The sequence below is a fragment of the Bradyrhizobium sp. R2.2-H genome (assembly GCF_004346455.1).
GTDB lineage: Bacteria > Pseudomonadota > Alphaproteobacteria > Rhizobiales > Xanthobacteraceae > Bradyrhizobium > Bradyrhizobium diversitatis.
Window position 1 is genome coordinate 1 of the sequence record NZ_SMBR01000023.1, and the last position, 87,032, is coordinate 87,032.

Annotated in this window: 64 protein-coding genes and 1 pseudogene; 29 read left to right on the forward strand and 36 right to left on the reverse strand. The window is 64.5% G+C overall.

The features are described from left to right. Positions 1 to 172 precede the first annotated feature (172 nt). From EDE08_RS36090 to EDE08_RS36120, 7 genes are all read right to left on the reverse strand, one after another. Entirely contained in the window at positions 173 to 1,681 is a 1,509-nt protein-coding gene (locus tag EDE08_RS36090) for a tripartite tricarboxylate transporter permease (RefSeq protein ID WP_131874458.1), read from the reverse strand. A 4-nt stretch (positions 1,682 to 1,685) separates the two neighbouring features. Continuing rightward, positions 1,686 to 2,171 (reverse strand): tripartite tricarboxylate transporter TctB family protein, encoded by a 486-nt coding sequence (locus EDE08_RS36095; protein WP_165936379.1) that lies wholly within the window; start codon positions 2,169 to 2,171, stop codon positions 1,686 to 1,688. A gap of 148 nt (positions 2,172 to 2,319) precedes the next feature. After that, positions 2,320 to 3,297, reverse strand: coding sequence for a tripartite tricarboxylate transporter substrate binding protein (locus EDE08_RS36100; RefSeq protein WP_131874456.1), 978 nt, complete (start codon positions 3,295 to 3,297; stop codon positions 2,320 to 2,322). Between the two features lie 203 nt (positions 3,298 to 3,500). Then, positions 3,501 to 6,365 carry a PAS-domain containing protein gene (locus EDE08_RS36105; protein ID WP_245524990.1) on the reverse strand — a complete coding sequence of 955 codons (2,865 nt, stop codon included), beginning with the start codon at positions 6,363 to 6,365 and terminating at the stop codon, positions 3,501 to 3,503. Between the two features lie 247 nt (positions 6,366 to 6,612). Next, positions 6,613 to 7,488 (reverse strand): acyl-CoA acyltransferase, encoded by an 876-nt coding sequence (locus EDE08_RS36110; protein ID WP_131874454.1) that lies wholly within the window; start codon positions 7,486 to 7,488, stop codon positions 6,613 to 6,615. Between the two features lie 36 nt (positions 7,489 to 7,524). Then, positions 7,525 to 8,505 (reverse strand): amino acid--[acyl-carrier-protein] ligase, encoded by a 981-nt coding sequence (locus EDE08_RS36115; protein ID WP_131874453.1) that lies wholly within the window; start codon positions 8,503 to 8,505, stop codon positions 7,525 to 7,527. Positions 8,506 to 8,561: 56 nt separating this feature from the next. Next, the gene (locus tag EDE08_RS36120) at positions 8,562 to 9,779 is read right to left on the reverse strand and encodes an acyl-CoA dehydrogenase family protein (protein WP_131874452.1); all 1,218 of its coding nucleotides are present in this window, start codon (positions 9,777 to 9,779) and stop codon (positions 8,562 to 8,564) included. A 356-nt stretch (positions 9,780 to 10,135) separates the two neighbouring features. Between EDE08_RS36120 and EDE08_RS36125 the strand changes: the two genes are divergently transcribed. The 3 genes from EDE08_RS36125 to mtnA all read left to right on the forward strand — a co-directional run bounded on the left by EDE08_RS36125 (position 10,136) and on the right by mtnA (position 12,677). Next, positions 10,136 to 10,408: a phosphopantetheine-binding protein gene (locus tag EDE08_RS36125; protein ID WP_131874451.1), complete on the forward strand. Its 273-nt coding sequence runs from the start codon at positions 10,136 to 10,138 to the stop codon at positions 10,406 to 10,408. Between the two features lie 268 nt (positions 10,409 to 10,676). After that, a complete protein-coding gene (locus EDE08_RS36130) occupies positions 10,677 to 11,552 on the forward strand; it encodes an S-methyl-5'-thioadenosine phosphorylase (protein WP_131874450.1) in 876 nt (291 codons plus the stop codon). Between the two features lie 18 nt (positions 11,553 to 11,570). Further along, complete coding sequence (gene mtnA / locus EDE08_RS36135; RefSeq protein WP_131874449.1) at positions 11,571 to 12,677, forward strand: S-methyl-5-thioribose-1-phosphate isomerase; 1,107 nt, start codon at positions 11,571 to 11,573, stop codon at positions 12,675 to 12,677. A gap of 266 nt (positions 12,678 to 12,943) precedes the next feature. Here mtnA and EDE08_RS36140 read toward each other — a convergent pair whose 3' ends face one another. Continuing rightward, on the reverse strand, positions 12,944 to 13,585 hold the full coding sequence (locus tag EDE08_RS36140; protein ID WP_165936380.1) for an HAD-IA family hydrolase: 642 nt from the start codon (positions 13,583 to 13,585) through the stop codon (positions 12,944 to 12,946). A 107-nt stretch (positions 13,586 to 13,692) separates the two neighbouring features. Between EDE08_RS36140 and EDE08_RS36145 the strand changes: the two genes are divergently transcribed. Both EDE08_RS36145 and EDE08_RS36150 read left to right on the forward strand, forming a co-directional pair. Beyond that, the gene (locus tag EDE08_RS36145; protein WP_165936381.1) at positions 13,693 to 14,451 is read left to right on the forward strand and encodes a S1 family peptidase; all 759 of its coding nucleotides are present in this window, start codon (positions 13,693 to 13,695) and stop codon (positions 14,449 to 14,451) included. A gap of 125 nt (positions 14,452 to 14,576) precedes the next feature. Further along, positions 14,577 to 16,079, forward strand: coding sequence for a flavin-containing monooxygenase (locus tag EDE08_RS36150; RefSeq protein ID WP_165936382.1), 1,503 nt, complete (start codon positions 14,577 to 14,579; stop codon positions 16,077 to 16,079). A gap of 256 nt (positions 16,080 to 16,335) precedes the next feature. On the opposite strand, the gene EDE08_RS36155 is transcribed toward EDE08_RS36150, so the two are convergent. Together EDE08_RS36155 and EDE08_RS36160 are read right to left on the reverse strand one after the other, a co-directional pair. Beyond that, complete coding sequence (locus EDE08_RS36155) at positions 16,336 to 17,256, reverse strand: response regulator (RefSeq protein ID WP_131874446.1); 921 nt, start codon at positions 17,254 to 17,256, stop codon at positions 16,336 to 16,338. Next, entirely contained in the window at positions 17,246 to 20,617 is a 3,372-nt protein-coding gene (locus EDE08_RS36160; protein ID WP_131874445.1) for a hybrid sensor histidine kinase/response regulator, read from the reverse strand. Before EDE08_RS36160 ends, EDE08_RS36155 begins: the two co-directional genes overlap by 11 nt. Before the next feature lie 164 nt (positions 20,618 to 20,781). Here EDE08_RS36160 and urtA point away from each other — a divergent pair, with 164 nt between their 5' ends. The 7 genes from urtA to EDE08_RS36195 all read left to right on the forward strand — a co-directional run bounded on the left by urtA (position 20,782) and on the right by EDE08_RS36195 (position 27,702). Beyond that, entirely contained in the window at positions 20,782 to 22,041 is a 1,260-nt protein-coding gene (gene urtA, locus EDE08_RS36165) for an urea ABC transporter substrate-binding protein (RefSeq protein ID WP_131874444.1), read from the forward strand. A 127-nt stretch (positions 22,042 to 22,168) separates the two neighbouring features. Then, positions 22,169 to 23,095, forward strand: a complete 927-nt coding sequence (gene urtB / locus EDE08_RS36170; RefSeq protein ID WP_131874443.1) for an urea ABC transporter permease subunit UrtB — start codon at positions 22,169 to 22,171, stop codon at positions 23,093 to 23,095. A 17-nt stretch (positions 23,096 to 23,112) separates the two neighbouring features. Further along, positions 23,113 to 24,255, forward strand: coding sequence for an urea ABC transporter permease subunit UrtC (gene urtC, locus EDE08_RS36175; RefSeq protein WP_165936383.1), 1,143 nt, complete (start codon positions 23,113 to 23,115; stop codon positions 24,253 to 24,255). A gap of 64 nt (positions 24,256 to 24,319) precedes the next feature. Then, positions 24,320 to 25,075 (forward strand): urea ABC transporter ATP-binding protein UrtD, encoded by a 756-nt coding sequence (gene urtD / locus EDE08_RS36180; RefSeq protein WP_091964397.1) that lies wholly within the window; start codon positions 24,320 to 24,322, stop codon positions 25,073 to 25,075. A gap of 192 nt (positions 25,076 to 25,267) precedes the next feature. Beyond that, positions 25,268 to 25,957: an urea ABC transporter ATP-binding subunit UrtE gene (gene urtE / locus EDE08_RS36185; protein ID WP_131874442.1), complete on the forward strand. Its 690-nt coding sequence runs from the start codon at positions 25,268 to 25,270 to the stop codon at positions 25,955 to 25,957. A 27-nt stretch (positions 25,958 to 25,984) separates the two neighbouring features. Further along, positions 25,985 to 27,214 (forward strand): formamidase, encoded by a 1,230-nt coding sequence (gene fmdA, locus EDE08_RS36190; protein WP_131874441.1) that lies wholly within the window; start codon positions 25,985 to 25,987, stop codon positions 27,212 to 27,214. Between the two features lie 110 nt (positions 27,215 to 27,324). Continuing rightward, positions 27,325 to 27,702, forward strand: a complete 378-nt coding sequence (locus tag EDE08_RS36195; protein WP_131874440.1) for an FmdB family zinc ribbon protein — start codon at positions 27,325 to 27,327, stop codon at positions 27,700 to 27,702. Between the two features lie 388 nt (positions 27,703 to 28,090). On the opposite strand, the gene EDE08_RS36200 is transcribed toward EDE08_RS36195, so the two are convergent. The 4 genes from EDE08_RS36200 to EDE08_RS36215 all read right to left on the reverse strand — a co-directional run bounded on the left by EDE08_RS36200 (position 28,091) and on the right by EDE08_RS36215 (position 34,479). Beyond that, positions 28,091 to 28,912 carry an MlaD family protein gene (locus EDE08_RS36200; protein ID WP_131874439.1) on the reverse strand — a complete coding sequence of 274 codons (822 nt, stop codon included), beginning with the start codon at positions 28,910 to 28,912 and terminating at the stop codon, positions 28,091 to 28,093. 197 nt (positions 28,913 to 29,109) lie between these two features. Continuing rightward, positions 29,110 to 31,326, reverse strand: a complete 2,217-nt coding sequence (locus tag EDE08_RS36205) for an acetate--CoA ligase family protein (protein ID WP_131874438.1) — start codon at positions 31,324 to 31,326, stop codon at positions 29,110 to 29,112. Positions 31,327 to 31,466: 140 nt separating this feature from the next. Further along, the gene (locus tag EDE08_RS36210) at positions 31,467 to 32,036 is read right to left on the reverse strand and encodes a class GN sortase (protein WP_131874437.1); all 570 of its coding nucleotides are present in this window, start codon (positions 32,034 to 32,036) and stop codon (positions 31,467 to 31,469) included. A gap of 178 nt (positions 32,037 to 32,214) precedes the next feature. Beyond that, complete coding sequence (locus EDE08_RS36215) at positions 32,215 to 34,479, reverse strand: marine proteobacterial sortase target protein (protein ID WP_131874436.1); 2,265 nt, start codon at positions 34,477 to 34,479, stop codon at positions 32,215 to 32,217. Positions 34,480 to 34,665: 186 nt separating this feature from the next. Between EDE08_RS36215 and EDE08_RS36220 the strand changes: the two genes are divergently transcribed. Further along, positions 34,666 to 35,427 (forward strand): helix-turn-helix transcriptional regulator, encoded by a 762-nt coding sequence (locus tag EDE08_RS36220; protein WP_165936390.1) that lies wholly within the window; start codon positions 34,666 to 34,668, stop codon positions 35,425 to 35,427. An 85-nt stretch (positions 35,428 to 35,512) separates the two neighbouring features. Here EDE08_RS36220 and EDE08_RS36225 read toward each other — a convergent pair whose 3' ends face one another. Further along, the gene (locus EDE08_RS36225; RefSeq protein WP_131874434.1) at positions 35,513 to 36,736 is read right to left on the reverse strand and encodes an ABC transporter substrate-binding protein; all 1,224 of its coding nucleotides are present in this window, start codon (positions 36,734 to 36,736) and stop codon (positions 35,513 to 35,515) included. Between the two features lie 75 nt (positions 36,737 to 36,811). Further along, positions 36,812 to 38,362, reverse strand: coding sequence for an acyl-CoA synthetase (locus tag EDE08_RS36230; protein WP_165936384.1), 1,551 nt, complete (start codon positions 38,360 to 38,362; stop codon positions 36,812 to 36,814). 256 nt (positions 38,363 to 38,618) lie between these two features. On the opposite strand from EDE08_RS36230, the gene EDE08_RS36235 reads away from it, so the two are divergent. The 9 genes from EDE08_RS36235 (at position 38,619) to EDE08_RS36280 (ending at position 49,313) form a co-directional block, all read left to right on the forward strand. Further along, positions 38,619 to 39,755, forward strand: a complete 1,137-nt coding sequence (locus EDE08_RS36235) for an acyl-CoA dehydrogenase family protein (protein WP_165936385.1) — start codon at positions 38,619 to 38,621, stop codon at positions 39,753 to 39,755. 149 nt (positions 39,756 to 39,904) lie between these two features. Then, a complete protein-coding gene (locus EDE08_RS36240; RefSeq protein WP_131874431.1) occupies positions 39,905 to 41,068 on the forward strand; it encodes an acyl-CoA dehydrogenase family protein in 1,164 nt (387 codons plus the stop codon). Then, positions 41,068 to 41,724: a glutathione S-transferase family protein gene (locus EDE08_RS36245; RefSeq protein WP_131874430.1), complete on the forward strand. Its 657-nt coding sequence runs from the start codon at positions 41,068 to 41,070 to the stop codon at positions 41,722 to 41,724. Before EDE08_RS36240 ends, EDE08_RS36245 begins: the two co-directional genes overlap by 1 nt. 192 nt (positions 41,725 to 41,916) lie before the next feature. Next, the gene (locus EDE08_RS36255; RefSeq protein ID WP_131874428.1) at positions 41,917 to 42,717 is read left to right on the forward strand and encodes an AraC family transcriptional regulator; all 801 of its coding nucleotides are present in this window, start codon (positions 41,917 to 41,919) and stop codon (positions 42,715 to 42,717) included. A gap of 136 nt (positions 42,718 to 42,853) precedes the next feature. Then, positions 42,854 to 43,720: a beta-keto acid cleavage family enzyme gene (locus EDE08_RS36260; RefSeq protein WP_131874427.1), complete on the forward strand. Its 867-nt coding sequence runs from the start codon at positions 42,854 to 42,856 to the stop codon at positions 43,718 to 43,720. Between the two features lie 119 nt (positions 43,721 to 43,839). Then, positions 43,840 to 45,456: an acyl-CoA carboxylase subunit beta gene (locus EDE08_RS36265; RefSeq protein WP_131874426.1), complete on the forward strand. Its 1,617-nt coding sequence runs from the start codon at positions 43,840 to 43,842 to the stop codon at positions 45,454 to 45,456. Continuing rightward, positions 45,453 to 47,429 (forward strand): acetyl/propionyl/methylcrotonyl-CoA carboxylase subunit alpha, encoded by a 1,977-nt coding sequence (locus EDE08_RS36270; RefSeq protein WP_131874425.1) that lies wholly within the window; start codon positions 45,453 to 45,455, stop codon positions 47,427 to 47,429. Before EDE08_RS36265 ends, EDE08_RS36270 begins: the two co-directional genes overlap by 4 nt. 170 nt (positions 47,430 to 47,599) lie before the next feature. Then, entirely contained in the window at positions 47,600 to 48,397 is a 798-nt protein-coding gene (locus EDE08_RS36275) for a hypothetical protein (protein ID WP_131874424.1), read from the forward strand. 172 nt (positions 48,398 to 48,569) lie between these two features. Beyond that, on the forward strand, positions 48,570 to 49,313 hold the full coding sequence (locus EDE08_RS36280) for a hypothetical protein (protein ID WP_132042692.1): 744 nt from the start codon (positions 48,570 to 48,572) through the stop codon (positions 49,311 to 49,313). A 125-nt stretch (positions 49,314 to 49,438) separates the two neighbouring features. Here EDE08_RS36280 and EDE08_RS36285 read toward each other — a convergent pair whose 3' ends face one another. From EDE08_RS36285 to EDE08_RS36320, 8 genes and pseudogenes are all read right to left on the reverse strand, one after another. After that, on the reverse strand, positions 49,439 to 51,280 hold the full coding sequence (locus tag EDE08_RS36285) for a tetratricopeptide repeat-containing glycosyltransferase family protein (protein WP_245524991.1): 1,842 nt from the start codon (positions 51,278 to 51,280) through the stop codon (positions 49,439 to 49,441). Between the two features lie 287 nt (positions 51,281 to 51,567). Further along, a complete protein-coding gene (locus EDE08_RS36290) occupies positions 51,568 to 52,554 on the reverse strand; it encodes an ABC transporter ATP-binding protein (protein WP_131874422.1) in 987 nt (328 codons plus the stop codon). Next, entirely contained in the window at positions 52,551 to 53,558 is a 1,008-nt protein-coding gene (locus tag EDE08_RS36295; protein WP_131874421.1) for an ABC transporter ATP-binding protein, read from the reverse strand. The genes EDE08_RS36290 and EDE08_RS36295 overlap by 4 nt, the downstream gene beginning before the upstream one ends. Further along, positions 53,558 to 54,451 carry an ABC transporter permease gene (locus EDE08_RS36300; RefSeq protein ID WP_035673039.1) on the reverse strand — a complete coding sequence of 298 codons (894 nt, stop codon included), beginning with the start codon at positions 54,449 to 54,451 and terminating at the stop codon, positions 53,558 to 53,560. Before EDE08_RS36300 ends, EDE08_RS36295 begins: the two co-directional genes overlap by 1 nt. 191 nt (positions 54,452 to 54,642) lie before the next feature. Continuing rightward, positions 54,643 to 55,590: an ABC transporter permease gene (locus EDE08_RS36305; RefSeq protein ID WP_131874419.1), complete on the reverse strand. Its 948-nt coding sequence runs from the start codon at positions 55,588 to 55,590 to the stop codon at positions 54,643 to 54,645. A 42-nt stretch (positions 55,591 to 55,632) separates the two neighbouring features. Next, positions 55,633 to 57,231, reverse strand: a complete 1,599-nt coding sequence (locus tag EDE08_RS36310) for an ABC transporter substrate-binding protein (protein WP_131874418.1) — start codon at positions 57,229 to 57,231, stop codon at positions 55,633 to 55,635. Positions 57,232 to 57,625: 394 nt separating this feature from the next. After that, entirely contained in the window at positions 57,626 to 59,176 is a 1,551-nt protein-coding gene (locus tag EDE08_RS36315) for an AMP-binding protein (RefSeq protein ID WP_131874417.1), read from the reverse strand. Positions 59,177 to 59,194: 18 nt separating this feature from the next. Next, positions 59,195 to 60,348, reverse strand: a pseudogene (locus EDE08_RS36320) (iron-containing alcohol dehydrogenase). Positions 60,349 to 60,673: 325 nt separating this feature from the next. On the opposite strand from EDE08_RS36320, the gene EDE08_RS36325 reads away from it, so the two are divergent. The 3 genes from EDE08_RS36325 (at position 60,674) to EDE08_RS36335 (ending at position 66,545) form a co-directional block, all read left to right on the forward strand. Next, on the forward strand, positions 60,674 to 61,879 hold the full coding sequence (locus tag EDE08_RS36325; protein ID WP_165936386.1) for an efflux RND transporter periplasmic adaptor subunit: 1,206 nt from the start codon (positions 60,674 to 60,676) through the stop codon (positions 61,877 to 61,879). Further along, positions 61,876 to 65,040 (forward strand): efflux RND transporter permease subunit, encoded by a 3,165-nt coding sequence (locus EDE08_RS36330; RefSeq protein WP_131874415.1) that lies wholly within the window; start codon positions 61,876 to 61,878, stop codon positions 65,038 to 65,040. Before EDE08_RS36325 ends, EDE08_RS36330 begins: the two co-directional genes overlap by 4 nt. A gap of 314 nt (positions 65,041 to 65,354) precedes the next feature. Continuing rightward, complete coding sequence (locus EDE08_RS36335) at positions 65,355 to 66,545, forward strand: ABC transporter substrate-binding protein (RefSeq protein ID WP_131874414.1); 1,191 nt, start codon at positions 65,355 to 65,357, stop codon at positions 66,543 to 66,545. A gap of 215 nt (positions 66,546 to 66,760) precedes the next feature. Here EDE08_RS36335 and EDE08_RS36340 read toward each other — a convergent pair whose 3' ends face one another. The 4 genes from EDE08_RS36340 to EDE08_RS36355 are packed head-to-tail and all read right to left on the reverse strand — an operon-like array spanning position 66,761 to position 71,359. Continuing rightward, positions 66,761 to 67,147 (reverse strand): MAPEG family protein, encoded by a 387-nt coding sequence (locus tag EDE08_RS36340; RefSeq protein ID WP_131874413.1) that lies wholly within the window; start codon positions 67,145 to 67,147, stop codon positions 66,761 to 66,763. Positions 67,148 to 67,174: 27 nt separating this feature from the next. Then, positions 67,175 to 68,257: a lipocalin-like domain-containing protein gene (locus tag EDE08_RS36345; protein ID WP_131874412.1), complete on the reverse strand. Its 1,083-nt coding sequence runs from the start codon at positions 68,255 to 68,257 to the stop codon at positions 67,175 to 67,177. Then, on the reverse strand, positions 68,247 to 70,709 hold the full coding sequence (locus tag EDE08_RS36350) for an FtsX-like permease family protein (protein ID WP_131874411.1): 2,463 nt from the start codon (positions 70,707 to 70,709) through the stop codon (positions 68,247 to 68,249). Before EDE08_RS36350 ends, EDE08_RS36345 begins: the two co-directional genes overlap by 11 nt. After that, a complete protein-coding gene (locus EDE08_RS36355; protein ID WP_131874410.1) occupies positions 70,706 to 71,359 on the reverse strand; it encodes an ABC transporter ATP-binding protein in 654 nt (217 codons plus the stop codon). Before EDE08_RS36355 ends, EDE08_RS36350 begins: the two co-directional genes overlap by 4 nt. Positions 71,360 to 71,503: 144 nt before the next feature. Between EDE08_RS36355 and EDE08_RS36360 the strand changes: the two genes are divergently transcribed. Continuing rightward, positions 71,504 to 72,841: an MFS transporter gene (locus tag EDE08_RS36360; RefSeq protein WP_131874409.1), complete on the forward strand. Its 1,338-nt coding sequence runs from the start codon at positions 71,504 to 71,506 to the stop codon at positions 72,839 to 72,841. Positions 72,842 to 73,075: 234 nt separating this feature from the next. On the opposite strand, the gene EDE08_RS36365 is transcribed toward EDE08_RS36360, so the two are convergent. From EDE08_RS36365 to EDE08_RS36395, 6 genes are all read right to left on the reverse strand, one after another. Next, positions 73,076 to 74,791: an N-acyl-D-amino-acid deacylase family protein gene (locus EDE08_RS36365; protein WP_131874408.1), complete on the reverse strand. Its 1,716-nt coding sequence runs from the start codon at positions 74,789 to 74,791 to the stop codon at positions 73,076 to 73,078. 206 nt (positions 74,792 to 74,997) lie between these two features. Next, positions 74,998 to 76,203, reverse strand: coding sequence for an MFS transporter (locus EDE08_RS36370; RefSeq protein WP_131874407.1), 1,206 nt, complete (start codon positions 76,201 to 76,203; stop codon positions 74,998 to 75,000). A gap of 191 nt (positions 76,204 to 76,394) precedes the next feature. Next, on the reverse strand, positions 76,395 to 76,553 hold the full coding sequence (locus EDE08_RS36375; RefSeq protein ID WP_061879759.1) for a hypothetical protein: 159 nt from the start codon (positions 76,551 to 76,553) through the stop codon (positions 76,395 to 76,397). Positions 76,554 to 76,646: 93 nt separating this feature from the next. After that, a complete protein-coding gene (locus tag EDE08_RS36380) occupies positions 76,647 to 77,684 on the reverse strand; it encodes an MBL fold metallo-hydrolase (protein ID WP_131874406.1) in 1,038 nt (345 codons plus the stop codon). 281 nt (positions 77,685 to 77,965) lie between these two features. Next, entirely contained in the window at positions 77,966 to 79,105 is a 1,140-nt protein-coding gene (locus EDE08_RS36390; RefSeq protein WP_131874404.1) for an acyl-CoA dehydrogenase family protein, read from the reverse strand. A 168-nt stretch (positions 79,106 to 79,273) separates the two neighbouring features. Continuing rightward, on the reverse strand, positions 79,274 to 80,473 hold the full coding sequence (locus EDE08_RS36395) for an acyl-CoA dehydrogenase family protein (protein WP_165936387.1): 1,200 nt from the start codon (positions 80,471 to 80,473) through the stop codon (positions 79,274 to 79,276). Positions 80,474 to 80,608: 135 nt separating this feature from the next. Between EDE08_RS36395 and EDE08_RS36400 the strand changes: the two genes are divergently transcribed. Then, on the forward strand, positions 80,609 to 81,154 hold the full coding sequence (locus tag EDE08_RS36400; RefSeq protein WP_131874402.1) for a carboxymuconolactone decarboxylase family protein: 546 nt from the start codon (positions 80,609 to 80,611) through the stop codon (positions 81,152 to 81,154). A gap of 89 nt (positions 81,155 to 81,243) precedes the next feature. Then, positions 81,244 to 81,738: a VOC family protein gene (locus tag EDE08_RS36405; protein ID WP_131874401.1), complete on the forward strand. Its 495-nt coding sequence runs from the start codon at positions 81,244 to 81,246 to the stop codon at positions 81,736 to 81,738. Positions 81,739 to 81,800: 62 nt separating this feature from the next. Here EDE08_RS36405 and EDE08_RS36410 read toward each other — a convergent pair whose 3' ends face one another. Next, positions 81,801 to 83,033, reverse strand: coding sequence for an MFS transporter (locus EDE08_RS36410; RefSeq protein WP_131874400.1), 1,233 nt, complete (start codon positions 83,031 to 83,033; stop codon positions 81,801 to 81,803). Between the two features lie 231 nt (positions 83,034 to 83,264). Continuing rightward, a complete protein-coding gene (locus EDE08_RS36415) occupies positions 83,265 to 84,512 on the reverse strand; it encodes an MFS transporter (protein WP_165936388.1) in 1,248 nt (415 codons plus the stop codon). 208 nt (positions 84,513 to 84,720) lie between these two features. Between EDE08_RS36415 and EDE08_RS36420 the strand changes: the two genes are divergently transcribed. Continuing rightward, positions 84,721 to 86,790 carry a prolyl oligopeptidase family serine peptidase gene (locus tag EDE08_RS36420; RefSeq protein WP_165936389.1) on the forward strand — a complete coding sequence of 690 codons (2,070 nt, stop codon included), beginning with the start codon at positions 84,721 to 84,723 and terminating at the stop codon, positions 86,788 to 86,790. Positions 86,791 to 87,032 lie beyond the last annotated feature (242 nt).

Sequence of the window (87,032 nt, forward strand, 5' to 3'; positions counted from 1 at the left end):
GTGTGCCGGCCTCCTCGTCCAGCACACAGGGTGAATCAGATTTTGACTCCCATGGGAATCCCTCCCGATCCAAGTCGGTCAGATTTTGCTCTAGCGTAACCCACCACGTCTGTCTCCTCGAAAACCAAAGACGTGGATTACGCCTTCGGCCAATCCACCCTACGAGATCTCCTCACGCCCCCTCATCCAGCGCCACCAGCTCGCGCTTCTTGCGCAGCGATGGCAGCAGCGGCGCGATCAGCAGCACCAGTGCAAGCACAAGACACACCCCCGAGATCGGCCGCTGCACGAAGGTCCAAAGATCGCCTTGCGACAGGATCAGCGATTTGCGCAGATTGTTCTCCATCATCGGCCCCAGCACGAAGGCGAGCACCAGCGGCGCCGGCTCATAGCCGAGCTTGCGCATGAAATAGCCGATGATCCCGAACGCGATCATCACATGGACGTCGAACACGTTGTTGCTCGAGCAATAGACGCCGAGGATCGTGAACAGGATGATCAGGGGAAACAGGATGTTGTAGGGCAGCTTGAGCAGCTGCACCCACATGCCGATCATCGGCAGGTTCAGGATCAGCAGCATGACGTTGCCGATATACATGCTGGCGACGATGCCCCAGAACAGGCCTGGATTCTGCGTGATCAGCAGTGGCCCCGGCTGCAGGCCGTGAATGACGAAGGCCCCGAGCAGCAGAGCCATCACGACATTCGGCGGGATGCCGAGCGTCATCAGCGGAATGAAGGCCCCGCCCGCCGCGGCATTGTTCGCCGATTCCGGTCCCGCGACGCCTTCGATCGCGCCATGCCCGAAACGCTCGGGCGTCTTCGACAACCGCTTCTCCAGCGCATAGGAGGCGAAGGACGCCACCACCGCGCCGCCGCCCGGCAGGATGCCGAGGAAGAAGCCGAGGATCGTGCCGCGGCCGACCGGACCTGCGCTCGCCTTCCAGTCCTCTTTGCTGGGCAGGAGATGGGTGATCCTTGTGTTGATGATGTCGCGCTTGATGGCCTGCTCGGTGTTGAGCAGCACTTCGGCGACGCCGAACAGGCCCATCACGACGGGTACGAGGCCGATGCCGTCGATCAGCTCCATGCGGCCGAAGGTCAGCCGCGGCTGCGCGGTGATGCTGTCGAGCCCGACCAGCCCGAGCACGACCCCGGTGCACGCCATCAGCAGTGCCTTCGGCATCGATCCCTGGGTGAGGAAGGTGAGCACGACGAGGCCGAGCACCATCAGGCTGAAATACTCGGCCGGACCGAAGGCGATGGCAATGCTGGCAAGCTTCGGCGCCACCAGCATCAGGGCGATCAGCGCAAACGTGCCCGCGGCGAAGGAGCCGAAAGCGGAGATGCCGAGGGCGGGGCCCGCACGGCCTTGCTTCGCCATCTGGTGGCCGTCGATGCAGGTGACGACGGAGGCTGCCTCGCCGGGGATGTTGACCAGGATCGAGGTGGTCGAGCCGCCATACATCGAGCCGTAATAGATGCCGGCCATCATGATGATGCCGGATTCCGGCGTCCCCGACAGCGTCACAGGCAGCAGCAGCGACATGGCCGAGATCGGCCCGATGCCCGGCAACACGCCGACCAGCGTGCCGATGAAGACGCCGACGAAGCAGTAGAGCAGGTTGATCGGCAGCAGCGCGACGCCGAATCCATGGGCCACATTGACGAGCGTATCCATGCGATCAACCGATCCCGAACAGGCCTGAGGGCAACTGGATCAACAGCAGCCGCTTGAGCACCCACCACATTCCGATCGGCACCAGCACGGCGATCGGGACCGCCAGCGTCCAACGTACCGGATCGATCAGGCGCAACAGCAGCAGCATCAGCGGAATCGACGACAGCAGGAATCCCAGTGGCTCCAGCGCGAACGAGAATGCGATGAGGCAGGCGATGAGGAGAAGCGGTTTGCTCCAGCGCACATTCTCCCAGCGCGAGGCCAGCGTCGGCCCGCCCTCGGTGATCGCCGAGACGATAATGGCGATCGCGAACACGCACATCAGGATGCCGGTGTAGAACAGCACATAGCCGGAGCCGGGATCGTTGATGGTGCCGAGCCTGAGCTTCAAGCCGGACCAGATCACGAAGCCGCCGAGGGCAAGCCCGATCAGCCCGCCCCAGAGCTCGGAATTGCTGAGGCGGAGCTTGACGTTGGTTTGGTCGTTCATTTGAAGCACCTCTCGATCACCGTCCCCCTGAGGTGGCCGCTTCTCCAGCGGCCCTCGAAGGGCGACGGTGCCCCGATCCATCCTTCGAGGCGAGCCGCAAGTGCGGCTCGCGCCTCAGGATGACGCCAGCATGTTTGGCACCCCGTATCTACTTCTTCGTGAGCCCGAGCGTACCGATCACCTTGCGTTCGGATTCCGTGACCTCGACGACGAACTTCTTGTAGTCCTCAGTGTTCTTGTAGTTCGGCACCATGTCGTATTTGGCGAGCGTCGCGATCACCGCGGGGTCCTCGAGCGCCTTCTTGAAGGCATCGTGCAACTTGGCGACGATCTTGGGATCCATCCCCTTCGGGCCGGCGATGCCGAACGGAGAATCATAGACCATGGGGTAGCCGAGTTCCTTCAGTGTCGGCACATCAGGGTAATTCGGCGAGCGGGCGCCGGTCCATACCATCAGGAGCCGGAGCTTGCCGGCATCGACCAGCGGCCGCCATCCCGTGGAATCAGCCTGAAGCATGGTGTGCTGACCGAGCACGGCGGCATTGGTCTCTGCACCTCCCTTGAACGGCACCTGCGTCAGCTTGATGCCGGCCATTCCCGCGATCTGCTCCATCCCGATATGCAGCGAAGTGCCGGCGCCCGGCGTGGCGTAGGTTACCTTGCCCGGGTTCGCCTTGGCGAACTCCACCACGTCCTTCCAGCTCTTGAACTGCGACTCCGCGCTGGTCGTGACGCCGAAAGTGTAGCCGGTGAGATGGACGATGTAGCTGAAGTCCTTCGCCGGATCCCACGACACCTCCTGCATCAGCGGCAGGCGGAACACCGTGATCGGAATCTGCGAGATGGTATAGCCGTCAGGCTTCGCGGCCGCCGCCATGGTCGCCGGTCCCACGGTGCCGCCGCCGCCGGCCTTGTTGTCGATCACGATCGGCTGACCCAGGATCTTGGAGGCGCTGTCGGCGATCGCGCGCATCGAGATGTCGGTCGATCCGCCGGCGGGCCATGGCACGATCAGCGTGATCGGCTTGGTGGGATAGTCCTGCGCAATGGCGGCCGTGGAGAGCAATGCGCCCATGACAGCGTGCGCCGCGGCAAATGCGATCGTCTTCAGCCCATATCCTGACATCGAAACGCCTCCCTCGCAGCGGCCCCTTTTGGCCGCCGCCTCTTGTTCTTGTGAGACGATTGTTCCTGAAATCGAGGGAGAAGAAAAGCGCATTGCGCGGACCGCGCGCGGCGATCGGTTGGGCCATGCCGGCAGAACCGGCACATGCGACAATTCGTCGTTCGGCTACGTGCCGAGAGGCGGAATTTTGAGGGGAGAAGCCGTCAGGCCACGCGCCGGACCATGTTCAGCCTCTCGATGGTGCGGCCGACCTCCGATGCGAGACAGGGCTTGCCGAAATAATAGCCCTGCACGGCCGTGCAGCCGCATTCGCGAACGAAATCGAGCTGCTCCTCGGTCTCCACCCCCTCCGCCGTGGTCTCGACGCCGAGCACGGAGCCGAGGCTTGCGATCGTCCGGACGATGGCGACGCTCTCCGGGCTTTCGCCGAGCGTGCCGACGAAGGAGCGGTCGATCTTGATGCGGTCGAAGGGAAACTTGCGCAAATAGCTCAGCGAGGAATAGCCGACACCGAAATCGTCGAGGCTGACGCGCACTCCTAACGTGCGGAGCTGATGCAGGATCTCGATCGTCGCCTCGCTGTCATCGAGCAGCGCCGTCTCCGTGACCTCAAGCTCGAGCCGCTGCGGCGGCAGGCCGGCTTCCGCAAGCGCGCTCGTGACCATCGCCACCAGCCCGCGCGCGCGGAACTGCACCGGCGACAGGTTCACCGCAACGGTGACATCGGGCCAGGACGCGGCGGCCGCGCAGGCCGTGCGAAGCACCCATTCGCCGATCGGTACGATCAGCCCGTTCTCCTCCGCAATCGGAATGAACTCGGCCGGAGAGACGAAGCCGCGCGAGGGATGTTTCCAGCGCAGCAGTGCCTCGAAGCCGGTGAGCTCGCAGGAATCGAGCCGCATCTGCGGCTGGAACACCAAGTGGAATTCACATCCTTCCAGCGCGCCAACCAGATCCTGTTCCAGCGCGTGCCGGCTGCGTGCCTCTTCCTCCATCTCGGGCTCGAACAGCTGATAGGCTCCGCGCCCCCTGGCCTTGGCCTGGTACAGCGCGAGGTCGGCGCATTTCATCAGCTCGTCGGCATCAAGCCCATGGTCGGGTGCGATCGCGATACCGACGGAGACGCCGACCTGGATCGACTGGCTCTCCAGCGGCGGCGGATGACCGATGATGTCGACGAGGCGGCGGGCGAGCTCCTCGGCCGATTGCGGCTGCGGTCCGCGCTGGAGGATGGCGAACTCGTCGCCGCCGAGGCGCGCGACGGTATCGTGCTCGCCGACGTTCTCCTTCAGGCGCGCTGCGACCCAGCGCAGCAGGCGGTCGCCTGCGGCATGGCCGAGACGATCATTTACGGTCTTGAAGTTGTCGAGGTCGAAGCACAGCACGGCCATGGCGCCGCCGGCGATCGCGACCTGGTTCAGTCCTTCGCCCATCTTCTCGCGGAACAGCGTGCGGTTGGGCAGGTCGGTGAGCGAATCGTGCTGCGCCATATGCGCCACCCGGGCCTGGGCCTTGTGACGCTCGGTGACGTCCTCGTAGGTGACGACCCAGCCGCCGTGCTCCATCCGCTTGTGATTGAGCTTGATGATGCGGCCGTCGCTCAAGTGCCGGTGCAACGTGTGCTCGCCCTCGCGCAACCTCTCGACATAGTCTGCGTAGAGCCTGGCGCCGGTCATGTTAGGATGGATGCCGAGCTCGCAGCCGTACTCCATGATCTCTCGCATCGAGACGCCGGGCTTCACGATCTCCGGCGACAGTCCGTACATCTCGAGATAACGGCGGTTGCAGACGATCACGCGCAGGCTCGAATCGAGCATGCACAGGCCCTGGCTCATGTTGTTCAGTGCAGCGTCGAAGCGCCGATATTGCTCGCTCAGCTCCTCGACCGCGTGCTCGCGCTCGGTGATGTCCTCATAGGTGGCGACGAAGCCGCCCTCGGCGAGTGCGCAGTAGCGCACCGATACCACGGTGTCGTTCGCCATGCGCCGGCGCATTGGCGAGGAATCGCGTTTCGCAATGCTCGTGCAGGCGGCTTCGAGCAGCTGTTGCGGACTGTATTCGGAGGAGAATGCGCCCTTCGCCATCGAACGCTCGATCAGCTCGGCGAGATGCGTGCCGGGTCTGGTCTCCTCCGGCGACAGCCGGTAGAACTTGCGGTAGGTGGTGTTGCAGACCCGAAGGCGCATGTCGCTGTCGTAGAAGGCGAGCCCGTGCGCCATGTTCTCCAGCGCCGCATCGAGGATGAAGTTCTGCTGCCTCAGCGTTTCCTCGTATTGCAGCCGCTCCGTGACGTCCTCGTGCACCGTCACCCAGCCGCCGTCGGGCAGGAAGCGGGAGACCGCCTGGACCATCCGTCCGTCGTAACGCATCACCAGCAGGGTTTTCGCCTTCCTGCGGCGCACATCTTCCAGCCGGCTTTCATAAAACTCGTCGTTCGACATGCCCGGCAGGTTGCCGCGCGACATCCAGTGCTCGATCACCGCGCAATGCGGGACGCCCGGCTTCACGATCTCGGGATCGAGGTCGTAGAGCGTCAGGAACCGTTCGTTGCAGAGGACGACGCGGCTGTCGACGTCGTACATGATGAGGCCGTGCGACATGTTGGCGAGCGCGTGCTGGCTCCGCTCGGTCTGCAGGCGCAATTCCGCTTCGAGCCGGGCGAGGCGGCTGACATCGTCGCAGATCGTCATCCAGCCGCCGCCGGGGAGCGGCTTCAGCTCGAGCGACATGACGAGGCCGCTTGCAAGCCGCTGCTCGGTCCGGAACGGCTTGCCGGCGGCGATCTGCGCGATCCGCGCCGAATACAACGCGTCGAGCTCATCTTGCGGAAAGTTGCCGCGCCTCGCGCTGTGCGCGAGCACCTCACGGTAGCTCGTGCCGACCCGCACGATCTCGGCCGACATGTCGAACAGCATGAGGTAGCGCTGGTTCACCAGCACGATCCGGTTGTCGGCGTCGTAGACGCAGACGCCCTGCTCCATGTGGTCGAGCGCAAGCTGGCTCAGGACGACCAGGGCGTCCGGGCCCTGCTCGCGGCGCGCACCAGGCTCGTTGTCGCGGGTCGACATCATGGGCTCGGCGGGATCTCTGCAGGCAATAGACTTAATGCAACCTAATTCAGCCGCCGAGGCTAGCGAAGAGGCCGGAAAATTCCCTTAAGCGCGTTAGTTTACGGAGGGTGACCGGCGATGGTGAAGTGTGCCGGTACAACGCACTACCTGGAGTGCAGGCTGTCTCGTGCCGTCACCCTGAGGTGCCGGAGCGAAGCGGAGGCCTCGAAGGATGACGGTGCTGGGGTGCTGGCTGCGGGTCTACTTAAGGCCCGTACAGCACGAGCTCCGTATCCGTGAGGTCGCCAAGCTGCGGCCGGTGCGGGCCCTTGAAGTATTTACGGCCGCGCCGTTCGGTGTAGATGCCGACGAGGCCGGCAACCGGACCGTTGGCGTCGACGGCCACCGAGATCTTGCCGAGCCGCAGCAGCAACCGGCCGATGCGGCCGGCGCATTCGGCATATTCCTCGGCACTTCGGCAATAGATCAGCTTCATCGCGGGCGGTGCGATAAAGCCGCGGCGGATGCGAACCGGTTGCAGGATGAAGGGGAACGTTCCCTTCGGCGTGCGGCAGACGAGGCTGAGGCAATTGTAGCGCGCATGCCGCGTCAGGAGCTCGGTCTCGGTGTCGGAAAGCCCCTCGATCTCTTTGGCGTGTGGCGGGATGACCTCGATCGCGCTCCAGCGCGGCGCGCGCGACAGCGCAGGGATCGAAAAGAATATGCCGCGGCAATAGGCGCGAAAGCCCTGCGTCTCGATGATCGGCCAGGTCCAAGGCGCCGGGCTGATGTTGAAATACGTGACGTCCTTGTGCCGCTGGGCGATCTTGGTCAGCAGCGGGGCGTAGTTGCGGTAGGCCGGGTCGACATACCAGCTCGACAGGTTGCATCGGATGGCGGTCTCTTCACCGTCCTTGCGCGCCGTGTAGATCAAGAGCAGCACGCCGACCGGCGTGCCGCCATCGTCGAGCATGTAGCCGAAGCGCGGATAGCCCTCCGGCACGGGCCGGAAGGCCTGCCGGCGCAGGCCCTCAACCCAGTATTCGCGCGAACGTCCCACGAAGCCGCGCGTCAGCAAGTCCGCGATCCTGTCGACGTCGGACTCGGTGATCTCGCGGCATCGGACCTTGGTATGGATCACGCTCGTCTTGCCCGTGGAAATGGTCGACCTCTTACCTTAGCGCCAGCCTTCGCCATGAGCCTCGGCCGCGACATGCGGCTGCAAGCCCAGGACGTCCCGCACCTTCGCCGGCCAGGCGGTAAGATCGGTGCCGTGGGTGTGGAACATGGCGACGGCCAGGCGGTCCATGCCGAAGGCAACGCAGCCGGTATGGGCCGGCTCACCGTTGGCGTCCTGGATTCCCCAGGTCGTGCCGAAATGTTCGCGGTGATAGTTGAAGCTCATGCAGGCGGTCGGCTGCTCTTCCGAGCGCAGCGGGATAAGGAGCTCGAACTTGAGCTGCTGCTGCTTCTGGCTCACCGCCTTCATCTGGCCGACGCGGCCGAAGAAAGGATCGCTGGCGTAATCGACGCGGAAGGTGAGGCCGAGATCGCGGGCGATCGCCTGCGCGCGCACCATCCAGCGCTCGCGGAAATCGGCGACGTCCTCGGGACTGCCGATGCAGACATATTCGCGCATCCGGAACGATTGCAGCCGGTCGAGATGCTTCGACGGCTCGCGGCGGAAGCAATCCGCCGCGACGTCGAAGCGCAGGCCGCCCTTCGGCAACTGGCCGCGGCTCGCCGCGATCGGGTAGACCGGATAGCAGGCGGCCGGTGACAGCACGAGATCAGCCGGCGAAAGCGAAGATGTCCAGTCGCCGCCGGCATCGAAGCGGCTCACCGCGGCGTTGATCTCGCGTTCGGTGCCGTGCAGGCCGCAGACGCAGCCGAGCAGGTTCGGAAAGCTCTTGAGATAGCCGGATTTTTCCAGCTGGGCGCGGCTCATGACCGGCGGGAAGCGCATCACCTCGGTGCCGGTCTCGCGATGGCTGGTGATCAGCGCGGCGAGCTTCTCGACGACGCCCTCATAGAGCGCGGTACGGGCGTAGACGCCGTCGGCCCCCATGCGGTGGAACAGCTTGTCGGCGAGATGATCGAGCGGATCGATCATCTGCGGGGCGGTGGCGGGCGAGTCGGGGAGGACGGCAATATTCATGTTTCGATGTCCTGCTATCTCAAAATTGTTCTTGTTGATTCAGTCGCCGAGGCACTTCAGTCGCGAAGGCTCGTCGGCACTCCGCTCATCAGCGTCGACGTCGCAGCGTTGACCAGGATGCGGTCGTTGTTGATCATGATCGGCGCCGACAGCACGTCGCGCAGGTGACGGCCCATGGTGAACTCGCCGTCGTTGCGGTAGCCGGCAAGACCCGCGGTGCGCATCGCATGCATCACGGTCTCGACCGCGAGCTCGGAGGCCTGCACCTTCAGCAGCGTGATGGAGGACTGGAAGTCGAGCGAGCTCAGTGCACGCTCGTCATGCTCCGCGACGGCAAAAGCATCGATGTTGGCGGCGATCAGCGCGCGCAGCTTGGCCAGCGACATCTTGGCGGCGGTGAAATGCGCCGCGGCCGGCGGCAATTGTCCGCCCGAGGAGCGGGCCGCCTTGCGGATGAAGGCCTGCGCGCGGGTGACTGCCGCAGCGGCGATGCCGGCCCAGGCCGACGACCAGCACAGATGCGCGAACGGCGTCATGGTCTGGGCGTGAATCTTGTCGTAGGCTTCGGGGAAGACGCGGTCAGCGGGGCAGTCGACCTTCAGCTCGAACCCGGTGGAGCAGGTGCCGCGCATGCCGAGCGTTTCCCAGCCCAGCGTCCGCTTCAGCGAATAATCGTCCCTGGCGAGCGCCAGCAGCACCTGGTCGGAGGCCGCCGCATCGGTGGCGCGGCGGGCGATGGTGACGAGACCGTCGGCCTCGGCGCCGTAGGAGATCACGGTGGCGTCGCGCACCAGCGAAACGGTGTCGCCGGCATGGTCGACTGCGGCGGCGCTGGCGCGGATGTTGCCGCCATTCTGGCCCTCGGTGGTGGAGGAGGCGAGCAGCCACTGGTCGCGGGCGACCCGGCGCATCATGGTCTCCATCCAGGGAATGCCATGGCCGTGCCTGATGATGCAGGCGACCTTGGTCTGGTGCATCGCGTAGATCATCGCGGTGGACGCGCAGGCGCGTCCGAGCGTGTAGCAGATGTCGGTGACGTCATGGATCGAAGCGCCGAAGCCGCCGAACTCGACCGGAACCATCACGCCGAGCAGCTTCTGCTCACGTGCGACCTCGAACGCCTTGTGCGGGAAACGGGCGTCGCGGTCGACCCCGTCTGCGTCGGCCGCTGCAGCGGCGGCGGTCCGGGCGGCGCGCTCGATCAGGGAGGGGCCTTGCTCGAGGAAGCTCGTCTGCATCTCGTCGACAGTAAGGACCGCTTCACGCACGTTCATGCTCGTCCGCCTCCGTTTTGCCGTTCGAGATCGCCGGCATCATTCGCGATGCCGCCGGTGATCCTCCGGCCATCTTTGCTTGTGAGACGAGGCTACGGATTTAATTCAAATTCGTCGATGAAATAGAGGGTAAACAAAGCCCAATTCCGGACGAACAGTTAAGGGCAGGTTGTTTGCATCACCGGATTTCCCAGCGTCGTGTTAGGACTCTGGAAAATGCCTGAATTCCGGACAATCTGAGTCGTCGTTTACTAAGAATCGCGAAGTATTGGTGACGCCCATTGCAGGACCGGCAAGCCGTGCCCATCGTAGCCGGCAGTCCGGTCCGACCTCGTTAGACAGATGGGAATTTGCCGATGCAGACCTTCAATACCGACGTGCGCAATCGCATCATCAAGCTGGTGAAGGGCATCCTCGAACAGAATTCACTCACCGCAGACGTCACCTCTTCCGCCAAGCTCGTTGATGTCGGCCTGACGTCGATGGACATGGTCAATCTGATGCTCGGCGTCGAAGCCGAGTTCGATTTCACCATCCCGCAATCCGAGATCACGCCGGAGAATTTCCAGTCCGTCGAGACGCTGGAGCGGATGATCGCGACCCAGCTGCAGCCGGCGACCGCGGCTTAAGTCCAAACCGCAACTGTCGTCCCTGCGAACGCAGGGACCCATACCGCGGAATTTCTCGACCGCTGACGGTCGAAGTACCAAACGACCAGTCTTCGCCAAGCCACAGCCTGTGGTTATGGGTCCCTGCGTTCGCAGGGACGACCTCGAGTATCAGGCGCGCGCCATCGCCCTCACGCTACCGGCATCGCCGCTCCAGCCCCGTTTCAAAACCGCCGCAAAGCTGGCATAGCTTAACCATGTCACACATGGCGGACAGGTTGGAGCAGGCATGACGCAGGCGGTATTGGGTATCATCGGCGGCTCGGGCATCTATGACCTCCCGGGCCTCGAGGGTGCGCGCGAAGAGGTGATCAAGAGCCCCTGGGGCGAGCCGTCTGCGCTCTTGCGGCGTGGCTCCATCGCCGGCCTGCCGATCGTGTTCCTGCCGCGGCATGACAAGGGCCACCGGCTCTCTCCCTCCGACATCAATTATCGCGCCAATATCGACGTGCTGAAGCGGGCCGGCGTCACCGACCTGATCTCGCTCTCGGCCTGCGGCTCCTTCAGGGAGGAACTGCCGCCCGGGACTTTCGTTCTCGTCGACCAGTTCGTCGACCGTACCTACAAGCGGGAGAGCTCGTTCTTCGGCCGCGGCTGCGTCGCGCATGTGTCGATGGCGCATCCGGTCTCGCCGCGGCTGCGCATCCATCTCGCGGCGGCGGCCGAAGCCGAGGGCATCGCGGTCGCGCGGGGCGGCACCTATGTCTGCATGGAGGGCCCGCAATTCTCCACTTATGCGGAAAGCATGACCTACAAGACATCAGGCTATTCCGTGATCGGCATGACCAACATGCCCGAGGCCAAGCTCGCGCGCGAGGCGGAGATCTGCTACGCCACGGTCGCGATGGTGACTGATTTCGACTGTTGGCATCCCGATCACGACGCCGTCACAGTCCAGGACATCATCCGCGTGCTGACGTCCAACGCCGATAAGGCCAAGGCCTTGGTGGCGCGGCTGGCCAAGGATTTTCCGCGCGAGCACGAGCCATGCCCGATCGGTTCGGACCGTGCGCTCGACACGGCGCTGATCACGGCGCCCGAGGCGCGCGATCCGGAGCTTCTGAAGAAGCTCGATGCGGTGGCCGGGCGCATCCTGCGGGCGTGATGTGAAAGGCAGAATGCCATGAAGGTCGACGGCAAGCATTTCCGCAGCATCTGGCGCGAGCGTGACGGCTGGTCGGTCGGCGCGATCGACCAGCGCCGATTGCCGCACGAGTTCGCCATCGCACGCCTCACCTCCTGCGAGGACGCGGCCATCGCGATCCGCGACATGCTGGTGCGCGGCGCGCCCCTGATCGGCGCGACTGCCGCCTATGGAATGGCGCTCGCGATGCGCGACGATGCCTCGGATACGGGCCTGAAGCGCGCCTATGACATGCTCGTCGTGGCGCGGCCGACCGCGATCAATCTGAAATGGGCCCTGGACGAGATGCGCGCGACGCTCGCGCCGATTGATCCGGTTGAACGAGCTGAAGCGGCTTATGCGCGCGCCGACGAGATCGCCGAGCAGGACGTCGAGATCAACCGCGGCATTGCCGAGAACGGCCTGAAGCTGATCGAGGCTACCGCGGCGAAGAAGCCGGGCGAGACGGTCAATGTCCTCACTCATTGCAACGCCGGCTGGCTCGCCACCGTCGATTGGGGCACGGCGACGGCGCCGATCTATCTCGCGCATGAGCGCGGCCTCAAGGTTCATGTCTGGGTCGACGAGACCCGTCCGCGCAACCAGGGCGCCTCGCTCACCGCCTGGGAGCTCGGCCATCACGGCGTGCCGCACACGGTGATCCCGGACAATACCGGCGGACACCTGATGCAGCACGGCATGGTCGATCTCGCCATCGTCGGCACCGACCGCGTCGCCGCCAACGGCGACGTCTGCAACAAGATCGGCACCTATCTGAAGGCGCTTGCCGCGCATGACAATGGCGTGCCGTTCTACGTCGCGCTGCCGTCGCCGACGATCGACTTCGCCGTCCATGACGGCATTCGCGACATCCCGATCGAGCAGCGCAGCGGCACGGAGGTTACCGACATGACCGGCCGTACCGCCGACGGAAGGCTGGAGACGGTTCGTATCGTGCCGGAGAACTCGCCGGTCGCGAACTACGCGTTCGACGTGACGCCGGCGCGGCTTGTTACCGGCCTCATCACCGAGCGCGGCGTGCTCAAGCCGGATCGCGCGGCGCTGGCGGCGGCGTTCCCGGAACGGATCGCTGCTGCGGCGGAGTAGCCAGCTCGCAATAACGAGTCTGCGGAGACCGCTTACGCCGGTCTCTCTCCCTCACCCTGAGGAGCCGCGAAGCGGCGTCTCGAAGGGCGAGGGCCACAGGCGGGCCTGCATCCTTCGAGACGCGCTCTAGAGCATGATCCGGAAAAGTGTGGAGCGGTTTTCCGAAAAGATCATGCTCGAACAATAACCTAAGGTGCGATGACGATTCATCCTGATCTCATCGCGCCTAAAGGCGCGCTTCTCAGGATGAGGAGTTGGCCGTGCGTCTACCCCAGCCCCAGCCCCAGCCCCGTCGCCTTCTCGAGCTCCGCGATCGCCTGCGCCCCACTCGTCACCTTGATCGTGGTCATCCCCATCTGACGCGCGGGCTTCAGGTTGACGCCGAGATCGTCGAGATAGACGCAATTGTTCGGATCGACCTTCAGCGTCTCGACCATCATCCGGTAGATGCGTGGGTCAGGCTTGCGCAGTCCGATCTTGGCGGATTCGATGACGTGATCGAACAGCACCATCACTTCGGCGATGTAGAGGGAGCGTCCCGTCAGGCTGCCGATGGCGTTCGCCGGCAAATTGTTGGTGATGCAGCCGGTCTTGAACTGCGCCTTGATGCGCTTCAGAGCCTCGACCATCTCCGGGCGCAGATCGCCCTGCAGCAGCGGCAGCACGTCACGGCCCCGCACTTCCGCGCCAAGCGCGAGCGATTCGGCGGCGAACATTTCGTCGAAGGTGTCGATGTCCACTTCGGCCCGCTCGAACCTGGCCCAGGCGTTCTCCAGATGGTTGGCGGCATTGGTGCGCCGGATGATGTCGATGGGCAGGCCGCGCTCGGTCTCGAACCGCGTGAACGCCTCGAATGGTGAGCTCGTCAGCACGCCGCCAAAATCAAAGATCACAGCCTCGATCGTCAATGTCCTGCCCTCGTCAATTCCTTTCCAAGAGGGCTAGCATGCGGTATCGGCAAGAGCCAGTCCGAAGCCTTCCTCCTTCACCGATGCTGTCGCCAAAGCGTGTTCCCATGAAGAAGCTCGCCACGTTCATCGCAGCAGCGCTGCTGCTCGCCACGCCTGCCCACGCCATCGTCGGCGGCGGCACGCCGCAGGCCGATGGTGTCGCGCGCGCCGTCGTCACCATCGTCGGCTCGCGCGGCAATTTCTGCACCGGCAGCCTGATTGCCCCGAGGCTGGTGTTGACGGTCGCCCATTGCGTGCAGCCCGGCGCCGACTACAAGATCGTCGATCGCGGCGCCGACGGCCAGCCGCAATTGCTGAACGTCCGCACCATCGCGATCCATCCGAACTTCAACATCCAGGCGATGCAGGCGCACCGTGCCACCGCCGACGTGGCGCTGCTGCAGCTGGAAATTCCACTCAAAGGAAAATCCACGGTGACGGTCGGCATGCCGAATATTCCGATACGGGTCGGCAGCCGCTTCGTCATTGCCGGCATCGGCGTCACCGTTCGCGGCGACGGCAAGAGCGGCGGCACGACGCGCGTGGCCGGCCTCGTTGCGACCGGGCAGCCCGGCACGCTCCAGATTCGCCTGGTTGATCCCGTAACCAACGGTGTTCATGACGGAATTGGCGCCTGCACCGGCGATTCCGGCGGCCCCGTGTTCGAGGACAGGCCAAATGGTCCCGTGCTCGTCGGGCTCATCAGCTGGTCGACAGGGCCGAACGGCGCCGCCGGTTGCGGCGGATTGACCGGCGTCACGCCGCTCACGCTCTATCGCGACTGGATTTTGCAGACCGCGCGGAGCTGGGGTGCGGCGCTGTGATTTGACCGCGACTTGATCTATGTCATTTTGTAGCGGAAGCGCGGCGGGTGATCATGCCCGGCGCGGAGGAAACGCGCCGTCCGGTCAAGGGCGGCCACAAAAACAAGCAAGGCATAGAAACAACAATGAATGTCGCTGTTCGCAGTCACGCCACGGCCAAACAGGCTTCTGAACATTTCGACGTGCTGATCGTCGGCGCCGGCATCTCCGGCATCGGCAGCGCCTATCACATCCAGAAGCAGCTTCCGGGCACGAGCTACGTCATCCTGGAGACGCAGGAGACTTTCGGCGGCACCTGGAGCACACATCGCTATCCCGGCATTCGCTCCGACAGCGATCTCCACACCTTCGGTTACAGCTTCAAGCCGTGGGTCGGCCCGCCGATCGCGACCGCCGAGGAAATCCTCTCCTATATGAAAGAGGTGATCGACGACAACGATATCGCGCGGCACATCCGCTACAAGCACAAGATCAATTCGGCGAGCTGGTCGAGCGAGCAGAATCTCTGGACCATCGAGGCGGTGACGACCGACACCGGCGAGCCGAAGATCTTCACCGCCAACTTCCTCTGGATGTGCCAGGGCTATTATCGCCATTCCGAAGGCTACACGCCGCAATGGAGGGGCATGGACCGCTTCAAGGGCCGCATCGTCCATCCCCAGACCTGGCCCGATGATATCGACCTCACCAACAAGAAGGTCGTCGTGATCGGCTCGGGCGCGACGGCGGCAACGCTGGTGCCGAACATCGCGGACCAATGCGCGCATGTCACCATGCTGCAGCGCTCGCCCACTTACTTCCGCCTGGGCCGCAACGCCATCGAGATCGCCGAAGAATTGCGCCGGCTTCAGGTCGATGAGACCTGGATCCACGAGATCGTGCGGCGCAAGATCCTGTTCGAGCAGGATGCGTTCACGAAGCTCTGCGTGTCCAAGCCCGAGCAGGTCAAGAAGGAGCTGATCGGCCAGATCAGCGCCATCCTTGGTCCCGACTACGACGTCGAGACCCACTTCACGCCGAAGTACCGGCCGTGGCGGCAGCGCATCGCCTTCGTGCCGGATGCCGATTTGTTCAAGGGCATCGCCAGCGGCAAGGCCTCGGTCGTGACCGACGAGATCGAATGCTTCGTCGAGAACGGTATCCAGCTCAAATCGGGCAAGGTGCTCGAGGCCGACATCATCGTCACCGCGACCGGGTTCAACCTCGCCGCGCTCGGCGATATCGAATTCGAGATCGACGGCAAGCCGCTCGCTTTTGGCGACACCATCACCTATCGCGGCATGATGTTCACGGGCGTGCCCAACATGGTCTGGGTGTTCGGCTACTTCCGCGCCAGCTGGACGCTGCGCGTCGACCTCGTCGCTGATTTCGTCTGCCGGCTGCTCGGACACATGAAGGCGAAAGGGGCCAAGAAGGTCGAAATCAAGCTGCGTCCCGAGGACCACAACATGCCGATCCTGCCCTGGATCGATCCGGAGAACTTCAATCCCGGCTACATGATGCGCAACATGGACCTCTTGCCCAAGCGCGGCGACAAGCCGGAATGGCAGCACAGCCAGGATTACTGGACCGAGAAGGACGAGATCCCGAAGACGGACCTGGACGACAAGGCGTTCGTGTACGGGTGACGAGCTCGTTTTGGTGAGGGGGCGTGTGTGAGGGGCGGCGGCGCCCGCCACACACTCCACCGTCGTCCCGGGGCGCGAAGCGAGCCCGGGACCCATACTCCCAGGCAGTGGTTATCGCGCGAGCTGGCCACTCCGAGTCTTCGCCAAACATCTCCCTGTGGTTATAGGTCCCGGATCTACGCGCGCCTAAGGGCGCGCTTGTCCGGGACGACACCGTTGCTCGGGTGAGCGGCATCTCAACTCGTTTGCAGCACACTCACGAATTCCGCCTCGTCGCATTCGCGGCAATCGCGGCCGCGGCCGTCCGGTTCTCCACGCCGAGCTTGGCGTAGATCTGCTCGAGATGCTTGTCGACCGTGCGCGGGCTGAGGCCCAAAATCTGCGCGATATCGCGGTTGGTCTTGCCCTTGCTGAGCCAGGCCAGAACCTCTCCCTCGCGGGTGGTGAGGCCGAGTTCGCTGGTGAACTCGGGGGGCAGCGCGGTGCCGGATTCTCTGGAGAGCCGCAGCAGGAATTCGTTCGGCGCGGTCTCACCCATGTAGAAGAGCCGAAGTTGCGGATTGTGGGGCAAGGAAGCTCCTTGCGACTTCGAGCTGCCCTTGGCCTTGGCTTGCTCCAGCCATTGCAGCAGCGCCGGGGGCAGGACGAAATCGTCGGCCTGCGCGCCGTGATGGTCGGACAGCAGCTTCTGCGCCTGCGGCGTCGCCCACAGCACGTTGCCCTGGCGGTTGACCGCGAACAGGAACCGGCCGGAGACGTCGAGCGCGGTGCGGGCGCTCTGGGTCAGCCGGGCATTGCCGAGATGGACGCGGATGCGCGCCAGCATTTCCTCGATCACGATCGGCTTGGTCACGTAGTCGACGCCGCCAGCTTCAAGTCCGCGCACGATGTGCTCGGTCTCGGCAAGGCCCGTCATGAAGATCACGGGGACGTTGGCGAGGCCGGCATCGCGCTTGAGCCGGCGGCAGGTCTCGAAGCCGTCGATGCCGGGCATCACGGCATCGAGCAGAATGATGTCGGGCGTGATCTGCTCGATGATGCGCATCGCCGCGGCGCCGTCGAGCGCCACCATGACCGTCATGCCGGCGCCGTCGAGCGCGTCGGTGAGCAGCCGCAGCGTCTCCGGAGAGTCATCGACAACGAGCGCGACGTCGCGCTTCTTCGACTCAATGTTCATACGCGTGCAACGTCTTCAATGTGGCCATGTACTGGTCGAGATCGAAGCGATCGACCAGCGACCGCATCTGCGCGACGAAGTCGGCATGCTCGGGATGTTCGCTGCCGATCTCGTCCAGCTTCAATTGGATTCCCTTGACGTAGCCGATCTGGCCGAGCCCGATCAGCGCCTCGATGTGCCGCACCGGCGGCTTTGATCCGGTCTCGGGACGCCAGAACGGCACCGCGATCTCGTCCGAACCGTATTGCCATTCGATCTTGAGCAGCTGGCGGATCGTCTCCAGGAGCCGCGGGATGTCGATCGGCTTCATCAGATAGCCGTCGTGGAAGGGTTGTGCCAGCGGAGCGCCGTGGGCCTCCAACGCGCTTGCCGACACCATGAGGATGCGCGCCTGGTGATGGCCGCTCGCGCGTAAGGCCTCGGCCACGGTCCAGCCGTCCATGGCAGGCATCGAGATGTCGAGCAGGAACAGATCAGGCCGGCAATGCTGTGCCAGCGCGAGGCAGCCGGCGCCGTCCGGCGCGCTGAGCAGGATGAAACCGAGCGGCGTCAGCACCTCGCGCAGGAGATCGCGGTGCACGGGGTCGTCGTCGGTGATGAGGATGGTCTTGCGCGCGCCGTGATAGCCGGAGACCGGGGCCTCGACCGGCGCGATGCGCTGCGGATTGGTGACCTCCGAGAGCAGGATCTTGACCTTGAACGTTGAGCCGGTGCCGACCGTGCTCACGACCTTGATATCGCCGCCCATCACGCCGGCGAGCAGGCGGCTGATGGTGAGGCCGAGGCCAGTGCCGGTCTGCGGCTGCGAGACGCCAAGCGCACCGCGCTCGAACGGCGCGAAGATGCGTTCGAGATCGTCGGCCCGGATGCCCGGGCCGGTGTCGATCACCTCGAACTCGGCGACGGGACTGCGATAGTGCACGACGAACTGCACGCTGCCTGACTGGGTGAACTTGATGGCGTTCGAGAGCAAGTTGATCAGCACCTGACGCAGACGCTTCTCGTCGGCATAGACCACGCGCGGCAACGACGCCGGTCGCCTGAACACGAAATCGATGCCCTTGGCTGCGGCCTGAAGGCGGAACATGCCGACGAGCTGATCGAGGAATTCGCCGAGGTGCACCTCGTCGCGCGACAGGTACAGCCGGCCCGCCTCGATCTTGGAGATGTCCAGGATGCCGTCGATCAGGCCGGACAGGTGGTCGGCGCTGCGGCGGACGACGCGGACCTGGTCGCACGGCTTCGGGCCCAGTGTCGTATCCTGCTCGAGCAGCTGGGCATAGCCGCTGATCGCGTTCAGCGGCGAGCGCAGCTCATGGCTCAGGCCGACCACGTAGCGGCTCTTGGCCAAATTGGCGGATTCGGCGACCTCCTTGGCACGTTGGAGCTCGGCGTCGGTGCGCTTGTGCGCGTCGATCTCCTGGATCAGCAGCGTGGTCTGTCGCCGCGTCTCGGCCTCGGCGGCGCGGCGGCTCTGCTGCGCCAGCACGAACAGCCAGGCAACCACGCCGATGATGATGCTGAGCGAGAAGAACACCTTCCACAGCACGTCGGAGACGAGCTCGTTCTCGCCATGGACGCTCGCCGACGTCTGCAGATAGATCAGTCCCAGCACCAGGGCGACCAGACCGGCGGAGACCACGAACACGCCGATATAGTGTCCGAGCTGCGAGTTGATCCGGGCGTAGATCGGTTGCGGCATCAGCTTGCCCAGCGTCTCCGAGACCTGCGCCTGAATTCGAGCGTGCGGCTTGCAGAGATCGTGGCAGCGCGCGTCCAGTGAGCAGCAGAGCGAGCAGATCGGACCGGCGTAAGCGGGGCAGGAGGCCATGTCCTCCGGCTCGAACGCGTGCTCGCAGATACAGCACTGGATCGCCTCGAGGTTCTGCCAGCTCCGCTTCGGCTTGCGTGCGATGTAGTACTTGCCGCCCGTGGCCCAGGCAATCAACGGCGCGGCGAGGAAGGCCACGGCGAGTGCTATGAAGGCCGACAGCGCCTTCGCGGTAGGTCCGAACAGGCCGTAAAAGGCGCTGATGGAGACGATGGTTGCGATCGTCATCGCGCCGACGCCGACCGGATTGACGTCGTAGAGATGCGCGCGCTTGAATTCGATCTGCTGCGGTCGCAATCCAAACGGCTTGTTGACGACGAGATCTGAGACCAGCGCGCCGACCCAGGCGATCGCGACGTTCGAATAGAGCGCCAGCGTCTGCTCCAGGGCCTTGTAGACGCCGATCTCCATCAACAGCAGTGCCACGATGACGTTGAAGACCAGCCAGACCACGCGCCCGGGATGGCTGTGGGTCAAACGCGAGAAGAAGTTCGACCAGGCGATCGAGCCGGCATAGGCGTTGGTGACGTTGATCTTGACCTGCGACAGGATCACGAAGGTGCCGGTCAACGCCAGTGCGAGCTCGGGCTGCGAGAGCACATAGCGGAACGCTTCGAGATACATATGTGCCGGCTCGGCGGCCTCCTCGGGCGGCACGCCATGGCTGAGCGCAAAGAAGGCGAGAAACGAGCCGGCCAGGAGCTTCAGCGCGCCGAGCACGATCCAGCCCGGTCCTGCGCTCATCAGCGCTATCCACCAGGAAACCCTCGAGGCGCGGCGGTCGCGGGGGAGAAAGCGCAGGAAGTCGACCTGCTCGCCGATCTGCGCCACCAGGGAAAACACCACCGAGGCCGCAACGCCGAACAGCAACAGATCGAAATGCCCGTTGAGATCGCCGTGCTCGCCCGAGAACTTGCGCCACTCCGTAAAGGAGTGCGGGTTGTGCCAGGCGATCGCCGCGAACGGAATGATGTGAAGGATCACCCATAGCGGTTGCGTCCACAATTGGAAGCGGCTGATCAGCGTGATGCCGTAGGCCACCAGCGGGATGATGACGACGGCGCTGATGAGATAGCCGACCGGCCGCGGAATCCCGAAGCACATTTCGAGCGCGGACGCGAGGATCACGGCTTCGATCGCAAAGAAGATGAAGGTGAAGGACGCGTAGATCAGCGAGGTGACCGTCGAGCCGATGTAACCGAAGCCGGCTCCCCGCGTCAGCAGGTCGATGTCGATGCCGCACTTGGCCGCATAATACGCAATGGGCACCCCGCAGCAGAAGATGATGATCGAGACCACGAGGATGGCGGCAGTCGCATTGGTGACGCCATAGTTCAGCGTGATGGTGCCGCCGATCGCCTCCATTGCCAGGAACGAGATCGCGCCCAGCGCCGTGTTGGCGACGCGGGCGGCGGACCAGCGACGTGCGCTCTTGGCGGTGAAGCGCAGGGCGTAGTCTTCCAGAGTCTGGTTGGCGACCCATTGGTTGTACTGGCGCCTGACGCGGTCTATTCGCTGCCGCCCTGCCACTGAACCCCCACTCCCGATACGGACCCCTCGCAAATTCCGTACCAGAAGCCTACGTCGGCATTTTGCGGTGCAGTATACGCGATCTTGCGTATGCTTGCGCTGCATAAATTCGAGCCATCCTCACGGCCACCAATAGCGCGTTCTCGAACAAAAGTGGGGTGCTCATGTCAGACGAAGCAAACAAGGGCCTATTGTCGCCGCTTCGGCGCAAATTGTTGATGGGGATAGCGGCCGTGCCGGCTATCACGATGCTGCCGCGGGCGTCCTTTGCGCAGGCTCCGGCGACCTCGGCGGTCAACACCACGGGTCTTGCGGTCACCGACACCGAGGTCACGGTCGGCATCCTGCATTCGGCCACCGGCACCATGGCGATCTCCGAGACCGGCTCGATCGAGGCCGAAAAGCTCGCGATCGAGCAGATCAACGCGGCCGGCGGCGTCCTCGGCCGCAAGATCAAGTTCATCCAGGAGGACGGCGCCTCCGATTGGCCGACCTTCGCCGAAAAGGCCAAGAAGCTGCTGGTCAACGACAAGGTCGCGGCCATCATGGGCTGCTGGACCTCGGCCTCGCGCAAGGCGGTGCTGCCGGTCGTCGAGCAGTATAACGGCATGCTCTATTACCCGACCTTCTACGAAGGCCTCGAGCAGTCCAAGAACGTGATCTACACCGGCCAGGAAGCGACCCAGCAGATTCTCGCCGGCCTGAACTGGATCGCCAAGGAGAAGGGCGCGAAGACCTTCTTCTTCATCGGCTCCGACTACATCTGGCCGCGCACCTCGAACAAGATCGCGCGCAAGCACGTCGAGAACGTCCTGAAGGGCAAGGTCGTCGGCGAGGAGTACTATGCGCTCGGCAGCACTCAGTTCAACTCGGTCATCAACAAGATCAAGCTCACCAAGCCCGACGTGATCTTCACCGACGTCGTCGGCGGCTCCAACGTCGCCTTCTACAAGCAGCTCAAGGCAGCCGGCATCGACCTCGCCAAGCAGCCGCTGCTGACGATCTCGGTCACCGAGGACGAAATCGACGGCATCGGTGGCGAGAACATTGCGGGTGCGTACGCCTGCATGAAGTACTTCCAGTCGCTCGACAATCCCAACAACAAGGCCTTCGTGCCCGCCTTCAAGAAGATGTGGGGCGAGAAGACCGTGATCGGAGACGTCACCCAGGCTGCCTATCTCGGACCGTGGCTGTGGAAGTTGACGGTCGAGAAGGCCGGCTCCTTCGACGTCGACAAGATCGCGGCGGCCTCGCCCGGTGTCGAGTTCAAGGGGGCCCCGGAAGGTTACGTCCGCATCCACGAGAACCATCATCTCTGGTCGAAGACCCGGGTCGGTCGCGCCAAGCTGGATGGCCAGTTCGAGCTGATCTACGAGACCGCCGATCTCGTCGAGCCCGATCCGTTCCCGAAGGGTTACCAGTAAGCGGCATCCGTCGCGCTTTCTCCCCGATACCAAGCCGCTCCCTGGCGTGGATCGCAAGTCCATGCCTCAAGCCCCCGCGTCGCGAACCTGCTCGCGACGCGGGATCCCATCTCGACGGAGGACATAGATGTTCGGCGATTATTCGATTGGCGACCTTGGCTCGATCTTCGTCATGCAGGGTTTTGCCGGACTGATCCTGTTCTCCGTCTATGTCCTCATGGCCCTCGGGCTTGCCATCATCTTCGGCCAGATGGGCGTCATCAACATGGCCCATGGCGAGTTCATGATCCTCGGGGCCTACGTCACCTGGATGACCTCGAACGTCTTTCAGGCCTACATGCCGAGCCTGTTCGGCGGCTACTTCTTCCTCGCGATGATCCTGGCCTTCATCGCATCCGGCGCGCTGGGCATGCTGGTGGAGTGGGTGCTGATACGGCATCTCTACAAGCGCCCGCTCGACACGTTGCTTGCCACTTGGGGCCTCAGCCTGATGCTTCAGCAGGCCTATCGCTCCGTGTTCGGCGCGCGTGAGGTCGGCGTCGAGCTGCCGCAATGGATGCTGGGCTCGCTGCACGTGACCGACAGCATCGAAGTGCCGATCAACGGCGTCTTCGTGATGGGTCTCACCTTGCTGATCACCGTTTCCGTCGCCTACGTTCTCTACCTGTCGCGCTGGGGCCGCCAGGTACGCGCCGTGGTGCAGAATCGCATCATGGCCGGCGCGGTCGGCATCAACACCGAAAAGGTCGATCGTTATACGTTCGGACTCGGCTGCGGCATCGCGGGCGTCGCCGGAAGCGCCTTCACAATGATCGGATCGACCGGGCCGACCTCCGGTCAGCTCTACATCGTCGACACGTTCCTGGTGGTCGTGTTCGGCGGCGCCGCCAGCCTGCTCGGCACCATCGCCTCGGCCTTCTCGATCTCGCAGACGCAATCGACCCTCGAGTTCTTCATGTCGGGTTCGATGGCCAAGGTGCTCACGCTGCTCGCTGTCGTCGGCATCCTGATGCTGCGGCCGCAGGGCCTCTTCGCCCTCAAAGTCCGCAAATAACGAGAAGCAGGCAAGTCATGATCATCAACTCACGCTTCTTCAATCGCTCCGAACTCACGGGCTTCATCGTCCTGGCCGCCGTGTTGTTCGTGATCCTGCCGCTGTCGCTGGATGTGTTCCGCCTCAATCTCGTCGCGAAGTACCTGACCTACGCCTTCGTTGCGCTCGGCCTCGTGCTGTGCTGGGGTTATGGCGGCATTCTCAGCCTGGGGCAGGGCGTGTTCTTCGGCCTCGGCGGCTACTGCATGGCGATGTTCCTCAAGCTCGAGGCCTCGAGCGTCGAGAACACGAAGATCCAGTCGACGCCCGGCATTCCTGATTTCATGGACTGGAATCAGATCACGTCGCTGCCGTTGTTCTGGCAACCGTTTCACAGCCTGACCTTCACCATCCTGGCCATCATCCTGGTCCCCGGTCTGTTCGCCCTGATCATCGGCACTGCGATGTTCAAGCGCCGCGTCGGCGGCACCTACTTCGCGATCATCACCCAGGCGGTCGCCGCCATCCTGACCATCCTGATCGTCGGGCAGCAGGGCTACACCGGCGGCATCAACGGCATGACCGATTTGCGCACGCTCAAGGGCTGGGACATCCGGCCCGACCACGCCAAGATCATCCTGTACTTCGTCGAGGTGGTGCTGCTGTTCGCCTGCATCGGGGTCGCACAGTACATTCGCCTGACCAAGCTCGGCCGCATCCTGGTCGCGATGCGCGAGCAGGAGGACCGCGTCCGCTTCTCCGGCTACAGCGTCGCCAACTTCAAGATCTTTGCATTCTGCATGGCCGCGGTCTTCGCCGCGATCGGCGGCGCCATGTTCGCGCTCAATGTCGGTTTCATGTCGCCGTCCTTCGTCGGCATCGTGCCGTCGATCGAGATGGTGATCTACACCGCCGTCGGCGGGCGGACGTCGATCTTCGGCGCGATCTGGGGAGCCATCCTGGTGAACTTCGCCAAGACCAGTCTGTCGGAATCCTTCCCGCAGCTCTGGCTGTTCGGCCTCGGCGCGCTGTTCATCGCGGTCGTGCTTGCCTTCCCGAACGGCCTGTCCGGGCTCTGGGCCGACTACGTGCAGCCCCGCATCGACCGGCTGTTCGCCTCGCGCAAGACGAAGGCGGGCTGGAACGACAATTCGGTCGCCGACGGCGCACCGGCAGAGTGAGGAGGCCATCATGCTCGTCGGTCATCACGATGCCGATGCCGCGCTGGTAGTGAGGAGGTAGATCATGCTCGTCGGTCATCAGCCGAAGGAATTCCTGCTCGCGGTCTCCGGACTGACCGTCTCGTTCGACGGGTTCAAGGCAGTCAACGACCTCTCCTTCTATGTCGAGGAGAACGAGATCCGCGTCATCATCGGTCCAAACGGCGCGGGCAAGACCACGGTGCTCGACCTGATCTGCGGCAAGACCAAGGCGACCTCGGGCTCGATCCAGTTTCGTGGCAAGGAGCTCACGAAGATGAAGGAGAACGAGATCGTTCAGACCGGTGTCGGGCGCAAGTTCCAGACGCCGTCGGTGTTCGAGGATCTCACCGTGTTCGAGAACCTCGAGATCTCGTTTCCGCGCGGTCGCACCGTGTTCGGTTCGCTGACCTTTCAGCGCGATCAGCTGGTGAAGGACCGGGTGGAGGAAGTCGCGGAGATGATCTTCCTCAAGGACAAGCTCAACACCTATGCCGACGAGCTCAGCCACGGCCAGAAGCAATGGCTCGAGATCGGCATGCTGCTGATCCAGGACCCGGACCTGCTGATGCTGGACGAGCCCGTGGCCGGCATGAGCGTGTCGGAGCGCGCCAAGACCGCCGAGCTGCTCAACCGCATCATCAAGAACCGCTCGGTGCTGGTGATCGAGCACGACATGAAGTTCGTCGAGGACATCGCGCACAAGGTCACCGTGCTGCACCAGGGCCAGATCCTCTCGGAGGGCACCATGGAGAAGGTGAAGAACGATCCCAAGGTCATCGAAGTCTATCTGGGGCATTGACGATGGCGCGTATGGGACAAGCACGCGCGGCGATCTCCGTCCACCTCTCCCATAGGGAGAGGTCGAATTGCGCAGCAATTCGGGTGAGGGGTTTCGCTCCCTCGAGAAACCTGCGTCCCGTCGCCCGCGCCTTCGGCGCGACCTCTCCCCGCCGGGGAGAGGTGAACAACCGCCGAGTCTAGGAGCGCACCGATGCTGGCAATTTCCGATCTCCACGTCGCCTACGGGCAGAGCGAGGTGCTGCACGGCCTCAACGTCAAGGTTGCGCCCAACGAGATCGTCGCGATCATGGGCCGCAACGGCATGGGCAAGACCACGCTGATGAAGTCGCTGATGGGGATCCTGCCGGCCAAAAGCGGCTCGGTGACCATGGACGGCGCTGAACTTGGCAGCCTCAAGAGCTACGAGCGCGTCGCCAAGGGGATCGCCTATGTGCCGCAGGGCCGCATGATCTTTTCCACCATGACGGTGAAGGAAAACATCGAGACCGGGCTCGTCGTCTCCGGCGGCTCCGAGGTGCCCGGCGACATCTACGAATTGTTTCCGGTCCTGCTCGAGATGAAGGATCGCCGCGGCGGCAATCTCTCCGGCGGTCAGCAGCAGCAGCTCGCGATCGCGCGTGCACTCGCGACCAAGCCGAAAGTGCTGCTGCTGGACGAGCCGACCGAAGGCATCCAGCCGTCGATCATCAAGGAGATGGCGCGCACCTTGAAGCGCATCCGCGACGAGAAGGGCCTCTCGATCGTCGTATCCGAGCAAGTCCTGAGCTTTGCGCTCGACATCGCCGACCGCGTGCTGGTGATCGAGAACGGCGAGATCGTCCGTGACGATCGGCGCGATGCCGTCGATGCCGCGCAGGTCTCGAAATATCTGTCCGTCTAACCAACCGTAGTAAAGGGGAGCCTCTCGATGCCAGAGACACTGATCAAGGTCGATCTCACCAAATCGGCCTATGAAAATGACATGGTGCACAACCGCTGGCACCCCGACATCCCGATCGTGGCCTGGGTCAATCCCGGCGACGATTTCATCATCGAGACCTATGATTGGACCGGCGGCTTCATCAAGAACAACGATTCCGCCGACGACGTGCGCGACATCGACCTGTCGATCGTGCACTTCCTCTCCGGTCCGATCGGCGTCAAGGGCGCCGAGCCCGGCGACCTCCTCGTCGTCGATCTGCTCGACGTGGGGCCGCTCAAGGAGAGCCTGTGGGGCTTCAACGGCTTCTTCTCCAAGCAGAATGGCGGCGGCTTCCTCACCGATCACTTCCCGCTGGCGCAGAAGTCGATCTGGGACATCAAGGGCCTCTACACCTCGTCCCGTCACGTGCCCGGCGTCAACTTCGCCGGCCTGATCCATCCCGGCCTGATCGGCTGCCTGCCCGATCCGAAGATGCTGGACATGTGGAACAAGCGCGAGGCCGAGCTGATCTCGACCAACCCGACCCGCGTGCCCGGCCTTGCCAATCCGCCTTTCGCGCCGACCGCCCATGGCGGCCGCGCCAAGGGCGATGTGAAAGCCAAGATCGGGGCGGAGGGCGCGCGCACCGTGCCGCCGCGCGAGCATGGCGGCAATTGCGACATCAAGGATCTCTCGCGCGGCTCGAAGATCTACTTCCCGGTCTATGTCCCCGGCGCCGGTCTCTCGATGGGCGACCTGCACTTCAGCCAGGGCGACGGCGAGATCACCTTCTGCGGCGCCATCGAGATGGCCGGCTGGCTGCATCTGAAGGTCGAAGTGATCAAGGACGGCATGTCGAAATACGGCATCAAGAACCCGATCTTCAAGCCGTCGCCGATCACGCCGAACTACAAGGACTATCTGATCTTCGAAGGCATCTCGGTCGACGAGGCCGGCAAGCAGCACTATCTCGACGTCCACATCGCCTATCGTCAGGCTTGCTTGAATGCGATCGAGTATCTGAAGAAGTTCGGCTATTCCGGCGCCCAGGCCTATTCGATCCTCGGCACCGCACCGTGCCAGGGCCACATCTCCGGCGTGGTCGACGTGCCCAACGCCTGCGCCACGCTGTGGCTGCCGACCGAGATCTTCGACTTCGACGTGATGCCATCGGCGGCCGGTCCCATCAAGCACATCACCGGCGATATCCAGATGCCGATCTCGCCGGACAAATGACGCCGCGCTCCCTCTCCCCGTTCTTGCGGGGAGAGGGTCGGGGTGAGGGGCTGTCTCCACATGCGCGGTGGCAGCGAGTTGTGTGAACAGACGAGAGCGTAGGTGATGCGATGCCGGTCTACGAATATCTTTGTGACGATTGCGGTCCCTTCAAGGACCTGCGCCCGATGGCGGAGTGCGACGATCCGCAAAGCTGCCCGCACTGCGAGACGCTGGCGCCCCGCGTCATCCTGACCGCGCCGAACTTCTTCTGCATGCCGGCGGAGAAGCGCAAGGCGCACGCCGTCAACGAACGCAGCACGCACGCGCCGCAGACGCTGGCGCAATACAAGGCCTCGCATGGCCCGGGCTGCGGCTGCTGCTCCTCCGGCAAGACCGTGAAGGACAAGGGCGCGACGGAGAGGAAGAAGCCGGCGCGGCTGATGACCAAGACCAGGAGCGGCGCCAAGGGTTTTCCGACGGCGCGGCCCTGGATGATCAGCCACTAACCTGCGCGACCGCCTGATCGGCGGCGACCCAGGAGCGGTCAACAAGCTTCACGGCGATATCTCAAGCAGCAACGACACGGTCGGCGTTGCGGTGGTCAATTACAAGATGTCCCAGGGCTATCGCAGATGGCGTGAACGATGCTTCTGCGTCGGGACTGGGCTCCCTCTCCCGCTTGCGGGGGAGGGTTGGGGGTGGGGGTGTCGCCGCGGCGGGATTGTCGAGATATGCGGAGGTTATCCCTCGGTGGCAAGAGCCCTCACCCGCCGCACTCTCTGCGAGCGCGGCGGCCTCTCCCGCAAGCGGGAGAGGCGAAGCAAGCCCGCCGACAATTCTCCTGAAATCCATATGCGATCGCCCTCCGCTTGCCGGGGAGGGTAAGAAAGAGCATCACCGCTTCTGCTCCGTGGGCCTGCGCGGTGGACGCGGGGGCGAAGGTGTCCCGCTCATCTTGTTGGCGGTCTCGCTGACGTCGAGCAGCGAGCGGCGGATGTCTTCGAGGTAGGTCGCCGACTTCTTCTTCATGGTGTCGGCAAGCTCGTGCAATCCCTTGATCTTCTCCAGGAACTCGTCGGCCTTGCCATCGACGAAGCCCGGCACCGCGCTCTCGATCTTGGCGACCGCCTTGTCGAATCCGGCAAAGGCGCTGTCGACCTTGGCCATGACCGAATCGATTTCCGCGCCCTTGGCTCTGAGGTCGGCGGTGTGGCCCTCGAACGTCCGCAGGCCATCCTTGATTGCCGGTGCGTTGTTCACGATGGTGCGGTCGACGCTGTGCAGCGTTTCGACGATGGATTCGGCGTCGCTGAGGTCGGCCGTCAGCACGGGAATGCCGTCCGTGTCCAGCGGCACCGGCGGCGCAGAGGGCGCGCCGCCGATCAGCGAGATCGCGGCAACGCCGGTGAGGCCCTGGAACTCGATGCCTGCCACGGTGTCCTTGCGGATTGGTGCGGTGTTGTCGAGCATCACCAGCGCCACGATCCTGCGGGGGCTATCCAGCTTGATCGACAGGATCTGGCCGGCCGGCACGCCGTCGAAATTGACCGGCCCGCCGCGGCGCAGGCCGCTGGCGGAGCCGCCCTCGAATACCACGCGCAACTGGCTGCGGCTCTGGATTGTGCGCCATTTCTGCACGCCGAGCAGGCCGCCGAACGCCACGGCGATCGCCGCCAGCGTTGCCGTTCCGATCACAAGATTGCTCGCGCGCGCCATGCAGGGACGATTCTACGGCCAAAGCGGTGAAGTTGGAAGGAGCCTGGATGGAGCTTTGGCCGTCAAATTAGAGCGGGCGGGTTAACGACTTGTCGGCCGCCACTCGAAGAGCGAGGCGGAAGCGTAACCCGCCGACGCCTTGCGTGCGGATGGGCCGATTTGGTGGATCACGCTGCGCTGATCTACCCTGCGGTGCTTCAATGTCCAGCCGCGCGTCTTGCCGCAGCATTGTTCAGCACGATCAGGGCATCGACGGCCACGCCCGTCCTGGTGTTGATCAGGAACGGGTTGATGTCGATCGAGGCGATCCGGTCACCGGCATCCGCGATCAGGTTGGAGAGGCCGACCAGCGCCTTCACCGCCGAGGCCTCGTGCAAGGCCGGCCTGCCGCGATAGCCGCGCAGCTTGATGCCGGCCTTGGTGCGGCCGATCAGAAGCCGCGCCTCGGCCTCGTCCAGCGGCGCGCCGGCGAGGGCGACGTCCTTCAGCAGCTCGATGTCGATGCCGCCGGTGCCGAACAGCACGACAGGCCCCATCTCGGCATCGAGCGAGGCGCCGACCACGAGTTCGAGCTCGGCCTTGACCTGCTGCGCGATCAGGATGCCGTCGAGCTTCGGCTTGCCCTTCAGCTTCCTGACCCGCGCGGTGATGTCGGCGAAGGCCTTCTTCACCTCGGCCGCGCTGTTGAGGTTCAGCACCACGCCGCCGATGTCGGACTTGTGCAGGATCTCGGCGCTGACGACCTTTGCCACGACCGGAAAGCCGATCTGCTTCGCAACTTTCACCGCTTCGGCCGCCGTCCGTGCGATCGCCTCCTTCGAGATCGGGATGCCGTAAGCCTTGATGAGCTTCTTCGAGGCGACCTCGTCGAGCGCGGCGCCGGTCGCCGATTTCAACGTCTTCTCCAGCACGGCGCGCGCGGCGGGCTTCGAGCTCGAGACGATGTCTGGCACCTCCTTGCGCAGCTTCGCGTAGTCGAGCAGCGACTTGATCGCGGTCACCGCGCGGTCCATGCCCTGCATGACCGCAAGATGCGGCAGCGACTTGCGCAAGTCCTTGGTGTACTCGGTGAAGCCGATCGACATCGCGCTGATATAGATCACCGGCTTGCCGGCCTGGCCTGCCATCTCGTTGACGATGCGCAGATTGCGTTCGCGCAGCTCGTGCGGCGCCTTCGGCAGTTCGGCATCGACGATGACGATGTCGATATCGGGGTCGTCGATCATCAGCTTGATCGACTTCATATAGACGGAGGGATCGACGACCGCGGCAAAGCCGGCATCGAGCGGATTGCCGACGATCGAGCCGGGACCCAGCATCTTCGCCAGCTCCGAGCTGACTTGCGGGCTCAGGGGCGCGAAATTCAGGCCCGCGGCGTCAAAGGCGTCGATCAGCATGCCGCGCTTGCCACCGGAGAGCGTGACGGCGGCAAGCCGGCCGCCTTTGGGGACGGCAGCATGTACGAAGCATTCGGTGGTCTCGATCAGCTCGTCGAGCCCGCCGACCCGGATCACGCCTTCACGCGTTGCGATGGCGTCGAACGTCTCGATCGAGCCAGCGAGCGCGCCGGTATGCGCCATGGCCGCGGCGCGGCCGCCCTCGGATGCGCCGAGCTTGAGCGCGATCACGGGCTTGCTCGCGGCGCGCGCAGCCTTGCAGGCGTCGCGGAAGGCCTTTGTGTTGCGCACGCCTTCGAGGTAGACGACGATCACCTTGATGCTCGGGTCCTCTGCGAAATAGCGCATCAGGTCGGGCGTCTCGAGCCCGGCCTCGTTGCCTGTCGTCACCATGTAGCCGACCCCGACGCCGCGATCCTCCAGCGCCTGGCGGATCGCCATGACGATCGCGCCCGATTGCCCGGCAATCGCCACCGCGCCCTGTTCCATGGTGACGATTCGATCGTCGATGTTGGTGAAGAGCTTTTCGCCGGCGCTTAAGTTGCCGAGGCAGTTCGGGCCGGTGACGGCAAGGCCCGTCTCGCGCACGGCCGCCTGCAATTCGGCGGCAAGCTTCTGGCTTTCGTCATCCTGCAACTCGCTGAATCCCGAGGTGACGATGGTGGCCGATCGCGCGCCGGCCGCGGCGGCGTCGCGGATCACTTGTACGGCGAAGCGCGCGGGCACCAGCACCAGGACGTGATCGGGCTTCTCGGGAAGGCTCGCAAAATCCTTGTAGCAGGGAACGCCCCAGATGGCGTCGCGCTTGGCGTTGACCGGATAGAGGCCGCCCTCGAAACCGTATTTGACCAGATTGTTCCAGATGCGCTCGGCATAATTGCCTGGCTTGTCGGTTGCACCCACCAGCACGATGTTGCGCGGGTGCAGCATGGCGTGGATGCCCTTGACGATGTCGCTGGCATCGGACGGTGGAGACCATGGATGGAACGCGGACGCAGCAGACACCTGGGCTTCCATGCCGTGACCTCACCTGTTGTTCTTCTTGGTCGAGTGCCGCTCCGTTCTATGGCGAGTCCTTCGGAGTGGCAACCTTGGGGGTGGTATGCCGTACGGTGGAATGAGCGGCGCTGACGCGTGCTGTCGGCTCGGTGCGCGATCTACCTGTCGGCTCCGATCAATGTTGCATGCAGGATATAGCGCTCGGGGCCGGAGGTGACGGCGTCGAACGGCCAGCAGGTCGCGAGAACAAGCTCGAATCCCTGTGTCGTGGCGTCGATGCCCGATGCATCGAAACGGACCACGGCCGAGGAATCCGCGCGATAGCGGAAATGTCGACCGTCGCGACGTGTGACATCGATGATGTCACCAATGACGACATTCCGCAGGAAGCGGAAATGAGTGTCGCGATGGGCCGCATAGACCGTAATCCCGCGTTCACCCGCATCAGCCGTTTGGTGGATATGGCCGGGGCCAAAAGCGAGCGCCTGTCCGCTCGCGCCTTCCAGCACGATGGCGCTGGCGCCGATCCGCTTGACCTCGATCCGCGCGACCGGCCATGTGTCGGCCCACGACCATGGCTTCACTGCCTGTCCCGTCGCAATGCTTCGGTCGAACGCCCGCTCCAGCAGCACCTGCGCGAGCCATGCCTTGGCGTGGATGTAGGCGCCGTCGCCGAACAAGAAGAGGCCGACAAGCGTGAGAGCCAGAGGAGAGATGAGGCGGGGCATCTGTATCTCTTTGTTGGTTATTCCGGGGCGGCTCGTAGAGCCGAACCCGGAATCTCGAGATTCCGGACTCGATGCTTCGCATCGCCCCGGAATGACATCCCCAAAAAAGGCGCGCGCGGCCGATTGTAGGGGACGGGCAGCCGCGCGCGCTGACAGAGGAGTTCGGGGGGCTCCTCTCTCAAGCGGCGTCGGTGAGCAAGCGCCGACGCCGGTTGAACACGAACAGGATCAGGGCGAGCACGATCAGGATCAGGCCTGCGATCATACTCAGTTCGGCCGAGGTGGCAGTCTTTGGCAGGCGGATCGCGTCGGGTGCCGCGGGCTTCGGTTGCCTCGCTGACGGCTGGTTGCGCGCGTCGGCATGGCGTTCGCGCAGCTGTGTCGGCGTCAGGTGCGGGCGTTCGCCGAACACCTTCTCGAAATCCCAGCCGGCCGGAAGATTGATCGGCAGGTCGCTGAGCCTCAGCGGCTTGCCTTCGGGCCGGCTCGGCGTCCTGTCGACCGCAACGAGGCTGGTGAGCCGCGTGACAATCTGATGATCGAGCGCCAGCGCCAGGATCGCCTTGTCGGATTCTTCGGGCGTCATCTCGCGCATGGCGCGCGCCACTTCGGCGTCGCCAATCTTGCGCTTGGCCCAGAGCTTTGACAGGCCCTTGCCTTCAGCGGCGCTTTGCAGCGGCAGCGTCACCGACCACGGGCGATCGCCGACGCGTCCCTTGATTTCAAGTGAGCCCGCAAGCTTGTCGAGCCTGGCCGCCAGCACCAGCGGCTCGTCACGATAGACGTCCGGAATGATCGCCGGGGTGATGTCGGCCTTGGCGTCCGAGAATCTTGCGGTGAGGCCGGTCACCACCGGATTCTCCAGCTTGGCGAACAGGCCGCGCATGCGCTCCTCGACCTGCTCGACCGAACCGATATGCGTGAAGGCGCCGCGGCCGAGCTCGGCGGCGCGCTTCATCAGGTAGGTGTTGGGCGCCGAGCCGATGCCGACCATGAACACGCGGGAACGGCCGCGCATGGCCGTGATCGCCTCGAACAATTGCTGCTCGTTGCCGATCGCGCCGTCGGTCAGGAACACGACCTGGCGGACCATGCTGCTGTCGCCGAGCTTGTCGGCGAGCGCAGCGCGCATCGCCGGTATCATCTCGGTGCCGCCGCGCGCCTGCAAGGCGCTGACGAACGAGGTCGCTTCGCTGACATGCGCGGCATCCGCTGGCACCGAGGCCGGAAACAGCACGTCCATGGTGTCGTCGAAACGGACCACGTTGAAGCGGTCATTTGGCTGCAGCCGGCCGAGGGCATAGAGCAGGCTCGCCTTGGCCTGCACGATGGAGGTGCCGCCCATCGATCCGGAATTGTCGATCACGAACACGACCTCGCGGGGCAGCGGCTTCTGCGTTGCCTGCTCGACGCCGGGCGGAGTGACGAAGGCGAGCAGGTAATCGGAATCGCCAACATGCTCGCGGAACAGACCAATCGACGGCGCCAGCCCGGCGGCCGGCTTCCAGGTCAGCTCGAAATCGCGATCGGCGGGGGCGACGCCATCGGCGAGCGTGACGATACGCGTCGTGTCGTCCGGACTCTCGACCTTGACGTTATGGTGGTGGCTCCTGACCTCGCCGAGTGCAAACCCGGCCTTCAGGCGCACCGTGATGCTGGTCGGGTTGACCGGCGCATGTCTGGCGGGATCCAGCACAGGCGGCGAGATGCGGTCGCGATCCGGAACCGGATCAGACGTCGCTGTGCCCCAGCCGGAGCCGTCCTTGCGGAAGTCGACGCTCTGCACGATCGGAGCCGGATTGTAGCGCGGCGCGACCACCAGCGGCACGCGGAGCGAATATTCGTCGCCGGTTTGATGCACCGGCTCCTGATACTCGATCTGCACCAGCACGGTCTCGCCGGGACCGATATTGGCGACCGAGTTGGTAAAGACGTTGGGGCGCTCCTGCTCGGTGAGCGCGGCCTTCTGCCCGGCGCTTCGCGCCTGCTCGTAGATCACGCGGGCTTGCTGCCGCTCCTTGATGTCGCCGACGATGACGTGGTCGCCAACCACCATCTTCAGTGTGTCGACGGCACCATTGGCTGCGAGCGGATAGACATAGGTGGCCGCGACCCAGTCCTTGGTCGGATTGCGGAACAGTTGCGTGACGCGGGCGCGCAGCGTCGGACCCGATACGGTGATGTCGATGTCGGTGCCGAGACGGATCGCCTCAGTATAGGCGCCGTCGTCCTTCAGGAGCAGGCTGCCCGACCGTGCCTCGCCAGGTTGGAGCAGGCTGCCCTGCTCCGCCGTTGCCGACCAGCCCGTCCCGAAGCTCACCAGCAGGGCCACGAAGGCCACCAGCATCACCGCGACGCCCTGCGCGAGGAGGAATAATCCGAGCTTGATCAGCCGGCCCAGCACGGGGTGTTCGTCGCTGTCGGCTGTGTCGTAGGTATCCATTTGGCCTGCTCCCGTTGGCTGTTTGCCGGCCCTCAGGATCGGCCTGGAGAGGCTGATTTCGCGAGCAGAATGATCGGCAATGTTCCGCCGCGGCCGGCGCTAGCAGGCCGCCGTCGAGCGGCCATGTGCGGTTTTGTGCTGGTTTGTCCGCCCTGCTAGACTGGCGCTCCCAGGGCAGGGTTGATGATGCAAATGCAGGCCGACAAGCAGCTTTCGGACGAGCAGAGCCGCGAGATCGCGGAGACCATTCGCGAAGAGCTGGCCAGACGCCGGATCTCCCGGCAGGCCCTGGCCGAGCAGGCCAAGCTCAGCCTGTCGACGCTGGAGAAGGTGCTCGGCGGCCGCCGGCCGTTCACGCTGGCGACGACGGTCCGGCTCGAGCAGGCGCTGGGCGTTTCCTTGCGCAAAAGTGCCATCGCGGTGACGCCTCCGGCGGCAAACGACGTCGCGCCCGACAGCCTCGGCTCCTATGCGCATCGCGCCGTGACCTGGCTCGAGGACGTCTACATCACCCTGCGGCCGTCGTTCGGCGACAAGGATGCGATCTTCGCCTATCGCACCGAGATCACCTGGGAGCCGAAAGTCTCGTCACTGGTCTTCCGCGAGGGCGATCGGACAGATGCCGCCTACGAGCACACCGGCGAGGTCGCCGTTCCCCATCAGTCCGGCTTCATCTATCTCGTCATCATCAAGCACGGCCAGCATCGCGTGATCACGGTGTCGCGGCCGACGGTTGCCGGCGAGATGTACGGCATCATCTCGACGCTCCGCGCCGGCCCCGGCTCGCAGCTCACGCCGATCGCCGCGCCCATCGCCTATGTGCCGCTCAGGAATATTCCAAATCCGTCCTTGGGGCGGGTTGCGCCCGACGACGGCAACTACGCCGTTTACCGAAAGCACCTGCGTCGCACGGTGGAAGAGCCTTTTGCGCTCTTCCTGCCGGCATAGCCTCGCTTCGACGTCGCTCGCACACAAGAAGATAGCGGCCTTTCGGCCGCTATCGGGGTTGGGGGCATGTTTCAGCTGATGCGAGCTAGCCTCCGGTCTCGGCGCTGATGATGTCGCCGAACAGCTCCCACTGACCGGCCTTGAAGCGGATCATCTTGAGCTGCTCGATCGGCGCGAAGTCGTTGGCGCCGGTGTTGATCTTGATGCCGGGGATCAGCGTGTCGGGGGAAAAATCCTTCAGGCTTGCAGCCTGCTTCATCACGTTCTCGCGCGTCAGGTTGTCGCCACACTGCTTCAAGGTCTGAACCAGGGTCTGCGCCGCGGCATAGCCGTAGACGATGTTGGTGTCGGAGACGTTGGCGCCCGGCATGTATTTGTCGATGAAGGCGAGAAACTTCTTCATGCCTTCGTCGTCCTTCCATTGCGGGTCCGATGCGTCCTTCAGATAGCTCGCCGACAGCACGCCTTCCGACGCATCGAGCCCGGCCGGCTTCATCACCGCGCCGATCGAGATCGACACGTCGGTCATCACGTGCATCGGCCTCCATTCGAGCTCCGCGATCTTCTTGATCGCCTGCGCCGCGAATTTCGGCGTCGAGATGTTGACGAAGACGTTGGCGCCGGTGCCCTTCAGCTTGACGATGTGGGAATCGATCGAAGGCTCGGTGGTCTCGTAGCTCTCTTCCGCCACGATCAGCGAGGAGGCTTTGTCGCCGAAGATCTCCTTGATGCCGGCGACGTAGTCCTTGCCGAAATCGTCATTGGCATAGAAGATCGCGACCTTCGCGTCGGGCTTCGCCTGCAAAATGTACTTGGCGAAGATCCGCGCCTCGACCCGGTAGCTCGGCTGGAAGCCCATGGTCCAGGGAAAGCCCTTGGGGTCGTTCCATTTGCTGGCGCCAGTTGCGAGGAAGAGCTGCGGGACCTTCTTGGCGTTGTGATACTTCTGCACGGCGGTCTGGGTCGGCGTGCCCAGCGCGTTGAAGACGAGGAACACCTCGTCGCTCTCGATCAGCTTGCGGACCTGCTCCACGGTCTTGGGCGGCGAATAGCCGTCATCATAGGAGATCCAGTTGATCTTCCGGCCGTTGATGCCGCCCTGGTCGTTGATCATCTTGAAATAGGCTTCCTCGGTCTTGCCGATGATGCCGTAGGCGGAAGCGGGACCCGAATAGGCCTCGACATTGCCGATCTTGATCTCGGTGTCGCTGGCGCCGGTGTCGTATTTCTTTTGTGCGAAAGCGCCTTGAACTGAAAGCAAGGTCAGGGCCGCTGCTGCGGCGAGTAACGTGATTTTTTTGTTCTTCATGGAAATTCCCTGGAGTTTCTTGTTGGTAGGGCAGGCACTTTCAAAAAGGAAAAGCGCCCGCGAGGGGCGCTTTGGTCAGGCATTGGCGACCTTCTTGTCGATTTCGGAAGCGACCGAGAACTCCTTGCGCAAGGTTGGCTTGTGGATCTTGCCGGTGGCGTTGCGCGGCAGCGCCTCGACGAAGCGGATCTGACGCGGGCATTTGAAACGCGCCAGATTGGCCGCGCAATGCGCGAAGACCTCGGGCTCCGTCAGCTTTTGTCCCGGCTTGACCGCGACGATGGCAAGACCCACCTCGCCCCATTGAGCATCAGGAATGCCGATCACCGCAGCCTCCGCGATCGCCGTGAGCTGGTGCAGGACGTTCTCGACCTCGGCCGGGTAGACGTTCTCGCCGCCGGAAATGTACATGTCCTTCCAGCGATCGACGATGTAGTAGAAACCTTCCTCGTCGACGCGGGTCGCATCGCCGGTGTGCAGCCAACCGTCGGTGAAGGACGTCTTGTTCGCTTCCGGCCTGTTCCAGTAGCCGGGCGTGATGTTGGGGCCCTTGACCCAGAGCTCGCCGAGTTCGCCGACATCGGCGTCGCTGCCGTCGGGACGCACGATGCGCACTTCGGTGTGCAGCACCGGCTTGCCGGCGGAGCCGGCCTTGCGCGCGGCATCCTCGCGATCGAGCACCAGTACGGCCGGCGAAGTCTCGGTCATGCCGTAGCCCTGCTGTAGCGCGACACCGCGCGCCTCCCACACTTTCAGCAGCGGCACCGGCATCGGAGCGCCGCCGACACCGCCGACGATCAGCCGGCTGAGATCGGTCGCCGCGAAGGCCGGGTGCTGCGCCATGAACTGGTAGATCGCCGGCACGCCGAAGAACACGTTGATGCCCTGCGCGGGATCGTTGATCAGGCCGAGCGCCGTGCCGGGATCGAAGGCGCGCATGATCATCACGGTGCCGCCGGCGTGCAGCACAGGATTGGTGTAGCAATTGAGACCGCCGGTGTGGAACAGCGGCAGCACGGTGAGCAGCACCGAGGCCGGCCCGATGCAGGCGGGGCCGCCGAGATTGACGCAGTTCCAGAAGGTCATGCCATGCGTGATGGTCGCGCCCTTCGGATGACCCGTCGTGCCCGAGGTGTACATGACGGTGGAGACGTCATCGAGCGTGACTTCTTCGGCGCGGTCGAGCGGCTTCGCGGCGGCGATACCGGCTTCATAGGTGCCGCCGGGGCCGAGCAGCAGGCTGGTCGCAACGTTGCAGAGCTTTGCGACGGCGAGCGCCGTCTCGGCGAGGTCGGCATCGTGGATCATCACCTTAGGCGCACAATCGGCAGTGATGAACTGGAGCTCGGGAACGGTGAGGCGCGTGTTCAGCGGAACGAAGATGGCACCCAGCCGGCCGCAGGCGAACTGCACCTCCAGCGTATCAGTCGTGTTCAGCGCCAGCACGGCGACGCGGTCGCCGCGGGAAACGTTCAGGGACTGACGCAGGAAGGAGGCGAGGCGCGAGACGCGGGCGTCGAGCTGCGAGTAGCTGAAGCGGCGCTCGCTTGCGAGGTCGATCACCGCAACCTTGTTCGGCGTGCGGCGGCCATGATGGGCAATCCAGTCGTAGTAGCGAACGGCCAAGAATTCCTCCCTCGGCGGTCGATGCCGCCCTCCCTCTTGCTGCCCGTGCACCATGCCCGGCGTGGCGCTAGCCGGAGTCTGTGCAGCAACGTTTTTTGAGCCAGAGTTAGCCTGTGCGGGACGAAAATCGTCTTGCGTGGAGTTGCTAGGTCATAGGCTGCGGTGGAGCGGCTTCCATGGCCAGCCACTCCGCGCAAGTGAATGGCAAATGTTCCAGCCATGGTGGACGAGCCAATCCGCCAGCAGGGCGAGACCAATGAAGAGCCCGTTCTATACCGCCGAGCACGACGCCTTCCGCGACGTCATGCGCCGTTTCGTCGAGAAGGAGATCACCCCGTTCGCCCACGAGTGGGACGAAGCCGGTGAATTCCCGCGCGTGCTCTATCGCAAGGCGGCCGAGATCGGCCTCCTGGGGCTCGGTTTCCCCGAGGACTATGGCGGGATCTCCGCCGACCAGTTCATGAAGATCGTTGCCAGCCAGGAGCTGGCGCGGGCCGGCGCCGGCGGTGTCAGTGCCAGCCTGATGAGCCACACCATCGGCTCGCCGCCGATCGCGCGCGCGGCTCGGCCCGAGGTGAAGGCCCGCGTGCTGCCGCAAGTGCTCTCGGGCGAGAAGATCTCCGCGCTCGCGATCACGGAGCCTGGCGGCGGCTCCGATGTCGCGAATCTCAGCACCCGGGCCCGGCGCGACGGCGATCACTACGTCGTGAGCGGCGAGAAGACCTTCATCACCTCGGGCATGCGTGCGGACTATCTGACTGTTGCAGTGCGCACCGGTGGCGAGGGCGCCGGCGGCGTCAGCCTGCTTCTGATCGAAGGCAACACGCCCGGCTTGTCGCGGACGAAGCTGAAGAAGATGGGCTGGTGGGCGTCGGACACCGCGACGCTGCATTTCGACGAATGCCGCGTGCCGGCAGAAAACCTGATCGGCGCGGAGGGCCAGGGGTTCAAGATCATCATGCAGAACTTCAACAGTGAGCGCATGGGCATGGCGGCAAGCTGCACTGCCTTCGCCCGGGTCTGTCTCGACGAGGCGGTCGCCTACGCCAGGGAGCGCAGGACCTTCGGCAAGCCGCTTGCCCAGCACCAGGTCATCAGGCACAAGATCGTCGACATGGCGCAGAAGGTCGCAGCATCCCAGGCGATGCTGGAGATGCTGGCCTGGCGGCTCGAGCAGGGCGAGAGCCCGGTCGCGGAAATCTGCATGATGAAGAACCAGGCGACGCAGACCATGGCCTTCTGCGCCTCGGAAGCCGTGCAGATCTTCGGCGGCGCCGGCTTCATGCGCGGCATCAAGGCCGAGCGCATCTACCGCGAGGTCAAGGTCAACGCCATCGGCGGCGGCACCGAGGAGATCATGAAGGATCTGGCGTCCAGGCAGATGGGGTTGTGACCACGGCTGTCATTCCGGGGCGCGAAGCGTAGCGGAGCGAGCTATGGTGCGCAGTTGCGCACCTGAGAATCCATCGGGCCGCAGACACCTTGGAGAAATGGATTCCGGGCTCATCGCTTCGCGATGCCCCGGAATGACGAGAGGACAAAATGCTATTCACCGCCGACCACGACGATATCCGCCGCTCGCTGCAAAAATTCATCGCGGGCGAGATTAATCCCCATGTCGATGAGTGGGAGAAGGCTGACATCTTCCCGGCGCACGAGCTGTTCAAGAAGATGGGCAGCCTCGGCTTCCTCGGCCTGAACAAGCCTACCGAATTCGGCGGCTCGGGTCTCGATTATTCCTACGCTCTGATGATGGCCGAGGAGCTCGGGGCCATCACCTGCGGCGGAGTGCCGATGGCAATCGGGGTGCAGACCGACATGGCGACGCCCGCGCTGGCGCGGTTCGGCTCGGATGAGGTGAGACGCGAATTCCTGGCGCCCTCGATCTCGGGCGACTACGTCGCCTGCATCGGAGTCTCCGAGCCGGGCGCAGGCTCAGACGTCGCCTCGATCAAGACCCAGGCGCGATCCGACGGCGACGATTACGTCATCAACGGCGGCAAGATGTGGATCACCAACGGCACCCAGGCCGACTGGATCTGCCTGCTCGCCAACACCGGCGATGGTCCCGTTCACCGCAACAAGTCGCTGATCTGCGTGCCCATGAAGGCCAAGGGTGTCACTGTCGCGCGAAAACTCGACAAGATGGGCATGCGCTCCTCCGACACGGCGCAGATCTTCTTCGACAATGTCCGCGTGCCCAAGCGCAACCGGATTGGCGAGGAGGGCAAGGGCTTCACCTACCAGATGATCCAGTTCCAGGAGGAGCGGCTGTGGGGCGCGGCGGCCTGCCTGAAGTCGCACGAATACATCATCAATGAGACCATCGCGTACACCCGCAACCGCAAAGCCTTCGGCCAGAGCATCCTCGACAACCAGGTCGTGCACTTCAAGCTCGCGGAGATGCAGACCGAGGTCGAGCTGCTGCGCGCGCTGATATATCGCGCCGCCGAGCAGCTGGTCGCTGGCGAAGACGTGACGCGGCTTGCGACCATGGCCAAGCTGAAGGCCGGCCGGCTCGGCCGCGAGCTCACCGACGCCTGCTTGCAATATTGGGGCGGAATGGGCTTTACCAACGAGACGCCGGTCAGCCGCGCCTATCGGGACAGCCGCCTGACCTCGATCGGCGGCGGTGCCGACGAGGTCATGCTGATGGTGCTGTGCAAGATGATGGGTACGCTGCCCGGCAGCAAAGGGAGTGCTTGATGATCACGCTCTATCACTGCGACGCCGCGCGCTCGTTTCGCCCGCTCTGGATGCTGGAGGAGATGGGGCTGGCCTATGAGCTGAAGATGCTGCCGTTCCCGCCGCGCGTCTTCGCCAAGGAGTATCTTGCGCTCAATCCGCTGGGCACGATTCCCTTCATGGTCGACGGCGAAACGAAGATGACCGAATCCTCCGGCATCTGCCACTATCTCGGCATCAAATACGGACCGACGCCGTTGATGGTCGGACCGGAGGATCCCGCCTATGGCGCCTTCCTGAACTGGATGTATTTCAGCGACGCCACGTTAACCTTCCCGCAGACGTTGGTGCTCCGATACACCCAGCTCGAGCCGGAGGAGCGCCGGAACCCGCAAGTCGCCACCGACTACGCAAAATGGTTCCTGGGGAGACTGCGCGCCGTCGAGGCAGCCACGGCGAATGCCGAAACATTGTGCGCCGGCCGCTTCACCGCCGCTGACATCGTCATCGGCTACGCGCTTCGCCTGGCGAGCAACATCGGCCTCGCCAAGGATTTTGGGCCAAATGTCGCAACCTATTGGGCTCGCCTGCAGCAGCGCGACGGTTTCAAGCGCGCAGTTGCTGCGGAACAGAAGGCTGGCGCCGAGCAGAATGTGGCAGCGAGGGTGAGGGCGTAAGGGAGGCTGTCATTCCGGGGCGATGCGCAGCATCGAGCCCGGAATCTCGAGGTTCCGGGCTCGGTCCTGCGGACCGCCCCGGAACGACGATGCATGTTTCATGACAGCGCTATCCTATCGTGACAGCGCCCAAATTTCCGCTAAGGTGACCTCCATCCGCAGCGGCCAGAGAGCCGCGCGAGGAGGACCCCAATGGAAGATAAAGGTCGCGAATCCGACCATCTGATGCTGATCACGCCTGAGCGGGTATTCTATGCCGGCCTGCTCGGCCGGCCCCGCAAGCGCACCCCCGGTAGCTGCCATGTCTATGTCGCGGTGAAGGGCAGCCTGCATCTGACGATCGACGACGTCCATACCTCGGACGAATTGGTCGTGACCCTGCCGAACCAGCGGCACACCATCGCCAGCGACTATCGCACCGTGATCAGCGTGACGCTGGAGCCGGAAAGCGTCCCGGATGGCGTGATCGAGGCTTTGGCCGAGCGGCTGCGCGGTCCGGACAAGGCCGCCTATGCCCGCAAGATCCTCGCCGCCTACGGGCTGCTGCGCCAGCGCCGCTATGGCGACATCACCACCGCCGAGTTCGACGAGATGTGCTTTGGCGAGGCGCTGCCCCGCCGCGTGCTCGACCCGCGCGTGATGCGCGCGGTCGCCCGCATCGGGCGTTTCTCCGGCGAGCCGGTGACGGCGGATACGTGTGCGGCGGAAGCGGGCCTCTCGGCATCACGCTTCCTGCATTTGTTCAAGGAGGAGACCGGCATCTCCTTCCGCTCCTTCCGCGCCTGGAAGCGCGCGCGGCATCTGCTGCACTTCGCCAACCAGGACCTCAACCTCGCTCATCTCGCGCAGGACATCGGGTATCCCGACTCGACGCATTTCAGTCACTCGATCCGCCGCTTCTACGGATTGAAACCGCGTGCGATCTTCGTCGGCTCGCGGGACCTCGCGATCTATCGCAGCACCGAGACGGTGCGGCTCGCGGAGGCTTCGTAGCTTCGTGGGGTGGGTTACGCCATCGGCTAACTCACCCAATAAGCGCTCGCTTTTCCAGCTTCTCCGCGCAAGAAGCCGCATGTCGCGCGTCACATGATCGCAAGCGTTGAATTCTCAACGTGCGAGATATCCTGGCATGACCGACAAGGCCGTCATCACCTGTGCGCTGAACGGCGTGCTCACCGATCCCAAGCAGCACAACGTGCCCGTGACGCCTGAGCAGATGGCGCGCGAGGCCAAGGCTGCGTTCGACGCTGGCGCGTCCATCATGCACATCCATCTGCGCCAGCAGGCGCCGAACAAGGGGCATCTGCCGTCCTGGGAGGTCGCCGTCAGCAAGGAGATCCAGCAGGCGATCCGCGAGGCATGCCCTGGCGTGATCATCAACCACACTTCGGGGGTCTCCGGCCCGAACTACAGCGGCGCGCTCGATTGCATCCGCGAGACCAGGCCGGAGATCGCCGCGTGCAATGCCGGCTCGCTGAACTACCTGAAGGTGAAGGCCGACAACACCTGGGCCTGGCCGCCGATGATGTTCGACAATGCGGTCGAGAAGGTGAAGGACTATCTCGACGTCATGAACGCGGTCGGCACCATCCCCGAGTTCGAATGCTTCGATGTCGGCATCGTCCGCTGCGTCGGCATGTATCGCCAGGTCGGCATGTACAACGGCCCGCTCGAGTATAATTTCGTGATGGGTGTCGCCTCCGGCATGCCTGCTGATCCCGAGCTGCTGCCGATCCTGATCAAGCTGAAGCGCCCCGAGGCGAACTGGCAGGTCACCGCGATCGGCCGCGAGGAGATCTGGCCGCTGCACCAGCGCTGCGCCGAGCTCGGCGGCCACTTGCGCACTGGTCTCGAGGACACCTTCTATCTCGCCAACGGCACGAAGGTGACCTCGAACGGCCAGCTGATCGAAGCGGTCGCCGCCTGTGCACGGCGTGCCGGCCGCGAGATCGCGAGCCCGGCCGAGGCGCGGAAGATCTTTGGGACGAATCGCTAGCCACATCCTGTCATTCCGGGATGGCCCGAAGGGCCAGGCCCGGAATCCATAACCACGATCGGGCGTATGGATTCCGGGCTCGCGCTCCGCGCGCCCCGGAATGACGGGCAGGAGCACCAATGTCTACTATCGAAAATACCGTTTCCCCCGGCAGCGCCGCCTACCACGCCAACCGTGACGGCATGCTCGCGCTGATCGACCGCATGCGCGCGCTGGAAGAGCGCACACGGGCGGCGTCGGCCGCGGCCAAGGATCGCTTCCACAAGCGCGGACAATTGCTGCCGCGCGAACGCGTTGCCCTGGTGCTCGATCCCGGTGCGCCCTTCGTCGAGCTGTCGACGCTCGCGGGCTACATGTTCGACGTGCCCGATCCGAACAAGAGCGTACCCGGCGGCGGCGTCATCGCCGGCATCGGCTTCGTCTCGGGCATCCGCTGCATGGTCAGCGCCAGCGATTCCGGCATCGATGCCGGTGCGCTGCAGCCTTATGGCCTCGACAAGACCCTGCGGGTGCAGGAGCTCGCGCTGGAGAACAAGCTGCCTTACGTGCAGCTGGTCGAAAGCGCCGGCGCAAATTTGCTGCGCTACCGCGTCGAGGATTTTGTCCGCGGCGGCAACATCTTTCGCAACCTCGCGCGGCTCTCGGCCGCCGGCCTTCCGGTCGTCACCGTCACGCACGGCTCGTCCACGGCCGGCGGCGCCTACCAGACCGGTCTCTCCGACTACATCGTCATGGTCCGTGGCCGCACCCGTGCTTTCCTTGCGGGGCCGCCGTTGTTGAAGGCCGCGACCGGCGAGGTTGCGACCGAGGAAGAGCTCGGCGGCGCCGAGATGCACACACAGGTTTCCGGTCTCGGCGACTATCTCGCCGAGGACGACCGCGATGCCCTGCGCATCGCGCGCGAGATCATGGCGGCGCTGCAATGGGAGCGGCCGGACGGGGCGACGCCGGAATTCAAGCCGCCGCGCTACGACCAGGACGAGCTGCTCGGCATCATGCCGATGGATCACAAGCGCCCCGTGGACATGAAGCAGGTGATTGCCCGCATCATCGACGATTCCGATTTCACCGAGATGGCGCCGAATTATGGGCCTGCCACGGTCTGCGGCCACGCCCGGATCGAAGGGCAGGCCATCGGCATCATCACCAACAATGGCCCGCTCGATCCCGCCGGCGCCAACAAGGCGACGCATTTCATCCAGGCCTGCTGCCAGACCCGGACGCCGCTGCTCTACCTGAACAACACCACCGGCTATATGGTCGGCAAGGCCTATGAAGAAGCCGGCATGATCAAGCACGGCTCCAAGATGATCCAGGCGGTCACCTCGGCGACGGTGCCGCAGATCACCGTCTATTGCGGCGCTTCGTTCGGGGCCGGCAATTACGGCATGTGCGGGCGCGGCTTCCATCCGCGCTTCTGCTTCTCCTGGCCGAATGCCAAGACCGCCGTGATGGGCGGCGAGCAGGCGGCCGAGACCATGGCGATCGTGACTGAAGCCGCTGCAGTACGCCGCGGCAAGCCGATCGAGAAGGACAAGCTGGACGCCATGAAGGCGCAGATCGTCGCTGTGTTCGACGGCCAGATGGATGTGTTCTCCACCAGTGCACGCGTGCTCGACGACGGCGTGATCGATCCGCGCGACACCCGCGCCGTGCTGTCGGAGGTGCTCGCGGTCTGCCGCGAGGGCGATGCGCGCTCACCCCAGCGCATGCAGTTTTCGGTGGCCCGGCCATGAGGAACGGATCAGTGCAGCACCGGCCGTTCTTAAAGGTCCTGATCGCCAATCGCGGCGAAATCGCATTGCGCGTGATGCGGAGCGCGCGGCGCTTGGGCTTGAGTGTCGTCGCGGTCTATTCGGATGCCGATCGCGATGCGCTCCACGTGAAGCACGCCGATCAGGCCGTGCGCATCGGCGAAGCGCTTCCGGCGCAATCCTATCTCAGCATTCCCGCGATCATCGGAGCCGCAAAGGCGAGCGGCGCGGATGCCGTCCATCCCGGCTACGGCTTTCTCGCCGAGAACGAGGAGTTCGCCCGCGCCTGCAAGGAGGCCGGTCTCGTCTTCATCGGTCCGTCGCCACAGGCGATCGAGGCGATGGGCAACAAGGCCGGCGCCAAGGAGATCATGAAGAAGGCCGGCGTGCCCTGCGTGCCCGGCTACCAAGGTGCTGACCAGGGCGACGAGGTCATGCTCGCCGAAGCCAGGAAGATCGGCTTTCCCGTGATGATCAAGGCGGTCGCGGGAGGCGGCGGCCGGGGCATGCGGCTGGTCTCCGACGCGGCCTCGTTTCCTGATGCGCTGCGCAGTGCACGTTCCGAGGCGAAAGCCGCGTTCGGCGATCCCACCGTCATCCTCGAACGCGCCATCCAGAACCCGCGCCACATCGAGATCCAGGTGTTCGGCGACAGCCATGGCAACGCCATCCATCTCGGCGAGCGCGACTGCTCGGTGCAGCGGCGGCACCAGAAGCTGATCGAGGAGGCGCCGTCACCCGCGGTCACGCCCGAGTTGCGCGCGAGGATGGGAGAGGTCGCCGTCGCCGCGGTAAAGGCGCTACGCTACGAAGGGGCGGGGACGCTGGAGTTCCTGCTCGACGAACGTGGCGGGTTCTACTTCATGGAGATGAACACGCGTCTCCAGGTCGAGCATCCCGTGACCGAGGCGGTCACCGGGCTCGATCTCGTCGAGTTGCAGCTGCGCGTCGCGCGCGGCGAGCCGTTGCCGGTGAGGCAGCAGGACATCTGCTTCGAAGGCCATGCCATCGAGGTGCGGCTTTGCTCGGAGGATGCCGCGCAGGATTTCATGCCGCAATCCGGCCGCATGGCACGCTGGCAGGTGCCCGACGGCATCCGCGTCGAGCACGCGCTGCAGTCGGGCTCCGAAATCCCGCCGTTCTACGATTCCATGATCGCCAAGGTGATCAGCCACGGCGCCACGCGCGAGGAGGCGAGGGGCAGGCTGATCGTCGGCCTCGAGCAGCTCACCGCGTTTGGCGTCACGACCAACCAGGCGGTCCTGATGTCGTGCCTGCGCCATCCCGGTTTCGCCAGGGGCGAGGCGACCACGGCGTTCATCGGCGCTCATCGCGACGAGTTGTTGGCGCCGCGCCCGGGCGAAGCATTCCGCGCGGCGCTCGCGGGCCTGCTGCTTTACGCCACCAATCCGCGTGCGCCTGCCTGGCAGAGTGGCCGGAGCTTGTCCTCGACGTTCCCGCTGCCCGCGAAGATCGAGATTGCGGGCAATGCCTATGAACTCGACATCACGCGTGAGCGCGACGGCGGCTACACCGTGGTGACGGGCGATCGCCGGGACAGGTTCGAGATCGAGCAGCTCGATGCCGATGTGATCCGCTTTCGCCATGACGGCGTGATGGACAGCGCAAAATTCCTGCGCGATGGCGATCGGCTCCACCTTCAGCATCGCGGCATCCCGCTCGCCGTGATTGATCTCACGCTGGCCGCGCCGAAAGCTGCTGCGACGCTTGGTGGCGACGGCAAGGTTCGCGCCGCCATGAACGGCCGCGTCATCGCCGTCCTCGTCAAGCCGGGCGACCGCGTCACCGCCGGCCAGCCGGTGCTGACCTTGGAGGCGATGAAGATGGAGCACGTCCACAAGGCCGGCATCGACGGCGTGGTCGGCGCGATCGACGTCGCCGAAGGCGATCAGGTCACGACGGGACGGATCTTGGCGGAGGTCGGGGCGGGGTAGTCGCTCCGCCGTCATTTGCGAGGCGCGAAGCAAAACGCGGACCCGCCTCGAACGAAATCCAAGATATTTCCAGTAGTTATGGGTTCACAAAAACTTCCTGGCGATTGTATTGAACATTGTTCAATCATGCGCTACCAATATTGAACGAAGTTCAATATTGGAGGTTGCGCATGCTGCACGTCAACAATCCCGTTCGAGCGACCCCTGCCAGGCTGCCTGCAGCAGTGCGCCGTTTCGCGTTCGGCCGGCTGGATGCCCGCGAAAAATACCTGGGCGGCGCGCTCATCGGCCTGACGCTGACCGCGCTTTTGGCGCCAGTGCTGCCTGCCTCGGCCTGGCACATCCCGCATTATATCGACGGCCGCACCTGGCTCGGCGTGCCCAACGCCGGCGATGTACTGAGCAATCTCGCTTTCCTCGCCATGGGCGTATGGGGCTCGGAGCGGCTGCGCGCCCGCCATGATGCGCCGGTCGGTGCGAGCTGGTTCTTCGTCGGACTGATCCTCACTTGCCTGGGCTCGGGCTTCTATCATCTCGACCCCGACGCGCCGCAACGGCTCGTCGCCGATCGTCTCGGCATGGCGGTGGCATTCGCAGGCTTTCTGGGCATCGCGGCCAGCGAGCGCATCAGCACGCGCGCCGGCGAAGCGGTGCTGGTGCTGGCGATGGTCGCAGGCCTGCTCGCTGCCTGGGTGGCACGCGAGAATCTCACGCCTTGGGTGGTGGTGCAGTTCGGCGGCATGGCGCTGGCCGTGGGCCTCGCGTTGACGCGGCCCCGCTCCGGCGCGCTTGGCGTGCCGCTGGGTGGCGTGATCCTGTTTTATGTGCTGGCCAAGCTTCTCGAACTCGGCGACGCGCTCATTTTCGAAGCGACCGGGCACATCGTCTCGGGCCACACGCTCAAGCATCTCGCTGCTGCGCTCGCAGCCTGGCCGGTGATCCGGGCGCTGGGATCGAGTACGCATTAACCGGCTGGCCGCGCCTGATGTCGCTTAAGCCCCAACACCGGCGGGGAAGCAGCAATCTTCCAATGCCGCTGAAGGGCCAGAAGCGGAGCTGTCCAGCTATCGATCCCTTCTGTCGATCAACACAATTTACCGAACCTTAGACGCTTTCCATGCACAGCCAATAGCTGTTGGTGTGTCGGAAGGCTTCAACGGCTTTGATATGTCCATTAGTGGTCGGGAGACGATGGCTCTACGGCGCGTGAGGTGGCTGACCGCGCTCTTGATTTTGGGGAGCCTCCTAACAGGTTGCGGCTCCCTGAGCGAGACCATCAGATACCGCTTAACAATCAACGTAGAAGTTGATGGAAAGCTCGTCAGTGGTTCTGGCGTCATTCAAGTCAAGCAGTCCGACACGAGAGGCCTCTTCGGCTCGATGGGAGGCTTCGGCAACGAAGTTAGCGGCGAAGCTATTGTGGTTGATCTCGGCCCGCACGGTGTGCTTTTTGCGCTTCTGCATGGGCCGAAAGCTGGATACGGAGATTTGGGTGGTCCTGCATGGATGCTGTTTCATGCCTTTGCCGACTTGCTCAAGATTGAGACCGATCCCCTACCGCAAATGCGGCTATTGAGAGAGCATCATCCGCGTCGAGTGTTGGAGGTCGACGAAATTCCGATGTTGGTCAAATTTCGTGATCTTGATGACCCGAAGTCGGTTGAACAAATTGAACCCGGAAATCTAGCCGCAACATTCGGCTCTAGGATTGCGCTTCGCGACGCAGTCATCGAGGTGACGGAGGTCCCATTGACTACGGGTATTGAAGTGAAGCTGCCGTGGCTCAAGACCATGAAAACTCATCTTGACGGCGATCAATATCATTCGCGAAACACGCTTGCTAACGAGCTGAGTGCGCGCGATTTTCATCGAAACAACCTTTGAGCAAAATCGAGCGTAGCAGGCGTAATCCCAACTGTCCGCTTAGGGGTCACAAGCGTTCTCAGCGGCCCCACTTAATGAGGTCCACAACGGTTCAGAAACCGGCGCTGGCTCTCTGTTGTGCCCGATCAAGTTCTTTGCCGATCAAAATTTTGCAAGTCTCGACGCACACGGTCGATCACGCTGCCGTACTCCCGACCCTCGTTTTGCCTGAAGAGGCGAACGGTCGGATACCAGGGGTTGTCTTCGCGGTAGAGGAGCCAGCGGTAGTCCGGCATAAAAGGTAGCAAAATCCAGGTCGGTTTCCCAAGGGCGGCCGAAAGATGAGCAACGCTCGTATCAACAGTGATGACAAGATCAAGGCAAGAAATCAGAGCTGCCGTCTCGGCAAAATCAGTAAGATGCTGGGCGGGATCGAAGATATCGGTTCGAGCCAGCAGTTCAGCTCGGTCGTTCGGCCTGACGTCTTTCTGAAGACTGACAAAACTCACCTTGTCATCCAAAAGGCCCGTCAGCATACGAAATGGAATGGATCGGTTGTGGTCGTTCAAATGTTCGGGATTACCTGACCAGACAAGCCCCACGCGTGATCGAGCACGCGGGCCAAGCCGACTCTCCCAAGCTTGAACACGCTCTCGAGAGGGCGGCGGCAAATAGGACACGGCCGCCGGAACGGACTCCAGTCTGGTTTCAAAGATGAGCGGCAGGTTGCTGAGAGGGCAATGAAGATCGAAAGGGGGCAAGCGAGCCCCCGATGACCCCGGCAAGCATTCCGAGGCGCCCTCCATTTTTGAGAGTAGCGGCCACAATGCGTCCTGCACTATTAGAACGACGCGCGCACCACGGCCAGCAAGCAGCGGAATGTAGCGAACGAGCTGAATGGCATCCCCAAGACCCTCATCGGCGCAGACCAGTAACGTCTTCCCCGCAATGTCTCCGTCACCAAGCCATTTAGGTCCAGGAAGCGGCGGATACCCGTTCGGCAAGCCCGGAACGTCCCAACGCGCCTGCATCCCTTTCAGGCCACGTTTAAAATCGCCAGTGAGCATCTGAAGCAAAGCAAGATTCCAGACGGACCTCGAATGCTCGGAGAGAATGGCTGCCGATCGCTTGTAAGCAGACATTGCTTCATCGACTCGCCCCAACTCGGCAAGTACGCTTGCCCGGCCGACAATGGTCTTTCCTGCATTGGGCTTGATCTTCAAGGACCGGTCGAAGAAAGACAAAGCCTCTTCCAAATGGCCCTGCGCTCGCAGCAGAGCACCAAGGTTGCCCAGCGTATCAGCGTTCTTGGGATCCAGTTGGACTGCGCGCCTGCAATCTGCCGTCGCCTCTTCGATCCTTCCGAGGCCGTTTAAGGTGAGTGCACGCGTGTGTAGAGCCTGCGAATTATCAGACCGCAAATTGACGCTATGATTCAAATATACGAGTGCTTCCGCAAGTTGACCCGCTCCATGCAGAAGATGACCTGCCTTATACGCAGCATCAGCATGCCCCGAATCAAGTTCGAACGCGCGACGAAAGCAGAGGAGAGCTTCGCTGTTTCTTCGCGCCTGGATCAGCGCGTCTCCCATCTGCCGCCAAAGCTCGGCATCGCTCGGCTTGAGCTGAATAGCCTTGTCAAAGACTCTCAAAGCCTCGTCCAGACGGCCAGCACTCGCAAGCGCATTGCCCAGCGTGGCCAAGTAGGCCGGCTGGGGGGCTTTCCGGATCGCACGGGAGGCCCAATCTACCGCTCTGTCTGCGCGGCCGGCGGCGGCGTCTACAACGGCCATGAGGTGCAGGTTTTCAGCGCTCTCCGCATCCAGCTTGAACGCTTCTTTGACGCGAGATTGAGCCTTCAGTACTTGACCACCACGCAAATGTTCGATCGCTTCGGCACGAAGTTCCTCAAGGCGCATCGCTGGAGGATGATCTTTATCGAGCACCTCGGATTTCTTCTGGACGATTTGACGGTCAGAATGTGCCATTGCAACTCCACGAGTGGCTTGCACAATCTCTAGGTGATTCGCTGTTAACGAGTAATGGATCGCTACATCAGCCTAACGTATGCATAAGACGAGAGGCTGCCCTAGCAAACTTTCATGTCCGCCTATTCCATCGACTGCAAGCGGGACCCTTGGTTTGATGTTCGGCGAAGCGGGGCCTTGTTCGCAGGCTGCAATGCCCGCAATGGGTCAAAAGCAATAACGCTCTGCCGAGCAGAAGACTTCCGCTCTTCCTTCAGGAGCTGACACTGCTTTTATGAGTACGCGCCCTAGCGGCCCCGCCCCGTCCCCTCGTTCAGCAAGCACGCCACCTGGTGCCCGTCACCGGCATCCAGCAGCGTCGGCCGCTCGGTCTTGCACCGCTCCATCGCAAACCGGCAGCGGGTGTGAAATGCGCAGCCCGACGGCGGATTGACCGGGCTCGGCACGTCGCCGTCGACCAGCGGCGCGAGCTTCTTCGCCAGCGGATTGGCGATCGGCACCGAGGCGAGCAGGGCCTGGGTGTAGGGATGGCGCGGGTTGCGAAACAGCTCGTCCTTGTCGGCGATCTCGACGATGCGGCCGAGATACATCACCGCGACGCGGTGGCTGATATGGGCGACCACGGCGAGGTCGTGGGCGATGAAGAGGTAGGAGAAGCCGTGCTGGCGCTGCAGGTCGATCAGGAGGTTGATCACCTGCGCCTGGATCGAGACGTCGAGCGCGGAGACCGGCTCGTCGCAGACGATCAGGCGCGGCCCCAGCGCCAGGGCCCGCGCAATGCAGATGCGCTGGCGCTGGCCGCCGGAGAACTGATGCGGGAAGTTGCGCATCTGGTCGGGCCGCAGGCCCACCTGCTCGAACAGCTGTGCGACGCGCGCCTGCAGTGCCTTGCCGCTTGCAAGGCCATGCACGGCGATGGGTTCGCCGACGATGTCGCCCGCCGTCATGCGCGGATTGAGTGAGGCGAACGGGTCCTGGAACACGATCTGCATCGAGCGCCGGTGCGGGCGCAGTGCCGTCTTCGACAGATGGGTGATGTCCTCGCCGTCGAGACGAATTTGTCCCGAGGTCGGCTCGACCAGCCGCAGCACGCTCCGCGCCACCGTGGACTTGCCGCAGCCGGATTCGCCGACGAGGCCGAGCGTCTCGCCGGTCCCGAGCGCGAACGAGACGCCGTCGACCGCATGCACGGTGCCGACCTGCCGGCGCAACACGCCGGCGCGCACCGGGTAGTGCTTCTTGAGGTCGGTGACTTCGAGCAGCGCTTCGGTCATGCCACCTCCGCGACGTCTTCCGCGCGCCAGCAGGCAGCGAGATGGCCGCCGCCCCAGTCCGCCAGCGGCGGATACTCGGCCTCGCAGCGCTTGATGGCGAGCTTGCAGCGCGGCGCGAAGGCGCAGCCCTTCGGCAGCCCAACCAACGAGGGCACCGTGCCGGGGATCTCGTTCAGCCGCGCCTGCGCCGGGACACCGGATGCCGGGACGGCCGGGATCGAGGCCATCAACCCGCGCGTATAGGGATGCATTGGCGAGGCAAACAGCGCCTCGACGCTGGCCTCCTCGACCTTTCGCCCCGCATACATCACGATCACGCGCTGCGCCGTCTGCGCGACGACGCCGAGATCGTGCGTGATCAGCACGAGGCCGGTGCCGAGCTCCTTCTGAAGGTCGAGGATCAGCGCCAGAATCTGCGCCTGGATGGTGACGTCGAGCGCGGTGGTCGGCTCGTCCGCGATCAGCAGCGCCGGCCGGCAGGCCAGCGCCATCGCGATCATCGCGCGCTGGCGCATGCCGCCGGACAGCTGGTGCGGATATTCTCGCGCGCGTCGTGCCGGCTCGGGAATGCGCACCAGGCGCAGCATCTCGATCGCGATATTCTGCGCCTCTTTCGCCGTGATGCTCTGGTGCAACCGCACCGCCTCGACGATCTGGTCGCCGATTCGCATCACCGGATTGAGCGATGTCATCGGCTCCTGGAAGATCATGGAGATGCGATTACCGCGGATCGCGCGCATCTCTGCCTCATCCAGCGCCAGCAGCTCGGTACCTTCGAGCGTGACGGAACCACCGACGATGCGACCTGGCGGATCAGGCACGAGCCGCATCAAGGACAGCGCGGTGACGCTCTTGCCGCAGCCGGATTCGCCGACGATCGCCAGCGTCTCGCCGCGTCTGACATTGAACGAGAGGTCGTCGACGGCCTTGAAGAGACCGGAATTGGTGAAGAACACCGTCTTCAGGTTCTTCACGTCGAGCACGAGATCGGATTTGTCCGCCATCAGCCGCGCTGCCTCGGATCCAGGATGTCGCGCAGGGCGTCGCCGAACAGGTTGGCGCCGAATACGGCGAGGCTGATCGCTATCCCTGGGAAGATCACCAGCCACGGCGCGGTGCGGACATATTCGGCGGCGGATTCCGACAGCATGCGCCCCCATGACGGATAAGGCTCGGGAATGCCGAGGCCGAGGAAGGACAGCGAGGCTTCGGTGAGGATGGTCGAGCCGAGCTGCGCGGTCGCCAGCACGATCAGCGGCGCCAGCGTGTTCGGCAGCACGTGGCGCAGCGCGATCCGCATCTCGCTCATGCCGATCGACTTGGCGGCTTCGACGAAGGGCTGCTCGCGCAGCGCCAGCGTATTGGCGCGGATGACGCGCGCGACCGTCGGGATCAGGGGGATGGCGATGGCGATGATCACATTGGGCAACGAAGGGCCGAGCGCCGCCGTCATCACCAGCGCCAGCACCAGCAGTGGCAGCGCCTGGAGAACGTCGGAGACGCGCTGGAAGACGAGATCGACCCAGCCCGAGAGATAGCCGCAGGTGAGGCCGACGATGACGCCGATCGTGCCGCCGAGCGCGGTCGAACCGAGCCCGACCGCGAGCGAGATCCGCGCGCCGTGGATGATGCGGCTGAACACGTCGCGGCCGAAGGAATCGGTGCCCATCCAGTGCGCGAGGCTCGGGCGGGCCAGCGCGCGGGCGGAATCGACCGTCAGCGGATCGTAGCGCGCGATGAAGTCGGCGAAGATCGCGGTCAGCACGAACACCGTTATGATGACGAGGCCGGCCGCCCCCAGCACATGCCGCTGCGCCATGAACAGCACGCGCCGCCAGCCGCCGGTCGCATATGCGCCGGCCCGCCTCAGTTCAACGTCGAAGTCGATCGCAGCCATGTGAACTCTATCTTCCCCCTCTCCCCGCTTGCGGGGAGAGGGCTGGGGTGAGGGGGGCTCTCCACGGGGAAGGTGAGAGTTGGATTCGCGGAGAGTCCCCCTCACCCGGATTGCTGCGCAATCCGACCTCTCCCCGCAGGCGGGGAGAGGTGACGGAGAGCGCACACGCTGTGTGAGCGTAAATCATGCGGCTAATCCGTGTATCTGATGCGCGGGTCGAATACCGCGTAGAGCATGTCGACGGTGAAATTCGCGAACACCACCACGACCGCGATTAACATCACGAGATTCTGCACGATCGGATAGTCGCGCCAGCGGATCGCCTCGACCAGGAAGCGCGCGACGCCGGGAATGTTGAACACCGTCTCGGTGACGATCAGGCCGCCGATCAGGAATGCCGCCTCGATGCCGATCACGGTGATGACGGGCAAGATCGCGTTCTTCAGCGCATGATGATAGTTCACTGCCGCTTCGGAGGCGCCCTTGGCGCGGGCGGTGCGGATATAGTCCTGCCGCAGCACCTCCAGCATCGAGGAGCGGGTGATGCGCATGGTCAGCGCGGCGCTGCGGAAGCCGACGGCGGCCGCCGGCACGGCATAGGTCGCGAACGCTTCGAGCCAGGTCTGCGGATTCGGATTGAAGATCGGCATCTGGCCGAACATCGCCACCGATGCGGTGAGGATCAAAAGTCCGAGCCAGAACGAGGGGAGCGACAATCCGCTGAGGCTGACGACGCGGAGCGCATAGTCGAGCTTTGTTCCCTGCTTCACCGCGCTGATGACGCCGAGCGGAATGCCGATCGATGCCGAGAACAGGAGCGCAAGGCCCGCAAGGCGTGCCGTGATCGGAATCCGCGGCAGGATCTCCTGCAGCGCCGGCTTCTCCGAGACGTAGGAGAAGCCGAGATCGCCGCGCAGGAATCCGCTGATCCAGTGCCAATACTGCACGATCAGCGGCCGGTCGATGCCGAGCTCCTTCTCCAGATTGGCCTTGTCGGCCGGATCGACATAGCCGGCGGCCGCGAACAGGATGTCGACGATGTTGCCGGGAACGATCCGCAGCAGGAAGAAGATGACGATCGAGATCCCGAACAGGGTCACGAGCATCAGGAACAGGCGCCGCACCAGATAGGCAAACATGCACCGCCTCCCGTCGAACCCGTCAGCCGCGCGCGGCCTGCGCTACTTGTCCAACCACACGTCCTCGTAGCGATAGCCGTTGTAGGAGCTGTTGGTCATGACGGTGAGACCCTTGACGTAGGGCTGCCAGCAGCTGCCCATGCGGCTGTGGAAGATGATGGGCCGTGCGACGTCCTCCTGCAACTTCTTGTCGATGTCCCAGACCAGCTTCCTGCGCTTCTCGACATTTGTCTCCTGCGACTGCACGTCGAACAGCTTTTCGATCTCCTTGTTGCAGTAATTGGTGTAGTTGCGCTCCGAGCCGCAGGAATAGTTCTCGTAGAACGACTGGTCGGGGTCATCCACCGCGTTGCCGGTCAGATTGAGCCCGATCATGTAGTCCTTGCGCGCGACCTTCGGGAACCAGTTCGCGGTCTCGACGACGTCGAGCTCGCCGTCGATGTAGATGTTCTTGAGCTGGTCGATCAGGATCACCGCGGGATCGCGATAGATCGGGATGTTGCGCGTGGAGACCTTCACGGCGAGATGCTTGTCCGGCCCGTAGCCGGCCTTCTGCATCAGCTTCTTCGCCTCCTCGCGGTTGGCCTTCACGTCGGGACCATAGCCCGGAATGGTCTCCAGCATCTCCTTCGGCATGCCCCACAGGCCGTTCGGGGGCGGCAGCATGGTGCCGCCGATGTCGCCCTGGCCCTCGAACATGATCGAGATGAAAGCCTTGCGGTCGAGCGCCATCGCCATGGCGCGGCGGATGTCGACATTGTCGAACGGCGGCGAGGACGAATTGACGATGATGTTGGTCGATACGTTGGTCGGCGCGATCTCGCAGATCGCGTTCGGCGCCTGCGACTTGACGTCCTTCACCAGCGGGATCGTCACCTCCGTCGGAAAGGCCATGTCGAACTTGCCGGCCACGAAGGCGAGGATCGCGGTCGAGCGATTCGGGATGATGGTGAACTCGATGCCGTCGAGATGGGGCCGGCCCTTGCGCCAATAGTCGGGATTGCGGGTCAGCTTGATGGACTCATTGGCCTTGAACTCGACGAATTTGAAGGGGCCGGTGCCGATCGGATGGGTGCGCATCTCCGCCGGCGAAACATGGCAGGGATAGACCGGCGTGTAGCCCGAGGCGAGCAGCGCCACCAGCGAGGGCTGCGGCCGCTTCAGATTGAAGGAGACCTCGGAGTCGCCGTTGGTCGAGATGTCGACGACCTGATCGTACCAGGACTTGCGCGGGTTCTGCCGGAACTTCTGCTGCGCCTTGCCCATCAGCATGTCGAAGGTGCATTTGACGTCGGCCGAGGTGAACGGCTTGCCGTCGTGCCATTTCACGCCTTGGCGCAGCTTGAAAGTCAGCGTCTTGTTGTCGTTCACCCAGGCCCAGCTCTCGGCGAGCTCGGGGACGATGCTGTCCATGCTGTTCTGAGCCACGTCCTGCCTGTAGATGACGAGGTTGTTGAACACCGGCATGAAGGGAACGTTGAGGGAGTAGGTCGCACCTTCGTGGATCGAAGCATTGCCGGGACTGTCGCGGTGATACATCCGCAGGACGCCGCCCTGCTTGGGCTCGCCGGCGAGCGTGGAGGTTGAGGCCGTCAGCACAGATAGCGCCGCCATTGCGGCGAGCGCCCACACGCTCCGCATGCTCATCCTCCCTGGACAACGGCCTTTTGCGGCCTGTTTGTCAGACGATAGCGAGGCGCGTGCAACGAGGCAACCCGCAAGGCCGTTCATTCTCTTGGCAATTTGGATGATGTAAGGCCGCTCACTGTGTGAGAGTGCAGGTGCGAACGGTTCCTCCGCGGGTGTTGGTCTCGACTGCCGCAACAAACTCCACCGTCGTCCCGGACAAGCGCGCCTTAAGCGCGCGCAGACCCGGGATCCATAACCACAGCACGTGGTTTGACGAAGACCCGGAGTTGCCAGTTCGGGCCGCAACGCCTTCCTGGGAATATGGGTCCCGGGTCTGCGCCTACGCTTGCCCGGGACGACAGCAGAGTTTGTGGCGCCTGCCTGTGCGCGCTATCCAGCACGACCCTCACACGATCCGGGACGACTTGTTCCCCCAATACCGATCCCGCAGCAGCCGCTTGTACAACTTCCCTGTCGGCAGCCGCGGCAATTCCTTTTCGAAATCGACCGAGCGCGGCACCTTCTGCCGCGACAGCGATTTGGCGCAGAACGCGATCAGCTCTTCGGCGAGGGCCGGCCCCGGCACCACGCCAGGCATAGGCTGCACCACCGCCTTCACCTCCTCGCCGAGATCGGCATTGGGCACGCCGAACACGGCGGCATCCGCCACCTTCGGGTGGGTGATGAGCAGGTTCTCGCATTCCTGCGGATAGATGTTCACCCCGCCGGAGATGATCATGAAGGTCGCGCGGTCGGTCAGGTAGAGGAATCGGTCGGCGTCGACATAGCCGACGTCGCCGACAGTGCTCATGCTGCCGTCGGCCGAGCGCGCCTCCCTGGTCTTCTCCGGATCGTTGAAATATTCGAACGGCGTTGCCGTCTTGAACCAGACCTGGCCCGGTGTGCCGGTCGGGCATTCCCGCATGTTGTCATCCAGGATGTGGAGGTCGCCGAGCAGCACCTTGCCGACCGTGCCGCGGTGGCTGAGCCATTCCTCGCTGTTGCAGGCGGTGAAGCCGAGGCCCTCGGTCGCGCCGTAATATTCGTGGATGATCGGTCCCCACCATTTGATCATCTCGTCCTTGACCAGGGCCGGGCAGGGCGCGGCGGCGTGGATCGCGATCTCCAGCGAGGAAGGGTCGTAGCGGCACCGCACCTCCTCCGGCAACTTCAGCATGCGCGAGAACATCGTCGGCACCAGCTGCGTGTGGGTGATGCCCCATTGCTCGACGAGCTGGAGGTAGCGCTCGGGATCGAAACTCTCCATGATGATCACGGTGCCGCCCATGCGGATCGTGAGGTTCACGGCCGCCTGCGGGGCGGAGTGATAGAGCGGTGCGGGCGACAGATAGACCATGCCTTCCCGGTAGTGCCAAAGCTTCGTCAGAAAATCGAACAGCGGCAGATTGTGCTTCGGCGGCTCTTCCGGCAGGGGCCGCAAAATGCCCTTCGGCCGTCCCGTCGTGCCGGACGAATAGAGCATGGCGGTTCCGAGCCACTCGTCGGCGATCGGCGTCCTGGGCAGCTCGGCAGTCACCTCCGCAAGCCCGACGATACGTTCGCTCTCACCGGAGCCGTCGGCGACGATGCAGAGCCTGACGTCGGGGCAGGCCTTGATCGCCTCGCGCGCGATGTCGAGCTTGGCCATGGACGTGATCAGGATCTTCGACTGGCTGTTGACGAGAAGATAGGCGAGCTCGCCCGGCGTCAGGAAGGAGTTGATGCAGGTGTAGTAGAGCCCGGCGCGTTCACCCGCACTGCAGGCTTCCAGGTAACGCGAATTGTTCTCCATGAAGATCGAGTAGTGATCGAGCCGCCTCAAACCGTGCTTGCGGAACAGATGCGCCAGCCGATTGCTGCGTGCCTCGAGCTCGCGATAGGTGACGGTCTCGCCCGTCGCCGCCATGATGAAGGCGGGCTGGAGCGGGCGCAGGCGGGCATGCGTACCAGTATACATCGATCCTCCGGCTTTCGATCAGGCGGCAAGAAGCAGGATTTCGCGCACGTCGGCGGGCCCATCGATCCTGCGTGGGTTGCGCGGAATCCAGTTCGTACGCATTGCCTGCTCGGCGATGGCGTCGAAATGCTGCGGCGACACCCGCACGTCGGCGAGGCTGCGCGGCATGCCGAGCGCGCGGATGAAGGCATCGAGCACATCGGCGGCGTCGTGGCCGGGATAGCCCATGGCGGCCGCGACGATCATCTGCCGCTCGGCAATGTCGCGCGCATTCCATCGCATCACCGCCGGCAGCATGATGCACGAGGAGTAGCCATGCGGTACGTCGAAGGCCGCGCCCAGGACGTAACCGATGCCGTGGCTCGCGCCCATCGGCACGCCGGCTGCGAGCGCGCCCATCGACAGCCAGGTGCCGATCTGCGCGTCCATCCGCGCGTCGAGATCGGCAGGATTGGCCTTCACCCGCGGCAGCGCATCGGCGAGCATGGCGAGTCCCTTCACCGATTGCGCGTCGGCATAGGGATGCGTTTCGCGAGAGCAGATCGCTTCGACGCAATGATCGACGGCGCGGATGCCGGTGGACAGGAACAGCCATTCCGGCGTGTGCACGGTGATGGCGGGGTCGAGGATGGTCGTGCGCGGCACGATGAGCGGATGCCGCAGCATCTGCTTCACATGCCTGCTGCGCTCGGTGACGCCCGCGGTCGCGCTGAACTCGCCGCCGGCGATGGTGGTCGGCACGCTGATCTGCCGCACGGTCGGCGCATTCATCTCGGGCGCGACACCCTTGTGCACGCGGATGCGCTCGATGCCTTCGATATCATCGATGTCGTTGGCGAGGCAGAGCTGCACCGCCTTGGCCCCGTCGGTGATCGAGCCGCCGCCCACGGTGACGATGAGGTCGGCGTTCGCCTCGCGCGCCGCCCTTGTCGCCGCGATCACCGCCTCACGCGGCGTATGCGCCGGCATGGCTTCAAAAGGCCGGCACAGCGCTCGCCGAGCGCCTGCCTGATCTTTGCAATTTCGTCGGTCTGCCGGTTCAGCGTGCCCGAAACCATCAGGAACGCGCGGCGCGTTCCCAGCCGGTCCATCTGCGCGACGATGGCGCCGGCTGCAGGATGGCCGAACACGACCTCCTCGATCGCGCCGAAAACGACACGTCCCTGATGCACGCCTGTCCTCCCGGACTATTCGTCTTGTTATTGTAGGGGTAATCTAGCCGAGCCGCCGCCTGCCGTCATGTGCGAAGACGCTGGCCGTTTCTTACCCTCCCCTGGAGGGCCCTCCAGGGGAGGGTGACACCTTCGATGTGGCATCCATCAACCGACCGCACGATGCTGCGACCCTCTCCCTGTCAACCCGTCATCCGGTTAGGACATCTCGCCGAGCATTGCGCGTTTCGTCGTCTTGAAGATTTCATCAACTCCACCCATCTTGTGTCGCCCGCGGGTAGGCGCGTACCCTGCTTTTTCCGCGGCTTTGATGCGAGGACCTGGGATGACTGCACCGGACGGAAGCGAGCGACTTGTCAAAAGGCACGATTTCGTTCAGCCAGGCCACTATGGCATTGTCGGCCTTCTCGCCGCCTCATTCGCGCTCACCGGTTGCGGGCAGCCGACCTCGCAAGCGGGCGCTCCGCCGCCGGCGCAGGTGACGGTTGCCCAGCCGGTCAAGCGCACCGTCACCGATTGGGATGAGTTCACCGGCCGCTTCGAGGCGGTGGAGGAGGTGCAGGTGCGGCCGCGCGTTGGCGGCTTCGTCAATTCGGTCGAATTCCAGGACGGCGCCATCGTGCGTCAGGGCGATCTGCTTTACGTGATCGATCCGCGTCCGTTCGAGGCCGTGGCGACGCAGGCGGAAGGACAGCTCTCCGACGCACGCGCCAGGGTGGAGCTCGCCAAGCGCGAGCTCGATCGCGGCCTCAGCCTGGTGCAGACCAGTGCCGTCTCCGAGCAGGTGGTGGATCAGCGCCGCCAGGCCTTGCAGGCCGCGCATGCGGCCGAGACGCAGGCGGAAGGAGCGCTGAAGGCCGCCAAGCTCAACATCGAGTTCACGCATGTGACGGCGCCGCTGACCGGCCGTGTCAGCCGCCATCTCGTCAGCCCCGGCAATCTCGTGCAGGGCAGTGACAACGGCACGTCGACGCTGCTGACCTCCATCGTGACGCTCGATCCGATCTACATCTATTTCGACATGGATGAGGCGACATTCATCAAATACAGCAAGCTGTGGTTCGAAGGCCGTCGCCCGAGCTCGCGCGACACGGCGAACCCGGTGCAGGTGTCTCTCGCCGGCGAGACCAAGCCGTCTCACGAAGGCACCATCAACTTCCTCGACAATCGCCTCGACGTCTCCACGGGAACGTTGCGCAGCCGCGCGGTGGTCAAGAACACCGATCTGTCGATCCTGCCCGGTCAGTTCGGCCGCGTCCGCCTGATCGCCAGCGCGCCCTATGAGGCGCTGCTGATTCCGGACGCCGCGATCGCGACCGACCAGTCCCGCAAGATCGTTTTCGTGGTGAAGCCTGACGATACGGTCGAGGCGCGCCCTGTCGTGCTCGGGCCGCTCGACGAGGGCCTGCGCGTGATCCGCGAAGGGCTGAAGCCGGACGATCGTGTCATCGTCAGCGGCATCCAGCGCGCCCGCGTCGGCGCCAAGGTCGCCCCGCAGACCGCTCAAGCGCCGGCCGGTGGCAAGTCATGAATCTCGGCCGTCTCTCCATCAACCAGCCCATCCTAGCGATGGTGCTGTCGATCGTGCTCCTGATCGTCGGCGCACTCGCCTACACCACGCTGCCGGTCTCCGAATATCCGCAAGTGGTGCCGCCCACCGTGGTCGTCACGACGCAATATCCCGGCGCCTCCGCGCAGACCGTGTCGGACACGGTGGCAGCTCCGATCGAGCAGGAGATCAACGGCGTCGAGGACATGCTGTACCTCTACAGCCAGGCGACCTCGAACGGCCAGCTCACCATCACCGTCACCTTCAAGCTCGGTACCGATCTCGACAAGGCCCAGGTGCTGGTGCAGAACCGCGTCGCGATCGCGCAGCCGCGGCTGCCCGAGGAAGTCCAGCGCAACGGCGTCACCACGCGCAAGAACTCGCCCGACATCCTGATGGTCGTGTTCATGCTGTCGCCCGACGACACGTTCGACCAGCTCTACATCTCCAACTACGCGCTGCTCCAGGTCCGCGACCAGCTGCTGCGCCTCGACGGCGTCGGCGACATCCAGATCTTTGGCGCGCGCGACTATTCGATGAGGCTGTGGCTCGACCCTGACCGGATCGCCAATCTCGGCCTGACTTCGGCCGAGGTGCTGGCGGCAATCCGCGCCCAGAACGTGCAGATCGCGGGCGGCCAGATCGCCGAGCCGCCGATCGCCGACCGGGCCTTTCAGCCGAATCTCACCTTTACCGGACGTTTGAAGGACAAGAAGCAGTTCGAGGAGATCCTGATCAAGGCCGGCTCCGACGGTCGAGTAGTTCGTCTGCGCGACGTTGCCCGCATCGAGCTCGGGGCGCTGGCCTATTCCACCAACAGCTTCCTGCTGCGCAAATCGGCGGTCGCGATGCTGGTGACGCAGCGGCCCGGCTCGAACGCACTTGCGACCGCCAAGAACATCACCGACACGATGACGAAGCTCAAGGAGAGCTTTCCGAAAGGCCTCGACTACAACATCGGCTACAATCCGACCGAGTTCATCGCCCAGTCCGTCCACGAGCTGATCAAGACCATCTACGAGGCAATGCTGCTCGTGGTCGTCGTCGTGCTGGTGTTCTTGCAGGGATGGCGGCCTGCGATCATTCCGATCATCGCGATCCCGGTCTCGCTGGTCGGCACCTTCGCGGTGATGGCGGCGCTCGGATTCTCCATCAACAATCTGACCCTGTTCGGGCTCGTCCTCGCCGTCGGCATCGTGGTCGATGATGCCATCGTCGTGGTCGAGAACGTCGAGCGCCATCTCGAGCACGGACTCAGCCGGCGCGATGCGGCGCTGAAGACGATGGAAGAGGTCGGCGGCGCGCTGGTCTCGATCGCCCTGGTGCTGTGTGCGGTGTTCGTCCCGACCGCGTTCCTCGGCGGCATTTCCGGGCAGTTCTTTCAGCAGTTCGCCGTCACCATTGCCGTTGCGACCGCGATCTCATGCTTCTGCTCGCTGACGCTGTCGCCGGCGCTGGCCTCGCAGATCCTCACGCCGCATGAGGAGAAGCGTCCGCCGGCCGCCTGGAACGTCATCGCGCGCGGCTGGAATGCCTTCACCGGCGTGTTCAACCGCGTGTTCGACCGGCTTTCGCACGGCTACGCCGGCCTCGCCGATTTCGCGATCCGCCACTCCGTCGTGATGCTTCTGATCTACGTCGTGCTGATCGGCAGCGCAGGCTGGCTGATCGTGACCACCCCGCAGGGCTTCATTCCCGCGCAGGACCGCGGCTACGTCATCATATCCGTGCAATTGCCCGGCGCCGCTTCGCTGGCGCGTACCACCGAGGTGGTCCGCGAGATCGAGCGGATCTCGCTGGATACGCCGGGCATCATCCGCGTTGCCGCTTTCGCCGGTTTCTCCGGCGCTACGCGCACGCAGGCCGGCAACGCGGCCGCGCTGTTTCCGGTGTTCGACGAGCCTGAGGCGCGGATGAAGAAGGGATTGTCTGCGAACGCCATCACGGTCGAACTGCGCAAGCGCCTGGCCGCGATCCAGGGCGCCTTCATCATCGTGATTCCGCCGCCGGCCGTGCCCGGCATCGGTACCGGCGGCGGCTTCACCATTCGCATCCAGGATCGCCAGGGTCGCGGGCCTGAGCTGCTCGCCGCGGCCACCGACGAGCTCGTCGCCGCGGCGCGCAAATCGCCCTCGCTGCTCGCGCCGTCGGTGTTCTCGCCGTTCAGTGCCAACACGCCGCAGCTCTTCGTCGACATCGACCGCACCAAGGCGCAGAAGCTGGCCGTGCCCATCTCCAACATCAACGACACGATCCAGACCTATTTCGGATCGACCTATGTCAACGACTTCAACCTGTTCGGGCGCACCTACCACGTCACCGCGCAGGCGGACTTTCCGTTCCGGAAAGAGCCCAGCGATCTCGCGCGATTGCGGACGCGCAACGCCAACGGTGACATGGTGATGCTCGGCAGTGTGGTCGAGTTCAAAGACGTCTCCGGCCCCGACCGCGTGGCGCGCTACAATCTCTATGCGGCGTCGGAACTTCAGGGCGAACCGGCACCGGGCGTAAGCTCGACCACCGCGCTGAATACCATCAAGCAGCTCGCGGACGACACGCTGCCGAGCGGCTTTACCTTCGAGTGGACGGACCTGTCCTACCAGCAGATCACTGGCGGCAACGCCGGCCTCTACGTGTTCCCGATCTGCGTGCTGTTCGTCTATCTCGTGCTCGCCGCGCAATATGGCAGCTGGACGCTTCCGTTCGCGGTGATCCTGATCGTGCCGATGTGCCTGCTCGCTGCCACCATCGGTGTGCGTATCATGGGCCAGGACGTCAATATCCTCACCCAGATCGGCTTCGTCGTGCTGGTGGGACTGGCGGCGAAGAACGCGATCCTGATCGTCGAGTTCGCGCGCGACATCGAGAACGAGGGCAAGCCGCGGCTCGAGGCCGTGATCGAGGCCTGCCGCCTGCGCCTGCGGCCGATCCTGATGACGTCGTTCGCCTTCATCCTCGGCGTGCTGCCGCTGGTGATCTCCAGCGGCTCCGGCTCGGAGATGCGGCAGGCCGTGGGCGTTGCCGTGTTCTTCGGCATGATCGGTGTCACCCTGTTCGGGCTTCTGTTCACGCCGATCTTCTACGTGGTGGTGCGGAACCTCGCGGAGGGGCGGCGGGACAAGAAGCCGGAGGTGGTGGCCTGACCATCGTCGGAAGTCCATCAGCGTAGCCACAATCACGCTGTCGTCCCGGACAAGCGCAAGCGCAGATCCGGGACCCATAGCCACAGGATCGAGTTTGGCGAAGACTCGCGGTGACCAGCTGCGCGCGATAACTGCTCCCTGGGGTTATGGGTCCCGGATCTGCGCGCGCTTGAGGCGCGCTTGTCCGGGACGACACCGGTTGATTGGCGCATACCCTCCATACTAACGACCAACGTGAAACGGATGGGCACGCGCGGGGTTCTTCACTAGTATCCGCGCGATTTCAAAACAGAAAACTACTGGGAGCTCAACGAATGAAATCAGCATTTTTGGTCGCCGCAGCGTCGGCCGTATTGCTCGCCGCGCCGGCCTCCGCGCAAGGCGTCAAGATCGGCATCCTCAACGATCAGTCCGGCGTCTATGCAGACTACGGCGGCAAATGGTCGGTCGAAGCGGCCAGGATGGCGATCGAGGATTTCGGCGGCGAGGTACTCGGTCAGAAGATCGAGCTCATCACCGCCGACCACCAGAACAAGCCGGACCTCGCCGCCTCGATCGCGCGCCGCTGGTACGACGTCGAGAACGTCGACATGATCACGGAGCTGACGACCTCCTCGGTCGCGCTCGCGATCCACGAGCTTTCCAAGGAAAAGAAGAAGATCGACATCGTGGTCGGCGCCGCAACATCGCGCCTCACCGGCGACGCCTGCCAGCCCTACGGCTTCCATTGGGCCTACGACACCCATGCGCTCGGCGTGGGTACCGGCGGCGCACTGACCAAGGCCGGCGGCGACACCTGGTTCTTCCTCACCGCGGATTACGCCTTCGGCTATGCGCTGGAGAAGGACACCAGCGAGATCGTCACGGCCAATGGCGGCAAGGTGGTCGGCTCGGTTCGCGTGCCGCTCAACTCCTCGGACTTCTCCTCCTTCCTGCTCCAGGCGCAGAGCTCGAAGGCGAAGATCGTGGGCCTCGCCAATGCCGGCCTCGACACCACCAACTCGATCAAGCAGGCGTCCGAGTTCGGCATCGTCTCCGGCGGCCAGAAGCTCGCGGGCCTCTTGATGACGCTCGCCGAAGTCAACGGCCTCGGTCTCCAGGCCGCCCAAGGTCTCGTTCTCACGGAAGGCTATTACTGGGATCTCAACGACAAGACGCGCAATCTCGGCGAGCGCTTCCTCAAGCGCACCGGCCGGATGCCGAGCATGATCCATGCCGGCACCTATTCGGCGACGCTGAGCTACCTGAAGGCGGTCAAGGCCGCCGGCACCAAGGACCCGGATGCCGTCGCCAAGAAGCTGAAGGAGCTGCCGGTCGACGACGACTTCGCGCAAGGCGGCAAGGTGCTCGAGAACGGCCGCATGGTCCACGACATGTATCTGTTCGAGGTCAAGAAGCCCTCGGAGTCGAAGAAGCCGTGGGACTATTACAAGCTGCTCGCCACCGTCCCCGGCGACAAGGCCTTCTTCACCGCCAAGGAAAGCGGCTGCCCGCTGACGAAGTAGGGAAGTGGCAAGGCTGCCACTGCGCCGTCGTCCCGGACAAGCGCGCCCCAAGCGCGCGCCGATCCGGGACCCATAACCACAGGCGGGCGTGGTTACGGGGACTCGGAGTTGCCAGCTCGCATCACAATTACTCCCTGTGGTTATGGGTCCCGGATCGGCGCTCACTTCGTTCGCTTGTCCGGGACGACGGCGGAATGTGTGGCGCCTGCGTCACCTCACACCATCCGCAACACCACAGCTCCCAGCGTTCCTGCCCACAACGCCATGGCGGCCAGCCCCTGGATCGCGAATCCCATGCCGCGCTTGGCCGCGGCCTTTGAATAGCCGACGAAATAGACGATGCGGCCGATGATCCAGACCACGCCGATGCCCGCCGCGATGGCGTCGCTGATGTAGATCGCGAACAGCCACAGCGCCGGCAGGAAGATCGGCATCCATTCCAGCGTGTTCATCTGGATGCGGAAGGCCCTTTCGAAATCCGGATGGCCCGACATCGCGGGCACCTTGACGCCGGTCGCGGTACGCGAGCGCGACACGTTGATGCAGGTGAAGAAATAAAACGCGATCGCCAGCAGCGTGACGAGGGCGGTGAGATGATACATCGCTAGTCCCTTCGAAGAGGTCGCGCTTCAATACCCTGTCAGCTCGAGATAGCCAACGCCGTCATGCGAGCCGGCAAAGCTGATCGGCCCTTCCCAATAGGAGAAGCCGGTCCCCATCCAGGCCTTGGAATTGAGCGGCTTGCAAGCAATCGAGAATGATCGCGAGGGGATCGTGATCTGCCATTCCACCGGCAACTTGCGTCCGGCAACGTCCGCGGTGGCGCTTGGCATCATCTGGATGTCGCCTCCCGCGATCATCTGCGTCTCGCCGGTGGCGCTGATCCAGTTGCCGAACGGATAATCCTTGCCGTCCTTCTGCCGCAGCCGGTACAGCATCAGCTTGTCGCCGGATGCGAGATGCAGCGAGAGCCAGTCCCAGCCGGTCTGGTCGGCATCGAGCGGCTGGCTGCTCCATTCCCTGTCCATCCAGGCCTGGCCCGAGACACTGGCCGGCCTGTCGTCGATGGTGAGCGTGCCCCGCGCGCGGTAGAACGGCTGGCTGTAATAGTAGGACGCCTGCCCGCGCTCGGACTTGCGGCTGTAGCCGCCATCGCCCTGCAGGACCACCGGACGATCGGCCTCCAGCGTCAATGCGTAGCTGAAATCGGTGCCGGCCGCCTTCAGTGTCAGCGGTGCCAGTGTGCGATCGTCGGTGCGCTCGAAGCCCTTCATCTCCCAGTCGTCGATCCAGGCATCGAACGGCCTGGCCGTCACGCCGGCCTGCCCCACGCCGCCGCGCGAAAACGTTTCGCTGAAGCGGTGGGTGTCGGGCCGTGTCACCGCTGCATGCGCCATCCACACCTGCTGATTGGCCCAGCCTTCGCCTTGCGGGCCCGGCTGCGCGGCCTGGCGGAACAGCGTCCATTGCAGGCCGCAAGCCGTGCCGCCGCCATCGACCAGGTTTGCCGTGAGATACCACCACTCGATGCGAAACTCCGGATGCGGCCCGTGATCGGCGGGAAAGGTGAATGTTTTTCCCGGCGTGACCTTCGCAAAGCCGTCGGCGGTCTCGCCGAGCCCGGCATAGCCCTGCGCGCCGGCGCGCCGGGCTAGAGCGAGGGCGGCGATGCCGGCGGCGAAGGCGCGCCGCGAGATCCGGTCAGCGCTCATTGGCAAACACCTTGACGAGAGTCGCCGGCTGCATCCGCGCCAGCCGCAGCACCGGCAGCAAGGCGGCCACCAGCGAAGCAAGCAGTGCGACCACGACCAGCTCGACCAATTGCAGCGGAAACACGTGGAACGGCAGCCGCCAGCCGAATGCCTTCACATTGACGATCGCAATCAGGCACCACGCCACCAGCAGGCCGAGCGGCACCGCCAGCAGGGACGTGAACAGTGCGACCGAGAGCGTCTTGGTCAGCTCGATCGCGGCAAGGCGCGGCCGCGTGACGCCGATCGCCCACAGCGGGGCGAGCTGCGGCAGGCGGGAGTTCGCCAGCGTCAGCAGGCTGGTCAGCAGCGCGATGCCGGCGACGCCGAGCGTGAAGGCGTTCAGCGCCGAGGTCACGGCGAAGGTGCGGTTGAAGATGCGGATCGATTCCGCTTTCACCGTCGCCTGGTCGGCGACGCTGCGGTCGTCGAGCCCAAACTGCTGCTGCAAGGCCGCGATCAGGCCGGGGATATTTTCCTTGGCGACGATCAGGCCCATCCGCGTCTGCGGCGTCTGCGGAAACTGCCGGATCAGCGCCGCGACATTCACGGCCAGCTGCCCCCTGGGATTGCCGTAATCGGCATAGATGCCGACGATGTCGAGCTCCCAACTGCCGCCCGGCGCCGGCACTTCGATCACGTCACCGAGGCGCACATTCAGCCGGCGGCTCAATTGCTCGCTGATGAAGGCGGCATTGCCCGGCACCAGACGGGTCCAGGCGCGGGGTGCCGCTTGCAGCAGCGGCCAGCGCTCGCGATAGAGCGCATGATCGGGCAGGCCCAGCAGCTCGACCGGCTGGCCTTGAATCTGCGCTTCCGCACGTCCGCCCGAGAGGATTGCCTGGACGTCGCTGCGCTCCTTCAGCCAGTTGCGGATCGCAACGCCCTGCGCATTGTCGGACGCGCTGATATAGACGTCGGCGGCGAGCCGCCCGTCGAGCCAGCCGATGAAGGTGCGGCTGAAGGTCTCCACCATGGTGGACACCCCGACATTGACGGCGAGCGCGAGCAGCAGCGCCATCAGCGCGAGCGACAATCCGGACAGCTGTTGACGGCTGTCCGCCCAGAACCACAGCGCAAGCGGGCCACGCGCGACGCGCTGGCCGGCGAGCAGGATGATGTCGAGGAAGGCCGGCAGGATCAGCGCAGCACCTAACATCAGGGCCGCCAGCACGCCAAAGCCCGCAATCAGCGATTGCCCGTAGTGCAGCAGCAACAGGGCGACCGCGAACACGGCGCAGGCCGCACAGCTCTGCAGGACCAGCCAGCGGCGTTGCCGCTGCTGCCAGGCGCGCGGCTGGGCGGTTGCCAGCACCGGCATTCTGACGGCCTTGATCAGGCTCGTTGCGGCCGCCACCAGCGCGCCCGCCACGCTGATGCCGATGCCGGCGAGCCACCATTCGCCTCGCAGGCTGAGCTGCCCCGGAATCTGCGCGCCATAGAGCCCGCGCAGCGATGCGGCGACGTCGGGCAGCAGGGCAGCCGCGATGAAATAGCCGCAAGCGAGCCCGATCAGCCCGGCGATCAGCGCCAGCGCCACCAGCTCGATCACCAGCACCGTGTTGACCAGCCGCGCCGAGGCGCCGCAGGCGCGCAAGGTCCGCAGCATCGGAAGCCGCTGCTCGAAGGCGAGGCCGACGGCCGAGTTGACGATGAACAGGCCGACGAAGAACGACAACAGGCCGAACGCCGTGAGGTTGAGATGGAAACTGTCGGTGAGGTGCTCGAGCTCCGTCTCGGCATCCGGCTCGACCCGCTGCAACTGCTCGCCAACGACGCTGGCGAGCGGCGCCGGCTTGCCCTTCGGCTTGCCGATCAGGAGCCGGGACACCTGATCCGGCTTGTTGAGGAGGCGCTGGGCCACGCCGATATCGACCACGAGCACATCGGGCACGAGCTGCGGCAGCACGCGCAGCGGCGGCAGCTTTGCGCCATCGCTGATGGCCGGCGCCGCGCCTTCCGCCTCATGCAAGTCGGCCAGCGTCTCCCGCGCCACCAGCGTCTGGCCCGGCGGCGCGACGAAGCTGCTCAGATCCGAGGCGCCGAGCCGCGGCGCGTTGCCGACATCGGCCGGCAGCGACACCGGCTCGATGCCGAGCAGCCGCACCGAGCGGCCGTTGATCTGGACCCGCCCCTCCAGCACCGGCGAGACCGGCCAGCCCGCGCGGCGGAGCTTGACGAACAGCTCCTGGGAAAACGTCGCCGCCTTTGGCGCCACCAGCATCGCCGTACGCGCGCCGCCGAATGTTGCCGCGGCACGGTCATAGGCATTGCGGGCCTGCTGGTTGATCGCCTGCACGCCGCTCCACAGCGCGGTCGCCGCGATCAGCCCGATCAGCAGCGTGGCGAACTGCATCTTGTGGCGCCGCCAGTGGCTGAGCAGCACGGCGAGGATCCACAGCGCGCGCCTCATGCGATGCGCCCCGCATGCAGGGTGAGGTGACGGTCGAGCGTCGCAGCCAGATGCAGGCTGTGCGTCACCATCAGGAAGCCGCAGCCGGTGCGCGCGACGAGGTCGCGCGTCAGCGCCAGCACGTCCTCGGCGGTGGCTTCGTCGAGATTGCCGGTCGGCTCGTCCGCGAGCAGCAGCGAGGGCTTTGTCGCCAGGGCCCGGCCGATCGCGACCCGTTGTTGCTGGCCGCCTGATATTTGCTCTGGATAACGCTTGAGCAGGCCGCCGAGCCCGAGCCGCTCGACAAGCTCCTTGATCCAGGCCGCATCATGCCGGCCGGCGATCCGCGCCTGGAAGGCGAGATTGTCCGCGACCGAGAGGCTCGGGATCAGGTTGAATTGCTGGAAGACCAGCCCGATGCGATCCCGCCGCAAGCTGGCGCGTCCCGCATCCGACAGCTTGGTGACCTCGATCTCCTCCAGCTGGATCGTGCCGCCGTCGGCCGCATCGAGCCCCGCGATCAGATGCAGCAATGTGCTCTTGCCGCTGCCCGACTCGCCGGTCAGCGCGACGCGTTCGCCGTACCTGAGGTCGAGATCGACGCCGCGCAGCACATGGACCGGCTCGCCGGCGGAGGAGAACGTCTTGGACAGATTTCGGATGCTCAGCACGATGAATGGCGCCGGACGGAATTGACACAATTGCTGCGTAGCACACCTGCTGCGGAAATGCCGGGTTGCGTTGGTCTTGAAGCCGTTGTTAGCTTCCAAGACGGCCAAATCAAAAAAGTGCCAAAAAGACATACGGGGAGATTCATGAGCGCTCAGGGAACGCCGTCGGCGGCGGGCAGGACGGCAGGGCAATCCAAGGCAACGCCGAAGGGCGCCTGGACCATTACATTTCTCCTCTTTCTCTTCATGGTGGTGAACTTCGCGGACAAGATCGTCGTCGGTCTCGCCGGCGTGCCGATCATGACCGACATGAAGCTCAGCGCCGAGCAGTTCGGCCTGCTCGGGTCCTCGTTCTTCTTCCTGTTCTCGATCTCTGCCATCGTGGTCGGCTTCATCGTCAACAAGGTGCCGACGCGCTGGGTGCTGCTTGCTCTGGCCGTCATCTGGGCGCTGGCGCAATTTCCGATGGTCGGCACCGTCTCCTTCACCACGCTCCTGATCTGCCGCATCGTGCTGGGCGCCGGCGAAGGCCCGGCCTTCTCGGTCGCCGCGCACGCCATCTACAAATGGTTCCCCGACGAGAAACGCACGCTGCCGACCGCGATCCTGTCGCAGGGTTCGGCCTTCGGTGTCATCCTCGCAGTGCCGGCGCTGAACTGGATCATCGTCAATCATTCCTGGCACTATGCCTTCGGCGCGCTCGGAATCGTCGGCCTGATCTGGGTTGCGGCCTGGCTCACGCTCGGCAAGGAAGGGCCGCTGGAAGACACGCAAGTCTCGGCTGCGGTCGAGCCGAAGATCCCTTATTTGCAGCTTCTCACCTCGCGCACCTTCATCGGCTGCGTCGCCGCAACCTTCGGCGCCTATTGGGCGCTGTCGCTCGGCCTGACCTGGTTCACGCCGTTCATCGTCAAGGGGCTCGGGTTCTCGCAGAGCGAGGCCGGCTTCATCTCGATCCTGCCCTGGGTGTTCGGCGCCACCATCGTCATGCTCACCGGCTGGATTTCGCAGGTGATGATGGCGCGCGGCTACAACACCCGTGCGGCGCGCGGCGTTCTCGGCTCGGTGCCGCTGGTGATCGGCGGGCTGATCCTGGCGATGATGCCGCATGTCCAGGGCGCGGGCCTTCAGATCGCGCTGCTTGTGGTCGGCTCGGGCCTGTGCGGGGCGATCTACGTCGTCTGCCCGCCCATGCTCGGCGAATTCACGCCGACGTCGCAGCGCGGCGCGGTTCTCGCGATCTACGGCGCGCTCTACACGCTCGCCGGCATCATCGCGCCGGCCGTGATGGGCGCCACGATCCAGCGTGCCGGCAGCATGCTGGACGGCTACCTGACCGGCTTCACCATCAACGCCGTGATCATGGTCGGCTCCGGCCTGCTCGGCCTGCTGCTGCTCTGGCCGAACACGGAGAGGACCAGGCTGACGCGCGGTGCCACTCCGCAGGCAGCTGCGCTGAAAGGCGCGGTGTCGCCGGGGTAGGGGAGGCGGTTAGCCGCCCCAACCACAACTGTCGTCCCGGACAAGCGTAAGCGCAGATCCGGGACCCCCGCGCGAGCGCTTGCGCTCGTCGCGATAATCACAGGGAGTGGTTTGGCGAAGGCTCGGAGTTGACAGCTTCGCACCACACGTCTCCCTGTGGTTATGGATCCCCGCTTTCGCGGCGATGACAGCGAGGATGTTGAGACGCTTTGGCGTCTCACACATAGATGTCGCCTAATTCACCCCCTGCGCACCACGAATCAGCCTCCCCGGCCGCCGTCCCGTGGCCTCACCCTGTCGCCGCGTCACCACGCCCGACACGATGGTCGCGTCGTAGCCGTCGACATCCTGCAGCAACCTCCGCCCGCCGACGGGCAGATCGTAATGCACCTTCGGCGGATGCAGGTGCAGGCGGTCGTAGTCGATCACGTTGACGTCAGCTTTATAGCCCGGAGCAACAAGCCCGCGGTCGGTGAGACCGACCGAGAGGGCGGTCTTGCGCGACTGCGCCGCGACCACGAACGGAATCGTGAGCTTCTCGCCGCGCTTGCGGTCACGCGTCCAGTGCGTCAGCAGATAGGTCGGGAAGCTCGCATCGCAGATGATGCCGCAATGCGCGCCGCCGTCGGACAGGCCCGGCACCGATTGCGGGTCGAGCAGCATCTCGCGCGTCGCATCGAGATTGCCGTCGGAATAGTTGAGGAATGGCACGTAGAGCATGCCGCGGCCATCGTCCGACAGCATGGCGTCATAGGCGAGCTCTTCCGGCCGGCGCCCCTGCCTGCGCGCCTGCGGTCCCAGCGCGTTCTCCGGCGGCTGCTCGTAGTCGGGGGGATCGCCGAGCAGGAACATCTTGTCGTAGTCGGGACGGAAGAACAGCGGATCGTCGGTCGCAGTGGCCGTCTCGCTCAGGATTGCCTTCCGCACATCAGGCTGATGCAGCCGCGCCAGCCGCTCCTGCAGCGGCAGATGGGCAATCGCCCTGTAGCTCGGATGGGTCTGGAAAGGGTTGCGCGAGAGCTCGAGCCCGAGCAGGAGCCCGACAGGGCGCGCCGCGATCTGCGCGGTGATGGAGAGGCCGCGCCGTGCTGCCGCATTGATCTCGTCCAGCGTCTGGCGCCACCGCTGCGGTGCCTTGTCGTTCTGCGTGATCGAGAACGAGATCGGGCATTTCGTCGAGTCTGCGACCCGCAGCATCATCGGCAGGTCTTCGTGGAGGGTGGAGAGGTCGAGCACGAATTGCAGCACGCTGCGGCCCTGCCGGTGCATCGCGCCGGCAATCGCGGTGAGCTCGTCCTCGCCTGCTTTCAGCGTCGGTGTGAAATCGCCGGTCGAGGTGCGGTGGTTGAGCGTACGCGAGGTCGAGAAGCCGAGCGCGCCGGATCGCACCGCCTCGCCCGCGAGCCTCGCCATCGCCGCATTGTCCTCCGCGGTCGAGGGATCGCGGCGCGCGCCGCGCTCGCCCATGACATAGACGCGCAGCGCCGCATGTGGCAGTTGCGCGCCGACATCGATGTCGAAATCGCGCCTGGAGAGCCAGTCCATGTAGTCCGGAAAGCTCTCCCAAGCCCAGGGAATACCGGCGCTCAGCACCGGCTCCGGAATGTCCTCGACGCCTTCCATGAGCTGGATCAGGCGGGTGTGGTCAGCAGGCTTGCACGGCGCAAAGCCGACGCCGCAATTGCCCATGATCGCCGTGGTGACGCCGTTCTGTGAGGACGGCGTGATGTCCTGGCTCCAGGTGACCTGCCCGTCGTAATGGGTGTGCACGTCGACGAAGCCCGGGGTCACCAGCTTGCCGCGCGCGTCGATCTCTTCGCGGCCTGTGCCTGCGACCTTCCCGACCGCGCTGATCTTGCCGCCGCTGATCGCGACATCAGCCTCGAACAATTCGCCGCCGCGCCCATCCGCAACGGTGCCGCCGCGGATCACGAGATCAGGGGTGCTCATGGTGTTTCTTCCCGATTGTTGTTTTGCTTTTCTCTATCCGTCGTCCCGGACAAGCGAAGCGCCGATCCGGGACCCATATCCACAGGGAGACGTTTTGTGAAGACTCGTAGTGACCAGTCTGCGCTGCGATTCCTCCCTGTGGCTATGGGCTCCTGCGCCCCGTGCGCAATTGCGCACTCGGCAGGGACGACAGTTGAATTTGTAGCTCAAGCTTTGGCCGGCTTCCGTTCCGTGAACGGCGACAGCACCACCGTCGCGAGCATGAAGATCACGGACGCGCCGAACACCCAATGCGGCGCGCTTTGATCCATGATCCAGCCGAACAGCAGCGGTGAGACGATGCCGCCGAGATTGAAACCGGTCGAGACGATGCCGAAGGCACGCCCCGCAGCGCCGGCGGGCGCCGCATTGCGCACCAGCATGTCGCGCGAGGGCGCGATCACGCCGGAGAGGAAGCCCGCGGTCGCCATCGTGGCGGTCAGCGCCCAGCCCGGCAGCGTCACCAGCGCGATCAGCAGCACGATTGCCGCATTCGCCGCAAAGCAGGCCGCCGCCACATAGCCGTGACGCTCGGTGTGGTCGGCGAGGAAGCCGCCCGCGAGCACGCCCGCGGCGCTGGCGGCGAGGAATGCGGTCAATGCGACGTTGGCGATCGAATAAGAGGCACCATACCCGCTCATCAGCGCGACCACGCCGAAATTGTTGATACCTGCGACCGACAGGCTGAGCAGCATGAACAGCGCGGTCAACGTGATCAGAGCTGGCGTGATCACCGCCTGCTTCGGCGCGCTTTCGCCACCCGGCTTCTTCTTGTGCGCGCCGGCCTCGGGAATGCCCATGGCGATCAGCAGCAACGCCACCAGGATCGCGATCGCGCCCGACGCGATCAGCGCACCGACGCCGCCGGACAGGGTGACCAGCGCGGCAACGATCGCCGGCGTCACCGCACCGCCGAGATAGCCGGCAAAGGTGTGGACCGAGAAGGCGCGCCCCATCCGCGCTTCGTCCATGTGCTCGGCCAGGATCGCGTAATCGGCGGGATGATAGACGCTGTTGGCGAGGCCAAGCAGCACGGCGCAGGCGATCAGCGAGGCGTAGCTGAGGTGCAGGCCGAGCAGGATCAGCGCGAGCCCGCCGAGCGTCAGCCCGACTAGCAGGATTTTGCGCGCGCCAAAATGATCGACGAGATAGCCGGTCGGCGCCTGCGTCAGACCCGATACGACGGCAAGCGTGGTAAGCGCGAAGCCGAGCTCGACATAGCCGACGCCGAGCTTTTCCCTCAGGAACGGAAACAGCATCGGCAGGACCAGCAGATGGAAATGGCTGACCCAATGCGCGATCGAAATTCCGGTCAGCGTGCGCAGCGCATTGTCCGCCTTGCCATGCTGCGGTGCGGCGAGAACGTCGACCATTGCAGTTCCGTTTCACTCCCGATGGAGGAGCAAACTATCGGGGAGGGCGGCTATTTGTCCATGAACGCAGGCGCATGGCAGCTAGCGCGGGCGGGGGAAGTGAGGGGCATCGGGTGTGCCGCCACGCCGTCGTCCCTGCGCCCGTGCGCAATTGCGCACTCGGCAGGGACGACAACGGAGTTCGGGGCTGCTCACAACGGCTCGTCATCCGGGCCATACCGATCCCGCTTCGGCGTTGCGATGTCGCCGTCTTCGTAATCGTCATCGTCAATCTCGCGCCGGGGCGAGGGCTTCTTTGCCTTGTCTTGCGCCTGCTTCGGCGGTTCGCTCGGTTTTACGGTCTTGGCCATGGCTGGTCCCGGATGGGTGATGCTGCATCCGAATGAATCTTTCCGCCCAATATGTGCGGTTCCTGGCCCAACTCAAGGCTCGCGACGAGGCCGTCAGTGCAGCACCGGTCCGCCCGCCTTCTTCCAGGCATCGATGCCGCCGGCGATGTGGGCGGTGTTGAGAAGTCCCGCTTCCTTCGCAGCCGCCACGGCCATCGCCGAGCGTTCGCCGAAGGCGCAGAAGAACACCACACGGCGGCCGGTGGCGGCCGCGACCTCGCGCAGCATGCCGCCGGGCTTGAGGCTCTCCTCGACGGAGGGATAGGGCGTGTGCAGCGCGCCTTCGAGCGTGCCGTGCTTCAGCCGCTCGTTGGTCTCGCGCAGGTCAACCAGCAGGATGTCAGGCCGGCCGAGCGCGCGGATCGCCTCGACGGCGCTGAGCGCGCGGCCTTCCTTTTCCAGCTCCTCCTGATGCAGGCCGACATGCATGTTGGCGGGCACCGCCACGTCCATCATCTTCGGATTGGGCAGCTTCAGGTTCGCCATCAACTCGATATATTCGTCGACCGAGCGCACCTGCAGCCGCGGATTGTAGCGCTTCTCCTCGCCGATGGTGGAGACGGTGTCGCCCTTGTAGTCATGCGCCGGGAACACCATCGTCTCGTCCGGCAGCTTGAGCAGGCGGTTGAAGATCGAATCGTATTGCGCGCGCGAGGATCCGTTCTGGAAATCGGTGCGGCCGGTGCCGCGGATCAGAAGCGTGTCGCCGGTGAAGACGCGGTCGCCCATCAGATAGGAATAGGAATCGTCGGTGTGACCCGGCGTGTACATCACGTCGAGCGACAAGCCCTCGATCGTCACCTTATCGCCGTCGGCCACCCGCATCGCCACCACGTCGGCCTTGGTCTGATCGCCCATCACGGTCATGCAATGGGTGCGGTCGCGCAGTTCGCCGAGGCCGGTGACGTGGTCGGCATGCAGATGGGTATCCACTGCCTTCACCAGCTTCAGGTCGAGCTCGCGCAGCAGTTGGCAGTAGCGGTCGACCTTTTCCAGCACGGGATCCAGGATGAGCGCCTCGCCGCCGGCACGGCTGGCCAGAAGATAGCTGTAGGTGCCCGAAACGCTGTCGAAGAGCTGGCGGAAGATCATGGCGGGAAGTCCGGCAGTGGAACCAATTTTTGGAGATTCTACTACATTCCGGGCCAGAAAGAGAAGCAATTCACTGTGTAGACAGGAAGATTTAGAAGATTCTTATTGCGGAGTTAGGGGCCGCGCCGTTTCCCATCCACCGCTATCGTCGCCCGCAGGCGGGCGATCCAGTATTCCAGAGACGGCAAACGCATGCGGAGAGGCCACGGCGTACTGGGTCGCCCGGTCGAGCCGGGCGACGACACCGAGGGTGAGGTGCGCCCTCGCGCCCGAGCTCCGCCTCAATACCCCCGCGCCCTCGCCAGCTGCTCGGTGTGGTAATTGGCATCGCCGAACAGTTCCTCGCAGACCCGGGCGCGCTTCATGAAGAAGCCGATGTCGAACTGGTCGGTCATGCCCATGCCGCCATGCATCTGCACGCCTTCCTGCACCGCGCGGGTGGCGGTGGTGCCGGCACGGGCCTTTGCGACTGCGACGGCTGAGGCGGCCTTGGCGACGTCGGCATCCAGGGCCTGCAGCGCCTTCATCACCGCGGCGCGGGTGATCTCGATGTCGACATAGAGCTCGGCGGCGCGGTGCTGGAGGGCCTGGAATTCGCCGATCAGCTTGCCGAACTGCTTGCGGCTCTTCAGGTACTCGACGGTGCGGCCAAACACCTCCTCGCTGAGACCGACCATTTCGGCGGCGACCGCGCCGCGGCCGATATCGAGCACGCCGTCGAGCAGAGTTGCGCCCTGATCGACCTCGCCGAGCACGCTGTCGGCATTGACCTCGACATTGGCGAATTCGATCCGCGCTGCATTGTGCGCATCGACCATGATGGTGCGCTCGATCGCGACACCCTTCGCCGCGGGGTTCACCAGGAACAGCGTCAACCCCTCGCGCTCACCGGCGGCGCCCGTCGTGCGCGCGGCGACGATCAGGAGATCGGCGACGTGACCGTCGACCACCAGCGCCTTGGCACCGCTGAGCTTGAACCCGTTGCCGGCGCGCACGGCCTGCAGGCCGGTGTGGAGCGGACGGTGCTTGGCGCCCTCGTCGATTGCGAGCGTTGCGAGCAGCGACCCGCTTGCGATCTTCGGCAGATATTCCGATCTCTGCGCGGAATTGCCGCCGCGGTTCAGCGCCGAGGCCGCGACCACTGAGGTCGCGAGGAAGGGCGATGGCATCAGGGTGCGGCCGATCTCCTCCATCACGACGCCAGCCTCGACATGGCCGAGGCCACTGCCGCCGAACTCTTCCGGCACGAGTAGACCGGCAAAGCCCATCTCGGCAAAGGAATGCCAGAGCTCCTTGGAGAAGCCGGTGCGATCCTTGCTGTCGCGCAAGTGACGCAGGTGCGACACCGGCGCCTTGTCGCTGATCAGCCCGCGCGCGCTGTCGCGGAGCATCGATTGTTCTTCGGTGAGGACGAGGGCCATGTGTGTGTTTCCGATTCGAAAATCTATCTGTGTCGTCATTCCGGGATGGCCCGAAGGGCCAGGCCCGGAATCCATAACCACGATCGGGAGTATGGATTCTCAGATGCGCAATTGCGCATCTTAGCTCGCGCTACGCGCGCCCCGGAATGACGGGTGGAGAGAGCGTGTTCACGCCCCCGGCAGATCCAGGATGCGCTTGGCGACGATGCCGAGCATGACCTCGGACGTACCGCCCTCGATCGAGTTGGCCTTGGTGCGCAGCCAGGCGCGCGGGCGGGCGCCCTGCCTGGAGCGCTCGCTCTCCCATTCCAGCGCATCGACGCCGCCGGCCGACATCAGGATCTCGTGGCGGCGCTTGTTGAGCTCGGTGCCGTAATACTTCATCGCCGACGAGAACGCCGGATGCGCCTGCCCGGCCTTGGCGAGATCGACCGCGCGCTCGGCGCAGGCCGCGAGCGCGGCTTCATCGACGTCGAAGCGCGCGATCTGGCCGCGCAGCATAGCATCGTCCAGCCTGCCCTGCTCATCGGTGCCGACGGAGTCCGCCGCGATCTGGCCGAGCGGCCGGCCGACGCCGCGCTCGCCCATCCCTGAGATCATCGCGCGCTCGTGCTGGAGCAGATATTTTGCGACGTCCCAGCCGCGGTTGATGGTGCCGACCACGTGCGACTTCGGCACGCGGACATTGTCGAAGAAGGTCTCGCAGAACGGCGAATAGCCGGAGATCAAAAGGATCGGCTTGGTCGAGACGCCCTTCGAGGTCATGTCGAACAGGATGAAGCTGATGCCGTCATGCTTCTTCGCAGTGGGATCGGTGCGCACCAGGCAGAAGATCCAGTCGGCGTAATTGGCGTAGGACGTCCAGATCTTCTGGCCCGTGATGATGAAGTCGTCGCCGTCGCTCTCGGCGCGGGTCTGGAGCGAGGCGAGATCGGAGCCGGCGTTCGGCTCGGAATAGCCCTGGCACCAGCGGATCTCGCCCGCCGCGATCTTCGGCAGATGCTCCTTCTTCTGGGCGTCGTTGCCGTATTTCAAGAGCGCCGGCCCGAGCATCCAGATGCCGAAGCTCGACAGCGGCGGGCGCGCGCCGATCCTCGCCATCTCGGAGCGCAGCACCTTGTGCTCGGCCGCGCTCAGGCCGCCGCCGCCATACTCCTTCGGCCAGTCGGGGACGGTCCAGCCCTTGTCGCGCATCCGCTCGAACCAGATGCGCTGCGGCTCGGACGAGAATTTTGCGTTGCGTCCGCCCCAGAAGACGTCGGCATCCGACGTCGCGGGCTTGCGCATTTCCGGCGGGCAATTGGCTTCGAGCCAGGCGCGCGTCTCGTTGCGGAATGTTTCGAGATCGGCGGTCTCAGTGTCGCTCATGGTCGTTTCCATCAATCAAAAAGACTTGTTGGGCACGACTCTGGGCCAAGCCCCCGCGGAATTCAACCACTTCCGCGAGCCGCAGTCGGCTATAGTCGCGGCAAGACGGTGCTTGAAAACAAAGAGGAAACGACAATGCGCCTGAAGCTTCTTTCGCCTGGCGAAATGAACGAGAGCCAGCGGCAGACCTATGACGAATCGATTGCCGGCAAGCGCGGCAAGCCGCCGGCGCCGATGATGGCCTGGCTCAACAGTCCGGAGATGGCGCGTCACGCGACGCGGCTCGGCGAGGTCATGCGCTTCGACACGATATTTCCGGCAAAGCTCTCGGAGATCGCGATCCTGGTGACGGCGCGGCACTGGACCGCGCATTACGAATGGTATGCGCACAAGCGCCTCGCGCTTGCGGGTGGCATGAAGGGCGAGATCATCGACGCGATCCGCGACCGCCGCACGCCGGACTTCGACGACCCCAAGGGGAAGATGATCTACGATCTCGCGAAGTCGCTGCACGAAGGCCACGGCGTCGAGAAGGGGCTCTACGACGACGCGGTAAAACTGCTCGGTGAGCGCGGCGTCGTCGAGGTGATCGGGCTGTGCGGCTATTACACGCTGGTATCGATGACGCTGAACACGTTCGAGTTCGGCCTGCCCGAGGGCGAGGTGTCGGAGCTGGCCTAGCTTCTTATCTGGAAACGATGGGTTTCGAGATGAGCAATGGCGCTGTCCCGAGCCCCGCCCTATGTGGAGCTCAGCAACGGAGCATTTCCATGTCGCAAAGCCCCGCCGTCGCCGCCGGCACCAGGATCGGCCACGTCCACCTCAAGGTCGCCGATCTCGATCGCGCGCTCGGCTTTTACTGCGGCGTACTCGGCTTCGAGCTGATGCAGCGCATGGGCTCGGGCGCGGCCTTCATCTCGGCCGGCGGCTATCACCATCACATCGGGCTCAACACCTGGGAGAGCAAGGGCGGCTCGCCGCCGCCGCCTGATGCGACCGGGCTGTTTCACACCGCAATCCTCTACCCGACGCGGCCGGCGCTGGCGGATGCGCTGCATCGGGTGCTCACGGCCGGCATCGTGCTGGATGGTGCCAGCGATCACGGCGTCAGCGAGGCGCTGTATCTGCGCGATCCCGACCAGAACGGCGTCGAGCTGTATTGGGACAGGCCCAGGGAGCAATGGCCGTTCGGGCCGGACGGGAAGCTGGCGATGTTCACCAAGCGGCTGGATGTCGAGGCGTTGCTGAAGCAGCGGGAAGCGTGATCTCGTAGCCGGAGCACGTAGGGTGGGTTAGCCGTGCGGATGCGCGAAGCGCAGCCGCAGGGCTAACCCACCCTACGAAGATTTCGCCCCCGCACCATGATCAGCGCCGCGGCTATCACCTCGAGCGCGATGCAGAGATAGAACGGCAGCGCGTAGCCACCGGAGAGATCGCGCAAGGCCCCGACGACGCCCGGGCCGAACGCGTAGGTCACCTGGTTGATCGCCGTGTTCAAGCTGATCAGCACGCCGAACGCGGCGCTGTCGAACTCCTGCTGCACGATCAGCGACGGCAGCGTGATGAGGTTGCCGACCGAGAAGCCGAACACCGCGCAGGCCGCGATCAGCACATAGTCATCGTGCAGATTGATGACGACGAGAAGCGCAGCCGCCTGGCTGAGGAACGACAGCGCGGAGGCAAGGCGCTGATCGAGGCGGTCGATCACCAGCGAGAACAGCACGCGGCCGACCACGGCCATCGCCGTCAGCACCGCGACGGCGACGGCGGCGCGCTCGCGGCCGATCACGGGGTCGAGGAACGAGATCAGGTGCACGATGAAGCCCACCTGCGCGAACAGCACCAGGGCAAAGGCGATCGTCACCGTGAGGAAGCCGACGTCACGCAGCGCCCATGCGCGGATCTGCGTCGAGGATTGCGGTTTGGCCTTCGCCGTCGCGTGCCAGCCATGACGATCGGGCGGATGGCCGACGAGAAGCAGGATGACCGGCAGCAGCAGCACCAGCATGGCGCCGGCGGCGGCATACATCGCGCTGGCGAAGCCGACATGGCCGATCAGCGTCACCAGCAGCGGTACGCCGACGATGCCGCCGAAGCTTGCGCCGTTCAGGGCCAGGCTGATCGCCATGCCGCGCTTGCGGTCGAACCACAGGCTGATCGTGTTGGTGATCATGGCGAGACTGGTGCCGGCCCAGCCGAAGGCAAGCACGGCGTTCGCGAGATAGAGCTGCCAAGGCTCGCGCACCGCGCCGATCGCGACCGCGGCCGCCGCCATCGCCAGCGTGCCGGCAATCAGGCAGATACGCGGGCCGTATTTCCGGACGGCTTCGCCGACGAAAACGACCAGCAGCGCCCCGAACAGATAGAAGAACGTCGTCCCAGCGGAGATCAGCGTCGTCGGCCACCCCCGCGCGCGCTGGAGCTCGGCGACATAGACGCTCTGGCCGTAGAAGCCGAGACCCCAGCCGAAGGTGGCGAGCAGGAAGCAGACCGCAACGATGCGCCAGCCTTCGTAGCGGAGGGAGGATTCGTCGATCTTGGCGGGCCTTGATGTGTCCACTCGTTCTTCTCGTTATCGCCTCTTCCGTCATTCCGGGGCGCCCGAGGGGCGAACCCGGAATCTCGAGATTCCGGGTTCGATGCTGCGCATCGCCCCGGAATGACGGCAAGAACTGAATCACGCACCGGCCAGGGGCAAGCCCATCCATGACGAGCATCATGTAACAACCTGGCCCTGGAAAATCACTTCGACGGCGATCGAAGTATCAACGCTGCTGACAGCCTCCCGCCATCAGACAGCGTCCGGAAACTCGCCCATGGCCGCATCCAGCCGCGCTTTGCGGCGGCGGGCCCAGGAGACCAGCGAGAGCACGGCAAGACCCAGCACGACAGGCGGGAACACCACCAGGTTCACCGCCGACCAGCCGTAATTGGCGAGCAGCTGGCCGGAGGAGAATGAGCCGATCGCCATCATGCCGAACACCAGGAAATCGTTGAAGGCCTGCACCTTGTTGCGCTCCTGCGGCCGGTGCGTCTCCAGCACCAGCGCGGAGGCGCCGATGAAGGAGAAATTCCAGCCGACGCCGAGCACGACCAGCGTCGCCCAGAAATGCATCGCCGTGAGGCCGGAGAGGCCGATGCCAGCGGCGCCGGCTTCCAGCAGCAGGCCGGCGGCCACGACCTTCGGCGCACCGAAGCGGGCGATCAGCGTGCCCGTGAAGAAGCTCGGTCCGTACATCGCGACGATGTGCCATTGCAGGCCGAAATTGGAATCGGACACGCTGAGGCCGCACAGCTTCATGGCGAGCGGCGCCGAGGTCATCACCAGGTTCATCATGGGATAGGAGATGACGCCGCACAGCGCCGCCGCGATGAAGCGCGGCTGCGTCACGATGGTGAGCAGCGGCCGGCCGCCGTGCAGATCGGCCGGCGCGGGCTTGGGCATGTCGACGCCGGCGACGATGCCCATCGCGACCAGCGCGACGGCGGCCTGCACCAGGAAGCTGAAGGCGAACAGATAGGGCTGCCAGACGTCCATGGTCCATTGCACGAGCTGCGGACCGAGCACGCCGGCGAACACGCCGCCCGCCATCACCCAGGACACCGCCTTCGGACGGTAGGCCGCGCTGGCACCATCGGCGGCGGCGAAGCGATAGGATTGCGCCACGGCGCCGTAGAGGCCGCCGAGGAAGGTCGCGACACAGAACAGTGCGAACGAGCCGTGCAGGATCGCGACCGAGCCGAGCAGGCCGGTGAGCGTGCCGAGGCCCGTGCCGATGACGAAGGCCACGCGGCGACCGAAGCGACGCGAGATCGCGCCGGTCGGCAGCGTGCCGGCGGCAAGTCCCACCACATACATCGAGATCGGCACGGTCGCGAACGACATGTCGGGCGCGAGCGTGGCGCCGACGATCGCGCCGGTGGCGAAGATCACGGCCGAGTTGGCGCCGGTCAGCGCCTGCGCCGCGGCAAGGCGCACCACATTGGCACGCACGCGGACGTCGTCGGCGATCTCATTGACTGCAGTCACGTCCAGCATCGGCATTTCCGCCCCAAGGGGACTTTCAAGGGCTCATGAGGGCTCTGTTGATTCCCGGCAATATGGAGGGGCGGGGGAAGGTGAACAACCGGCGCAAACGGGCGCAGGCCATGCCTCTGACGCAATCGACCGAATGATAACGGATCGCGCCCTTGACGGCTTGCGCTCGATCAAATCCTATCCGCCGCGAATTTTTGGAGTTTCGCTCATGTCCGTCGACGACAGGCCCACGCTTCAAGCTCCCGACGACGATCCCTGGCTGTGGCTGGAGGAGATCGAGGGCACGCAGGCGCTCGATTTCGTGGAGCGGCAGAACAGCCTGACGCTCGCCGCGTTCGGCGGAGCGGCTTTCGCCCGCGACCGCGATCTGCTTGCCGCGATCTACGACCGCCCCGACAACATTCCCTATGTCAGCCGGCGCGGCAACGACCTCCACAACCTCTGGAAGGATGCCAGCAACCCGCGCGGCCTGTGGCGGCGCACGACGCTGGCGGAATTTCGCAAGGCCGACCCGGCATGGGAGACCATGCTGGATATCGACCGGCTCGCAGCGAGCGAAGGCGAGGACTGGCTGCTCGGCGGGATCGCCACGATGCCGGGCAGCTCGCGGGCGATCCTGAGCCTGTCGCGCGGCGGCAGCGACGCCGTCACCTTGCGGGAATTCGACCTCGCCACGAAGAGCTTCGTGGCGGACGGCTTCACGCTGCCGGAGGCCAAGGGCAGCGTCGACTGGCTCGATGCCGACACGCTGCTGCTGTCGAGCGCGCACGGCGAGGGCATGGCGACGAGCTCGGGATATGCGCGGACGGTTCGCCTGTGGCGGCGCGGCCAGCCGGTCGAGCAGGCGGAGGTGATCATCGAGACCGCGGCCGATCACATGACGATCTATGGCAGCGCCGACGACACCGGCGCGGCGCCGCGGGTCTGGATCGTCGACCAGATCGACTTCTTCAATCACGCGATCCGGCTGCGCGATGCGGCGGGCACGACGACGAAGCTCGATCTGCCGACCGGAATCTGGATGCAGGCGCATGGCGACTGGTTCGCGATGAAGCTCCGCAAGGACTGGCAGGTCGAAGGCCGGACCTATGCCACCGATACCGTGCTCGGCATCTCGCTTTCGGCGTTCCTGGCCGGCAGCCGCGATTTTGTCGTCCTGTTCGAGCCCGCACCGCGGCGCGCGCTGCAAGGGTTGTTCTGGGCCGGCGGAAGGCTGGTGCTCTCGATCCTCGACGAGCTCAAGCCTCGCTTCGAGATCTGCACACCATCCGCCACTAGCTGGAGCCGCGAGACGCTTGACGGCCTGCCGGGAATCGGCGTCGTCGACGTCTGGCCGCTCGATCGCCATGCCTCCGAAAGCAATGGCGACCTGCTCGCCAATGTGCAGGATCCGCTCACGCCGCCGTCGCTGCTGTTGATCGAGCGCGGCGTTGCCAGTCCGACCGTGCTGAAGCAGGCGCCGAAGACGTTCACCGCCGACGGCCTCGTGGTGACCCAGCACGAGGCGATCTCTGTTGACGGCGAGCGTATTCCCTATGTGCAGACCGGGCCCGCCGGGGAGACCGGCGACGCGCCAGTCTATATGAGCGCCTATGGCGGCTTCGGACTTGCCGTGAAGCCGTACTACAATGCCTCGCTCGGCAAGCTGTGGCTGGAGCGCGGCGGCACGACGGTGCAGGCGAATTTGCGCGGCGGCGGCGAGTTCGGCACACGCTGGCACGATGCCGGACGGCTGGCCGGCAAGAAGCTGTCGCACGACGATTTCGCGGCAGTGGCCGCTGACCTCGTCCGCCGCGGCGTGACGCAACCGAGGCGCATCGCGGCGCATGGCGGGTCGAACGGCGGCATCCTCATCACCAACATGCTGGTGCGCTACCCCGAGCGCTTCGGCGCACTGTTCTGCACCATCCCGCTGATCGACATGCGCCGATACACCAAGCTGCTCGCGGGCGCGAGCTGGATCGCCGAATATGGCGATCCCGACAAGCCCGACGAGTGGGAGTGGCTGAAGACCTACTCCGCCTATCACAACGTGAAGGCCGGGCAGGCCTATCCGCCGATCCTGATCGCGACCACGCGGCGCGACGACCGCGTCCATCCCGGCCATGCCCGCAAGATGGCCGCAAAACTCCAGGCGATGGGCTTTGAAGCCTGGTTCTACGAGCCGGCTGCGGGCGGCCACGGCTACGGCAAGGACAACAAGGAGCGCGCCGGCTTCGAGGTGCTGGGTTTTCGGTTCTTGAAGGAGAGGATCGGGTGGAAGGACGGGGAAGTGTAGTCGTGACCCCGCCTCAAGCCTCTGATCGCTTCGCGACGTAAGGTGGCCACCACTCTCTCATTCCCTCCCCCCTTGCGGGGGAGGGGCAGGGAGGGGGGTGCCACACGGGGACTCTCTCGATGTACGCGCGACATGATCGGAGATGGTTAGAGCGGTTCACGAATTTATTGAATCGGAAGGGATTCCGGATCTGGGGCGAATATGATTCAAGATGCTGGCTGGGCTGGAGGCCAGCATCCGAT

Coding starts and splice junctions, on each gene's coding strand:
- EDE08_RS36090 (WP_131874458.1), bottom strand. CDS start 1,681: ATGGATACGCTCGTCAATGTGGCCCATGGATTCGGCGTCGCGCTGCTG.
- EDE08_RS36095 (WP_165936379.1), bottom strand. CDS start 2,171: ATGAACGACCAAACCAACGTCAAGCTCCGCCTCAGCAATTCCGAGCTC.
- EDE08_RS36100 (WP_131874456.1), bottom strand. CDS start 3,297: ATGTCAGGATATGGGCTGAAGACGATCGCATTTGCCGCGGCGCACGCT.
- EDE08_RS36105 (WP_245524990.1), bottom strand. CDS start 6,365: ATGTCGACCCGCGACAACGAGCCTGGTGCGCGCCGCGAGCAGGGCCCG.
- EDE08_RS36115 (WP_131874453.1), bottom strand. CDS start 8,505: ATGAATATTGCCGTCCTCCCCGACTCGCCCGCCACCGCCCCGCAGATG.
- EDE08_RS36120 (WP_131874452.1), bottom strand. CDS start 9,779: ATGAACGTGCGTGAAGCGGTCCTTACTGTCGACGAGATGCAGACGAGC.
- EDE08_RS36125 (WP_131874451.1), top strand. CDS start 10,136: ATGCAGACCTTCAATACCGACGTGCGCAATCGCATCATCAAGCTGGTG.
- EDE08_RS36130 (WP_131874450.1), top strand. CDS start 10,677: ATGACGCAGGCGGTATTGGGTATCATCGGCGGCTCGGGCATCTATGAC.
- mtnA (WP_131874449.1), top strand. CDS start 11,571: ATGAAGGTCGACGGCAAGCATTTCCGCAGCATCTGGCGCGAGCGTGAC.
- EDE08_RS36145 (WP_165936381.1), top strand. CDS start 13,693: ATGAAGAAGCTCGCCACGTTCATCGCAGCAGCGCTGCTGCTCGCCACG.
- EDE08_RS36150 (WP_165936382.1), top strand. CDS start 14,577: ATGAATGTCGCTGTTCGCAGTCACGCCACGGCCAAACAGGCTTCTGAA.
- EDE08_RS36155 (WP_131874446.1), bottom strand. CDS start 17,256: ATGAACATTGAGTCGAAGAAGCGCGACGTCGCGCTCGTTGTCGATGAC.
- urtA (WP_131874444.1), top strand. CDS start 20,782: ATGTCAGACGAAGCAAACAAGGGCCTATTGTCGCCGCTTCGGCGCAAA.
- urtB (WP_131874443.1), top strand. CDS start 22,169: ATGTTCGGCGATTATTCGATTGGCGACCTTGGCTCGATCTTCGTCATG.
- urtC (WP_165936383.1), top strand. CDS start 23,113: ATGATCATCAACTCACGCTTCTTCAATCGCTCCGAACTCACGGGCTTC.
- urtD (WP_091964397.1), top strand. CDS start 24,320: ATGCTCGTCGGTCATCAGCCGAAGGAATTCCTGCTCGCGGTCTCCGGA.
- urtE (WP_131874442.1), top strand. CDS start 25,268: ATGCTGGCAATTTCCGATCTCCACGTCGCCTACGGGCAGAGCGAGGTG.
- fmdA (WP_131874441.1), top strand. CDS start 25,985: ATGCCAGAGACACTGATCAAGGTCGATCTCACCAAATCGGCCTATGAA.
- EDE08_RS36195 (WP_131874440.1), top strand. CDS start 27,325: ATGCCGGTCTACGAATATCTTTGTGACGATTGCGGTCCCTTCAAGGAC.
- EDE08_RS36200 (WP_131874439.1), bottom strand. CDS start 28,912: ATGGCGCGCGCGAGCAATCTTGTGATCGGAACGGCAACGCTGGCGGCG.
- EDE08_RS36205 (WP_131874438.1), bottom strand. CDS start 31,326: ATGGAAGCCCAGGTGTCTGCTGCGTCCGCGTTCCATCCATGGTCTCCA.
- EDE08_RS36210 (WP_131874437.1), bottom strand. CDS start 32,036: ATGCCCCGCCTCATCTCTCCTCTGGCTCTCACGCTTGTCGGCCTCTTC.
- EDE08_RS36215 (WP_131874436.1), bottom strand. CDS start 34,479: ATGGATACCTACGACACAGCCGACAGCGACGAACACCCCGTGCTGGGC.
- EDE08_RS36220 (WP_165936390.1), top strand. CDS start 34,666: ATGCAAATGCAGGCCGACAAGCAGCTTTCGGACGAGCAGAGCCGCGAG.
- EDE08_RS36225 (WP_131874434.1), bottom strand. CDS start 36,736: ATGAAGAACAAAAAAATCACGTTACTCGCCGCAGCAGCGGCCCTGACC.
- EDE08_RS36235 (WP_165936385.1), top strand. CDS start 38,619: ATGAAGAGCCCGTTCTATACCGCCGAGCACGACGCCTTCCGCGACGTC.
- EDE08_RS36240 (WP_131874431.1), top strand. CDS start 39,905: ATGCTATTCACCGCCGACCACGACGATATCCGCCGCTCGCTGCAAAAA.
- EDE08_RS36245 (WP_131874430.1), top strand. CDS start 41,068: ATGATCACGCTCTATCACTGCGACGCCGCGCGCTCGTTTCGCCCGCTC.
- EDE08_RS36255 (WP_131874428.1), top strand. CDS start 41,917: ATGGAAGATAAAGGTCGCGAATCCGACCATCTGATGCTGATCACGCCT.
- EDE08_RS36260 (WP_131874427.1), top strand. CDS start 42,854: ATGACCGACAAGGCCGTCATCACCTGTGCGCTGAACGGCGTGCTCACC.
- EDE08_RS36265 (WP_131874426.1), top strand. CDS start 43,840: ATGTCTACTATCGAAAATACCGTTTCCCCCGGCAGCGCCGCCTACCAC.
- EDE08_RS36270 (WP_131874425.1), top strand. CDS start 45,453: ATGAGGAACGGATCAGTGCAGCACCGGCCGTTCTTAAAGGTCCTGATC.
- EDE08_RS36275 (WP_131874424.1), top strand. CDS start 47,600: ATGCTGCACGTCAACAATCCCGTTCGAGCGACCCCTGCCAGGCTGCCT.
- EDE08_RS36285 (WP_245524991.1), bottom strand. CDS start 51,280: ATGGCACATTCTGACCGTCAAATCGTCCAGAAGAAATCCGAGGTGCTC.
- EDE08_RS36290 (WP_131874422.1), bottom strand. CDS start 52,554: ATGACCGAAGCGCTGCTCGAAGTCACCGACCTCAAGAAGCACTACCCG.
- EDE08_RS36295 (WP_131874421.1), bottom strand. CDS start 53,558: ATGGCGGACAAATCCGATCTCGTGCTCGACGTGAAGAACCTGAAGACG.
- EDE08_RS36300 (WP_035673039.1), bottom strand. CDS start 54,451: ATGGCTGCGATCGACTTCGACGTTGAACTGAGGCGGGCCGGCGCATAT.
- EDE08_RS36305 (WP_131874419.1), bottom strand. CDS start 55,590: ATGTTTGCCTATCTGGTGCGGCGCCTGTTCCTGATGCTCGTGACCCTG.
- EDE08_RS36310 (WP_131874418.1), bottom strand. CDS start 57,231: ATGCGGAGCGTGTGGGCGCTCGCCGCAATGGCGGCGCTATCTGTGCTG.
- EDE08_RS36315 (WP_131874417.1), bottom strand. CDS start 59,176: ATGTATACTGGTACGCATGCCCGCCTGCGCCCGCTCCAGCCCGCCTTC.
- EDE08_RS36325 (WP_165936386.1), top strand. CDS start 60,674: ATGACTGCACCGGACGGAAGCGAGCGACTTGTCAAAAGGCACGATTTC.
- EDE08_RS36330 (WP_131874415.1), top strand. CDS start 61,876: ATGAATCTCGGCCGTCTCTCCATCAACCAGCCCATCCTAGCGATGGTG.
- EDE08_RS36335 (WP_131874414.1), top strand. CDS start 65,355: ATGAAATCAGCATTTTTGGTCGCCGCAGCGTCGGCCGTATTGCTCGCC.
- EDE08_RS36340 (WP_131874413.1), bottom strand. CDS start 67,147: ATGTATCATCTCACCGCCCTCGTCACGCTGCTGGCGATCGCGTTTTAT.
- EDE08_RS36345 (WP_131874412.1), bottom strand. CDS start 68,257: ATGAGCGCTGACCGGATCTCGCGGCGCGCCTTCGCCGCCGGCATCGCC.
- EDE08_RS36350 (WP_131874411.1), bottom strand. CDS start 70,709: ATGAGGCGCGCGCTGTGGATCCTCGCCGTGCTGCTCAGCCACTGGCGG.
- EDE08_RS36360 (WP_131874409.1), top strand. CDS start 71,504: ATGAGCGCTCAGGGAACGCCGTCGGCGGCGGGCAGGACGGCAGGGCAA.
- EDE08_RS36365 (WP_131874408.1), bottom strand. CDS start 74,791: ATGAGCACCCCTGATCTCGTGATCCGCGGCGGCACCGTTGCGGATGGG.
- EDE08_RS36370 (WP_131874407.1), bottom strand. CDS start 76,203: ATGGTCGACGTTCTCGCCGCACCGCAGCATGGCAAGGCGGACAATGCG.
- EDE08_RS36375 (WP_061879759.1), bottom strand. CDS start 76,553: ATGGCCAAGACCGTAAAACCGAGCGAACCGCCGAAGCAGGCGCAAGAC.
- EDE08_RS36380 (WP_131874406.1), bottom strand. CDS start 77,684: ATGATCTTCCGCCAGCTCTTCGACAGCGTTTCGGGCACCTACAGCTAT.
- EDE08_RS36390 (WP_131874404.1), bottom strand. CDS start 79,105: ATGGCCCTCGTCCTCACCGAAGAACAATCGATGCTCCGCGACAGCGCG.
- EDE08_RS36395 (WP_165936387.1), bottom strand. CDS start 80,473: ATGAGCGACACTGAGACCGCCGATCTCGAAACATTCCGCAACGAGACG.
- EDE08_RS36400 (WP_131874402.1), top strand. CDS start 80,609: ATGCGCCTGAAGCTTCTTTCGCCTGGCGAAATGAACGAGAGCCAGCGG.
- EDE08_RS36405 (WP_131874401.1), top strand. CDS start 81,244: ATGTCGCAAAGCCCCGCCGTCGCCGCCGGCACCAGGATCGGCCACGTC.
- EDE08_RS36415 (WP_165936388.1), bottom strand. CDS start 84,512: ATGCTGGACGTGACTGCAGTCAATGAGATCGCCGACGACGTCCGCGTG.
- EDE08_RS36420 (WP_165936389.1), top strand. CDS start 84,721: ATGTCCGTCGACGACAGGCCCACGCTTCAAGCTCCCGACGACGATCCC.